Origin of the sequence: Pseudomonas sp. RIT357 (assembly GCF_000632245.1) — a bacterium.
Taxonomy (GTDB): domain Bacteria; phylum Pseudomonadota; class Gammaproteobacteria; order Pseudomonadales; family Pseudomonadaceae; genus Aquipseudomonas; species Aquipseudomonas sivasensis.
Genome location: NZ_JFYX01000011.1, coordinates 1 through 105484, shown reverse-complemented (window position 1 = coordinate 105484; position 105484 = coordinate 1). Strand labels below are relative to the sequence as shown.

Annotated in this window: 102 protein-coding genes, 3 tRNA genes, 3 pseudogenes and 1 riboswitch; of the genes and pseudogenes, 68 read left to right on the top strand and 40 right to left on the bottom strand. The window is 59.1% G+C overall.

Annotation, left to right across the window (positions count from 1 at the left end; all coding sequences use genetic code 11):
* Positions 1–411 precede the first annotated feature (411 nt).
* The 11 genes from BW43_RS18110 to BW43_RS18160 all read left to right on the top strand — a co-directional run bounded on the left by BW43_RS18110 (position 412) and on the right by BW43_RS18160 (position 11062).
* A complete protein-coding gene (locus BW43_RS18110) occupies positions 412–1596 on the top strand; it encodes a thiolase family protein (RefSeq protein ID WP_032885962.1) in 1185 nt (394 codons plus the stop codon).
* Positions 1597–2099: 503 nt separating this feature from the next.
* Positions 2100–2621, top strand: coding sequence for a fimbrial protein (locus tag BW43_RS18115; RefSeq protein ID WP_032885959.1), 522 nt, complete (start codon positions 2100–2102; stop codon positions 2619–2621).
* A 50-nt stretch (positions 2622–2671) separates the two neighbouring features.
* Positions 2672–3232 (top strand): fimbrial protein, encoded by a 561-nt coding sequence (locus BW43_RS18120; protein ID WP_032885957.1) that lies wholly within the window; start codon positions 2672–2674, stop codon positions 3230–3232.
* A 20-nt stretch (positions 3233–3252) separates the two neighbouring features.
* A complete protein-coding gene (locus tag BW43_RS18125) occupies positions 3253–5856 on the top strand; it encodes an outer membrane usher protein (RefSeq protein WP_155989956.1) in 2604 nt (867 codons plus the stop codon).
* Positions 5853–6614, top strand: a complete 762-nt coding sequence (locus tag BW43_RS18130) for a fimbria/pilus periplasmic chaperone (RefSeq protein WP_032885955.1) — start codon at positions 5853–5855, stop codon at positions 6612–6614. The genes BW43_RS18125 and BW43_RS18130 overlap by 4 nt, the downstream gene beginning before the upstream one ends.
* A 17-nt stretch (positions 6615–6631) precedes the next feature.
* Positions 6632–7213 (top strand): fimbrial protein, encoded by a 582-nt coding sequence (locus BW43_RS18135; protein ID WP_032885954.1) that lies wholly within the window; start codon positions 6632–6634, stop codon positions 7211–7213.
* 10 nt (positions 7214–7223) lie between these two features.
* Entirely contained in the window at positions 7224–7718 is a 495-nt protein-coding gene (locus tag BW43_RS18140; RefSeq protein ID WP_032885952.1) for a fimbrial protein, read from the top strand.
* A 25-nt stretch (positions 7719–7743) separates the two neighbouring features.
* Positions 7744–8223, top strand: coding sequence for a fimbrial protein (locus BW43_RS18145; RefSeq protein ID WP_032885951.1), 480 nt, complete (start codon positions 7744–7746; stop codon positions 8221–8223).
* A gap of 11 nt (positions 8224–8234) precedes the next feature.
* On the top strand, positions 8235–8771 hold the full coding sequence (locus BW43_RS18150; protein WP_032885949.1) for a fimbrial protein: 537 nt from the start codon (positions 8235–8237) through the stop codon (positions 8769–8771).
* Positions 8772–9053: 282 nt separating this feature from the next.
* Entirely contained in the window at positions 9054–10013 is a 960-nt protein-coding gene (locus BW43_RS18155; RefSeq protein WP_032885948.1) for a fimbrial protein, read from the top strand.
* Positions 10014–10105: 92 nt separating this feature from the next.
* Positions 10106–11062, top strand: a complete 957-nt coding sequence (locus BW43_RS18160; protein WP_032885947.1) for a DMT family transporter — start codon at positions 10106–10108, stop codon at positions 11060–11062.
* Here the strand turns inward: BW43_RS18160 and BW43_RS18165 are convergent.
* Positions 11059–12447, bottom strand: coding sequence for a class II fumarate hydratase (locus BW43_RS18165; RefSeq protein ID WP_032885945.1), 1389 nt, complete (start codon positions 12445–12447; stop codon positions 11059–11061). The two genes, BW43_RS18160 and BW43_RS18165, sit on opposite strands and share 4 nt — an antisense overlap.
* A gap of 179 nt (positions 12448–12626) precedes the next feature.
* On the opposite strand from BW43_RS18165, the gene BW43_RS18170 reads away from it, so the two are divergent.
* The 7 genes from BW43_RS18170 to BW43_RS18200 all read left to right on the top strand — a co-directional run bounded on the left by BW43_RS18170 (position 12627) and on the right by BW43_RS18200 (position 20299).
* On the top strand, positions 12627–13142 hold the full coding sequence (locus BW43_RS18170; RefSeq protein ID WP_032885944.1) for a DUF2059 domain-containing protein: 516 nt from the start codon (positions 12627–12629) through the stop codon (positions 13140–13142).
* 6 nt (positions 13143–13148) lie between these two features.
* Complete coding sequence (locus BW43_RS18175; RefSeq protein ID WP_032885943.1) at positions 13149–13442, top strand: BolA family transcriptional regulator; 294 nt, start codon at positions 13149–13151, stop codon at positions 13440–13442.
* 101 nt (positions 13443–13543) lie between these two features.
* The gene (locus tag BW43_RS18180; RefSeq protein ID WP_032885941.1) at positions 13544–14485 is read left to right on the top strand and encodes a rhodanese-related sulfurtransferase; all 942 of its coding nucleotides are present in this window, start codon (positions 13544–13546) and stop codon (positions 14483–14485) included.
* A gap of 36 nt (positions 14486–14521) precedes the next feature.
* Positions 14522–15127, top strand: coding sequence for a DsbA family protein (locus BW43_RS18185; protein ID WP_177326424.1), 606 nt, complete (start codon positions 14522–14524; stop codon positions 15125–15127).
* Complete coding sequence (locus BW43_RS18190) at positions 15117–16919, top strand: ABC transporter ATP-binding protein (RefSeq protein WP_032885939.1); 1803 nt, start codon at positions 15117–15119, stop codon at positions 16917–16919. The genes BW43_RS18185 and BW43_RS18190 overlap by 11 nt, the downstream gene beginning before the upstream one ends.
* Positions 16920–16990: 71 nt before the next feature.
* Complete coding sequence (locus BW43_RS18195) at positions 16991–19453, top strand: EAL domain-containing protein (protein ID WP_032885937.1); 2463 nt, start codon at positions 16991–16993, stop codon at positions 19451–19453.
* A 78-nt stretch (positions 19454–19531) separates the two neighbouring features.
* A complete protein-coding gene (locus BW43_RS18200; RefSeq protein ID WP_185160056.1) occupies positions 19532–20299 on the top strand; it encodes a TenA family transcriptional regulator in 768 nt (255 codons plus the stop codon).
* A gap of 20 nt (positions 20300–20319) precedes the next feature.
* Here the strand turns inward: BW43_RS18200 and BW43_RS18205 are convergent, their stop codons facing one another.
* Both BW43_RS18205 and lldD read right to left on the bottom strand, forming a co-directional pair.
* Positions 20320–21246: a GGDEF domain-containing protein gene (locus BW43_RS18205; protein WP_032885934.1), complete on the bottom strand. Its 927-nt coding sequence runs from the start codon at positions 21244–21246 to the stop codon at positions 20320–20322.
* Positions 21247–21527: 281 nt separating this feature from the next.
* Entirely contained in the window at positions 21528–22670 is a 1143-nt protein-coding gene (gene lldD / locus BW43_RS18210; protein WP_032885933.1) for an FMN-dependent L-lactate dehydrogenase LldD, read from the bottom strand.
* Positions 22671–22771: 101 nt separating this feature from the next.
* Here lldD and BW43_RS18215 point away from each other — a divergent pair, with 101 nt between their 5' ends.
* The 3 genes from BW43_RS18215 (at position 22772) to BW43_RS18225 (ending at position 24523) form a co-directional block, all read left to right on the top strand.
* Positions 22772–23668, top strand: coding sequence for a LysR family transcriptional regulator (locus tag BW43_RS18215; protein ID WP_032885932.1), 897 nt, complete (start codon positions 22772–22774; stop codon positions 23666–23668).
* 60 nt (positions 23669–23728) lie between these two features.
* Positions 23729–23804, top strand: a tRNA-Asn gene (locus BW43_RS18220).
* A 260-nt stretch (positions 23805–24064) separates the two neighbouring features.
* On the top strand, positions 24065–24523 hold the full coding sequence (locus tag BW43_RS18225; RefSeq protein ID WP_032885931.1) for an Hsp20 family protein: 459 nt from the start codon (positions 24065–24067) through the stop codon (positions 24521–24523).
* A gap of 88 nt (positions 24524–24611) precedes the next feature.
* Here the strand turns inward: BW43_RS18225 and BW43_RS18230 are convergent, their stop codons facing one another.
* Positions 24612–25256 carry a TetR/AcrR family transcriptional regulator gene (locus BW43_RS18230; protein WP_032885929.1) on the bottom strand — a complete coding sequence of 215 codons (645 nt, stop codon included), beginning with the start codon at positions 25254–25256 and terminating at the stop codon, positions 24612–24614.
* A gap of 122 nt (positions 25257–25378) precedes the next feature.
* Here BW43_RS18230 and BW43_RS18235 point away from each other — a divergent pair, with 122 nt between their 5' ends.
* From BW43_RS18235 to BW43_RS18250, 4 genes are all read left to right on the top strand, one after another.
* Positions 25379–26590, top strand: a complete 1212-nt coding sequence (locus BW43_RS18235; RefSeq protein WP_032885927.1) for an MFS transporter — start codon at positions 25379–25381, stop codon at positions 26588–26590.
* 61 nt (positions 26591–26651) lie between these two features.
* Positions 26652–27086 carry a hypothetical protein gene (locus tag BW43_RS18240; RefSeq protein WP_032885926.1) on the top strand — a complete coding sequence of 145 codons (435 nt, stop codon included), beginning with the start codon at positions 26652–26654 and terminating at the stop codon, positions 27084–27086.
* Positions 27083–28537 carry an ATPase domain-containing protein gene (locus tag BW43_RS18245; RefSeq protein ID WP_032885925.1) on the top strand — a complete coding sequence of 485 codons (1455 nt, stop codon included), beginning with the start codon at positions 27083–27085 and terminating at the stop codon, positions 28535–28537. Before BW43_RS18240 ends, BW43_RS18245 begins: the two co-directional genes overlap by 4 nt.
* A gap of 15 nt (positions 28538–28552) precedes the next feature.
* Positions 28553–29569 (top strand): sensor histidine kinase KdpD, encoded by a 1017-nt coding sequence (locus tag BW43_RS18250; RefSeq protein ID WP_032885924.1) that lies wholly within the window; start codon positions 28553–28555, stop codon positions 29567–29569.
* On the opposite strand, the gene BW43_RS18255 is transcribed toward BW43_RS18250, so the two are convergent.
* Positions 29566–30627: an SDR family oxidoreductase gene (locus BW43_RS18255; protein ID WP_032885923.1), complete on the bottom strand. Its 1062-nt coding sequence runs from the start codon at positions 30625–30627 to the stop codon at positions 29566–29568. The two genes, BW43_RS18250 and BW43_RS18255, sit on opposite strands and share 4 nt — an antisense overlap.
* A 156-nt stretch (positions 30628–30783) precedes the next feature.
* On the opposite strand from BW43_RS18255, the gene BW43_RS18260 reads away from it, so the two are divergent.
* Positions 30784–31581 (top strand): DNA/RNA non-specific endonuclease, encoded by a 798-nt coding sequence (locus BW43_RS18260; RefSeq protein ID WP_032885922.1) that lies wholly within the window; start codon positions 30784–30786, stop codon positions 31579–31581.
* Between the two features lie 9 nt (positions 31582–31590).
* On the opposite strand, the gene BW43_RS18265 is transcribed toward BW43_RS18260, so the two are convergent.
* The 4 genes from BW43_RS18265 to BW43_RS18280 form a co-directional block, all read right to left on the bottom strand.
* A complete protein-coding gene (locus tag BW43_RS18265) occupies positions 31591–31770 on the bottom strand; it encodes a DUF1289 domain-containing protein (protein WP_032885921.1) in 180 nt (59 codons plus the stop codon).
* A 34-nt stretch (positions 31771–31804) separates the two neighbouring features.
* On the bottom strand, positions 31805–32710 hold the full coding sequence (dmeF, locus tag BW43_RS18270) for a CDF family Co(II)/Ni(II) efflux transporter DmeF (RefSeq protein ID WP_032885920.1): 906 nt from the start codon (positions 32708–32710) through the stop codon (positions 31805–31807).
* Complete coding sequence (locus BW43_RS18275) at positions 32707–32982, bottom strand: metal/formaldehyde-sensitive transcriptional repressor (protein WP_032885919.1); 276 nt, start codon at positions 32980–32982, stop codon at positions 32707–32709. The genes dmeF and BW43_RS18275 overlap by 4 nt, the downstream gene beginning before the upstream one ends.
* Before the next feature lie 76 nt (positions 32983–33058).
* Positions 33059–34276, bottom strand: coding sequence for an MFS transporter (locus BW43_RS18280; RefSeq protein ID WP_032885918.1), 1218 nt, complete (start codon positions 34274–34276; stop codon positions 33059–33061).
* A 240-nt stretch (positions 34277–34516) separates the two neighbouring features.
* Between BW43_RS18280 and BW43_RS18285 the strand changes: the two genes are divergently transcribed.
* Positions 34517–35728, top strand: coding sequence for a YeeE/YedE family protein (locus BW43_RS18285; protein ID WP_032885916.1), 1212 nt, complete (start codon positions 34517–34519; stop codon positions 35726–35728).
* 1 nt (position 35729) lies between these two features.
* Here BW43_RS18285 and BW43_RS28265 read toward each other — a convergent pair whose 3' ends face one another.
* The 3 genes from BW43_RS28265 to BW43_RS18295 form a co-directional block, all read right to left on the bottom strand.
* A complete protein-coding gene (locus BW43_RS28265; protein WP_081797666.1) occupies positions 35730–35891 on the bottom strand; it encodes a DUF2986 domain-containing protein in 162 nt (53 codons plus the stop codon).
* 60 nt (positions 35892–35951) lie between these two features.
* Positions 35952–37178: an MFS transporter gene (locus BW43_RS18290; protein ID WP_032885915.1), complete on the bottom strand. Its 1227-nt coding sequence runs from the start codon at positions 37176–37178 to the stop codon at positions 35952–35954.
* A gap of 186 nt (positions 37179–37364) precedes the next feature.
* On the bottom strand, positions 37365–38405 hold the full coding sequence (locus BW43_RS18295) for an alpha/beta fold hydrolase (protein WP_032885914.1): 1041 nt from the start codon (positions 38403–38405) through the stop codon (positions 37365–37367).
* A gap of 216 nt (positions 38406–38621) precedes the next feature.
* On the opposite strand from BW43_RS18295, the gene BW43_RS18300 reads away from it, so the two are divergent.
* The 3 genes from BW43_RS18300 to BW43_RS27955 all read left to right on the top strand — a co-directional run bounded on the left by BW43_RS18300 (position 38622) and on the right by BW43_RS27955 (position 42753).
* A complete protein-coding gene (locus tag BW43_RS18300; RefSeq protein WP_032885913.1) occupies positions 38622–38825 on the top strand; it encodes a hypothetical protein in 204 nt (67 codons plus the stop codon).
* Between the two features lie 587 nt (positions 38826–39412).
* Complete coding sequence (locus BW43_RS18305; RefSeq protein WP_155989954.1) at positions 39413–40579, top strand: hypothetical protein; 1167 nt, start codon at positions 39413–39415, stop codon at positions 40577–40579.
* 827 nt (positions 40580–41406) lie between these two features.
* Positions 41407–42753: a hypothetical protein gene (locus tag BW43_RS27955; RefSeq protein WP_155989953.1), complete on the top strand. Its 1347-nt coding sequence runs from the start codon at positions 41407–41409 to the stop codon at positions 42751–42753.
* Between the two features lie 90 nt (positions 42754–42843).
* Here BW43_RS27955 and BW43_RS29545 read toward each other — a convergent pair whose 3' ends face one another.
* Both BW43_RS29545 and BW43_RS29540 read right to left on the bottom strand, forming a co-directional pair.
* Positions 42844–43338 carry a methyl-accepting chemotaxis protein gene (locus BW43_RS29545; protein WP_256226225.1) on the bottom strand — a complete coding sequence of 165 codons (495 nt, stop codon included), beginning with the start codon at positions 43336–43338 and terminating at the stop codon, positions 42844–42846.
* 372 nt (positions 43339–43710) lie between these two features.
* Positions 43711–44865, bottom strand: a pseudogene (locus tag BW43_RS29540) (FIST signal transduction protein); the annotation flags it as partial.
* 426 nt (positions 44866–45291) lie between these two features.
* Here BW43_RS29540 and BW43_RS18315 point away from each other — a divergent pair.
* The 6 genes from BW43_RS18315 to BW43_RS0127375 all read left to right on the top strand — a co-directional run bounded on the left by BW43_RS18315 (position 45292) and on the right by BW43_RS0127375 (position 52876).
* The gene (locus tag BW43_RS18315; protein WP_032885910.1) at positions 45292–47130 is read left to right on the top strand and encodes an AAA family ATPase; all 1839 of its coding nucleotides are present in this window, start codon (positions 45292–45294) and stop codon (positions 47128–47130) included.
* A complete protein-coding gene (locus tag BW43_RS18320) occupies positions 47127–48053 on the top strand; it encodes an ATP-binding protein (RefSeq protein ID WP_155989952.1) in 927 nt (308 codons plus the stop codon). Before BW43_RS18315 ends, BW43_RS18320 begins: the two co-directional genes overlap by 4 nt.
* On the top strand, positions 48034–49461 hold the full coding sequence (locus BW43_RS18325) for a response regulator (protein ID WP_081797662.1): 1428 nt from the start codon (positions 48034–48036) through the stop codon (positions 49459–49461). The genes BW43_RS18320 and BW43_RS18325 overlap by 20 nt, the downstream gene beginning before the upstream one ends.
* A gap of 138 nt (positions 49462–49599) precedes the next feature.
* Positions 49600–51291 (top strand): endonuclease NucS domain-containing protein, encoded by a 1692-nt coding sequence (locus BW43_RS27950; RefSeq protein ID WP_050442819.1) that lies wholly within the window; start codon positions 49600–49602, stop codon positions 51289–51291.
* A gap of 527 nt (positions 51292–51818) precedes the next feature.
* Positions 51819–52220, top strand: coding sequence for a GFA family protein (locus tag BW43_RS28260; RefSeq protein ID WP_081797658.1), 402 nt, complete (start codon positions 51819–51821; stop codon positions 52218–52220).
* A gap of 116 nt (positions 52221–52336) precedes the next feature.
* Positions 52337–52876: an AAA family ATPase gene (locus tag BW43_RS0127375; protein ID WP_032885905.1), complete on the top strand. Its 540-nt coding sequence runs from the start codon at positions 52337–52339 to the stop codon at positions 52874–52876.
* Between the two features lie 151 nt (positions 52877–53027).
* Here BW43_RS0127375 and BW43_RS29245 read toward each other — a convergent pair.
* Together BW43_RS29245 and BW43_RS18330 are read right to left on the bottom strand one after the other, a co-directional pair.
* Positions 53028–53351, bottom strand: a pseudogene (locus BW43_RS29245) (DUF6124 family protein).
* Entirely contained in the window at positions 53348–53893 is a 546-nt protein-coding gene (locus tag BW43_RS18330) for a hypothetical protein (protein WP_032885903.1), read from the bottom strand. Before BW43_RS18330 ends, BW43_RS29245 begins: the two are co-directional and overlap by 4 nt.
* Positions 53894–54047: 154 nt before the next feature.
* Between BW43_RS18330 and msrA the strand changes: the two genes are divergently transcribed.
* Positions 54048–54572, top strand: coding sequence for a peptide-methionine (S)-S-oxide reductase MsrA (gene msrA, locus BW43_RS18335; RefSeq protein WP_032885902.1), 525 nt, complete (start codon positions 54048–54050; stop codon positions 54570–54572).
* A 185-nt stretch (positions 54573–54757) separates the two neighbouring features.
* Here msrA and BW43_RS18340 read toward each other — a convergent pair whose 3' ends face one another.
* The 5 genes from BW43_RS18340 to BW43_RS18360 form a co-directional block, all read right to left on the bottom strand.
* A complete protein-coding gene (locus BW43_RS18340) occupies positions 54758–55264 on the bottom strand; it encodes a hypothetical protein (protein ID WP_032885901.1) in 507 nt (168 codons plus the stop codon).
* 128 nt (positions 55265–55392) lie between these two features.
* A complete protein-coding gene (locus tag BW43_RS18345) occupies positions 55393–56646 on the bottom strand; it encodes an NAD(P)/FAD-dependent oxidoreductase (RefSeq protein ID WP_032885900.1) in 1254 nt (417 codons plus the stop codon).
* A gap of 79 nt (positions 56647–56725) precedes the next feature.
* Entirely contained in the window at positions 56726–57166 is a 441-nt protein-coding gene (locus BW43_RS18350; RefSeq protein WP_032885898.1) for a type II 3-dehydroquinate dehydratase, read from the bottom strand.
* Between the two features lie 13 nt (positions 57167–57179).
* Entirely contained in the window at positions 57180–58160 is a 981-nt protein-coding gene (locus tag BW43_RS18355) for an NAD(P)H-quinone oxidoreductase (protein WP_081797656.1), read from the bottom strand.
* Positions 58157–58585, bottom strand: a complete 429-nt coding sequence (locus BW43_RS18360; RefSeq protein WP_032885897.1) for a RidA family protein — start codon at positions 58583–58585, stop codon at positions 58157–58159. The genes BW43_RS18355 and BW43_RS18360 overlap by 4 nt, the downstream gene beginning before the upstream one ends.
* Before the next feature lie 183 nt (positions 58586–58768).
* On the opposite strand from BW43_RS18360, the gene BW43_RS18365 reads away from it, so the two are divergent.
* The 8 genes and pseudogenes from BW43_RS18365 to BW43_RS29240 form a co-directional block, all read left to right on the top strand.
* Positions 58769–59743 (top strand): LysR family transcriptional regulator, encoded by a 975-nt coding sequence (locus tag BW43_RS18365; protein WP_032885896.1) that lies wholly within the window; start codon positions 58769–58771, stop codon positions 59741–59743.
* Between the two features lie 332 nt (positions 59744–60075).
* Positions 60076–61524: an amino acid ABC transporter permease/ATP-binding protein gene (locus BW43_RS18370; RefSeq protein ID WP_256226211.1), complete on the top strand. Its 1449-nt coding sequence runs from the start codon at positions 60076–60078 to the stop codon at positions 61522–61524.
* A gap of 27 nt (positions 61525–61551) precedes the next feature.
* A complete protein-coding gene (locus tag BW43_RS18375) occupies positions 61552–62424 on the top strand; it encodes a phytanoyl-CoA dioxygenase family protein (protein WP_032885895.1) in 873 nt (290 codons plus the stop codon).
* Positions 62425–62451: 27 nt separating this feature from the next.
* Positions 62452–63282 carry an ABC transporter substrate-binding protein gene (locus tag BW43_RS18380; protein WP_032885966.1) on the top strand — a complete coding sequence of 277 codons (831 nt, stop codon included), beginning with the start codon at positions 62452–62454 and terminating at the stop codon, positions 63280–63282.
* A gap of 50 nt (positions 63283–63332) precedes the next feature.
* Positions 63333–64064 carry a class II aldolase and adducin N-terminal domain-containing protein gene (locus BW43_RS18385; RefSeq protein ID WP_032885894.1) on the top strand — a complete coding sequence of 244 codons (732 nt, stop codon included), beginning with the start codon at positions 63333–63335 and terminating at the stop codon, positions 64062–64064.
* A 10-nt stretch (positions 64065–64074) separates the two neighbouring features.
* Positions 64075–64752: a DUF1028 domain-containing protein gene (locus BW43_RS18390; RefSeq protein ID WP_032885893.1), complete on the top strand. Its 678-nt coding sequence runs from the start codon at positions 64075–64077 to the stop codon at positions 64750–64752.
* On the top strand, positions 64749–65900 hold the full coding sequence (gene argE, locus BW43_RS18395) for an acetylornithine deacetylase (RefSeq protein WP_032885892.1): 1152 nt from the start codon (positions 64749–64751) through the stop codon (positions 65898–65900). The genes BW43_RS18390 and argE overlap by 4 nt, the downstream gene beginning before the upstream one ends.
* 5 nt (positions 65901–65905) lie before the next feature.
* Positions 65906–66091, top strand: a pseudogene (locus BW43_RS29240) (putative addiction module antidote protein); the annotation flags it as partial.
* 173 nt (positions 66092–66264) lie between these two features.
* On the opposite strand, the gene gudD reads toward BW43_RS29240, so the two are convergent.
* Both gudD and BW43_RS18405 read right to left on the bottom strand, forming a co-directional pair.
* The gene (gudD, locus tag BW43_RS18400; RefSeq protein WP_032885891.1) at positions 66265–67590 is read right to left on the bottom strand and encodes a glucarate dehydratase; all 1326 of its coding nucleotides are present in this window, start codon (positions 67588–67590) and stop codon (positions 66265–66267) included.
* 19 nt (positions 67591–67609) lie between these two features.
* The gene (locus BW43_RS18405) at positions 67610–68971 is read right to left on the bottom strand and encodes an MFS transporter (RefSeq protein ID WP_032885890.1); all 1362 of its coding nucleotides are present in this window, start codon (positions 68969–68971) and stop codon (positions 67610–67612) included.
* A gap of 340 nt (positions 68972–69311) precedes the next feature.
* On the opposite strand from BW43_RS18405, the gene BW43_RS18410 reads away from it, so the two are divergent.
* The 4 genes from BW43_RS18410 (at position 69312) to BW43_RS18425 (ending at position 73451) form a co-directional block, all read left to right on the top strand.
* Positions 69312–70022, top strand: a complete 711-nt coding sequence (locus tag BW43_RS18410; protein WP_032885889.1) for a FadR/GntR family transcriptional regulator — start codon at positions 69312–69314, stop codon at positions 70020–70022.
* A 13-nt stretch (positions 70023–70035) separates the two neighbouring features.
* Positions 70036–70728 carry a tRNA (adenine(22)-N(1))-methyltransferase TrmK gene (locus BW43_RS18415; protein WP_032885887.1) on the top strand — a complete coding sequence of 231 codons (693 nt, stop codon included), beginning with the start codon at positions 70036–70038 and terminating at the stop codon, positions 70726–70728.
* Positions 70729–70767: 39 nt separating this feature from the next.
* Positions 70768–71058, top strand: a complete 291-nt coding sequence (locus tag BW43_RS18420) for a DUF3144 domain-containing protein (RefSeq protein WP_032885886.1) — start codon at positions 70768–70770, stop codon at positions 71056–71058.
* Positions 71059–71393: 335 nt separating this feature from the next.
* Complete coding sequence (locus BW43_RS18425) at positions 71394–73451, top strand: methyl-accepting chemotaxis protein (protein ID WP_032885884.1); 2058 nt, start codon at positions 71394–71396, stop codon at positions 73449–73451.
* Positions 73452–73454: 3 nt separating this feature from the next.
* On the opposite strand, the gene BW43_RS18430 is transcribed toward BW43_RS18425, so the two are convergent.
* Entirely contained in the window at positions 73455–74576 is a 1122-nt protein-coding gene (locus tag BW43_RS18430; protein ID WP_032885883.1) for a lactonase family protein, read from the bottom strand.
* Positions 74577–74791: 215 nt separating this feature from the next.
* Here BW43_RS18430 and BW43_RS18435 point away from each other — a divergent pair, with 215 nt between their 5' ends.
* Both BW43_RS18435 and BW43_RS18440 read left to right on the top strand, forming a co-directional pair.
* Entirely contained in the window at positions 74792–75250 is a 459-nt protein-coding gene (locus BW43_RS18435) for a transposase (protein ID WP_032885881.1), read from the top strand.
* A 489-nt stretch (positions 75251–75739) separates the two neighbouring features.
* The gene (locus tag BW43_RS18440; RefSeq protein ID WP_032885880.1) at positions 75740–77476 is read left to right on the top strand and encodes an OPT family oligopeptide transporter; all 1737 of its coding nucleotides are present in this window, start codon (positions 75740–75742) and stop codon (positions 77474–77476) included.
* A gap of 27 nt (positions 77477–77503) precedes the next feature.
* Here BW43_RS18440 and BW43_RS18445 read toward each other — a convergent pair whose 3' ends face one another.
* The 3 genes from BW43_RS18445 to BW43_RS18455 all read right to left on the bottom strand — a co-directional run bounded on the left by BW43_RS18445 (position 77504) and on the right by BW43_RS18455 (position 79879).
* Positions 77504–78130 (bottom strand): glutathione S-transferase family protein, encoded by a 627-nt coding sequence (locus tag BW43_RS18445; RefSeq protein WP_032885879.1) that lies wholly within the window; start codon positions 78128–78130, stop codon positions 77504–77506.
* An 89-nt stretch (positions 78131–78219) separates the two neighbouring features.
* A complete protein-coding gene (locus BW43_RS18450) occupies positions 78220–79464 on the bottom strand; it encodes a hypothetical protein (protein ID WP_032885877.1) in 1245 nt (414 codons plus the stop codon).
* Positions 79465–79525: 61 nt separating this feature from the next.
* Complete coding sequence (locus BW43_RS18455; RefSeq protein WP_032885876.1) at positions 79526–79879, bottom strand: hypothetical protein; 354 nt, start codon at positions 79877–79879, stop codon at positions 79526–79528.
* Between the two features lie 113 nt (positions 79880–79992).
* Here BW43_RS18455 and BW43_RS18460 point away from each other — a divergent pair, with 113 nt between their 5' ends.
* On the top strand, positions 79993–80352 hold the full coding sequence (locus BW43_RS18460; protein WP_155989951.1) for a hypothetical protein: 360 nt from the start codon (positions 79993–79995) through the stop codon (positions 80350–80352).
* Between the two features lie 6 nt (positions 80353–80358).
* Positions 80359–80667, top strand: a complete 309-nt coding sequence (locus BW43_RS18465) for a hypothetical protein (protein WP_032885872.1) — start codon at positions 80359–80361, stop codon at positions 80665–80667.
* Here the strand turns inward: BW43_RS18465 and BW43_RS18470 are convergent.
* Positions 80655–81020, bottom strand: a complete 366-nt coding sequence (locus tag BW43_RS18470; protein WP_032885870.1) for a cupin domain-containing protein — start codon at positions 81018–81020, stop codon at positions 80655–80657. The two genes, BW43_RS18465 and BW43_RS18470, sit on opposite strands and share 13 nt — an antisense overlap.
* Positions 81021–81111: 91 nt before the next feature.
* Entirely contained in the window at positions 81112–81720 is a 609-nt protein-coding gene (locus BW43_RS18475) for a LysE family translocator (protein ID WP_032885869.1), read from the bottom strand.
* A 112-nt stretch (positions 81721–81832) separates the two neighbouring features.
* Between BW43_RS18475 and BW43_RS18480 the strand changes: the two genes are divergently transcribed.
* The 3 genes from BW43_RS18480 (at position 81833) to BW43_RS18490 (ending at position 84953) form a co-directional block, all read left to right on the top strand.
* A complete protein-coding gene (locus BW43_RS18480) occupies positions 81833–82690 on the top strand; it encodes a LysR family transcriptional regulator (protein ID WP_032885868.1) in 858 nt (285 codons plus the stop codon).
* A 74-nt stretch (positions 82691–82764) separates the two neighbouring features.
* Positions 82765–83493, top strand: coding sequence for a hypothetical protein (locus BW43_RS18485; RefSeq protein ID WP_032885867.1), 729 nt, complete (start codon positions 82765–82767; stop codon positions 83491–83493).
* Between the two features lie 899 nt (positions 83494–84392).
* Positions 84393–84953, top strand: coding sequence for a hypothetical protein (locus BW43_RS18490; protein ID WP_032885866.1), 561 nt, complete (start codon positions 84393–84395; stop codon positions 84951–84953).
* 8 nt (positions 84954–84961) lie between these two features.
* Here the strand turns inward: BW43_RS18490 and BW43_RS18495 are convergent, their stop codons facing one another.
* The 4 genes from BW43_RS18495 to BW43_RS29235 form a co-directional block, all read right to left on the bottom strand.
* Positions 84962–85585 (bottom strand): SMI1/KNR4 family protein, encoded by a 624-nt coding sequence (locus BW43_RS18495; RefSeq protein ID WP_032885865.1) that lies wholly within the window; start codon positions 85583–85585, stop codon positions 84962–84964.
* A 17-nt stretch (positions 85586–85602) separates the two neighbouring features.
* A complete protein-coding gene (locus BW43_RS18500) occupies positions 85603–86298 on the bottom strand; it encodes a DUF1963 domain-containing protein (RefSeq protein ID WP_032885864.1) in 696 nt (231 codons plus the stop codon).
* An 81-nt stretch (positions 86299–86379) separates the two neighbouring features.
* A complete protein-coding gene (locus BW43_RS18505; RefSeq protein ID WP_032885863.1) occupies positions 86380–87318 on the bottom strand; it encodes a hypothetical protein in 939 nt (312 codons plus the stop codon).
* A 72-nt stretch (positions 87319–87390) separates the two neighbouring features.
* Positions 87391–87516, bottom strand: a complete 126-nt coding sequence (locus tag BW43_RS29235; RefSeq protein ID WP_256226205.1) for a hypothetical protein — start codon at positions 87514–87516, stop codon at positions 87391–87393.
* A gap of 223 nt (positions 87517–87739) precedes the next feature.
* Here BW43_RS29235 and BW43_RS18510 point away from each other — a divergent pair, with 223 nt between their 5' ends.
* From BW43_RS18510 to BW43_RS18525, 4 genes are all read left to right on the top strand, one after another.
* Positions 87740–87973 carry a hypothetical protein gene (locus BW43_RS18510; protein ID WP_032885861.1) on the top strand — a complete coding sequence of 78 codons (234 nt, stop codon included), beginning with the start codon at positions 87740–87742 and terminating at the stop codon, positions 87971–87973.
* A 67-nt stretch (positions 87974–88040) separates the two neighbouring features.
* A complete protein-coding gene (locus BW43_RS18515) occupies positions 88041–88604 on the top strand; it encodes a nucleotidyltransferase family protein (protein ID WP_032885860.1) in 564 nt (187 codons plus the stop codon).
* 104 nt (positions 88605–88708) lie between these two features.
* On the top strand, positions 88709–89149 hold the full coding sequence (locus tag BW43_RS18520) for a TspO/MBR family protein (protein ID WP_032885858.1): 441 nt from the start codon (positions 88709–88711) through the stop codon (positions 89147–89149).
* Positions 89149–90069 (top strand): alpha/beta hydrolase fold domain-containing protein, encoded by a 921-nt coding sequence (locus tag BW43_RS18525; protein ID WP_032885857.1) that lies wholly within the window; start codon positions 89149–89151, stop codon positions 90067–90069. Before BW43_RS18520 ends, BW43_RS18525 begins: the two co-directional genes overlap by 1 nt.
* Before the next feature lie 88 nt (positions 90070–90157).
* Here the strand turns inward: BW43_RS18525 and BW43_RS18530 are convergent, their stop codons facing one another.
* Positions 90158–91210, bottom strand: coding sequence for an alkene reductase (locus BW43_RS18530; protein ID WP_032885856.1), 1053 nt, complete (start codon positions 91208–91210; stop codon positions 90158–90160).
* A gap of 100 nt (positions 91211–91310) precedes the next feature.
* Here BW43_RS18530 and BW43_RS18535 point away from each other — a divergent pair, with 100 nt between their 5' ends.
* The 3 genes from BW43_RS18535 to BW43_RS18545 all read left to right on the top strand — a co-directional run bounded on the left by BW43_RS18535 (position 91311) and on the right by BW43_RS18545 (position 93264).
* Positions 91311–92192, top strand: a complete 882-nt coding sequence (locus tag BW43_RS18535) for a LysR family transcriptional regulator (RefSeq protein ID WP_032885855.1) — start codon at positions 91311–91313, stop codon at positions 92190–92192.
* A gap of 137 nt (positions 92193–92329) precedes the next feature.
* Complete coding sequence (locus BW43_RS18540; protein ID WP_032885854.1) at positions 92330–92779, top strand: GNAT family N-acetyltransferase; 450 nt, start codon at positions 92330–92332, stop codon at positions 92777–92779.
* Positions 92776–93264, top strand: coding sequence for a GNAT family N-acetyltransferase (locus BW43_RS18545; protein WP_032885853.1), 489 nt, complete (start codon positions 92776–92778; stop codon positions 93262–93264). Before BW43_RS18540 ends, BW43_RS18545 begins: the two co-directional genes overlap by 4 nt.
* 546 nt (positions 93265–93810) lie before the next feature.
* Here BW43_RS18545 and BW43_RS18550 read toward each other — a convergent pair.
* The 4 genes from BW43_RS18550 to BW43_RS18565 form a co-directional block, all read right to left on the bottom strand.
* Positions 93811–94575, bottom strand: a complete 765-nt coding sequence (locus tag BW43_RS18550; protein ID WP_032885852.1) for an ABC transporter ATP-binding protein — start codon at positions 94573–94575, stop codon at positions 93811–93813.
* Positions 94572–95576: an iron ABC transporter permease gene (locus BW43_RS18555; RefSeq protein WP_177326422.1), complete on the bottom strand. Its 1005-nt coding sequence runs from the start codon at positions 95574–95576 to the stop codon at positions 94572–94574. Before BW43_RS18555 ends, BW43_RS18550 begins: the two co-directional genes overlap by 4 nt.
* Before the next feature lie 8 nt (positions 95577–95584).
* Complete coding sequence (locus tag BW43_RS18560; protein WP_032885849.1) at positions 95585–96595, bottom strand: ABC transporter substrate-binding protein; 1011 nt, start codon at positions 96593–96595, stop codon at positions 95585–95587.
* Between the two features lie 114 nt (positions 96596–96709).
* Positions 96710–96904, bottom strand: a riboswitch (cobalamin riboswitch).
* 252 nt (positions 96905–97156) lie between these two features.
* A complete protein-coding gene (locus BW43_RS18565; protein WP_032885848.1) occupies positions 97157–98539 on the bottom strand; it encodes an aldehyde dehydrogenase family protein in 1383 nt (460 codons plus the stop codon).
* A gap of 105 nt (positions 98540–98644) precedes the next feature.
* Here BW43_RS18565 and BW43_RS18570 point away from each other — a divergent pair, with 105 nt between their 5' ends.
* Positions 98645–99517 (top strand): LysR family transcriptional regulator, encoded by an 873-nt coding sequence (locus tag BW43_RS18570; RefSeq protein WP_032885963.1) that lies wholly within the window; start codon positions 98645–98647, stop codon positions 99515–99517.
* 44 nt (positions 99518–99561) lie between these two features.
* On the opposite strand, the gene BW43_RS18575 is transcribed toward BW43_RS18570, so the two are convergent.
* Together BW43_RS18575 and BW43_RS18580 are read right to left on the bottom strand one after the other, a co-directional pair.
* Positions 99562–99771 (bottom strand): hypothetical protein, encoded by a 210-nt coding sequence (locus tag BW43_RS18575; protein WP_032885847.1) that lies wholly within the window; start codon positions 99769–99771, stop codon positions 99562–99564.
* 98 nt (positions 99772–99869) lie between these two features.
* Entirely contained in the window at positions 99870–101066 is a 1197-nt protein-coding gene (locus tag BW43_RS18580; protein WP_032885846.1) for an amino acid aminotransferase, read from the bottom strand.
* Between the two features lie 343 nt (positions 101067–101409).
* Between BW43_RS18580 and uvrB the strand changes: the two genes are divergently transcribed.
* From uvrB to BW43_RS18600, 4 genes are all read left to right on the top strand, one after another.
* Complete coding sequence (uvrB, locus tag BW43_RS18585; RefSeq protein WP_032885845.1) at positions 101410–103425, top strand: excinuclease ABC subunit UvrB; 2016 nt, start codon at positions 101410–101412, stop codon at positions 103423–103425.
* Positions 103426–103626: 201 nt separating this feature from the next.
* Positions 103627–105108: a glutamate--tRNA ligase gene (gene gltX, locus BW43_RS18590; RefSeq protein WP_032885844.1), complete on the top strand. Its 1482-nt coding sequence runs from the start codon at positions 103627–103629 to the stop codon at positions 105106–105108.
* Between the two features lie 147 nt (positions 105109–105255).
* Positions 105256–105331: transfer RNA gene (locus BW43_RS18595), tRNA-Ala, on the top strand.
* A gap of 78 nt (positions 105332–105409) precedes the next feature.
* A tRNA-Glu gene (locus BW43_RS18600) sits at positions 105410–105482 on the top strand.
* Positions 105483–105484 lie beyond the last annotated feature (2 nt).

Below are 105484 nucleotides of genomic sequence, written 5' to 3'. Positions count from 1 at the left end.
TTTAGGGCCGCTTCGCAGCCCAGCGCAGGGCAAGCCTGCTCACCACAAAGGTTGTGTTCGCCATCAGGTATAGGCTCACCGCAAAGAGCCTATTCACCTCAACAATCGACCCCACCCGTGCGGGTTGAGGAGAGCAGGATTTTTTGCGGTGATTGTGCTTTTTGTGGTGACCCGGCTGTGTGTGGTGATTTTGCTTTTTATGGTGAGCTGCCGTTGTGTGGTGTGTGGTGACTTTGCTTTTTGTCGTGAGCAGGCTTGCCCAGCGCCGGGGCGCGAAGCGGTCCCACCCCAAAGCCCCACTGCTTCAGCCAGCCATGGTTTTGTATATGCCGGGTGAATGATCATCGCGGTTGCCTGGGCCTGGATCTATCCTCGATCCATCGCCCAACAACCAGAAGATCGAGGTAGCCCATGCGTGAAGTAGTCATCGTCGACAGCGTACGAACCGGCCTGGCCAAGTCCTTTCGCGGCAAGTTCAACCAGACCCGTCCGGATGACATGGCGGCTCATTGCGTCAACGCGCTGCTCACCCGCAACGGCATCGACCCGGCGACGGTTGAAGATTGCATCGTCGGCGCGGGCTCCAATGAGGGGGCCCAGGGCTACAACATCGGGCGTAACGTGGCGGTACTGTCGCAACTGGGCACTGGCACGGCGGGCATGACCCTCAACCGTTTCTGCTCATCGGGCTTGCAGGCGATTGCCATCGCTGCCAACCAGATCGCCTCGGGCTGCAGCGACATCATCGTCGCCGGTGGCGTCGAGTCCATCAGCCTGACCATGAAAAGCGTCAACACCGACAACCTGATCAACCCGCTGCTCAAAGAGCGAGTACCGGGCATTTACTTCCCCATGGGCCAGACCGCCGAAATCGTCGCGCGCCGCTACAACGTCAGCCGCGAAGAACAGGATCTCTACGCCCTGCAAAGCCAGCAACGTACCGCCCAAGCCCAGGCCGATGGTTTGTTCAATGACGAAATCGTGCCGATGGCGGTCAAGTATAAGGTCGAGGACAAAAACACCGGCGCGGTGCAGATTCTCGACGGCGTGGTCGATCGCGACGACTGCAACCGCCCCGACACCACCCTGGCGAGCCTGCAAGGCTTGAAACCAGTGTTCGCCGAGGACGGCTCGGTGACAGCGGGTAACTCGTCGCAACTGTCCGACGGCGCCTCGATGACCCTGGTGATGAGCCTGGAAAAAGCCCTGGAACTGGGGCTCAAGCCCAAGGCGTTTTTCCGTGGCTTCACCGTGGCTGGCTGCGAGCCGGACGAAATGGGCATCGGTCCGGTGTTCTCAGTGCCCAAGCTGCTCAAGGCGCGTGGCTTGCAAGTGGCGGATATCGACCTGTGGGAACTCAACGAAGCGTTTGCCTCGCAGTGCCTGTACGCGCGCAATCGTCTGGAAATCGACAACGCCAAATACAACGTCAACGGCGGATCGATTTCCATCGGCCACCCGTTCGGCATGACCGGTTCGCGGCAAGTGGGGCATCTGGTGCGTGAGTTGCAACGGCGTAACCTGCGTTACGGCGTCGTCACCATGTGCGTGGGCGGCGGCATGGGCGCCACCGGTTTGTTTGAGGTCGCACGCTAGTCACTTGAGTTTCGCGCTTCGGGTCGTTCGTACTCGATCAATGCAGAGGGGGGCTTGTCCTCCCTTTGCGCATCTGCTGTTCAGTTATCTCAAAACCGCACTTTTAGTTGCTTGCTTAGTTGGGTTTTCCAACGGGAGCGGTGATTTTTTAGTGCCTGTAATCTCATTCTTACAGATATAATCTTGGTTAAAATATTCTCATTAATCTGCGTGTAGTCTAATTCCTTCAGCACTTTTTAAAGTTTTGGCAGATTGCCATGTTTTTCCTGCGAGTGTTAGTGGCTCACGGCTACTTCGTTAAGGGAAATGGACGGCTTACTTGTTTGTGCGTCATGTACAAACTTTCCCCGTGTTGAGCGGTGTCGCGAATTGCAATGCAATAAGTTGGAAAAACAACTTGGCGGTCACCGACTTAATGGCACGGGTCACACCGTTCGTTTAATCAGTCCTGCGCTGACGCGTTGCAGGACGCCTTATGACATTTGATAAGTGGGAAATTGTGAATGAAAACTAAACTGAAAACTGTGCTCTTGGCTGTCGGCGTTTTGGCGGGGACTGCGTCCGTTGCTCAGGCCGCGGATGGAACGGTCACGTTTCTGGGCTCGGTACATTCGGGCGCCTGCTCCATCAAACCTGACTCCGTCGATCAGACCATCCGACTGGGTGCGATCGCCAAACACCAGTTGGAATCAGGCGGCAAGTCCGAGGCCCGTCGTTTGCTGATCGAGCTTGAAGGCTGCGACTTGTCCAACCTCACCGACAATACCGTCACCACGACCTTCACGGGAGCACCTTCCAGCGTTGTTCCAGGGGCGATCGGCACGGTGGGTGGCGCCGGCGGCGTGGGCATCATGATGACCCACGGCGGTGACGTGGTTGAGCTTGGCGTTCCTACAACTCCGCAGATCATTGCTGCCGGCAATAACACGCTGGAGTTCGGGGCTTACGTCCAAGGTGCCGCCACGGGCGCCATCACTCCTGGCGATTTCAGCGCAGTCACCAATTTCACCTTGGCTTATCAGTAAGTGTTTCCCCCGCCACCGCGGGTGGCGGGGGACGCTGTCGGGAGATCCAGGTGAAAACATTCATGCGTTTCGCTATCGCTTCTTCACTAACGACGTTGGTCTGCCCTTACGTTTTTGCGCAAGAGGCCTCGCAGGGCGAGGGCGTTGTCCTGCTTGGAGGACAAGTCGTCGACTCAGCCTGCGGGTTGGAGCTGGCCAGTATCGACCAGACCATCGAGATGCCACCAGAGCCGGTTGGCCGGCTTTTACGTAACACGCGCGGAGAAGACCATCCCTTCCAGTTGCGCCTGATCAATTGCTCGTTGACTCGGCCGGACCCGTTGCGCCCGGGGGTAACTCTGCCTGATTGGGAGCATATGCGAGTGACGTTTGACGGGCCCACCGACAGGCTAGGGCTCTCCTTTGCGGTGTTTGGCGACTCGCAGGGGGTCGCCCTGCACATTGTGGACGCCGCCGGCGAAGAGAGTATTCCGGGTCAGCGGATGGCACCGACACCGTTGGCGGAGGGCGATATGACACTCAACTACAGATTCTATCTGGTCGGCAATGGACTGCCGCTGGTGGCGGGACCCCACAGCGCCGCAGTGCGGTTCAAGTTGGAATATTTTTGAACATTGATGGGCAGGCATGCATGTTGAATACGGCGAAGATCAAAAATACGCTGCGCCCGGGCCTGTTTGGTGGGCTTATATCACTGGCGGGAAGTGCATTGGGCGCCGCAGATATCGAGTTTAATACGGACGTTCTTGACCTGATTGATCGCACTAATATTGACTTGTCTCAGTTTGCGCGCAGCGGGTTTATTTTACCCGGCACTTATTCGATGGTTGTGCAGATAAACGGTCAGCCTATTGCTGAACAACCGGTGGCGTTCTATCCGCCCGATAATGATCCCAAGGGTAGCCAGGCCTGTTTGTCCCACAGTCTTGTGGAACAGTTGGGCCTTAAAGTGTCCGAAGCCGACAAACTGGCATGGTGGAAAGGCGGCGAGTGCCTGGACATTCAAAGTTTGCCTGGCATGGACGTCCAGGGTGATCTGGCCAGCTCCACGCTGAGCATCAACTTGCCCCAGGCATACCTTGAGTACAGCGCCATCAACTGGGATCCGCCTTCACGCTGGGATGAAGGCGTGCCGGGGCTGTTGATCGATTACAGCCTGACGGCGCAGTCCAACTATCAACGAAACGACGGTAACCGCAAAAACCTCAGTGGCAATGGCACCGTGGGGGCTAACGCCGGTGCCTGGCGCCTCAGGGCGGACTGGCAAGGGCGCGTCGAGAGCGGCCGACAAGAAGCCGCAGGGCCTCAAAAGCTGGAGTGGAGCCGCTACTACGCGTATCGCGCTATTCCGGCGTTGAGAGCGCGCCTGTTAGTGGGTGAGAACTACCTGTATTCGGATCTGTTTGACAGCTTCCGCTTTACCGGTGCCGCGCTGAACTCTGATGAAAGCCAGTTACCACCCAACCTGCGTGGTTACGCGCCGGAAGTTGTCGGGGTGGCCAAAACCAATGCGAAAGTCATCATCAGCCAGCAGGGGCGCGTGCTCTACGAAACCCTGGTGGCGGCAGGCCCCTTTCGCATTCAGGACTTGCAGGACGCGGTGACGGGCAAGTTGGACGTGCGGATCGAAGAACAGGATGGCGTGGTAAACAGCTTCCAGATCGACACGGCGGGTGTTCCCTACCTGACGCGTCCGGGCCAAGTGCGTTACAAGCTGGCCGCGGGTCGACCGTCCAATCTGCAATACGGCGCGGATGGCGACTTTTTCGGTACCGGGGAGTTTTCCTGGGGGATCAGCAATGGCTGGTCGTTGTTCGGCGGCGGCATGACCGACAACAACTACCGAGCCTTGTCCGTGGGCGCAGGGCGCGACTTGCTGGCGTTCGGCGCCGTTTCGCTGGACGTGACGCAGTCGCGCGCCCATGTGTGGAACGAGACGCTCTCGGGTAAATCCTACCGCCTTCAATACTCCAAGAACTTTGAAGAGTATGACAGCCAGGTGACCTTCGCCGGTTACCGGTTTTCCGAGAAGAATTTCTTGAGTATGAGTGAGTACCTGGACGCCCGGCATTACGGGTTGAACGGCGAACTCGGCGGGCGCGGCGATTATCGCGATTCAAGCGAGGGCTGGAAGCCTATTGGCGGCAGCAAGGCGCTTTATACGGTGACGGTCAACAAACAGTTTCGTGACCTGGGCGCTACCGTCTACGCCAGTTACCACAAGCAAACCTATTGGGACCGGCCGGACACTCAGCGTTGGAACCTGTCGTTGTCGCGTTACTTCAATCTGGGCACGGTCAAGAATATGAACCTGTCCCTGAATATGTATCGCACCCAGGAATACAACTACAACGACAACGGCATGGCGCTGACGGTCAGCCTGCCGTTTGGACGCACCGGCACCCTGTCGGCGGATGCCAACAGGGCCGCCGGCAAGAACACCTTTGCAACCCGCTACAGCGATCGGATCGATGAGCGCAACAGCTACCAGCTCAGTGCCAGCAATGCCTACGGCAGTGGGTATCTGAGTCATATGGGGGATCAGGCCGACATCGATATCAGCGCCAGTACGCAAGAGGGTGGCTACAGCAGCCTGGGTGTGTCTGCCCGTGGTGGTGGCACGCTCACGGCCCACGGTGCGGCTCTGCACCGTACCACCAGCACCGGCGGCACGCGCCTGATGATCGATACCGGTGGGGTGCCCGATGTACCTGTTCGCGGTTACGGCTCACCGACTCGCAGTAACGTCTTTGGCAAGGCTGTCATCTCCGACATCAGCAGCTACCAGCGTACGGTGGCCAGCGTTGATCTGGAGCGCTTGCCGAGCAATGTCGAAGCGACTGAGTCGGTCACGCAGTTAACGCTCACCGAAGGAGCGATTGGTTACCGCGCGCTGGATGTGATTGCCGGCGAAAAAGCCATGGCCATTCTGCGCCTGCCGGATGGCAGTTCACCGCCCTTCGGCGCGACGGTGAAGAACATGAAGCAACAGGACACCGGGATTGTGAATGACAGCGGCAGTGTCTACCTGAGTGGCTTGCGGGCTGGCGAGCAGATGGTCGTCAGTTGGGGCGGCGACGAACAATGCGTCCTTACGCTTCCCGCCATCCTGCCCGTTGATGGTTTGACGGACACCTTGCAACTGGGCTGCCACAGGATCGCCGCAACCCCATCTTTGCCCGGGCCAGCCACGCTGACCGGGGAACTTATTGATACGGAGAACACAGCCTCATGATGCTTGATATGCGCCTCACCCCTCCGGCTTTCGCGCTCCTGGCTCTGGGTTTGAGCCAGAGCGCCGGCGCCGCCGTCGGCCTGGACCGTACCCGCGTGATTTTTGATGGCGGCAAAGATGCCACCAGCGTGAGCATTACCAACAACAATACCCAGCTGCCGTATCTGGCCCAAGGCTGGATTGAGGATGAGGCGGGTAAAAAAATCACCTCGCCCTTGATCGTGCTCCCGCCGGTTCAACGCTTGGAGCCTGGTAAACAAAGCCAGGTGAAAGTTCAGGCTTTACCGGCAGCCAAGTCGTTACCGCAGGATCGGGAGACGGTCTACTACTTCAACTTGAGGGAAATCCCGCCGCGCAGCGATAAATCCAACACCCTGCAAATTGCATTGCAGACCCGCATCAAGTTGTTCTATCGACCACAAGCTATTACGCCAAGCCAGCAAGACCTGTCCAACCCCTGGCAGCAGAAACTGACCCTGACCCGCGAAGGCGATCAATACCGGGTTAACAACCCGACGCCTTATTACGTGACCCTAGTGGATGCGCGCAGCAGCAAGGACGGCAAAACCGCGCCGGGCTTCGCGCCGCTGATGATCCCGCCCAAAGACGCATTGACCTTGGGCCCCACGGCCAGCGCACTGGGTACGGCCCCTTACCTGGCCTATGTGAATGATTACGGCGGCCGTCCGCTTCTGGCCTTCACCTGCAATGGCAACACGTGCCAGGTGAACACGCAGGCCGCATTGCCGAAAGAGTAATGCGGCTGGAGAACGTCATGAAATCGAACAATGTGAAGGTCTTGGGCAGCTTGTTGTGGATCCTGGCGATGGGCGTACACGCCGAGGATGACGAGGATATTGAAGGTATGAGCGGGATGCTGAATGTGCTCGGGTCCATGCATGAATCGCCTTGCAGCCTGGAGATGGCGTCACTGCATCAAACGGTTGATCTGGACGCCGTGTCGAGCAGCCAGCTGCAGCGGCCCGGTGACCAGGCGACTGCAAAGGCTTTTCAACTGCGCTTTACCGATTGCCAGCGCACCGCCGGCCGCGTGCGCAGTGAACGCACCGGCAACCTGGTATGGAGTGCCTACCAACCCGTGCTGTCGGTGGCGTTTTCTGCGCCTGCCGATCCCGATGATCCACGGCTGGTCAAAGTGCAAGGCATCACCGGGATGGGCCTGCAATTGACCGACGCCCTGGGCCGGGACGTCCAGTTGGGTTCAAGGGGCGAAGCTTTGTTTCTGCCCGTGGGACGCAACATTCAGACCTGGCACGTACGGCCCACACGCACCGCTGCGCCACTGACCAGTGGAGCATTCAGGGCCGTGGTGGATTTCAGGCTCAACTATGAGTAAGGGCAGAGCGATGGATAGACCAATCAGCCCACGGGCCGTTCTGATCGCTGTTTGCCTGATAGGGGCCGTCAGCCAGAGTGTGCAGGCACAGACCAATTTGACGATTCGCGCGGTCATCATTGCCCCTCCGCCGTGTGTCATTAACAGTGGCAATACGCTGGACGTGCCGTTTGGCAATGACTTGCAGACGTCACGGGTGGACGGGGTGAATTATCGTCGCGATGTGCCGTACACCGTCACCTGCAGCGCTCCCCACAGCAATGCGTTGACCCTGGCGCTCAACGGCACAGGCGCCTCGTTTGACAGCCGCGTGCTCTCTACGCGCAAGGCGGACCTTGGGGTCAAGCTGTTCGTGAACGGCGCTGACTGGCCGCTCAACACCCGGGTGAACTTTACCTATCCCAATTTCCCGGTGGTGCAGGCGGTGCCCGTCAAACGCGCGGGCAGCCAACTGAGCGGCGGGGCGTTCGATGCCGCTGCGACCCTTGTGGTCGATTACCAATGACGGCGACCTATATGAGGAACGACCAATGAAGGTTTGGCCACAGCGAGCATTGCTCGCGCTGTGCTCCATCGGCCTGTGCAATGTTGCATCGGCCAACCTGACGTTCAGCGGTACGTTGAACGAGCCGCCACCCTGCACGATTGAAGGTGGCAAGACCATTGAAGTCGACTTTGGCGACGTCGGGGTCAAGCGCATTGATGGTGTGAAATACCGAAAAGGTATCGGTTACGCGATTAATTGCGGCACCGACACGTTGCCGTGGGCGTTGAAGTTGAGTGTCAACGGCACCCCCACCGCGTTTGATGGCTCTGCCGTGCAGACCAGCGTGCCGGCGCTGGGTATTCGGGTTTTTCAGAACAGCCTGCCATTGCCCCTCAATACGCCAATGGACATCACCCTGTCGTCACCGCCGACATTGGAAGTCGTTCCGGTGCAACAGCCCGGGGCAGTCCTGACGCCGGCCCGTTTTACGGCGGTGGCCACGTTGTTGGCCGAATACCAGTAGGAGCTGAGTCGATGCGATATGAAATTGTGCATAAGGGTGCGTTGGCAGTGCTGCTCGTCCTCGGCCTGACCCCCTTGGGGTATGCGGCGGACAACCTGAGCTTCAAGGGCAACCTGGTTGAAGAGGCCTGCACACTGCGCCCCGGTGACGAGGCCGTAACGCTGGAATTGTGGGACCTGACCAGCAAATACCTCTATCTCAACACGCGATCCGTGGGCAAGCGTTTCAGGCTGCACCTGGAGGATTGTGACACCACGATCGGCGACTCGGTGACCATCATGTTCGGCGGCACGGAAAACACCGCGCTGCCTGGTTTGCTCGCGCTCGATGGCGGCAGTGGTGCCTCGGGGATCGGGGTGGGCATGGAAACGCTGAGTGACAAGCCCTTGCCCTTGAATGCCGTCAGCGACAGGCAACTGCTGAGCGATGGCAGCAATGTCATTGAGCTCAAGGCCTACGTACAGGGCGAGCCGAATGCGATCAGGGATCAAACCATCGGGCACGGCGCGTACACGGTGACCTCCACTTTTACATTGGACTATCCGTAATCGTTCACAGCTGAAAGTGGCCTTGGCTAACCTCCAGCGCCTCCGGGGGGGGGCTGCAAGGCACGGTGTGACGTGCGATGAGTATTCGGATTTTTCACGACAGCTTGCCAGTGCCCCTCATTACGTCAGTGGACATCACCTTTTCGTCACTGCCGACATTGAAGGTGGTGGCAGTGCACATAAAAAGCCTCAGGCGAACCTCAACGCTCTCTCGGGCGGCTTTGACGCACACGGTGAAAGCGCGTTGGGCCACGCGGGGAGACAGGCAAAGAGAGATTAGAAATGAAACGATTATTTGGAACCACGGTGCTTCTCGTCTTGATTGGCGTGACTACAAACTTGCGCGCTGCTGAGTGCCGGGTAGACGGTGGGGCGTGGATAGGCGGAAACCCTAACCTGCAGGTTCCCGTCAGGGTTCAGGCGGATGCTGATAAGACACGTATCATGCTTGAGGGCGCGAATCTGGAGTGCAGGTTTAAACCCTTCCCGGGCTTTCCTCCCTCGAGAGAGGACTACTGGCGAACCTCGACCAGTGTCGGTTCGGCCTGGACTCCAGGCCCAAAGTTTGCCGCCCAAATCACCGGCCTTCGTATAAATGGAGCGTTTTACAACAATCCCGTTCCCAACGGCATTTATATCGCCACGATGCCCAATAACCTCATCGGTTATCCCATCAATGTGACCCCTTACATCATGCTGCGTAACAATCCCAGCAACCCCATCGACATTCGCGTAGGGGACGCCCTCGGCGTGCTGCGTCTGCAGCAGACAAACAATTACGACACATCCTCGGCGAGTCTGACGGTCACTTATTACGCCGCCAACAATTTCACCATCTCGCCCTCAACCTGCACGATCAACAATAACAACCCGATCGAAATCAACTTCGGCGACGTCCACCAACGGGCAATCGGCACCGATCCGCTGTCAACGTCCGTGGTCAGTAACCGCAGACTCACTTACTCCTGCCCGGACGGCGGAATCAACACACCGATCACCATTACTTATAAAGGCACGCGCTCCTCGTTCGACTCGCGGCTGTTGCTCATGAGCAATGCCGACGTGGGCACGGCGCTCGTGCGCGGCGGGGCTGCGGTAGCCGTTAACGGTTCATTCCTCACCCGAATCACCAACAGTGTGGGCGGAGACGATGTGACGTTTTCGCTGGTGCGGCGAACCGGCTCACTGCCGACTCCGGGGGCTATCAGCGGCAGCGGTGTACTGGTGATGGGGGTGCCATGACTCGGTCTGCGGCAGATGAATGATCGATACCCAAAACACACCGCATCGCCCTAGAATGCCAGCTCCTCCACCTCTGGTTTTTTGGGGCACTCATGCACATCTCTTCCGGCCGCTGGGTCTATGGCTTTGGCTTGACCCTGCTGACCGCGTTCCTCTGGGGCATTCTGCCGATCAAACTCAAGCAAGTGCTGCAGGTGATGGACCCGATCACCGTCACCTGGTTTCGTCTGACCGTGGCCGGCGGTTGTCTGTTCGTCTACCTTGCGGCCACCAAGCGTCTGCCCAGCCGCAAAGTGCTCGGCCCCAAGGGCGGTTGGCTGGTGGCGATGGCGGTATGCGGCCTGGTGGGCAACTACGTGTTGTACCTGGTGGGCCTGAAATCGCTCAGCCCCGGCACCGCACAGTTGGTCGTGCAGATGGGGCCGATCTTTTTGATGATCGCCAGCGTGTTTGTGTTCAAGGAGCGTTTCAGCCGCGGGCAAGTGGTGGGATTGGTCGTCTTGATCGCAGGCTTCGGCCTGTTCTTCAACCAGCGCCTGGAGGAATTACTGACGTCCCTCGGCACTTACACCGCCGGGGTGCTGACGATCCTGCTCGCCACCTCGATCTGGGTGTTCTATGCCTTGGGTCAGAAGCAATTGTTGACCGTGTGGAATTCGCTGCAAGTCATGATGGTGATCTACCTCACCTGCGCTTTGTTGCTCACGCCCTGGGCCCATCCGTTGGAAGCGCTGCAACTGAGCCCGCTGCAAGGCTGGCTGCTGTTGGCGTGCTGCATGAATACGCTGGTGGCCTACGGCGCGTTTGCCGAAGCCCTGGCCCATTGGGAAGCCTCGCGGGTGAGTGCGACCCTGGCGCTCACGCCGCTGGTGACCTTTGTGGCGGTCGCCTTGGCGGCCTGGCTATGGCCGGACTACGTGCAGGCCGAAGAGATCAACGCCCTGGGCTATGCCGGGGCGCTGGTGGTGGTGCTGGGGTCGGCGACTGTCGCGCTGGCGCCGTCGTTGCTCGCCGGGCTCAAGGCCCGGCGGCTGCGTTTGGCGTCTTAATGCCCGGCTTCGAGCATATTTTCCGGGCGTACCCACTGGTCGAACTCTTCGTCAGTGAGGTAGCCCAACTCCAGCGCGGCTTCCCGTAACGTCAGTCCCTCGGCGTAGGCTTTCTTGGCGATCTCTGCTGATTTGTCGTAGCCGATATGCGGGTTGAGCGCCGTCACCAGCATCAGTCCGCGCTCCAGGTGTTCGGCCATTTTCTCGGCGTCGGGCTCCAGGCCGGCAATGCAATGCTCCTGAAAGTTATTGCAGCCATCGGCGAGCAGGCGGATCGACTCCAGCAGGTTGTGGATGATCACCGGCTTGTACACGTTCAACTGCAAGTGTCCCTGGCTCGCGGCGATACCGATGGTCACGTCGTTGCCCAGTACTTGGCAGGCGAGCATCGACAGCGCTTCGCACTGCGTCGGGTTGACCTTGCCCGGCATGATCGAACTGCCCGGCTCGTTGGCCGGCAGCTTCACTTCCGCAAGCCCAGCGCGCGGTCCGGAACCGAGCAGGCGCAGGTCGTTGGCGATTTTCATCAGGGCGACGGCTAGGGTTTTCAGGGCGCCGTGCAACGTCACTAGCGGCTCATGGCCGGAGAGGGCGGCGAATTTGTTCGGTGCGGTGACGAACGGCAGCCCCGAGAGCGCTGCCAACTCGGCTGCAATGGCCTCGCCAAAACCATGGGGCGAATTGAGCCCGGTGCCCACGGCCGTGCCGCCCTGGGCCAGTTCACACACTTGGGGCAGGGCGCTGCGGATGGCGCGTTCGGCGTAGTCGAGTTGGGCGATAAACGCCGAGAGTTCCTGGCCGAACGTGATCGGCGTGGCGTCCATCATGTGCGTGCGGCCGGTCTTGACCAGCTTCATATGCCGCGCGGCTTGCTCGGCCAGACCGCCGGAAAGCGTAGCGATCGCCGGTAACAAACGTTGATGAACGGCCTGCACCGCCGCAATGCTCATGGCCGTCGGGAAGCAATCATTGGAGCTCTGGGAACGGTTCACATGGTCGTTTGGGTGTACCGGGCTCTTGCCGCCGCGTTGATTGCCTGCCAGTTCGTTGGCACGGCCGGCGATCACTTCATTGGCGTTCATGTTGCTCTGGGTGCCGCTGCCGGTCTGCCACACCACTAATGGGAATTGGTCGTCATGGTTGCCGGCGAGGACTTCATCGGCGGCCTGTTCGATCAGGCGGGCGATGTCGGCGGGCAGGTCGCCGTTGCGGTCGTTGACCCGGGCGGCTGCCTTTTTGATCAGGGTCAGGGCGTGCAATACCGGCAAGGGCATGCGCTGGTCGCCGATGGCGAAATTCACCAGCGAGCGTTGGGTCTGGGCGCCCCAGTAAGCGTCATCCGGGACATGCACTTCTCCCAGGCTGTCGGTTTCGATACGGCTCATCGGGCACACTCCTTAGGTTCGTTTGCGCAGTTTAGGCCGTGATTGACCTAGTGGGTTCCCTAAAAGACTTTTCATCGGGCAATCCGCGCCCGGCAAGGCCTGGGGTTGAGCCGCGAGGTTTTTTAGGCGCAGAATGGGCGCCCTTGGGGTCTTACCTCGCCAGCTAGAAAGGAAACTCGATGACTCGTCTTCGTGCCATCTGTACCGCGGTTGCTCTGGTTTGCGCCAGCGGCCAGGTTTTTGCCGATACCGCCAGCCACAACGCCAGTGCCGAAGCCTTCCTTACCCTGGCCCATGCCGACAAGCTGGGTACCCCGGTGTACATGCAAGTGCAGCAAATGTTCGCCCAGCGTTTCGAGCAGACTAAGGCGCCTGCCGCCAAGCAGTCCGTACTGGACAGTTACCAGGCCAAGGCCAACGCCGCCCTGGACCAAGCTATCGGCTGGCCGAAGCTGAAGCCGGACATGGTCAAGCTCTACACCACCAATTTCAGCGAATCCGAGCTCAAGGACCTGGTAGCGTTCTACCAGTCGCCACTGGGCAAGAAAGTCCTGGAAAAAATGCCACAACTGACCCAGCAATCGGCCCAGATGACTCAGGCCAAGCTGGAAAGCGCCGTTCCGGTGGTCAACAAGCTGTTGGAAGACATGACCAACGAGCTGACGCCTAAAGCCGCTCCGGCCAAGAAGAAGTAAGCAGGAATGATCATGCAACAGCGTATCGAAACGGCGCTCGCCGCCCTGGACCCGCAACACTTGAGCGTGCTGGATGAAAGCCATATGCACAGCCGTGGGTTGCAGACCCACTTCAAGGCCGTGCTGGTCAGTCAGCAGTTCGAAGGGCTCAATCGCGTCAAGCGCCACCAGAAGGTCTACGCCACCCTGGGTGACCTGATGAGCGAGTTTCATGCGCTGGCGCTGCATACCTACACGCCTGAAGAATGGGCGACAATCGACGCAGCCCCGGCCTCGCCGACCTGCGCCGGCGGACATTGACGGGTTATCCCTGATAGAATCCGCAACGCGCCGCTTAGCCGGCGCGTTTTTTTTGCATCCGGTTCACCCTTTACGAGGGTAGCCACCTGGAGAGAACACCCATGACTCAACCGATTGTCGTGGCGGCACTGTATAAGTTCGTCACCCTCGAAGATTACGTCGCTCTGCGCGAGCCCTTACTGCAGGCGATGGTCGACAACGGCATCAAAGGCACCTTGCTGATCGCCGAAGAAGGCATCAACGGCACCGTTTCCGGTAGCCGCGAAGGCATTGATGGCCTGATGGCCTGGCTGAAGAACGACCCACGCATGGACGACATCGATCACAAAGAGTCGTACTGCGAGGACCAACCGTTCTACCGCACCAAGGTCAAGCTCAAGAAAGAGATCGTGACCCTGGGCGTAGAAGGCGTCGACCCGAACAAAAAGGTCGGCACCTACGTCGACCCGAAAGACTGGAATGCCCTGATCAGCGACCCGGAAGTGCTGCTGATCGACACTCGTAACGACTACGAAGTGTCCATTGGCACCTTTGAAGGCGCAATCGACCCGAAAACCACCAGCTTTCGCGAATTTCCCGACTATATCAAAGCCAACTTCGACCCGGCCAAGCACAAGAAAGTCGCCATGTTCTGCACCGGCGGCATTCGGTGCGAGAAAGCGTCGAGCTACATGCTCAGCGAAGGTTATGGCGAGGTTTACCACCTTAAGGGCGGCATCCTGAAGTACCTCGAAGAGGTGCCTCAGGCAGAAACCAAATGGCAGGGCGACTGCTTTGTTTTCGATAATCGCGTGACCGTTCGCCACGACTTGAGCGAAGGCGACTACGATCAATGTCATGCCTGCCGCACACCTGTGAGCGTCGAAGACCGCGCCTCCGAGCACTACGTGGCCGGCATCAGCTGCCCTCATTGCTGGGATAAGCTGCCGGAGAAAACCCGCCGCAGCGCGATCGACCGGCAAAAGCAGATTGAACTGGCCAAGGCCCGCAATATGCCGCACCCGATTGGCTTCAACTACAAGCAAACCCCTTCCGAGGCCTGACCTATGTCCGCGCGCCTGCTCTATGTAATGGATCCGATGTGTTCCTGGTGCTGGGGCTTTGCCCCGGTGGCGCAGGCGCTGGTTGAGCAGGCCCAAGCGGCCGGTGTGGACGTGCACCTGGTGGTGGGCGGCTTGCGCACCGGCAGTGGCGCGGCGCTGGAGCCGACGACCCGACGCTACATCCTCGAACACTGGCAGGCCGTCACTGACGCCACGGGCCAGCCGTTCAAGCGCGAAGGCGCGCTGCCCGATGGTTTTGTGTATGACACCGAGCCGGCCTGCCGCGCCATCGTCACCGCCCGTAGCCTGGCTCCGGATTGTGCCTGGAAACTGCTGGGCCTGATCCAACGTGCGTTTTATGTGGAGGGCCGCGACGTGACCCTCGCCAGCGTGCTGGTGGAACTGGCCGAGCAGTCGGGCATCCCGCGTATCGAGTTTGCCGGTGCGTTTGACCGCGCCGAGCAGCACGCGGCCACGGCGGCGGACTTTACGTGGGTGCAGGACCTGGGTATCGCTGGTTTCCCGACGTTGTTGGCCGAGCGCAATGGTCAACTGGCATTGCTCACCAACGGCTATCAGCCGCTGACGGAACTGTCGCCATTGCTCGCCCGATGGCTGGAGCGAGCAACCTGTGCAGGATGAGCCTAAACGCATTGACCGTCTGACCTGGGCGGAAATTCGCCGCCTGGCCTTGCGTCACAAGAAATCCCTGTGGATCGCCAATGGCGTTGCCGTGCTGGCGACCTTGTGCAGTGTGCCCATCCCCTTGCTGTTGCCGTTGCTGGTGGACGAAGTGCTGCTGGGCCATGGTGATGCCGCGCTCAAGTTGATGAATCACGCACTGCCCCTGGGTTGGCAGAAGGCCGCCGGTTATATCGGCCTGATGCTGGTGGTCACCCTGGCCCTGCGTTGCGGCGCACTGGTGTTCAACGTGGTACAGGCGCGGCTGTTTGCGCGGTTGGCCAAGGACATTGTGTACCGCATTCGCGTGCGTCTGATCGAGCGGCTCAAGCGCATCTCCCTGGGCGAATACGAAAGCCTGGGCAGCGGCACGGTCACCACTCACCTGGTCACCGACCTGGATACCCTGGATAAATTCGTCGGCGAAACCCTCAGCCGCTTTCTGGTGGCGATGCTGACGCTGATCGGTACTTCGGCGATCCTGGTGTGGATGCACTGGCAACTGGCATTGCTGATCCTGCTGTTCAACCCGTTGGTGATCTACGCTACGGTACAGTTGGGCAAGCGCGTCAAACACCTCAAGAAGTTGGAAAACGACAGCACCTCACGCTTCACCCAAGCCCTGACTGAAACCCTTGACGCTATCCAGGAAGTCCGCGCCGGCAACCGCCAGGGCTTTTTCCTCGGGCGCCTGGGCCAGCGCGCCCAGGAAGTGCGTGACTACGCGATCCATTCCCAGTGGAAAACCGACGCGTCCAGCCGCGCCAGCGGGTTGCTGTTCCAGTTCGGCATCGACATCTTCCGCGCAGCGGCAATGCTCACCGTGCTGTTTTCCGACCTGTCCATCGGCCAGATGCTCGCGGTGTTCAGCTACCTGTGGTTCATGATCGGCCCGGTCGAACAATTATTGAACCTGCAATACGCCTATTACGCGGCGGGTGGGGCGCTGACGCGCATCAATGAGCTGCTGGCGCGTGCCGACGAGCCGCAATACGCCGGTGGTGAAGACCCGTTTTCCGGGCGTGAAACCGTCGGCATCGAAGTGCGCGGCCTGGACTTCGGTTATGGCGATGATCTGGTGCTCGATCAACTGAACCTGCAAATTGCTCCCGGCGAAAAAGTCGCGATTGTCGGCGCCAGCGGTGGCGGTAAAAGCACCCTGGTGCAACTGCTGCTCGGGCTGTACACGCCGCAGGCGGGCACTATCCGATTTGGCGGTGCAACCCAGCAGGAGATCGGCCTCGAGACTATCCGCGAGCACGTCGCGGTGGTGCTGCAACACCCGGCGCTGTTCAACGATACCGTGCGTGCCAACCTGACCATGGGCCGCGAGCGCAGTGACCAGGCCTGCTGGCAGGCCCTTGAAATTGCCCAGTTGGAGGCTACGGTTAAAGCGTTGCCCCAGGGTCTGGACAGCGTAGTGGGGCGTTCCGGGGTGCGTTTTTCCGGTGGCCAGCGTCAGCGCCTGGCGATTGCGCGCATGGTGTTGGCCGAACCCAAAGTGGTGATACTCGACGAAGCGACCTCCGCCCTGGATGCCGCCACTGAATACAACCTGCATCAGGCGCTGGCGCGGTTCCTCAGCGGGCGTACTACACTGATCATCGCGCACCGTCTGTCGGCGGTAAAACAAGCCGATCGAGTCTTAGTGTTTGACGGTGGTCATATCGCTGAGGATGGCGACCATCAGCAGTTGATTGCCGATGGTGGTTTGTACGCAAAACTGTATGGGCATTTGCAACAAGTACGTTGATTTAGCCTAGGCTGTGCTATCCGAATGAGTGTTTTGCGTGCGTATCCAGCAGTGCATATGCAAGGGAATTCATGAAGCAAAAGCGGACTCTAGGAACGCCTAGGCTGTTGGGCATTGTCTGGCCCTTTATCGCCGTCGTGCTGTTCCAGGCATTATTGGGCTGCGTCAGTCTCTACATGCTCTCAGCGGTACGAGGCTATGTGGGCGGCGAGAGCTTATGGTCCAAGGGCCAGAAGGACGCCATCTATTATCTGACGCTCTATGCCGACAACCGCGACCAAGCCACCTACCTCAAATACCAGCAAGCCATCGCCGTGCCTCAGGGCGGGCACGAACTGCGCATTGCCCTGGACCGCCCCAAGCCTGACTTGGAGGCCGCACGTCTGGGCATTCTCAAGGGCGGCAACCATCCGGATGACGTCAACAGCCTGATCTGGCTGTACCTCAACTTCCGACATTTCAGCTACCTGGAAAAAGCCATCGAACTGTGGACAGTAGGGGATGGCTACCTGGTTCAACTGGATGAACTGGCCCGCGAGATGCACAGCGCAATCAGGGCCGATCAAGTCAACCCTAACGATGTGCGGCAGTGGAAGGCCCATATCACGGCCATCAACGAAGGCGTGACGCCGGCTGCCAAGGCCTTCAGCGATGCTCTGGGCGAAGGCTCGCGCATGATTCTGCGGTTGCTGCTGATCACCAACCTGGCAACCGCCCTGGGCCTGATCGTGCTGGCGCTGTTGCGTACCCATAAGCTGCTGACGCAGCGTCATGCCTTCGCCGATGCCTTGCAGGCCGAGAAGGAGCGGGCGCAGATCACCCTGGAGTCAATTGGCGACGGGGTGATTACCACCGATGTAGACGGTGCAATCACCTATATGAACCCCGCCGCCGAGGCCATGACCCACTGGAACTCTGGCCAGGCTCAGGGCCTGCCCCTGGCGGCGCTGTTCAACCTGCTGGATGACGACGCCCAACCCGATGGATTTACCCTGATCGAGCACATCGTCAAGGGGCAGTTTAAGGGGGGCAGTGAGCATTCAAAAACCATCCAGCGCCTGGACGGCAGTACGGTATCCGTCACCCTGGTGGGCGCACCGATCAGAAGCGCCGGCAAAATCAGCGGTGCGGTGCTGGTGCTGCACGATATGACCCAGGAGCGCCAATACATTGCCAACCTGTCGTGGCAGGCCACGCATGACGCCTTGACCGGCCTGGCCAACCGCCGCGAATTTGAATACCGGCTGGAACAGGTCCTGCACATGGCGCAGCAACCTGAGGGCGGGCGGCATGCGTTGATGTTCCTCGACCTCGACCAGTTCAAGCTGGTCAACGACACCTGCGGCCATGCGGCGGGAGATGAGTTGCTGCGGCATATCTGCGCGCTGCTGCAATCGGACCTGCGTGAGGGCGACACCCTGGCGCGCCTGGGCGGCGACGAATTCGGCATCCTGCTGGAGAATTGCCCGGCGGCTGCGGCGGAAAAAATCGCCGAGAGCCTGCGCCACACGGTGCAGAGCCTGCATTTTGTGTGGAAGGGCCGGCCGTTCATGACCTCCGTGAGCATCGGCCTGGTGCATATCTCGCAAACCCCGACCACCTTGGAGACTTCGTTGCGCGCCGCCGATATGGCCTGCTACATGGCCAAGGAAAAAGGCCGCAACCGCGTGCAGGTTTACCACGCTGACGACTCGGAGCTGTCCGTGCGTTTTGGCGAGATGGCCTGGGTGCAGCGCCTGCACATGGCACTGGAGGAGAACCGGTTTTGCCTGTACGCCCAGGAAATCTCACCGCTGGGAAATACCGATGCTGGCAACGGGCATATCGAAATCCTGCTTCGCCTGCATGATGAGGCGGGTCGGACCATCCTCCCCGACAGCTTTATCCCTGCCGCCGAGCGTTACGGTTTGATGACGTCCCTCGACCGTTGGGTGGTCGAGAACGTGTTCAAGATCATCGCCCGTTGCATGCACGAGCGTCCGGGCCGGCCTATGGCCATGTGTGCGATAAATCTGTCAGGAATCACCATTGGCGATGATGATTTTCTCGGGTTTTTACATGAGAAATTCGGCACTTACGGCATCCCGCCAGAAATGATTTGTTTTGAAATAACTGAAACCAGCGCAATAGCAAATTTAGGCAGTGCCATTCGCTTTATTAATGAACTCAAGGCCTTAGGTTGCCATTTCTCCCTGGATGACTTTTGCGCCGGGATGTCCTCGTTCGCGTATCTGAAACATTTACCTGTAGACTTCCTGAAGATCGATGGAAGTTTCGTAAAGGATATGCTGGACGACCCGATTAACCGCGCAATGGTCGAAGTGATCAATCACATCGGCCACGTCATGGGTAAGCGCACAATTGCCGAGTTTGTTGAAACACCGCACATCGAACAGGCGTTACTCGATATTGGTGTGGATTACGCTCAGGGCTACCTGATTGAACGACCGCAATTGTTTACCTTTGATAGTTTGCAGTGTCGACCTGTGCGGCCGCAGCCTCTGTTATTGAAGGCGCCCGGCACATTCCGCTGAAACATTTGCTGGTCTGTAAATCACACTTAAAAAGGAGCCTTAACAGTGATCGACACCTTCAACAGAACCGGCCCGCTTATGGAAGCCTCAAGCTACCCCGTCTGGGCTCAGCAATTGATCCAGGACTGTAGCGAGAGCAAGCGCCGAGTTGTCGAGCACGAACTGTACCAACGCATGCGTGACAACACGCTCAGCGCCAAGACCATGCGTCACTACCTCATTGGTGGCTGGCCTGTGGTGGAACAGTTTGCCTTGTACATGGCACAGAACCTCACCAAGACCAAATTTGCGCGCCATCCAGGAGAGGACATGGCGCGACGTTGGCTGATGCGCAATATCCGCGTGGAGCTGAACCACGCCGACTATTGGGTGCATTGGGCCCGCGCCCACGGAGTCAGCCTCGAAGAGCTGCAGGCCCAGAATGTACCGCCGGAGCTGCATGCGCTGAGTCATTGGTGTTGGCACACCAGCTCATCCGATTCGTTGATCGTGGCCGTGGCTGCGACTAACTATGCCATCGAGGGGGCGACTGGGGAGTGGTCGGCCGTGGTCTGTTCCACCGGCGTGTACGCGGCGGCTTTCCCCGAGGAAGACCGCAAGCGTGCGATGAAGTGGCTGAAGATGCACGCCCAGTACGACGACGCTCACCCTTGGGAAGCCCTGGAAATCATCTGCACTCTGGCCGGCATGAACCCGACCAAGGCGTTGCAGGCAGAGCTGCGCCAGGCCGTGTGCAAGAGCTATGACTACATGTACCTGTTCCTGGAAAGCTGCATGCGCTTGGAAAAAGACAAGCCAGCCACCGCCGTGCGTGAACGCCCGCTGCGCGTCGCCAGCGAAGCTTGATGTAACGCGATGGCGGGGTTCTACCCCGCCATTGCCAAGCGGTTACGGCCTTCGCGCTTGGCCACGTACAAGGCGTTGTCGGCCCGGCGCAACAGGCTTTCGACCGACTCGGCGGCCAGCAAGGTCGAACAACCGAGGCTTACCGTCAATTCGATCCGCTTTCCATCCGCCCAGTAATCCTGAGCCTGTGCTGCCTGCCGCAGCCGCTCGCCCACCATCGCCGCCGCATCCCGGCCGGTGTTGGAGAGCAGGATCAGAAACTCCTCGCCGCCAAACCGAAACACCATGTCCACGTTACGCAACTGGGCCTTGATGGCTGCTGCGACGGTGCGCAGTACGGTATCGCCGGCCGCGTGACCGTGGGTGTCGTTGATTACCTTGAAGTGGTCGATGTCCAGCATCAGCAAGGACAATGGGTGCAGGTGCCGGCGCGCCATGTCTATTTCCCGTTGCAGAGTCTGGTCCATGGCAATGCGATTGCCCGTCTCGGTCAGCGGGTCACGCAGCGCGCTACGGGTCGCGGCGCGATAGAGCAGGGCATTGCGCATCGGGTAGAGCAGGGTGGCCAGCAGTGACTCAAGCTGACCGAGTTCGTCTTCGGCGAGGCGTTGGTTGCGACGGAAGATCAGCTCACCCAAGTGTTCGCCTTCATGGCTGAGGCTGTAATTCACCGAGTGGTGGCCGCGCTGGCCGAACTCCAGCCGCAGATCACTGGCCTGATGGCGATAGTGCAGGGCATCAAGGGGCACCAAGCGCTGGATCTCACGGAAGAACAACCCGAGGATGCGATCCGGCTCCAGGCTGGTCTGCAATTGCATTCCCAGTTGCTGGCGAAGTTGCGCGACGGTCGTCGGGCGGCGAGGCAGGAGCGATGGCTGGCCAAATCCCAGGCGTTGCAATTTGGCACTGTCGAAGTCAATTGCGTTGGTCTGGGTAGGTGTTTTCATAAGCGATCGGCCTCTAAGCTCTTAGCTGTCTTACAGGCTCGATGAGAGTGGCGAGTGCCAAGCGTCTAACTGTTCCTTCAGTTCCGTAAAACATTGGGAACAGTTTAGACCGCTTTGCAAAGCGTTATAACCCTTGGGTGCCCCCGCACGTCATGTCATCGCTTAGCCTGCTTGAACGTGGTTAGAGCGAGATTCATGCCATTTCGTTTACTTTAAAAATAATCCTTATGAATCAACGGTCTTTTTTTACGCAGCAAAAGGCCATCGGCGCATGACGTCAGTTATTTGGCTGATTGAACCAAAGTGGTGTGGTCAATCTGGTCAATTGACGTGACGCCAGTGAGTGTCATCGCCACGCGCATTTCCTTGGCAAAGATGTCCAGCAGGTTCTCCACGCCATGCTGCCCGTCGGCGGCCAACGCGTAGGCGGTGGCACGCCCCAGCAGACAGGCCTTGGCACCCAGGGCCAGCATGCGCACCACGTCGAGCCCGGAGCGGATGCCGGAGTCCACCAGCACCGTCAGCTCATCGCCCACGGCTTCGGCAATCGGTGGCAACGCTTTGGCAGTGGACAACACGCCGTCCAACTGGCGGCCGCCATGGTTGGAGACCACGATGGCATCGGCGCCAAAACTCACGGCGTCCTTGGCGTCCTGGGGGTCGAGGATGCCCTTGATGATCATCGGTCCTTTCCAGAACTCGCGGATCCACTCCAGGTCTTTCCAACTGATGGACGGGTCGAAATTGTTCGCCAGCCAGCCGATGTAGTCTTCCAGGTGGGTAGGCTTGCCGAGGTATTTGGAGATATTGCCCAGGTCGTGTGGACGGCCCATCAAACCCACGTCGAAGGCCCATTGCGGTTTTGTGACCGCCTGCAGCATGCGCCGTTGCGCCGCAAACGGCCCGGACATGCCCGAGTGGGCATCACGGTAGCGTGCGCCCGGCGTGGGCATGTCGACGGTGAACACCAGCGTGGTGACGCCGGCCGCCTGGGCGCGCTCCAGCGCATTACGCATAAATCCGCGGTCCTTGAGCACGTAGAGCTGGAACCAGATCGACTGCGAGCTCTGGGAGGCCACTTCTTCGATCGGGCACACCGACACCGTCGACAAACAGAACGGAATACCCTTGTTGGCCGCCGCCTTCGCCGCCTGCACTTCGCCGCGCCGCGCGTACATGCCGGTCAGGCCCACGGGGCTGAGGATCACCGGCATGTCCAGTTCCTGGCCGAATAGCGTGGTCTTGAGGCTCAGGTTGTCGACATTGCGCAGGATGCGCTGGCGCAGGCTGATCTCGGCCAGGTCCGAACTGTTCGCGCGCATCGTGTGCTCGGCGTAGGCGCCGCCGTCGATGTAGTCGAACAGGAAGCGCGGGAGCTTGCGCTTGGCGGCAGCGCGGTAGTCAGAGGCGGACGAAATGATCATGCACGGAATCTCGGCAAGGCAAGGTGCCTCCAAGATAGGCAAACTTCTGTCATGATAAAAACAACTTTTATCGCTAGTAGTCAGTCGAAAAAGGAATACTGATGAACCTGAGAACACTGCGTGCCTTTGTCGAAGTGGTTCGCCAAGGCGGTTTCTCTCAAGCCGCTGAAGTGGTGTCCCTGACCCAGTCGAGTGTGAGCAAGGCGATCAAAACCCTGGAGGACGAACTGGGCATGCCACTGCTCAACCGCCTTGGCCATCGCAATGAACTCACCGCCGCTGGCGAAATCGCCTACAGCCGCGCCCTGGTTTTGCTGGCCGAACACAACGATCTGGTCGCTGAGATCAATGACTTGCGTGGTCTCAAACGCGGTGTATTGCGCATCGGCCTGCCGCCGGTGGGCTGTGGCGTGTTGTTTGCGACGATGTTTGCCACCTATCGCACACGCTACCCCGACATCGACATCGAACTGACCGAGTACGGCAGTAAACGACTGCGTGAATGCCTGGAAGCAGGTGAGGTCGACCTGGCGGCCCTCTTGCTGCCCATAGACGAAGGTTTCGACTACCAACCCGTGCGTAACGAACCGCTGATGGCCGTCCTGCCGATCAGCCACCCCCTGGCCCAGCGCAAACGAATCGACTTCACCGACCTGGCAGATTCGCCGTTTATCCTGTTCGAAGCCGGCTTCGCCCTCAACGCCAAAATCCTCGCCGCGTGCGAGCGCAAAGGCGTGCAACCGCGTGTGGCAGCGCGCAGCGGCCAGATCGACTTTATCGTCGACCTGGTATCCGCCGGCCTCGGCGCGGCCTTCCTGCCGCGCATGCTCGCGCACAAGCACCAACACCCCGGCATCGCCCTGATCCCCCTGGACGAACCTCATACCGACTGGCACATCGCCCTGGCTTGGCGCGCCAGCGCCCACTTGCCACCCGCCGCTCGGGCCTGGTTGGAATTGGCCAAGGAGTCACAGCTTTCAACCGGCCATCCGGATTAATCGCCCAAAATGTCATGGAAAGCTTGACTTCTCCTTTTCAATCAGTAACATACGGCGCATTCCGCGATAGCTCAGTTGGTAGAGCAAATGACTGTTAATCATTGGGTCCCTGGTTCGAGTCCAGGTCGTGGAGCCAGATAGAGAAAGCCTGCAGAGATGCAGGCTTTTTTTTGCCTTGGATTTCTCCGGGGCGATAGAAGCGCACAGCATGAGTGCATCTCGCGATGGCCTTGGCGCGCCGGTGCGTCAGCCGGTCTTCACGCAATCTTCGGTGCGAGTAAAATTTTTTTGTGGTCGCCGCTTGAAATTTTTTCCCCTGATCCTACTTAGGTTTTACGCGATGCCGAATGCGGGTCGCGTATCAAATCACTTGGAGAAAACTCAGGAGATTTTGCAATGGCTACTACTCTCTCGTTGGCCCCTCTGTTCCGTCATTCCGTTGGTTTTGACCGGTTCAACGACCTTTTTGAATCGGCGCTTCGCAGCGAGGCCGGTACCACCTATCCACCTCACAACGTCGAAAAGCACGGTGATGATCATTACCGGATCGTCATCGCGGCCGCAGGACTGGTTGAGGATGACTTGGAGATCCAGGTGGAAAAAGGCGTGTTGACCGTCGCCGGTGGCAAGCGTGAACACGATGAGGGCATCACTTACCTGCACCAAGGCATTGCCCAGCGCGCGTTCCGTCTGTCGTTCCGCCTGGTCGACCACATTGAAGTGCAGGGCGCGCAACTCGCCAATGGGTTGCTGAGCATTGATCTGCTCAGGGTGGTCCCGGAGGAAGCGAAGCCTAAGCGCATTGCGATTGGCGGTGCGGCCAAGGCTGACGTGAAATCCATCAGCGAGCAGTAAGGCTGGAATAAAGGCGCTCTTCGGAGCGCCTTTATTCGTATGGGCTAAAGATGGGGCTGGTGGGCTGCGACTTTTACCGGTGGTTGTTTTAGTGCCCGCCCCGGTGCCGAATGGGCGGCGCGATGGACGCGGCAACATCCCATGTCAGCATGAGCTGGCTGATCGCCCCATCGATCGTTGCATGCGGCACGCCATCGCGCGCCAATAGCGACACGCCCTGCAAAAAGCTGTCAAACACACTCGCCATCACCGCCGCCTCCGTCGTTTCGGGTAGCTGGCCTTCACGCTTTGCCCGCTCAACACACGCCACAATCCCCGCCCGTGTGCGCAGGCGCGACTGGGTCAACCCATCCGCCACCCGTGCATTCTCCGGGCTCGGTGCGCTCATCACACCCAGTGCCACCATGCAGCCCTTGGGGTGGCCGTCTTCACACTGCATGCGCGCCGATTGGCGCAGCGCCGTCTCGACGGCCTGACGCGGTGGCAGGGCTTGGTCCCACAGGCATTCGGTGACCTGGGCGTAGGTCGCGAGGTAACGCTGCACGCACTCATCGAACAGCGCCTCCTTGGAGCCGAATGCAGCATAGAAACTCGGCGCGGAGATCCCACCGCCCAGGCCAGCCTTGAGCTGGGCCAGGGAGGTGGCGTCGTAGCCGTGCTGCCAGAACAGGTGCAGGGCCTGTTCCACGGCCTGTTCGCGGTCGAAATTACGGGGGCGGCCCATTTGTGCCATTTCAGGTCTCCGGTGGGGAAAACGAGATAAATACTAGTCGATACATAAGTCGTTGACAACGCGCGCCGATCGCCCGCAACATCTATATCGATCAGTATCTAAGTCTTGCCAAGGAGTTTCCCGTGACCCCCTCACTCTCTTTATCGGCCGCATCCGAGCGTTTGCCCATAGGGGCCTTGCTCGCCCTGGCGATGACCGGTTTTATCTGCATCGTCACCGAAACCTTGCCCGCCGGCCTGTTGCCTTTGATCAGCGACGATCTGGGCATTTCGCCGTCCATGGCCGGGCAAATGGTCACGGCGTACGCGCTGGGTTCGGTATTGGCGGTGATTCCCATGACCATCGCCACCCGTGGCTGGCGCCGACGCAACGTGCTGCTGCTGACCATCGTCGGCTTTCTGCTGTTCAATTCGATCACCGCGTTGTCGTCCCACTACGGCGTGACGCTGGTGGCGCGCTTCTTCGCCGGGGTGGCGGCGGGGTTGGCTTGGAGCCTGCTGGCCGGTTACGCCCGGCGCATGGTCGCGCCGCATCAACAAGGTCGAGCGTTGGCGCTGGCGATGGTCGGCACGCCGATTGCGCTGTCGCTGGGGGTGCCGCTGGGTACCTGGCTGGGTGGGCTGGTGGGGTGGCGTACCACGTTCGGCCTGATGTCGGCCGTGAGCCTCGTGCTGATTGCCTGGGTGCTGGTGAAAGTACCGGATTATGCGCCCCAGCCCGCGCATCAACGTCTGTCGCTGGGCAAGGTGCTGACCACTCCAGGCGTGCGCCCGGTGCTGGCGGTGGTCATCAGTTGGATGCTCGCGCATAACATCCTCTACACCTACATAGCCCCGTTTGTGGCCCAAGCCGGGTTGGCTGAGCGCGTGGACCTGGTACTGCTGGTATTTGGCATCGCCGCGTTGGCGGGGATCTGGATCACCGCCAAATTGGTTGAGCCGTTACTGCGCAATACCGTTTTAGTGAGCCTGGTGATGTTTGCGGCAGTGAGCCTGGTATTCGGTGTTCTTGGCGCAGTGCCCGCGGTGATCTACCTCGGCGTGGCGGTATGGGGCTTGAGCTTCGGCGGTGCGGCAACGCTGCTGCAAACCGCCCTGGCCGACGCGGCGGGCGAGGGGGCGGATGTGGCGTTATCGCTGAACGTGGTGGCGTGGAACAGCGCAATCGCCGGCAGCGGTGTGGTGGGCGGTGTGCTGCTGGATACCTGGGGCGTGGCCTCGTTTGCGTGGGCGATGCTCGTGTTGATCGGCGTGGCGCTGGCAATTGTCTGGGCGGCGCGTGCCCATGGTTTCAGGCCGGGGCGAAGGGCTGGTGTTGAGACAGCGACTCAATAAACCTTCGGTCGAGCGCCATAGGGTGTACGCTGGGTCTCAATTCATCGGATATAAGCCCGTCATGTCCACGCTAAGCGAAGAGAGCCGCCGGATCGTAGCTTCTCTGGCGCACCGTGTTGGTCCCAGCGCTGATACCGCGCGTATCGCCGAAGTGATCGTGTCGATACTGCAAGGCATGGATGCCGCACTGACGCCGATCATCGGCCAGCAGGGCGTTGTTGCGTTGACACGCCGCAGCATCCACCTGAGCGCCTCCATTCATCCCCACCTGGCCAGCACGTTTGAACGTGCGCAGGCGGCGCCGGATCTGCTCGGTCTCAAATCCGTGCTGGTTGAGCAAAGTGAAGCGGATGCCCTGCTTTTCGGTGAAGGGCTGCTGATCACCTTTTACACGCTGCTGACCACGCTGATTGGGCCTTCGCTGACTGCCCGTTTGCTGCGCGACGTATGGAAACCTTCTTTGAGCGACACCCCTTCGCAGGAAAATTCGCCATGAGCACCAAAGTAACTATCAACCGCCTGGCTACCGGCGTGCCAGGGCTGGACGAGGTGCTGGGCGGAGGATTGCCGGAGTTTTCGTTCAACCTGATCGCCGGCCCTCCCGGCTGCGGCAAGACCACGCTGGCGCATCAGATGATGTTCGCCCTAGCGACACCTGAGCGGCCCGCGCTGTTTTTCACTGTCTTGGGTGAGCCGCCGTTGAAGATGTTGCGTTATCAGCAGCAGTTCGACTTTTTCGACAACGATGCGATCAACCACTCGATTCGCTACATCAACCTGGCTGACGACACGCTGGCAGGTGACCTGGATGAAGTGCTCCGGCGCATCGTCAGCGAAGTGGAGGCGCATTCACCGTCGCTGGTGTTTGTCGATTCCTTTCGTTCGGTGGTGCTGGCCAGCCAGACTCAGCACAACCCCAACAACAACCTGCCGCAGTTCGTTCAACAACTGGGCATGTTGATGACCACTTGGCAGGCGACCACCTTCCTGATTGGTGAGTACTTCACCGAAACCGACACCAACCCGATATTCACCGTAGCTGACGGGTTGATCTGGCTGCGCCAGAGTGTTGAGCGCAATTCCATGGTGCGCAAGATGGAAGTCATGAAGATGCGCGGCCAACCGACTTTGCCGGGTTTGCATACCTTCCGCATCGCCAGTTCCGGCATCAATGTGTTCGCACCTGCGCCGCTCAACCCGGTCGAGATACCGATGACGCTGCCGATGCAGCGCTTGAAAATGGGCGTGCCGCGCCTCGACGAAATGCTTGGCGGCGGTTTGCCTCGCGGCTATTCGCTGCTGGTGGCGGGGCCTTCTGGGTCGGGTAAGAGCATCCTGGCGGCGACCTTTCTGGCCGAGGGTGCGCGCAATGGCGAAACCGGCGTTATCGCGGTGTTCGAGCAACGGCCCAACCGCTCGCAAAACGCTACCCTGGCAGACCTGATCCAAAGCGGAAGGGTCAGCCTGGTGGACAGCCGGGCGCCGGATTTGTCCATCGACGAAATCGTCCAACTGCTGCTGAGCGAGATCAGCCGCTTGAACGCCACGCGGGTGGTCATCGATTCGCTGTCGGGCTTTGAGCTGGCCCTGGCGCCGACCTTTCGTGCGGACTTCCGCGAGTCGCTGTCACGCATGGTCACCGCGTTGACCCGCGCCGGGGTCAGTGTATTGATGACCTCGGAGCTGGAAGACCGCTACACCGATCTGCGCTTCAGCCCCTACGGCACGGCGTTCCTGACCGATGCGATCATCGTGCAGCGCTACATCGAAGTGCGCAGCCGCCTGTTGCGCATCATGGCCGTGGTCAAGGTGCGTGCCAGTGCCCACAGCGATGAGCTGCGCCAATATCACATCAATGACGATGGCCTGCAGATCGGCGAGATGCTCGCTGACCAGGAAGGGCTGCTCGGTGGTCGTCCGACTAGCCAGCCAATTAAGGAACGATAATGTCTGAGTTGACCCATGAGTAAACGCGCTGGAGAGGACGAGCGTGAAGCAGCCAATGCTGCCCACGAACTCTTCCTGCTCGGTCAGAAAACCGTTGAAGCCCGAGCGGTACTGGCCGCATTGCAGCAGCAACTGAGTGACGCCAACAGTCGCCTGGAGGATTCCCAGCACGTCGAGCAGTTGATCGAGGCCAACCAGCAGTTGGTGCTCGCCATACTCCTGGCCCAATCCGTACCGGTCGCCAAGCCGGGCATGGAAGAGCAACTGTTTCAGGAACTGCGTGAGGCCAACGCGCAACTGGTCATCGCAGCGCTCGGCGCCCAGGACCTGCAGGCGACAGCGGAGCGAGCGTTGGACCAGCAGAAAGGCATCCTTGCGATGGTCGCCCATGAACTGCGTAATCCGCTGACCCCCATCAAGCTGATTGCCGAGCGAATGGTACGGCTGCCCAGTGATCAACTGCCGCGCATGCGCGAGTTGATCGAGGGCCAAGTCCAGCATATTTCCCAACTGGTCGACGACTTACTGGATGTCTCGCGCGCCAGCACCGGCAAGCTGCGTATCAACTGCAGTGAAGTGGACATGCTGCGTATTCTGAATGCCGCCGTTGATGCCTGTAGCCCGGTGATGATTGCGCGAAAGCAACAGTTTGATGTCGAGCTGCCTGACGCTGCTCTGATCGTCAACGGCGACCCGGGCCGACTCGCGCAGATTTTGCACAACCTGCTGGCCAACGCGGCCAAGTACACGCCCGTAGGCGGCACTATCAGCATGACGGCCACCGTGACCGCCAAAGTGCTGCGGATCAGTATTGCCGACAATGGCATCGGTGTTACCGCCAAGGCACTGCCGTTCATTTTTGACCCGTACGTGCAAGACACACACGCCATCGGCTTCAACGTGACGGGCCTGGGCATTGGCTTGACGGTAGTGCGTGAATTGGTCGAAGCCCACGGCGGTAAGGTGACGGGGATGAGTGATGGGCATGGCAAGGGCAGCGAATTTGTGGTGACGCTGCCCCTGGTGCGTTAAGGGATCAACCGTGCTTCGCGCAACTTATCGAACACCTCGAAAAATGCCTGGTCGCTCGCCTGGTAGGCGGTGAACCCCATCTTCCGGCTCTTGGACATGTCCGTGACCACCTCGATCGGGCGCCCCAAGTCGGCATCGGTGTGCCAGGGCGAGGCGAGGCGGCTGATGTCCGTTTCCTTCAGCCCATGCTCCGCAGCGAGCTGGCTCCAGGCGGCCTGATCGTCGGCCATCTGACTCTCAAGCGGCGAGGGCTGGGCCGGGAAGTCTGCGGGTACAAGGCCAAAATAATCGGCAATCTGCCCCCACATCCATTTCCATCGGAACACGTCGCCGTTAGTGATGTTGAACGCCTGGTTGGCCGCCGCCGGCGTGGTGGCGGCCCACAGCTGTTGTTGTGCCAATTGCCGCGCATCGGTCATGTCGGTGAGGCTGTCCCATTGCACGCGGGAACCTGGGAATACAAATGGGCGCCCAGTGTGTTTGCAGACGCTGGCGTAGACGGCGAGGGTGGTCGCCATGTTCATCGCATTGCCCACGGCCACGCCGGTGACTGTGTGCGGGCGATGCACGCTCCAGGTGAAGCCGTCCTTTTTGGCGGCGGCGAACACTTCGTCTTCCTGGGCGTAATAGAAGTTCTCCACATCCAGGCGGCCTTGCTCTTCGCGGAAGGGGGTTTGCGGCAGGCTGCCCTTGCCATAGTTTTCGAACGGCCCGAGGTAGTGCTTCAAGCCGGTGACCAAGGCCACATGCTGTACGCTGCCGGCGGGGCGCACGGCATCCAGCACGTTGCGCACCATGGCGGCGTTGACGCGGATGTTCTCGGCTTCGGTGGCCTGGCGCGACCAAGTGGTGATGAATACGTGGGTGGGTTTCAGATCGGCCAAGGCCTGTTGCAGCGATGCCGGGTCCTGCAAGTCGGCGGCGACTGGAATCACGCCCGGCACCTGTGATGGCTGGCGGGACAGCGCGGCGACCTGCCATTGTTGTTCAAGCAGTAGCTGGGTGATGGCGCTGCCAACGATGCCGCTGGCGCCTACGACGAGTGCTGTCTGGGTCATAAAATTCTCCCGAGGATGTAGGCTTCTGAGCCCCAGCGTGTAGGAGAGGTTCAACCTTATCCGTGAGTCTCGCGGCACCAAACAGACGAATCAGGGTCCATAAGCCCCGCACGAACATTCGCGCTTCTCCGTTACCCTCACCATAAGATTTAAAGCATGTACCTACGCACTATCGCTGTCGGGCTGTCGGCCCTTGTTTTGTTTTCTACCGCTGTAGATGCCCGCAGTCTGGTAAACCCCTACACCCCCACCGAACAACGCGCCTCATTCGATGGCTGTGCCGATCTCTTCCCTGCCGCCGCCCCAATTAAGACAGCCACCGTTCCGGCGTCGATGAAACCCCTGGCGCTGTGTTCCGAGACGTTTGCGGTGCTCTACTCACAGACCAGCAAGACCCCGTTGGTGGTGGTCGAACGCCTGAACGCTGCGCAGTTGAAAGATGCCAAAGGCGAGGAGCGCACCAACCAGTTCTATGCCGACCCGCGCATTCCAAAAGGCGGCCGCGCGGAGCTGAGCGACTACCGCAGCCAGCACCCGGCCGTTGACCGCGGCCACCAGGCTCCGGCCGCCGATGCTCCCAACGCCCGCGCCATGGCGCAGTCGTTTGCGCTGTCGAACATGGTGCCCCAAGACCCCACCAACAACCGCAAGATCTGGAGCAAGGTCGAGGCGGACGTGCGCAAGTTTGCCAAGCGCGCCGGCGGCGATGTGTATGTGTTTACCGGGCCGCTGTTTGACCAGGGTTACAGCACCATCGGCGACAACAAGGTCTGGGTGCCGACGCGCCTGTTCAAGCTGGTGTACGACGCCTCCAGCCAGCGCGCCTGGGCCTACGTGCTGCCCAACGCCGAAACGCGCATCCAGAAGCCGATGGACTACGACACCTTCGTGAAAAGCACCGGGCTCAAACTGCTGGGTAATCTTCCGGTGTCGGGGTCGATTGGGCGCTCCTGAATACGCGGCTTACTTAGCCTTTTTCAACGCCTTCAAGCGTTGGGTTGCACGTTGCACCGCGGCCATTTTCTCGGGGCGTTTCATGCGTTTCCACTTGCGGATGTCGTCCTTGCTGCGTCCACAGCTGACGCACAGGTCGCCGCTGAGCTGACAGGTGGAGACGCAGGGGTTTTCGATGTCTTTAGCCAAGAGGTCACCTGGAGATGGGGTAAAGGGGGCGCACTCACGCCAAACGAAACTCAACGGTGAGGTGGCTCACTTCATGCACCGGCTTGAGTCGCTCGCGAATGCTGTCGGCATCCGTGCTCGCCTGGCCGACCACGCTCACAATCGCCGCGTGGGCGTCGGGGCCGACGCGCCACACGTGCAGGTCGGTAATCCTGGCGTCGCCGGGTTGCTCGACCAGCTCGCGGATTTCGGCGGCGACGTGCTCATCGGTTTGATCCAGCAGCACGCCGGCGGTTACGCCCATCAGGCTCCAGGCCCAACGCGCAATCACGATGGCGCCGACGATACCCATCACCGGGTCCAGCCACACCCAGCCCAGGTAGCGCCCGGCCAATAGCGCCGCAATGGCGAGGACGGAGGTCAGCGCATCGGCGAGCACATGCACATAGGCGGATTTCAGGTTGTTGTCGTTGCTGTGGTGATGATGCTCGTGGTCATGCTCGTGGCTGTGGCCGTGCCCCAGCAACAGCGCACTGACGATGTTCACCACCAGGCCCACGATGGCAATCAGAGTCGCGGTACCGAACTGCACCGCGGTGGGTTCAAGCAGGCGGATCACTGACTCGACGCCAATGCCCAGGGCCACTAGCGCCAGGATCAGCGCCGAGGCGAAGCCACCCAGGTCGCCCACTTTGCCGGTGCCGAAGCTGTAGTGCGGGCTGCGCGCGTGGCGCTTGGCATAGGCATAGGCTGCGGCGGCAATGCCCAAGGCACCGGCATGGGTCGCCATATGAAAACCATCAGCCAGCAAGGCCATGGAGCCGGTGACGTAGCCGGCGGCAATTTCCGCCACCATCATTACCACTGTCAGCATCACCACCCACAGGGTGCGCCTGGCGTTCTCTTCGTGGGCAGCGCCGAGGAACACATGCTCGTGGGCGTGATTTGTCATGAGCGTCATTTGGCGTAACGCCGGATGGCTTCGAGCAGTTCTTCGACACCCTTGTTGCGTTCTTCCTCGCTGAGGGAAGGATCCGCCACGTGCGCCCTGGCGTGCTCTTCGATGATCTCTTCCATCAAGCCGTTGATGGCGCCGCGCGTAGCGGCCACCAAGTGCAGGGTCTTGGCGCAGTCAGCGTCTGACTCCAGGGCTTTCTCCACCGCCTGAATCTGCCCGGCGATGCGTTTAACCCGTTTTATCAGGCTGTCTTTGTTGGCTGCGATATGGCTCACGATATACCCCCCCTACCTATAGTGGGGCGGATGGTGCCATACCCCACCCCCCTATACAAGGACGCCGAAGCGAGGGTTACTTGGGCCGATCCAACCGATGCCGCAGGGTGTAGACCGCCACACCCACTGCCAGGATGCCCGACAACGCGCCAACACCCAGTGCCCAGCGCGGGCCCAGGTGGTCCGCGACCCAGCCGACGATAGGCGCACCGATCGGTGTGCCGCCCAAGGCCACGCCGACGCGCAGGGCAATCACTCGGCCGCGCATGGCGGGTTCGGTGGTGAGTTGCATCAGGCTGTTGGTGGTGTTGCTGAAGGTCATGGCACCGACGCCGATGATCACCAGCGCCACGGCGAACAACCAATAGTTCGGCGCCAGGGCCGCCAGCGTGCAGCCAATGCCGAAGATCGCCGCACCGTTGAGCAACGACTTGAACTGTGGCCGCTCGCGTCCGGCGGCCAGCAGGGCGCCGGCAATGGTGCCGATGGCCAGCGTCGAGGAAAGCAGGCCAAAGGCGCGCGCATCGGTATGGAACGCAGTTACCGCCATGGTCGAGATAAAAATCGGGAAGTTCATGCCGAAGGTGCCGATCAGAAACAACATCAGCAGGATCGCCTTCAAGTCCGGCCGTGCCCACACATAGCGCAGGCCCTCGGTCAGGCTGCCCTTGGTACGCAGCGCCCGCACTTTGGCGTGCTGCCCCGACACCCGTAGGAAAAAAAGCGAAACCAGCACCGCAAAGAAACTGCTGCCATTGAGCAGGAATGCCCAGCCGGTGCCCACCGAGGCGATGGTCAGGCCCGCCACGGCCGGGCCGATCATGCGCGCCATATTGAACGACGTGGAATTGAGTGCGATGGCGTTGGACAAATCCTTCTCGGCCACCAGTTCCGCGACGAAAACCTGCCGCACCGGCGCATCGAACGCCGACGCGCAGCCGGACAAAAACGCGAACACATACACGTGCCACAGTTCGACAAACCCAGTGACGGTGAACACCCCCAGCGTCAGTGCCAGCAGACCCATGAGCGCCTGAGTGACCATCAGCAATTTGCGCTGGTCGTAGTGGTCGGCGGCAAAGCCGGTCCATGGCAGCAACAGCAACTGCGGCCCGAACTGCAACGACATCACGATGCCAACCGCCGCAGCGTTGTGCGGGGTCAACTGGGTCAGCACCAGCCAGTCCTGCGCGGTGCGCTGCATCCAGGTGCCGACATTAGAGACCAACGCCCCGGCGGCCCAGATGCGGTAGTTGGGGCTGCGCAGGGAGCGGAAGGTACCGAGGAAACTCATAGCGGTATTCGTGACTCCTCAAACAGGACGAGGTGATTTGCACAGGGCAGACGCAGTGCTCAGCCACAGTGAAGCTCAATGTGGGAGTTGTCGAGCCCTGGCGAGGCTGCGATGGCGGCGGCATTGCCAACCTCCATGTTGCCTGACACACCGCTATCGCAGCCTCACTGAAGTCCGACAACTCCCACAGGCTATACTCGCCCGTTCGCAATCCCCCCTTCAAACAAACCGAGATACCCCATGAGCACCTCTCTCCCTATCACCCCCGCGCGCAAGCCAGTCGCGCCGTTGGTGGCCTTTGTCATCCTGGTGCTGGGCGCCTTGTTTCTGCAAAACAGCGTCGGTTCGCGCCAGGTGCTGTTGCTGGTGGTCGGCGCCGCACTGGGCTTGACCCTTTACCACGCTGCCTTCGGCTTCACCTCCGCTTGGCGCGTGTTCATCAATGAGCGCCGTGGCGCTGGCTTGCGGGCGCAGATGGTGATGCTCGCGCTGGCAGTGCTGCTGTTTTTCCCGGCGCTGGGGGCGGGCACGTTGTTCGGGCAGCCAGTGGTCGGGCTGGTGGCGCCGGCCGGGGTGTCGGTGGTGTTTGGCGCGTTTATTTTCGGCATCGGCATGCAGTTGGGTGGCGGGTGTGCCTCGGGCACGCTGTTCACCGTGGGCGGCGGTAATGCGCGGATGCTGGTGACGTTGTTGTTCTTTATCTGCGGCTCGCTGATCGCCACACACCATGTGGACTGGTGGTTTGCGTTGCCGGCGTTCCCGGCGGTGTCCATCGTCAAGAGCTTCGGCGTAGTGCCCGCGTTGCTCGCCAGCCTAGCGATGTTTGCGCTCATCGCGGCCGTCACCGTGCGTCTGGAGAAGCGCCGCCACGGCCAGCTTGAAGAAGGCGTGACCAGCGAACATCAGGGCTTGCGCCGCTTCCTGCGTGGGCCATGGCCATTGGTGTGGGGCGCGATTGGTTTGGCGTTGCTCAACTACGCCACCCTCGCACTGGCCGGGCGGCCGTGGGGCATCACTTCGGCGTTCGCCCTGTGGGGCGCCAAGGTGGCGAGTGGTTTGGGTGTGGACGTAAGCGCTTGGGCGTTCTGGCAGATGCCGGGCAATGCCAAGGCTCTGGCGGCGCCGGTGTGGGAGGACATTACCAGCGTCATGGACATCGGCATCGTCCTCGGTGCGCTGTTGGCCGCCGGCCTGGCTGGGCCTTTCGCCCCCAGCCTGAAGATCCCGGCCCGCTCGCTGATCGCTGCGGTGATCGGCGGCCTGCTGCTCGGTTACGGTTCGCGCCTGGCGTACGGCTGCAACATCGGCGCGTACTTCAGCGGCATCGCCTCGGGCAGCCTGCATGGCTGGGTGTGGCTGGTGGCGGCGTTTATCGGTAACAGCGTCGGCGTGCGCCTGCGGCCGTTTTTCTTTGTGGGCGAGCGCCGTCAGGTGGCGCTGAGCGGCTGCTGAGTCAGTCTTGCGGGGAAACGCTTGGCGCCTGATCCGCTTCAGCCGCCAGCTTTTCCCGCTCTGCTTTGCTGATGTATCTGTCCTTGGATTTGGGCGCCAATTTGGCGCTGGCCTTTTTGGCCTTGGCCTTGAACAGCTGCTGCAGTTTTTTCTGGCGATTCATGGGTGTCTACCTGGGTTAAACGTGCCCGGATGATACCAGCTTAAAAATCGCAGCCAATGGCTAGCAAGGCTGCGCCGCCAAGCTGTTGCTGACCCTGCGTCCCAACACCAGCACCGTCACAAACCCGCAACCTACCAGCGCCGTGGCCAGGCTCAACAGCACCGCGCTGCCCATCTGGTCGACGATCTGCCCGCCAAAGAACGAGCCCAAGGCAATGATCACTTGGAACAGCGCCACGAACAGCGGCATGCCGCGCTCGACATCCTTGGGCGCCACCACAAACATCCAGATACTCGCGCACGCCGGGAAGGCGCCAAAGGCAAAGCCCCACAGCGCGATCAGCATCGCCGCGCCGGTCATGCCGGTGGCGAAGTACGGGAAGAGCGCGGTGCTGGTGCCGATCATCAACGCCACCAGCAGCAAGGTATTGCGCACGCTGCGGTTAGCCGCGAACCCGGCAAAAATATTGCCCATCACGCCTGCGACGCCATACAGCAGCAACAGCGAACCAATGGTCGGCCCGTCGAAGCCAGAGCTGTGTTTGAAGAACGGCGCGACATAGGTGTAGGCCGCAAAGTGCGCCAGCCCGATCAGCAACACCGCGATCAATCCGACCCGCGCTTGTGGGTTGATAAATAAAGCCGGCAGATCACTGATGCGAATGGCCTTCTCCGGCGTGAGTCTTGGCAGCAGGAACATCTGCGCCAACAGTACCGGAATGCCCACCAGCGCGGTCACCAGGAACGTCATGCGCCAGCCCATCAGGCCACTGAGCCAGGTGCCGACGGGCACGCCGAGTACGGTGGCCAGGGTCACGCCCATCATGATGATCGAAGTCGCCTTCGCTACGCCCACACCCTTGGGCGCCAGGCGACCGCTCAGGGCAATGGCCGTGGCCCAGAAACCGCCGATGCTGATGCCCAGCAACACACGGCCGAACAGCAGCAGGTTGAAGTCGCTGGCAAAGGCCACGACCGAGTTGGCGATGATCATGATCAGCGTCAGGCCGATCAGCAGATAACGACGGTCCATCGCGCCAATGCTCACCGACAGAAACGGTGCAGCGAGGGCGGCCATGATGCCGGGCAGCGTCACCATCAAACCCGCGTGGCCGGCACTGATACCGAGGTCGGTGGCGACATCGTTGAGCACGCCCACCGGCAGGAATTCACTGGTCACCAGGGCAAAGGCACCTACCGCGACCGAGAGAATCGCCAGCCACTGCTGTTTGACGCTTTGTTGATTATGTTCGGGACGGCCGCTGGAGGCCTGGCTCGCGCTTGGCATAGTGATGGGTTCCAAGAGGGGATGTCGCCTGAGGCCAGGCGCATGGGAAGAAGTGGGAAGCGATTATAGGAAGGGCCGTTGGTCGGCCTATAGGCGAGCGGTTCGATAGTAATCATCAGTGGTATCGATGTGAGGACCTTGGGCCGCTCCCATCCATACCACTTTGAGTTGAGTGTTCCGCCTTAATCAGTTCCGAAACGACCGACTCAAAAACCCAGTAATCAGCCCCACAACCTGCTGCTGAATCACTCCCCGCGCCCGAGCGCCTTCGCCATCCCGGCAAATCATGCCATCCCCCGGCGAGCTCTCTTCAATCAACGCAATCGCCCCCGGCTTGCAGATCGACATAAAGCTGAAGTGGGTAGCGTCGGCGATCTCCACATACTGCGTCGAAGCTTTTGCCATCCGCCGGACCATATCGGCGGACTCCAATTCAGGCGCCATATCTTCCGTTGGCACACCCCCCGCAATCACCAGCGCCGGCACCGGCAATGCGGCGAGGCTGGCGTCGGTAAAGCCGCGCGACAGGCCCAAGTCCAACGACACAATGGCGGTGACGCGTTTGTCGCTCAAGTCAGCGGCCAGCTTGGCCTTGCCCTCTGGCGTGGCAGCGGGATTCATCTCGTGGTAGCCAATGCAACCGCCCAGCTTTGGATAGGTGCTGCACTCCTTGGCGAACAGGTCGGGATCGAAGCGTGCACCGGCGATTTCCAGCACGGTCCAGCCGCCCAGGGAATGGCCTACAGCGGCTATCTGTTTGTTCGCCACCGCGCCGAATTGCGTGGGCTGAGCCAACACTGCATCGATAGCACGGCTCAAGTCCGCCGGGCGCTGCCATAACTGCGCGGCGGCTTGCGGGCTGCGGTCCTTGGTGGTGGTGCCGGGGTGGTTGACCGCCGCGACGATATAGCCCTGATGGGCCAACGCACTGGCCAGCCATGTCTGTTTACCCCAATTACCGCCGTACCCGTGGGAGAGCACGATCAGTGGATGTTCGCCGCTGGCCGGTGGTGCATCGGGCACGGCCAGGGCGCCGATGAAGACTGCGTTGTCGGCGATCAGCTTGGGTTGGGTGGTGGTGGTAGCGGGGTACCAGACGACCAGTTCGAGTGGTCGGTTGTTTTGCGCATCGGGCAGGGTGGTGGTCTTGAAACCGACGGGGTTTTCGGCGGCGAAGGCGGGAGCGGTGAGGCAAATCAGGAACAGGGCGCGTAGAGCGGTTTTCATTGTTGTTATCGTCCTTGAAATGAGCGGCGAAGCATGACCTGAAACAAGCGGTTTTGGTAGAGGGGAGGCGGGACTAGGACGTTACCGACGTATTCCTACTTATTAGTATTACAGATTGCTCTTTCGTGAATTTAGGACGTTGCTATCTTACTTCGGTTAAAAAAGCGTGCGACGGTAGTGCCGTACTTCCTACCGTTGATTAATAAGGTGAGGGTTATGAAAATTCCAATCGAGATGTTGACTTTAATGCTTGGTTTGAATGTTCGTAAGTTCATGCTCGTTTTGTTTGCGCTCTTGCTGTTTTTGTCTGCTAGTTTGGCGTTGGCTGAAGAGCGATCTTTCACTAAAGATGATACGCCAAGTCCTGTGCTGGTTTTGTCCAATGAGGGTGTTGGATTAGCCAATTTCTACGCGAATTAGTTGGACTTTCCCAGTGGTACTTTGCCTGATCCGAAAGAGTTACTAGAGATCGCGTGGCGTACAACGTACTACCCTGAAAGTGCCAATTCAAAGGTCGAACTCTGTTACTTTCGCCCCTATAGTTCTCAACCTAATTGCGTGGATATCGCTCCTAACTCATCTGGCGTTATCTATGAATTTAATGCCCAGAGTTTCAATCACGGATCACGTGTTGTCATCAAGCATTATGTCTTAGGGGGCACACCACCCTACAGTCGTCCTGCTGGCGTTGATACAGTGACTTTTCGATATAGGTACTAACTCGTAATACCGTGCAAGGGTCACTTATTACGGTGACCTCTGCTCTGATAAATAAAAAACGTGCAGTTGGTAAAATTTTAGCCGCCTCTACAGGGTGAATTCTCATGGCAACTATCCACGCTTATTCCTCAGTGCCTAACAATCGCTTGGCTAGCAGTCCGGTTAATGCCGCAACCTCACCAGCAATGCAGACAACGGCAGACACGGCTGGTGCATCTACCGCTACACACACGGATAGTGCGCCCCACACCGTATCGGTTTTGGCTCGTCAGTTGAGCGAAGCCTCAGTGCGCGCCGACACCCGCACCGCAGAGCCACTCGCCGATCCGCCGGACTCGATCATCGGCGACAGCTACCTCACGGATAAAGCGCAGCATGACGCCGAGGTCCCAGACACCGATCTTCCAGAGCTCCTGGCCCGCGCCCGACAGGCAACCGCCTTCATCAACGGTTCCGACAGCAACCCCTTCAAGGGCTTGGGACGTGATCAGTTGATCCTGATCGCCCATGACGACAGCGGCGCATTCACCACCAACGAACGCCGTGCCGCATGGCAAGAGATGGAATCTACGGCACCCGCCCAGGCGAGCAGCGCGAGTCAGGCATCGATTGACGGCCATGCTCTGATGGTCGCTCGCGTGTTCGGCAACTACGAACCGCCGGTGGCCCAGCCACCATTGACCTCCTACAACCTAACTCAGAGCTCTTATCATTTCCTCAACCGCGATGATCGTGCCGTGATCTCGCAGATGTACGCTTACGCGCAGGCTGAAGGTGCTGATCTGGCCTTCGTCGATGACTTGGCCTGGCAGCTCGGCCATTATCGACATCTCAGCGACGGCGGTCAGCAGTTGAGCCACTACAATGGCTATACCTCGGAGGGTTATCGCATCACCTTCCACTTCAAGGAGCAGGACGCGGCTATTGCCTCGCGCATTCTTAATGGTTCGGCCATCAACAGCACCCGTATCGACCCAGGCTTCTTAAGGCATATTCTGAACCCGGACTACGGATCTCTCTCCAACATCGGCGGAATACCGTTCCTTGAACAGATGGTGCTCAAGTTCTCTGCTGAAGGTGCTTCACAAGCCGCGCTCGGCAGCGAATTCGCCACCTTCAACCGGATCGAAAACAAGGACAACGTCCTGGTCACGACGAACACGGACACGAAACTGCCGCCCTCAAAGGTAGTTGCCACCAACGTTAATGGCGTGTGGAGTTTGACCGAACTGGGTAAGTCCGCTGGCTACACGCTGGACACCGCTACCGGCAAGCTGCACCGACCAACAATGCCTCCAGAGGATGAAGCTCAGCAGGGCTTCATCCTGGAAACCTCTGTTGGTTCCGCGCAGAGTCGCTCCCTTATGGATGCCCTTGCCGACAGCGACGATCCGCCCCCCAAGCGAGCGATCTGGATGAACAATCTGTTCAGCCTGCTTGACTCGCCTGAGTAGCCTTACAAAGCCCAAATTAAATAGCGGGCATGCGGGATTAGGAAAATACCTGCGTATTCCTACTTATTAGTATTACAGAGCTGTCCTTGAATGTTTTAGGAAGTGCGTGGGTTTCTACGGTTAATGAATCGTGCAATGGTAGAAGTGTGATTCTTACAGCTGGATCCATTGGGCTCTTACGTATTAACTTCTCAAGCGATGGTGGTGATTATGAGTGGCTCGATAGTGATTCGTTGCTCCGTAAATGCAAACAAGCCTGTGCGTGCTCTTGTTACTGCTCTGCTGGTATTGGCCAGTGGGGTGGTCGTTGCGGAAGAAAGTTCTATTTCAAAGTCTGGGGACCCCAGTCCCGTATTGGTGTTATCCAATTCCGATACTCATCCGGGTGTAGGGTTTGCGAGTTTCAGTGTTGTTAGCTCGGACTTTCCCCCCAGGAACGCTCATTGATCCCAAACAGTTAGTGGAGATTCAATGGAGTACAACGTATTACCCTGACAGCATCAGGGAGGATGTGAGGCTTTGCTATTCAAGGCCCTTCAGCTCTCAAGAGGATTGCAGGAGAATCACTCCGCATTCGTCTGGCACCGTGCAGGATTTTAACACTCAGTCGTTTGGTAATGGCTCGCGAGTTAGAATCTATCATGATGTATACGGGGGCACACCTCGCTATACGCGTCCTGCTGGCGTCGATTCAGTCGTATTAAAATATAGCTATTAATCAACTGAAAATTATTTTGTCCGTTTGGTTTTTTGGCTCTTTTACATGGAAAACAATGATATTAATGATGTGGCAGCGGCGCTGTTCTCCTATTTAGGAAGAGTGATCCATGATATCTATTAATCTTCATGCGTCGTCAGCCACTAATCGTATGGCAACAAGTAGTACTTCCAACGCCGAGCCCGTGTTTGCGGTTTCGTCAGATAAAGAAGAGCCCATTGCCGCGTCAACTTCGAACGGTGAAGTTACCAACAGCACCGTCTCAATCCTGGCTCACCAGTTGAGCGAAGCGGCAGCGCGTGCTGAAAAACGCGCGGGCTCGGAGAGCGAAAACCCGTTCCACTCGATTACCGGCGATAACTACATTGCCAACAAAAAACAACACGGTGCAGCGCTTCCCAATACCGATAACCCGGAACTCCTGGCTCGGGCCCGGCAGGCCAACGGCTTCGTCGATGGCACTGACAGCAACCCTTTCAAAGGGCTTGCGCGCGATCAGCTCAGCCTGATTGCTAGCGACGTTGGCGGTGCCTTCACGCTCAATGAGCGACGTTCAGCGTGGGAAGAGTTGCAAGCAACCGCAACCCCAATGGCTGCCAACCCGAAACTGCAACCTGCAAATGGGCGTGATCACCTGATTTCGCGTTTGTACGGGGGGGTTGAACCGCCGGTCGCCAAGCCACCTGCCACCGTCTATAACGGCACTCAAAACCACGCCGATTTCCTCAACCCTGAGGATCGTGCCTTGATCTCGGATATGTACGCTTACGCCGCAGCGGAGGGTGCTGACCTGCGTTTTGTAGATCACGTGGCCATAGCACTCGGTACCTATCGTCATTACAGCGACGGCCTTCAATTCGGGGGGAGTAACGTTCGCTATGACGGGGAAGGGTATCAGGTGACGTTCGATTTCAAGCCAGAGGACGCCGCAATCGCGTCAAGCGTCCTGGAGGGTTCGGCGATCAACAGCACCCGTATCGACCAGGGTTTCTTGCGACACATTCTGGACCCGGCCCAAGGTGCGTTCACAAACATTGGTGGCATACCGTTCCTGGAGAAGATGGTAAAAAAATTCTCTAATGAAGGGGCTGATCAGCCCCCACTCGCCAGCCAGTTCGCCACCTACCACAAAGTCAGGTACGAGGACCATATTGTCCAAACCACCAACAAGGACGTCAGGCTACCGCCCTTCAAGGCACTCACGGATAACGTCAACGGCGTTTGGACCCTCACCGAACACGGCAAGGCAGAAGGCTACACACTGGACAAAACCACTGGCCGGATAAGCAAGCCGGTCGCCTCTTTCGACAGTCAGACATCACAACGCTCAGTCTTGGACGACATTGTTCGCCAATCGCCCAAACGCTACTTCCCGGACTTTGTTGCCGGTGACCGTGAGGCGTTCGCTATGCGAAGAATCTGGCCCGGCCATTTTTTCATGCTGATGAAAAACTAATAATTATGAGGAATTGATAAGCGATGCCCTAAGGCACCGCACAGTCCTCATGCCTCAACGAGATTCCAAAGCTGACGATTTCAATAACGCCTACGCGTGCGTCAACCCCGTCAACGTATCCGCAATCGTCTTCGTCCGCTGCGCCGTGCCCTCGGTCGCACGGCTGGACGCTTCCAACGCGTCCAGCATCTCTCGCAGTGCGCCCACACCGGTGGACTGGTCTTCGATCTGCTGGGCTACCCGCTGGATCTCACTCGACAGCAGGTCAATATCCACGCCAATTTCCGCCGCATTCTTACGCGTGATTTCCGCCAGCTTGCGCACCTCGTCCGCCACCACTGCAAAGCCCCGGCCCAAGTCGCCCGCGCGCGCCGCTTCAATGGCCGCGTTGAGCGCCAGCAAGTTGGTCTGCCCGGCGATCTGCTGGATTACCTGCACAATCGACTGGATCCGCAAACTCGACCCGGCCAGCGTGCGCGCACCTTCCACCGCCACATCCGCCTGGCTCGACAGCCCCTCCACCGTGGCCCCGGCCTGGGCCGATACGCTGTTCTGCTGGTCGATGGTGCTGACCAAGTCATCCATCGACGCGTGCAACTCACCGGAGTAATGCTTGAGCTGCGCCGCGATTTCTTCCTGCTGTTGCTCAGCCTGGGCCAGCACCTGGCCCAAGTCCGCCAAGCCTTCGAATACCGGCAGGATATTGTTGTCCAGCCCACGGGTGTTCAGGGTGTTGGAGAAATCATTGTTCTTGAACGCAGCAATTTGCTTGACCACCACATGGTTCAATCCCGCCAGTTTTTTCACCTGACGCCGTAGGAAAAATGCCTTGAACTCGCCGTAATGAGCGATGAAATTGTCCACATACTCGTCACTGAAACTTGCGCCCTTGGCCACCCGGAAGAAGAAAATCGCGGTCAGCGTCTGGTTCAGGTTCAGCCCCAGAATTTCCCCAAAGGTCGAGAATCCCGCCAACGGCACATCGCCAAACGTCCCCGCCATGCTGCCCAACTCGGCGCCGTTGTTCAGCCGACGCAAGATGCAGTCATTCAAAATCCCCGCCACCGGTTGGCCACCCTTGCCACGCAGGAACTGTTCATAGTCCAGGCGCGTCGCCTCACGCAACGGCGTACGCCGCACCATCACCAACTCCTCGCCCGGCGCCACGTCGCAAAACAACTGCACGATCTGCTGCTCGAAGTCGATACGCGCGATGGACCGCACAAACAACTCACTGCCCACCCGAATCGCAAACGAATAATCCGCCAGCTTGGACTCCAATGCCTGCGGCGCACAATTAAACGCATCACACAGCGCCTGCACCATGCTCTTGATATTGCCGGCGCTGTCGATCACCTGGTCAATCGTGCGGTCCTCCACCGAGGCCGTCAGCACACTGAAGGTCAAATCCGCCGGTTTGAAATTCTGGCTTTTGAACACCCCAAATCGCACCTGCGCCGCCGTCTTCACAAACACAATCTGCGCATGATTCTGATAACTGCGCTGACCGTCATGAATCAGCGTCTTCTGGAAATCCGACTTACCGCCTGCCGATCCCCCTACAAACAAACACGGAAACCGCCCCGACTCATACAACGCCTCCATAAAAAACGACTCCGACGCTGACAACCCGTCGAACACCACATACGCCAACGTATCGCGATGATCGATCGGCGTACGCACCTGCACCCGCTTGATATGCCCCACCAACTTGGCAATCCGCTCCTGCATCCCCAACCGCTTACCGCCGCCACGAATGTCCTCACACTCCAGCGGCACCATCACCACCTCGGCCGAGGCGATCAGACTGTCGTCGAACAGCTGCAACACCACCCGATCCCAGCGCTCGCCGGTGGCGCAATACAGCGAATTGGGCGCATTGCAGAGTTCGCCGGAAGTGGTGCACAGGCTGATGGTGGATTGTGGGAAACGGCGTTTGAGCTTGGCGGCGACCTGATCGATGTCCAGATGCGGCGAGATGAAACCGGTGATCAGGGTAGGGGTGATGCGCAGGGCGGTGAGGGCGGCGTCCAGGTCGTTGGCAGTGCTGGTGAGGGTGGCGGTGCCTTGACGATCGGCCCGGGCTTTTTTTAGAAGGGAGAGTGGGTTCATGTGGTCGACTCGATCGAGTGGTGATGCAGGGGTAGGCATGCGGTTAGTAGGGTTATCGGCAGGTTGGGTGGGGACTGGAGGGTGGGGGATGCGACGGATGGACGCGGGTGTGGGGATGTTCCCCAATATTGACAGGCTGCTTTCGGCCATGCTCGGCCGTTGCCAAGTTCCACTCACGCCTTTCTACCTTTCCCCGATTGGCTAGCGCAGGCACAAAAATGGGAATGTAGACGTGGTCAAAGCTGGGCTGTAGCTTAATGCAACAAAGGCAAATCAAAACGACGACGGGGTCTTATCCATGCCTACCTTTGAGGATGAACACTGCCAGATCTGCATTGGACTCAGGGTATTAATCAATTTGGTAAGCAAGGTAAGCAAGTAGTTGAAGTTGGTATTCGAGCCGGTTTTTTATTAGGGAGTTTTTCAGTGGACATCGAGCGGCTGCAAATCGAAGGTGGTTTTTTGGATGGACTGGATCTCAAGTTTTCCAGCGGTCTGAATGTGATCATTGGCGCTAGGGGTACAGGTAAGACCTCAGTCATCGAGCTAATAAGGTACGCTCTAGCCGCTCGCAGCCACACCACCGAGGCCAAAAACCGCTCATTCGACCACGCCAGGGCGATACTGGATGGTGGAGAGGTGACAGTCCTGCTAAATGACCTTGTAGATGACATCACCGTTTCTCGCACAGCTGACGACGACAAACCACGCTCTACCGCTAGTTTCGTTGCACCAATAGTTTTGTCTCAGACGGAAGTCGAGACTCTTGGGCTTAGCGATGCAGGTCGCCTGTCATTGATTGATGGCTTTATCAATGGTCGGAGTATCATGTCCGCTACAGAAGCTACAGTGATCAGTTCTCTAAAGAGTATCTATAAAGAAATTTTATCCATGGAAGCGGAAATTGGATCGCTGTCTGAGGAGGTCACTAAGGTTCCGAACCTTATAGCGCAGCTGCATGATTTTGAACGGCAGCTTCGAGACCTTCAGGGAAACTCGGATGAGGTAGCCAAAAAACAATCTGAGTCATCACTGCTCACAGAAGAGCTTGCTGCCGCGTCTGCTCGCGAGGACATCGTCGCTAGGTTCGGAAAACATGCTCTCGAATGGAGAACGACCTTAGATAATTTGCTACTTGAAGACTTTGGTCCAGATGCTTGGACTGGCGCAGAAGAGAATGATCCGGTTGCCGATCTTCGGGGGACTTATGACTTGGCCATTTCAAAAATAGCTGAGGCTTCGGAAATCTTCCAAAAAATTGAGAATGTGTCTACGCTGCGGCAGGAAGAGATAGCGTCCAAAAATTTTGAAGTCGAGCGTAAGGCTCGAATTTTGCGCTTGGAGCTAGATAAAGTTTCCGAAGGTACCGGTGCGTTAAGTCGGCATATTTCTCTAATTAGGGGGCAGATTGCTCAAATAAATACTCGCCAAAGCCTCTTGGATGAAAGACACAGAAGACTAGACTCGTTACGCAAACGGCGTGATGAGGCTGTGGCTGAGCTTGAAGATATTCGTCTTAACCGGTACACGCTACGGTGTGGAGTAACAGAGAAGATCAATAACGCGCTCGCACCTTATATAAAATTGGAAGTTGAGCAATCTTCGCAGCTAGGTGAGTACTCCAAGGCGCTAACTGATGCGCTGAAAGGGAGTGGTATAAAATATAATGATTTAGCTTTAAAAATCTCTGAAAATGTTAGCCCTCGTGAATTAGTGGCGGTCGTGGATAACGCCGGCTTTGAAGAATTGGCAGATTTGGTAGACATACCTAAAGAGCGGGCAGCTCGGGTTATAGCACAGCTGAGAGAGTTTGGCCTTGCCGACATATTGACATGCGATGTTCAAGACGACGTAAGCATGTATCTTCTTGATGGGGTCGACTATAAAGAAGTTGCTGCACTCTCTGCTGGTCAGCGCTGCACAGTAATATTATCTATTGTTTTACAGCACTCCGAAAGAGTGCTCATTATCGATCAGCCAGAAGACCACTTAGATAACGCATTTGTGGCCAATACAATAATAAAAACGTTAACCAGTCGTAAAGGGCACGGACAAATAATTTTGTCTACTCACAATGCCAACATTCCAGTTTTGGGAGAGGCGGACTTGGTAATTGAGTTGACCTCTGATGGGAGAAATGGATTCGTACAGGTAAATAGGCCTCTTAACCACCCTGATGCCGTAAATGCTATTACAAACGTGATGGAAGGCGGTTCCAATGCGTTTGCCACCAGAGCAAAATTTTACGAAGATAACTCACTGTGATAGATCGTAAACAAGCAGCTTCTTCACTTTTGAGTGACTCAGTAGATGAGCGGTTAGAGGCCGCACGCTTTTTCTCCAAGTCTGCGGAGACTACTGATGCTCCAATGCTGATGCGAGCGCTTTCCAAGGAGAATGCTCGATGGGTGAAAAGAGCACTTGAGCGGGCTATTGATAGAATACAAATTGGGTCGCCAGAAAAAGAAGCTCGTAAAGCGGCGCTAGAAGAATCCGTAATGGATACTGATTCGGACAGATTGCTTAGAGACCTAAGAGCCCAGGCGGTCGACGAGGTGTCTAGAACAATTTTGCATGAGTTTTCCCCGCTAATAGGGTCCCTCCGTCTAGTCGCTGCGATGGAGTTTGACGCATATGAGACGTCAAGGACCAAGCATTGTGTAGAGCGTTTGAATGGTTTGCTAGACGCTGTCGGCAAGTTAAAAAAAGCAGCCGCAACTCCGTCATATAGTGAGTTCGATCTTTCTGAGCTCATTACGGAATGTATTGCAGTATTAAATATTACCGATGAAAATATTATTTTACGGGTTGCCGGTATTAAACCCTACATGGTCCAAGCAGATCGAGATTCACTAGGACTAGCCTTTGATAACGGAATCAGGAATGCCATAGAAGCTGTCAGGGAATTTTCAAGACTTAATCCAGCTGAAATTTTAGTAAACTGGGGGCCCGCGGGTTCTGAACATTGGCTTGCAATTCTTGATTGTGGCCCAGGATTTTCGGGAAACCCTGAGGAAGCGTTGAAGCTTGGAGTTTCCAATAAGGATGAGCATTTCGGTTATGGTCTAGCGACTGCGCAGCTGTCGATGCGTTCTATGGAAGGGGATGTCTTCGTCTCGAACAAAGCCGAAGGCGGAGCAAGGTTTGAATTGAGGTGGTATAGGGATTATGCAAATATTATTCGTTGAAGATAACTCATCTTACGCAGATACACTTGTTTCGGTTGTCAAAGATAAATTTCCAGAGATAGCTTGGGACGTTGTCGACAATTCTAGTTCAGCAGAAGATCTTTTAGCTAAAAACTTCTACGACCTTGTAATTCTAGATCTTTGCATGCCAAGTATTCCGTCGGGACTTGAGAAAGCCGTGGAAAATGGCCAACAGCTCTTTTACTCTGTGCAGCGGGTAATGCCTGGCACCCCTATTTATATTCTCACTGGTTCCGAACTGGACAGCTTTGCTACAAGCCTTTCAAGACACGGAGAAAAGGTCAAACTTTGGGGGGCGGAAAAAGAGTTCCCAACCGTCTTATATTTTAGAAAAAATGAAACTCTTGAGCTAATGAAGGAGCTGTCAGAAGTCTATAGCGAGATAGCATCCGTAGATGCTATCGCTATAAACACCCGAGGTAAGGAGATAATTTTCGGAAAGGGCCAAGAGCGTGCACTGAAAAGCTTTGTACGAAGCATGGGCGGATTCGATGGAGTTTACTATCCATTGAGTGGCTTATCTGGCTCATTGGTAGGTCGAGTAGAAGTACGCGATGCTCGTTTAACTGTCATTGGCGCTTTTGTGGCAAAGCTTGGGTTGTCGTCGAAAATTCAGAAAGAAAATGAGTCTTATGCGCGATACGTTAGACTTATGCCTATGAATACATTCACACCGTTGTTACTTGGAGTGGATAAGGGTCTAAAAGAATATAGCGCGATATTTTACACTCTCGCCGAAGGCTACAAAGAAACCCTATTCGAGATTATTCGCAATGACCCGCCCGCCGCTGTAGGTGTAATCGAAAAAGTCCGCATTAGCATGGAGCGCTGGTCCGCAGCACGAGATGTTTCAAGAGTAAAAATCGGTGAAATTCGAAGAGCCAAATTAAGTGATGAAAGTTATGATGAGCTTATTACTCAGTATCAAATTGAAGATATAAAAGATATTGAGGATATTTTTGTAAATGCGTCGGTATCGTGTACGCACGGCGACCTACATGGTGCTAATGTCCTTGTGAATCAGGCTAGGATCCCAGTCCTAATTGATTTCGGCGATGTCGGTTTTGGTTATACTGGTCTCGATCCAATAACGCTAGAGATGAGCCTTATTTTCCACCCCGATAGTGTCGCTTCAAAAGTTTCTCATGAGATGCGCCCCTTTATCGACAAGTGGCCGAACATTGATGGGTACTGCAAAGACAATCCTTTTGGCGAGGTAATAAAGTTCTGTCGAGATTGGGCTTACGACGTAAGTGGTGACGATAAATCTGTATTGGCTGCCGGCTACGCATTCGCAGTTAGACAACTAAAGTACAAGACAGTTGATACTGATGAGACTATCGCGTTTATAAAGCGGATTGTTGACTCTATACGAACTGGAAACTAGTTTAACTATGGAAAGTCGTGGAAAAATTACGCCACTAGGAACACTAGGCGGCACTCGCTTTCGACCCCTCCATGTGGGTAACGTTTGGGAGCCTCCAATATTTCGTAGCTACACCCACAAATTAACAAGGATTTTAGCGTGGAACGTATAGAGTCGATCATTCGTGACAAACTGGCACTTAATCTAAACATTCTAGAAGCAGGGCTGCAGCTTCTCGATATTGAGAGTTACCTTCGAAATATTAAAGGCACTAATGGCTTTATTGACTTGCTGGCTAGAGACAGAAACGGAAAATACGTAATTATCGAGATTAAACGAAGTAAGTCAGCCAGTCGCGATGCGCTTCACGAGGTCTTAAAATATCTTGAAGGCTTAAAGTCAGAATATAGCATCCGTGATTCGGAGATGAGAGTTTTCATTGTATCCACCGAATGGAAGGAACTTCTAGTACCATTTTCTTCATTTGTGAAGAGAACATCCATTGTTGCACAAGGTTTTAGTCTTGAAGTCGACTCGGATCACACTCCGATTCTCTCAACTCCCGTCCCCCCAATTGAGTTAACTCAAGATCGTCTATTTGCCCCATGGCACGAACTCAACCTATACGAATCAAAAACTTCGTTAGAAAAAGGTATTGCCAGTTATGAAAAGAGCTGTTCCGATAAAGAAATAGAAAACTATGTATTAGTAACGGTCACCCCATCAGTCGAATTTAAGAAAAGACCTGCGCGAGCTCTTGCACTAATTGAGCTATCGCTTTTCATGCCCGGCCTTAAATTAAAAAAGAGCCCGGAGCAAACTCTTGCAGATCTTCCTACATATAGCCATATACTTTATTTTGCCCCTTTGCAACTTTCTGAAGAGGCATGCTGGCACTCAATAAGGAAAAGCATTACCGGGGAGGATCTAAAGGAATTTGAACTTTATATGTCATGCGTGGATGGGTCAGATAAGCTATTCACTTTACATGAAAAGCTTTATGAGCTCATGTCCTCGATCTACTTCGATAACGCTGAAATTGGCACGCCGGCGAAATTTTCACAATTATTGGACGGAGACGGTGCAGAAATTATTGAAGTTAGGCGCTATGGAACTTTAGAGGCTAACAAATTTCTTTCTAATGACTCTATCATCGAAGACCTTCGTGGCGCTGATGGCAACCGTCCCCAATCGTACTATAAAGAGTTTTCACCCTCAAATCGGGCAGAATTGAGTGAGGTCCGCACGTCTGTGCAGCGCTGTCTCGAAGATAACCCTCTATGGAAATCTCAGATCATTAGGGTAATAGATGATTTTCTTCCTAAAAGCAATAACTTCAGAGCAACGCTCTCCATCTATAATCCCGGAAATTTCTGCCTTTCACTTTTCAAATCCATAGATGACCCGGAAAGAAGTTACATTCCGAACTACTCTCTCGCCATCACAGAGAACGATATGCTTCGATGTGTCTTTCTCGGAAAAATGTGGCCAACGGGTAAAAAGGCATCTTTTACGAAAATGCTCAATGAGTTTTACGAAGATAGTGGGCGACTATTTTTAAGTACCCTGAACTGGGGGGGCTATGAATCTAGGGATGTTGAGATTTCACATGCACTTGGCATGACTTACAAAACATTTAAAATTGAATTCACAGGAGAGGCCCCCAGCTTCTGGGAGCTGACAGATATAAAGTGGAAGGCTCACGCGGAACTTGACGAGGCGTCTGGCTTTCGGGAGTTCAAGCAAAATAACAAGGACTTCGTTAATGATGTTTGTGAATATTATTCGACACATTGGGATGGAGTGCTTGTACAGCACGATCTAGACGAAGAGTTTGAATTCAGGACATAGAGATGATTATTAGTAATGCGTACTAGAAAAAATATCAGTGCGCATTATCACTTTGACGTCGTAACACGTACAGGATCTTTCAGATGAGCTGATTCGTACGATAATAGTTGCTGAAGATGATTAGGCTCAGCGCCAACGCGATATTGAAAACTTCGCGGCTAGGCTCGTCTTGGTAGAATGGGAGGAGGCTTGGGAGTCTGATCTTGGCACTCTTCTAGATGAAGATGTCTAGGCCGAAGGCTATTAGCACACTTTTTCGGGTCGGAAGTTTTTTGGTCGCCACCTTTTCACACCCGTGAAACTTTCCGTCAGCCATGGCTGCGATTTATCAAGGTAGGATTCCGGCAGTGTCACCGCTTGAATTTCCGAATCGGAAACATTCGCGCCTGATGTCCTTCGGTACTCACGAAAGACCGCTATTGGCCGATAGCTGCCCTTCATGATAGCCAGTTACTAGCCACTATCTGTCAGTCGACTGATTAGACCGGGACGGTTACGCTGGCGTTTTAGCATGCACGGAAGAGCGTATGACAGAGGTGTACCAAGGAAGCTGTTTATGTGCCGCTGTCCGTTATGAGCTATCCACCACACCGCAAGCAGTGAGTCACTGTCATTGCAGCCAGTGTCGCAAAGGTCATGGGGCGGCATTTGCTTCTTACGGCAGCGTTCCGCGTAGCGCGCTGCAAATACTTAGCGGCGCCATCCATATCAAAACCTATGCTTCTTCAACGACGGTATCACGCGAGTTCTGCGTGCAGTGTGGTTCGGCCTTGTTCTGGTCACGGTCTCAAGGCGAGTTTGCCAGTTGGGTTTCAATAGCATTGGGTACGCTCGATACGCCTTTCCTCCCTCGAAAGCAGAAACACGTTCATCTCGACTCCGCAGCTCACTGGTACATTCCAACCGCCCCATGCCCTCCAGTTGATTGAAGTCTTCTGGGCGAAAGCTGCCTGTCGCTCTGACCCCCTTGTTGTTGACCGATATAGGCATTGACGTAAAATCGCCACCCCCAAAAAATCAGCGTGCACAGCGAGAAGGAGCTTCGATGCAACGGGTGATGATTGTTGGTCAACCTGGGTCTGGCAAAAGCACTTTGGCGCGCGAGCTTGGTCAGCGCACGGGCTTGCCGGTCGTTCATATCGACACTATTCACTGGCAGCCAGGTTGGATAGAACGAAGCCGGGACGAGAAGACGCAGCTTTGTCTCGAGGTCGAGGCCCGTGATTGCTGGATATTCGAAGGGGGCCATTCGGCCACTTGGGAAAATCGGATGGCCCGTGCAGATCTTTTAATTTGGATTGATCGTTCGGCGACGCTTCGATTCTTGCGCGTACTGCGCAGAACGCTGCTCCAACGGGGTCAATCTCGGCCTGACTTGCCCGAGAACTGCCCCGAACTGCTGGCGAACCTGCCGGAGTTTTTTAGATTCATGTGGCGGACGAAAAAAACAGCGCGAGCAAAGATGCAGCAACTCGTGGCAACTGCACCATCAACCTGCCGCGTGGTTTATCTGCGGTCTAATCGAGATGCCAGGATGTTTATCGCGAGTATTGAAAATTCGGCTGGCCAAGGTTCGCGAGATTGATCGACGGCTGACTGCTTCTCTACGGAAGCTGCCGATCACGAACTCGCGTTGAGACGGGTTAGGGGAGGGGTCTATTTATTCCTAAAGAAAATCGTCGAGTCTTCGTAAAGTGAGTCACAAAGACTCAGCGATCAATCGAGTTGGTAGAAGGTTAGCTGCCCGCTCCGGCCCCCTCCCGTTCCATCAACTTACCCACCAACAAAACCCCCAATTCACTCAACGGGTGAATCGCCAACGCCACATCTCGTTGCTTCCCGGTCAGCTCATCCGATAGGTCCAGCAACAACGCAGTAACCGAAGAAAAAGTCTCATAGCTATTAGCAATCAACACTTCACTGCGAACATCGTCAGCAACGCTGAACAGCGTCGTCGTGTGCGGGGGAGGCGTCTACAGCGGTTCTGCGCCCGCGTTGAGGTAGTGATCAATCGCACGATGCGCCGCCTGATTCAGTTTCAGGTCGGGACCGTTCCTCAGCCTTGCACCCGTGGTGGTGTGGAGTCGGATACTGGCGTTTCTGGTTCGTCAGCGAGTTGCATGGCCGACAGCGCTTTCAGCTTGTGATGGGGGCCGGTGAAGCGTGTGTCGCCATCCAGTATCGTGAGCGTGATCCGTTCTGAAACGCACCGATGGAATGGGGTGAACATGCGTTTTTTTGGGTAGTAAACGCCGTCCGACGTCTCGGAATATTTTAAGGCGAGCATCGCTTTTTGCAGTACAGCGGGGCTGATACGACTGGCAACGCGCCACTCGGCAAGTGCGGCGTCGCGGTACATGCTGTAAGTCCGCCCTATGCATGCGCCCAGGGTGCCGCCGTAAAGGACGTTGCTCTTGAATGTGTCGGTTATGCCCATTATGTGTGCAGCAAACAGCAGAATGGCCGTCGCTACAAAACAGAGGAGGATGCTTTCCAGCAGTGCCAATACCTTGTAAGGATCAGCGGCCAGTTGGTCTTTGAGCTTAAGTCGGGTGATGGCAGTGTCGGCGTGTTTTGGCGCGTGGGTGTTAAGCGGTTTCAAGCGTTACCCCTCCTGGGTTGAGTTTTCCTGATCGAGAACAACTCGCATTTTACGTAAAGTGAAGCGGGCATCCCCGTTTTTGCTCGATTCAACTTGGTATTTCCCAACATCCCCCCATAACTACCTCTGTCTCCATTAACCGCAAGGACAAACCATGACCAACCCAACCGAAACCGCCATCCTCGCCGGCGGCTGCTTCTGGGGCATGCAAGACCTGTTGCGCCGCTACCCCGGCGTGCTGCACACGCGAGTCGGCTACACCGGTGGCGATGTGCCGAATGCCACCTATCGCAACCATGGCAACCATGCTGAGGCGATTGAAATCGTGTTTGACCCGGCGGTGATTTCCTACCGGCAGATTCTTGAGTTCTTTTTCCAGATCCATGACCCCAGCACGCCGAATCGGCAGGGTAATGATCTTGGGCCGAGCTATCGTTCGGCGATTTACTACCTGAGCGAACAGCAAAGGGATGTTGCCGAAGATACCGCGGCTGATGTGGATGCCTCCAAGCTGTGGCCAGGGCGTGTGGTCACGGAAATTGAACCCGCCAGGGAGTTTTGGGAGGCGGAGCCGGAGCATCAGGATTATCTGGAGCGGATACCGAACGGGTATACCTGCCACTTCATCCGGCCGAATTGGAAGTTGCCCAAGCGGGCGTCATCGGGGTCAGCTCCCTGAGCGCCTGCGCCCAGCCAAGGACGAAGATGTCCAAGCCTCAAATGGCGCAAAAAACGCAAACAGGTCATGCAGGATGGCCGGCGTGGTCATCACTGCCTACGTCCTTGTCGTCAGAAAAGTCGCCATTTCAGTGCTTTGGCCAAGTGCCATCGCTCGTTAGGTAGGAATGGCCAAGTCCGGTTGATTCAAATCCCTTCCTGCTCCATCAGCCTGGCCGACAGCGCTTTCAGCTTGAAATAGGGGCCTGCGAAGCGCGTGCCCCCATCCAGTGTGGTGAGCGTGATCCGCTCTGAATCGCACCGATGGAATGGGGTGAACATGCGTTTTTTCGGGTAGTAAACGCCTTCCTGCGTCTCGGAATACTTCAAGGCGAGCATCGCGTTTTGCAGTGCAGTGGGGCTGATATGCCGGGCAATGCTCCACTCGGAAAGTGCCGCGTCGTGGTAAATCCAGTACGTCGCGCCTATACATGCGCCCAGTGTGCCGCTATAGAGGACGTTGCTCTTGAATGTGTCGGTTATGCCGACGCTTTGTGCAACGAACAGCATAAGGGCCGTCGTTACCAAACAGAGGAGGGTGCTTTCCAGCAATGCCAATCCCTTGAAAGGGTCTACGGCCAGTTGGTCTTTGAGCTTAAGTCGTGTGATGGCCGTGTCGGCGTGTTTTGGCGCGTGGGTGTCAAGCGGTTTCAAGCGTTACCCATCCTGGGTTGAGTTTTCCTGATCGAGAACGGCTCGCATTTTACGCAAAGTGAAGCGGCTGTGTAGGACGTTTTCCTTGGGCCCCATCTCTATCGTTTGCCGCCTCACCGGCTCCCCCTTTACTCCGGCTTCTTGTAGGCCTTGTACTCGTTCTGCAGCACGATATGGTCCGCCACGTATTTCGCGTCGTGCCACACCCCATAGATAAACGACGACGCACGGTTCACCAGATTCGGCAGGCCCAAAAAGTAAACGCCGCTTTGCGCCGAGATTCCGCGTTTGTGGAACGGCTCGCCTTTCTCATCAAACGCATCCACCTTCAACCAGCTGAAATCGAACTTGAAGCCGGTTGCCCAGAGAATGGTGGTTACACCGGCTTCAGCCAGGTTGAGGCTGAGGATCGGATCAAGCAGGCATTCCGGGTCGGGCAGCAGTTCCCAGGCTTGCGGTTCCAGCGGGAATGGCAGGCCGTTGGCTTCGATATACGCATCCGCATCACGCAGTACATCAAAATACGCACGATCCCCTTCGGCCACGTTTTCGGCCAGGCCCGGTTGGAAGGTCATGACGCCGTCCTCCCAATTCTGGGTAACGCCTACCAGGTGAATGCCTTGGTGCGCCAGTCGGCGGAAGTCGACGGTCTTGCCGCCTTCATAGCCACTCACTGCAAACGCCACGTGCTTTTTCTTCGGCTGGATTTTGACTTCGTCCCACAAACCCAATGCGCCCAGCCACCAGCAGTAGTCGCGGCTGCGGTAGGCGCGGGGTGGGCGATAGTGTTCGCCGACGGAGAGGTACACGGTTTTGCCGGCCTTTTGCAGTTCTTCGGCGATTTGTGAGCCTGAGGCGCCGGCGCCCACTACGAGTACGGCGCCTTCGGGGAGTTGGCCGGGGTTTTTGTAGGTGGACGAGTGCAGTTGGTGAATCGGTGCGGTGGTAGGGACGATGTTGGGGATTGAGGGGCGTTGGAACGGGCCGGTGGCGGCGACGACGTTGGTGGCTTCGATCACGCCGGCCGAGGTCGTGACTTTGAAGCCGGGGCGGCCGAGGTGGCGCTCTACTTGTTGCACTTCTACGCCAGTGCGCACCGGAGCCTGGAGTTTGTCGACGTAGGCTTCGAAGTAGTCGGCCATGCGTTCTTTGGGCGGGAAGGCTTCGGGGGAGAGGCCTTCGAAGGTCAGGCCGGGGAAGCGGTCGTGCCAGGCGGGGCCGTTGGCGACCAGGGAGTCCCAGCGTTCGGAGCGCCAGCGTTCGGCGATGCGGTGGCGTTCGAGCACGATGTGGGGCACGCCCATCAGGGACAGGTGTTCGCTCATGGCGACGCCGGCCTGGCCTGCGCCGACTACTAGGGTGTTGATGGTTTCGACGGTCATTGGCGTTTCCTGGAAAGTAAGAGGTTTATTAGCAACACCGAGGGTCCACATTGGGTCTGCTGTGTTTTCGAGTTCGCATTTAAGGCTTGAGCAACTCGGCCACCGCCGTCAGCGCCAATTCATATCCCAACGCCCCCAGCCCGGCGATCACACCGGTGGCGGCCCTGGACACGTAGGAGTGATGCCGAAAGCGCTCGCGCTTCCAGATATTGCTCATGTGCGCTTCGATGATCGGGCCGCCGAAGGCCAGCAGCGCGTCAAGGATCGGCACTGAGCTGTAGCTGAGGCCGGCGGCATTGATCACCAGGGCGTCGCTGTTCAGGCGCGCCTCTTGAATCCAGTCCACCAGCACGCCTTCGTGGTTGCTTTGGCGAAAGTCCAGGGTCAGGCCCAACTCGCCGGCGTGGCGTTGGCAGCGGGCTTCGATGCTGGCGAAGCTTTCGTTGCCGTAGGTGCCGTGCTTGTCCAGCCCGTAGAGGTTGGCATTAGGGCCATTGAGGAAGTACACGCGGTGGGGCATGACGGGCTCCAGGTTATTCGGCGACGGTCAGCACGACTTTGCCGACGTTGGCGTTGGCTTCCAGCAGGCGATGGGCATCGGCCGCTTGAGACAGGGGCAACTGCGCGTGGATCTGTGGGCGCACCACACCGGCCGCCAGCCAGGGCAACACGCGCGAGCGGATACACGCCGCCAGGCGGGCTTTTTCAGCGTGGCTTTTGGGGCGCAGGGTGGAGGAGGTGAGGCTGAGGTTTTTGCGCATCAGCACCTGCAAGTCCAACTCGATGTTCGCGCCTTGCAGGAATGACAGGCTCACATGCCGCCCGCCCATGGCCATGGCCGCCAGATTGCGCGCGACATAGGGGCCGCCGACGTTATCCAGCACCACGTCGACGCCGCGTCCTTGGGTGCAGTCGTGCACCACCGCGACGAAGTCTTCCAAATGGCGGTCAATCGCACGCCATACACCCAGCGCTTGCAGCATCGCGACCTTTTGCGGGCCGCCTGCGGTGGCGATCACCCGCGCCCCCGCAGCCTGCGCACACTGCACGGCAAAGCTGCCGACGCCACTGGCGGCGCCGTGGATCAGCACGCTGTCGCCGCTGCGCAGGCGCCCGAGCTCAAACAGGGTGTGCCACACCGTGAACGCCGCTTCCGGAACCGCAGTGGCAGCGTGCAGCGATAATCCCGCCGGCACCGGCAGGCAGTGCGCCGCCTGGGCCACGCAGTACTCGGCGTAGCCGCCGCCGTTGAGCAAGGCCATCACGCGATCGCCCACCGCACATTCATCCACGCGGCTGCCCACCGCGACCACAATGCCCGCCGCTTCCAGGCCCAGCACATCGGTAACGCCGGGTGGGATTGCTGAGCCGCTGCGTTGCATCAGGTCGGGGCGATTGACCCCGGCCGCCACGACGCGAATCAGCACCTCACCGGGTTGCAAAGCCGGCACAGGGCGTTCCACCACCTGCAGCACTTCAGGGCCACCGGGCTCACGGGCAATCACCGCTTTCATACGGATACGGTCCAGTCGTCCGGCACCACGGCGATCACATCGATCTCCATCAGCCACTCCGGCTGGCCAAGGCCGGAAATCACCAGGCCGGTGGAAATCGGGAACACACCTTTGAGCCATTTACCGACCTCCTGGTACACCGGCTCGCGGTAGCGCGGGTCGATCAAATAAGTGGTGGTCTTGACGATGTGCGACAGGTCCGAGCCCGCCTCTTCGAGCAGTTGCTTGACGTTCTTCATCGCCTGTTCGGCCTGGGCGCGCGGGTCGCCGAGGCCGATCAGGTTGCCGTCGAAATCGGTACCGATCTGGCCGCGCACATAGATGGTGTTGCCGGCGCGCACGGCCTGGCACAGGTCGTTGTCCAGCGCCTGGTTGGGATAAGTCTGTTTGGTGTTGAACATGCGGATGCGGGTGTGGGTAGGCATATCGAAGGGCTCGTGGTAAGCGGGATGAAACCAGCTTCACATCGCCCCCTCTCGGGCGAAACCAGCATTTGCGCGGGGTAGTGCTTAGGAAAAACCGAAGCCCCTGTAACTCATCGGCTCGCCCATGACCCGGCACGAACCCTGCAACGCTCGCCGTACAGTCATTGTTGAGGGGCAGGCGTCATGCTCAGTCGTATTACTCAGCGTCAACTGGAGTATTTCGTCGCGTCGGGAGAGGCGGGCAGCATCAGTGCTGCGGCCGAACGCATTCATGTGTCATCGCCGTCGATCTCGGCGGCGATCACCCATATGGAAGCTGAGTTGGGCATCCAGTTGTTTATCCGCCACCACGCCCAGGGCATTTCCCTCACGGCGGTGGGGCGTCTGGTGATGCTGGAGGCCAAGCAGATCCTGGAGCAGATGAGCAACCTCTACACCATCGCTTCGGAGTCACTGAACACCGTGCGCGGGCCATTGCGGGTCGGATGCCTGGAGTCGCTGGCGCCGATGATCACGCCGGAATTGGTATTCGGTTTCGGCCGTGCGTTCCCCGGTGTGCGCTTGACCCAGGCCGAAGGCAATCATGAGGAACTGCTGGAAAAACTGCGCAGTGGCGAACTGGATATCGCCCTGACCTACGACCTGGTGACCAGTCCGGATATCGACTTCCAACCCCTCGCGCACCTGCCGCCGTATGTGATGGTGGGCGAGTATCACCCGCTGGCGAGCTTGCCCGCGGTCAGCATGCAAGACCTCGAGGCCTACCCGGTGGTGCTGCTGGATACGCCCTGGAGCCGCGACTATTTCCTCAGCCTGTTCATCCAGGCGGGCACCACGCCGAACATCATCATGCGTTCCACCAACCTCGAAACGGTGCGTGCCATGGTCGGCAATGGCATTGGCTATTCGTTTGCGAACGCGCGGCCCAAATCGAATATGTCCCAGGACGGCAAACGCGTGATCCGCCTGCGCCTGGCCGGTACACATCGGCCGATGAAGCTGGGTTACGCCACGGCGAGCAACACCCAGTTGTCCCGTGTGGTGTCGGCGTTTGCCGAACGCTGCCGCATGTTTGTCTCCGACCAGTACATCCCCGGCATGGCGCCGCCGAGCTTTTTTGACCCGCATGCGGTGCGGGTGTTGAGTGATGTGAGCTGAGATTGCACCAATAGATGGCGTGGGCGGTGAGGCGAATTCAGACGTGCACCATTTCGGCCAGTGCATGCTCTCTCCAGAACACAGCAGGGCAAATGTGGGAGCGGGCTTACCCTCTCCCACAGTGGATTTTTGCTTCGCTCAGGACTGCATAGGTTCTGCCTACCCAGTGCCCCGGCTTTTACGAATTGACCCCAAGACCCCGCCGCCACGACTCTCATCCCATCGAGGCAGACCCACTTCATTTTTTGCAAGGCGCAGCGACGATGACATTCGACTGGAATTACATGTTTGGTTTGCTGGCTGATGCCGAGTTCTGGCGTGCGACGTGAACGGTGATCAAGCTCAGTACCCTGACTTGGGTGTTGAGCATCGGCCTAGGCTTTCTGCTGGCGCTGGCCAAGCAGTCCAAGCATGGCCTGCTAAGCGTGCCGGCGCGGGGGTATATCTGGTTGTTCCGCAGCCTGCCGCTGTTGGTGCTGCTGATCTTTATCTACAACTTGCCCCAGGCATTGCCGGGCACCTCGGCGGTGCTGGCCGACCCGTTCTGGTCCGGCTTGTTGGCGCTGGTGATCTGCGAAACGGCTTATGTGGCCGAGATCCATCGCGGTGGCTTGCTCTCGATTCCCAAGGGCCAAGGCGAAGCGGCGCGGGCGTTGGGGCTGAGGTTTTTCGGTACCCAATGGCGCGTGGTGATCCCCCAGGCGCTGCGTGTGGCGTTGCCGTCGCTGGCCAACGAATACATTTCCATCGTCAAGCTCACCTCGTTGGTGTCGGTGATCTCTCTGACCGAGATCCTGATGGTCGGCCAGCGCCTGTACTCGCAGAACTTCCTGGTGATCGAAACCATGGCGGCGGTGGCGTTCTTCTATGTGTTTATCGTCACGGTGTTCGACTTTTTGCTCAAACGCCTGGAGCGCTTTCTCGACGTCAACCAGCGCAATGTCTCCCGCGTGCCGGATGCACACGTGCTGGCCTTGGCTACCCAACAGCGCACCGCCCTGCAACGCCCGGAAAGTAACGGCGCAGCGGCGCTGCAAGCCTCGCGGTTGCACAAGGCCTACAACGACATCGAGGTGCTGGGTTCGGTCAACCTGCTGATTCAGCCGGGTGAAGTGGTGTCGGTAATCGGCCCGTCGGGCTCCGGCAAGACCACGCTGATCCGCCTGCTCAACGGCCTCGAGCAACTGGACAATGGTGAGGTTCATATCAATGGCCTGCCGTTCATCCACCTGAACAAGGTGGGCGCGCAAAAGCCCCAGTACATCGAGCACGCCGAGCATCGCCTGAACATCGGCATGGTGTTCCAGAGCTTCAACCTGTTCCCGCATTTGAGCGTGCTCGACAACCTGCTGATGGCGCCGAAGTACCACCGCCTGGGTCGCACCGACGCGCTCAAGCAACAGGCATACGCGCTGCTGCACAAGGTCGGCATGCTCGACCATGCCTGGAAGTACCCGCACCAGTTGTCCGGCGGCCAGCAGCAACGCGTGGCCATCGCCCGCGCCTTGATGATGCGCCCGCAAATCATGCTGTTCGACGAGCCCACCTCGGCCCTTGACCCGGAGAAAGTCAATGAAGTGCTGCAGGTGATCGAAGCCCTGGCCGGGGAGGGCATCACCATGGTGATCGTCACGCACGAGATGAATTTCGCGTTCAAGGTCTCTGATCGGATCGTGTTTATGGAGAAGGGGCGTGTGGTCTGCGATGACACGCCCGAGGTGTTGCGCCGCGGCCAGAACCCACGCGTGGAGGCGTTCCTCAAGGACGTCTCGCTGGCGTGATCTCTTTAACGTTCAGGAAAAAACAACATGATTGAGCAAGCACACATCGAACAATTCCAGCGCGACGGCTTCCTGGTGGTAGAAGGCGTGTTGTCGCTGGACGAAGTGGCCGCGCTGCAGCATGACTTCGACCAGTGGGTAGAAGAGAGCCGCAGCCATGACCAAGGCTGGGGCGCCACCGTGGATGGCCGCGCGCGCTTTGACCTGGAGGGTGACCACCGCGCCGATCACCCGTCGTTGCGCCGGGTGAGTTCGCCCACCGAGATTTCCCCGGCGTATCAGCGTGTGGCGTTGCACTCGCGCATGGCGGCGATTTCCGCGCAATTGGTCGGCGCCAGCGGCGCGCGTTTTCACCATAGCAAGATCAACTCGAAACTGCCCCACACCGCCACACAGGTGAAGTGGCACCAGGACTTCCTGTTCACGCCCCACAGCAACGACGACATCGTCACCGCGTTGCTGATGGTCAGTGAAGTGACCCCGCAGAACGGCCCGCTGAATGTGATCCCCGGTAGCCACAAAGGCCCGCTGTGGTCGCACTGGCAGGATCAGCGTTTCACCGGTTCGGTGGACGATGCCGTGGTCGCGCAACACTGCCAGCATCCGGTCGCCTGCTACGGCCCGGCCGGTTCCGTGTGCTTTATGCACACACGTCTTTTGCATGCTTCCAGCCCTAATGAGACCGAACTGCCGCGCACCCTGTTCATCAGCGTCTATGCCGCTGAAGACGCGCTGCCATTCGGCGAAAACCCGTTGCCCAGTACACACGCCGGCCTGCTGGTGGCCGGTGAAGAAAGTGGCTTGGTGCGTTCTACCAACAACCATATGCGCCTGCCACAGAAACCCCGTGGTGCGTCGTTCTTCGTGCAACAGGCCGGACAAGATTCTGCCACTGCCTAACCTCCTAAAACCTTGCGGGTAATGACCATGACAGCGTTTCGTAACAGTGTTCGCCCCCTTGCCGTGTGCCTGCTGGGCGCTGCGGTTGCAATGACCTCGTTGGCGGCTTCGGCGTTCCAGCAGGAAGGCAAGATCATCGCCGGTTCCGACGTGACCTTCTTCCCCTATGAGTACATGGATAACAACAAGCCTGCGGGCTTTGATATCGAGTTCATGGACGGCCTGGGCAAGGTCATGGGCCGCAAGGTCGAGACCCTCGACACGCGCTTCCCCAACTTGATCACCGGCCTGCAAGCCGGGCGTTTCGATGTGACCAACTCGTCGATGTACATCACCGCCGAGCGGGTCAAGATCATCGACATGATCCCTTACCTCAAGAGCGGCGAATCGATCCTGGCCCTCAAGGACAGCGCCTTCCAGCCCAAGACTCCGGAAGAGTTCTGCGGCCACAAGATCGGCTCCATGGGCGCTACCTCGTGGCTGGCGCAGATGAACAAGCTGTCGGCCGAGTACTGCGTGGCCAAGGGCTTGAAGCCGATCCTGATCAGCGAATACAGCACTGACCCACAAACCACCCAGGCCCTGTTGGCCCACGCGGTGGAAGCGCAAATTACCGACGCCGCCGTGGCCCGCGGTGTGATCGACAAGCTCGGTAGCCGCGTGGTGATTTCCTCCGACACCCTGATCTATCCGGTGCTGAACGGCTTCGGTGTGAAGAAGGGCAATGACACGGTGAAGCAAGCCTTGCTCGACGGTCTGGAGAAATACCGCGCCACGCCTGAATACGCGGCCTTGCTGAAGAAGTACAACTTCGAGGCGCCGACTGAGGCCGACCTCGCGGCGCTGATGCCGAAGTAACCCTACCGCGCGGCCGCAGCCTTGCGGTCGCGCTCTGAGGAGTCCGATCCATGGCGTTATCCCTCGAAGAACAGACACGCATCGACCTGGCGGCGACCTTTCGCATCATCGCCCACCTAGGCATGCATGAAGCGGTGGCCAACCACTTCAGCGCCGCGGTGTCGGCCGATGGCAAACAGTTTTTGCTCAACCCGAAGTGGAAGCACTTCTCGCGTATTCGCGCCAGCGACCTGGTGTTGTTGAACGCGGACGATCCCGCCTGTGCCGACAACCCAAATGTGGATTCGACGGCCTGGTCGATCCATGGGCAGATCCATCGGCTGCTGCCGCACACCCGCGCCGTGCTGCATTTGCACCCGGTGTACACCACCGCGGTGGCGTGCCTGGCCACGCCGCATATCCCGCCGATCGACCAGAACACCGCACGCTATTTCAACCGCGTGGCGGTGGATGAACTCTACGGCGGCATGGCCGATACGGAGGCCGAAGGCGCGCGCCTGGCCGGCCTGCTTGATGGCAAAACCCGGCTGTTGATGGGTAACCACGGCGTGATGGTGACCGCTGCGTCCATCGGTGAAGCCTTTGACGATATCTGGACCCTGGAGCGCTCTTGCCAGATCCTCGTGACGGCCTGGTCCACCGGGCAGCCGCTGCGGGTGTTGTCCGATGAAGTGGCGGAGAAAACTGCGCGGAGCTGGGAAGGCATCGCGGATTTCTCACGCCGGCATTTTGAAGAAATGAAGCAAATGATGATCGACGCCGACCCCTCGGTACTCGATTGAGGAACGCCCCATGACCTTTTCCGTTGTCGCCCGCTGCGCCGAGACCGGCCAGTTGGGCATTGCGATCAGCTCGTCGAGCATTGCCGTGGGGGCGCGTTGCCCCTGGCTGCGTGCGGGTGTGGGCGCGGTAGCGTCGCAGAACATCACCTTGCCGAGCCTGGGGCCGCAAGTGCTGGATTTATTGGAGCAGGGCATGGCGCCGAGTGAGGCGCTGGCGGCAGTGTTCGCAGGGCAGGAGCACAGTGATTATCGCCAGGTGACGGTGATTGACCGCCAAGGTCGTACCGCGCACTTCAGCGGTGCGCAGACCTTGGGGATTCACGCGGCGGTCAGTGGTGAACAGTGTGTGGCGGCGGGGAATATGCTGGCCAATCCAGGCGTGATTGGCGCCATGGTGCGGGCTTTCGAACAGGCCTCGGGGCACCTTGCCGACCGACTGCTGGCGGCGATGCACACGGCGGTGGCTGAAGGCGGCGAGGCGGGGCCAGTGCATTCGGCGGCGCTGCTGGTGGTCGACGACGTGCTCTGGCCCATCGTCAACCTGCGCGTCGATTGGGCGGATAAAGACCCTATCGGCACGCTCGACAAACTCTGGCAGGCCTATCGCCCGCAATTGCAGGACTACATCGACCGCGCCCTCAACCCGCACATTGCTCCCGGCTATGCGGTACCAGGGGATGACCGATGACCAGCAGTCGCGACCTGCTGGCGCAACTGGTGCGCTTCGACACCACCAGTCGCGAATCCAACCTGGCCTTGATCGACTGTGTTCGCACCTATTTGCAGGACCACGGTGTGACCTGCGAGCTGGTCTACAACGAACACAAGAGCAAGGCCAACCTGCTGGCGACCATCGGCCCGGCTGATGTGCCCGGCATCGTGTTATCCGGGCATACCGATGTGGTGCCGGTGGACGGCCAGCGCTGGAGCGTGGCGCCGTTCGAGCTGACGGAGAAAGGCGGCAAGTTGTACGGGCGTGGTACCGCCGATATGAAGGGCTATATCGCCTGCGTGTTGGCGTTGGTGCCGGCGTTGGTACAGGCGCCGCTGCGTATGCCGGTGCATATCGCGCTGTCCTATGACGAAGAGGTGGGTTGCCTCGGCGTGCGTTCGTTGCTTGAGCGTTTTCATGGGCAGGCGGTCAAGCCGTTGCTGTGTGTGATCGGCGAACCCACCGAACTCAAGCCGGTGCTCGGCCACAAGGGCAAGTTGGCGATGCGTTGTGACGTGCATGGCGCGGCCTGCCATTCGGCGTATGCGCCGTCCGGGGTGAATGCCATCGAATATGCCGCGCGGTTGATCGGTGAGCTGGTGCGGCTCGGCGAGTCACTCAAGGCACCGCGGCATCTGGATGAACGTTTTGATCCGCCGTTTTCCACGGTTCAGACCGGACTGGTCAACGGCGGCAAGGCGTTGAATATCGTCCCGCAGAATTGCACGTTTGATTTTGAAGTGCGCGCGCTGCCGGCCCAGGATCCCTGGCAGGTGGCGCAGCAGTTACGCGCCTATGCCGAACAGACTCTGCTGCCCGCGATGCAGGCGGTGAACGGGCAGTGCGCGATCAGTATCAGCGAGCTGTCCAGCTACCCGGGGCTGGCGACTTCTCTGGACAGCCAGGCCGCCGGATGGATCGCGCAGTTTTGTGGCTCGCGAGACTTCGGCACGGTTGCGTTTGGCACCGAGGGCGGGTTGTTTGATCAAGCTGGCATTCCCACCGTGGTGTGCGGGCCGGGGAGCATGGAGCAGGGGCATAAGCCGGATGAATTTATCAGCGTGGAACAACTGGAGGCCTGTGACCGAATGCTGGAGCGGGTGCTTGCGTTCGTGCGCCCGTAGGCGGCGGGGGAAATCGCGAGAGCCTGTATAAAACGCTGAAAGGCGGTTCTAAAACGCGCTATGAGACGATTCAGAAACTGATGCTGTCGTTAGGCGTGGAACTGACGGTGCAGCCGATTGCGGCGGTGGCAAGCAAGAAAACCGCCAGAGCAAAGCGGGCTGCGGCCGGTAAACCCTGCCACGTGGTTTAGCGAGCGACCACATCCCTGAAAACACCGAGGCCCCCTGTGGGAGGGGGCTTGCTCCCGATAGCGGAGTTTAAGTCGATACATTTCTGGCTGACACACCGCAATCGGGAGCAAGCCCCCTCCCACATTGGATTGATTGTGTTTTGGAGGTCGGGCCTCCCTTAGAACCCAGCTCTTCAGCGCACCAGGCAAGGCTGCTTGTTGTTAAAACTCCACCCCGGAATCAAAAACTGCATCGCCACGCTGTCATCCCGTGCGCCAAGGCCCATGCCTTTGTACACCTCGTGGGCCTTGGCCACGGCGTCCATGTCGATGTCCACGCCCAGGCCAGGCTTGGCCGGCACCTTCACATAACCGCCTTCGATTTTCAGCGGCTCCTTGGTCAGGCGTTGGCCGTCCTGCCAGATCCAGTGGGTGTCGATGGCGGTGATATCGCCCGGTGCGGCGGCGGCCACTTGGGTGAACATCGCCAGGGAAATGTCGAAGTGGTTGTTGGAGTGCGAGCCCCAGGTCAGGCCCCAGTCGTTGCACATCTGCGCCACGCGCACGGAGCCCTGCATGGTCCAGAAGTGTGGATCGGCCAGGGGGATGTCCACCGATTGCAACTGGATCGCGTGGCCCATTTCGCGCCAGTCGGTGGCGATCATGTTGGTGGCGGTTTTCAGGCCCGTGGCGCGACGGAATTCAGCCATGACTTCGCGGCCCGAGTAACCATTTTCGGCGCCGCAGGGGTCTTCGGCGTAGGCGAGCACGTGGTGTTGGTCGCGGCATAGGCGGATGGCTTCTTTGAGTGACCAGGCGCCGTTTGGGTCCAGTGTGATGCGTGCATCGGGGAAGCGTTCGGCGAGGGCGGTGACGGCTTCGATTTCTTCGTCGCCGCTTAAAACGCCGCCCTTGAGTTTGAAGTCGTTAAAGCCGTATTTGGCTTTGGCGGCTTCGGCCAGGCGCACCACGGCTTCGGTCGTCAGGGCTTTTTCATGGCGCAGGCGGAACCACTCGTCGTCACTGTCCGCCTCGTTGCGGTAGGCCAGGTCGGTGGCGTTGCGGTCGCCCACATAGAACAGATAGCCGAGCATCTTCACCGCGTCACGCTGCTGGCCCTCGCCGAGCAATGCGGCCACCGGCACTTCGAGGAACTGCCCCAGCAGGTCGAGCAGGGCGGCCTCCATCGCGGTGACGGCATGGATGGTGATGCGCAGGTCAAAGGTTTGCAGGCCACGACCAGCCGAATCCCGTGAGGCAAACGTGCTGCGCATTTGGTTGAGGATGCGTTGGTATTGGCCGATGGGTTGGCCGATCACCAGGCTGCGGGCGTCTTCCAGGGTTTCGCGGATGCGTTCGCCACCGGGCACTTCACCAACGCCGGTGTTGCCCGAGCTGTCCTTGAGAATCACGATGTTGCGGGTAAAAAACGGCCCGTGGGCGCCGCTGAGGTTGAGCAGCATGCTGTCGTGGCCGGCGACGGGGATGACCTGGAAGTGGGTGACGACTGGAGTATTCATGGCAAATTCCTAAAGAGGCTCAAAGAGGTTTGCTGAGGGCCGCGCCGGTTGGCGCTACGTCTGGCGACGTCAATGGGGCAGAGGGCGCGGTCTTGGCGAAAAACACCAGGATCGCCGCCAGCACTGAGGTACCGGCCAGGCCGTAGAGGCCGCCTTGGATCGAGCCGGTGGTCTGCTCCAGAAAGCCGAAAGTGGTCGGCGCAACGAAGCCGCCCAGGTTGCCGATGGAGTTGATCAGCGCGATCACGGCAGCGGCAATGCGTACATCCAGATAACCCTGGGGGATCGGCCAGAACAGCGAAGACGCCGACTTGAACCCTATGGCCGCAAAGCAGATCGCCACAAAGGCAAACACTGGCCCGCCGGTGGTGGACATGAACATGCCGGCCGCTGCAATCAACAGCGCCGCCGCGACCCAGGCCTGTTGGAACTTGAACTTGCCCGACAGCGATGCGAAGGCATACATGGCGATGATCGAGATCAGCCACGGAATCGAGTTGAAGAGGCCCACCTGCACATCACTCAAGTCGCCCATCTTTTTGATGATGCTCGGCAGCCAGAATGTCGCCGCGTAAATGGTCAGTTGGATGCAGAAGTACAGGGCGCAGAACAGCAGGATCTGGCGGTCCTTGAGCAGCTTGCCAAGGGTCGGTTTGACGCTGGTCAGTGCCTCACGCTGGCGTTGCTCCTCGTCGATGGCGCCGACCAGTGCGTCCTGTTCTTCGCGAGTCATCCATTTGGCGTCGTGGGGCTTGGAGTCCAGCCAGAACCACACGAAGAAACCGATCACCACCGAGGCCAGGCCTTCGATGGCGAACATCCATTGCCAGCCGTGGAAGCCAAAGCCTTCGATCTGCAATAGCACACCCGACAGCGGGCCAGAGATCAACGAGGCCACCGCCGAGCCGCTAAGGAAAATCGCAATGGCTTTACCGCGCTCTGCGCCCGGCAACCAGCGTGTGAAGTAGTAGATCACTCCTGGGAAGAAGCCAGCTTCGGCCACGCCCAGCAGAAAGCGCAGGATGTAGAAGTGGGTTTCGTTTTGGATGAAGGCCATCATCGTCGCGACGATGCCCCAGGTGAACATGATGCGGGTCAGCCAGATACGCGCGCCGACCTTTTGCAGCAGCATGTTGGAGGGCACTTCGAACAGGGCATAACCGATGAAGAACAGCCCGGCACCGAACCCATAGGCCGCTGCGCCGATGCCCAAGTCGTGCTCCATGTGCGTGCGCACAAAGCCGATATTGACCCGGTCGATGTAGTTGAGGATGAACATGATCACGAACAGTGGGAGCACATGGCTCTTCACTTTGCGCACGGCGCGCGCGAGGATCGGATCACTGTGTGGAGCGGCAGATGCATGGCTTGAATTGTTCACAATTCAAAACTCCCCCTGATTATTTTTATGCGGGTTTGCGTGTTTTGTTGATAGACATCATACAAGTGGATTTCTGGAATTCGCAATCCAGTGATTGATGTTTTTGTGTTTATAAGGTCGTTGCTGGAATGATTTTTTTTGTTATTAGCCAATGTTTATTGAGGTTTTGTCCGGGTTTTAGGCGTTGAAATGCCACAATATTGAAGGTGACGGTAACCGTCGAGCGAGTCCGCCATCAGATTGGTTGTCATACAAGCTGGATGGTTTTTCAATCAACCTCGGCGGCGTCCTTTGTCTGGGTGTTAAGCTCGCTCCAGCCCAACCCCGTGGACTTGCAGTAATGCCCAATGAAACCCCAACCCCCGTGCGTAAACGCTCCACCAACCTGGCCCAGGGCGTGGTCGACGCCCTGACCCAGCGCATCCTGCTCGGCCAGTTGAAACCCGGCGAAAAGCTGCCGTCGGAATCCACCATCGTGCTGGAGCATGGCGTCAGCCGGACGGTGGTGCGCGAGGCGCTCTCCAAGTTGCAGGCGTCGGGGCTGGTAGAGACGCGTCACGGCATCGGCACCTTTGTGCTGGAGCAGAGCGCCCAACAAGGCTTGCGCCTGCATGTGGACACGGTCGCCAGCGTGCGCAACATGTTGGAACTGCGCCTGGGCCTGGAGGTGCAAGCGGTGGCGCTGGCTGCACTGCGTCGCACCGATGCTCAACTGGCCCACATGCGCGAAGCACTGGACGACTACCAGGCCTCTCTCGCCAACAACGACAGCTGCGTGGAAGAGGACAAACGCTTCCACCAGCAGATCGCCGAAGCCACCGGCAATACCTTCTTCACCGAAATCATGTTGCACCTGGGTAATGCGATGATTCCGCGCACTCAGGTGAAGGTGGACGAACGTGGCGGGGCGGACTTTGCCAAACTCGGGCAACTGGCGAACCTGGAGCATGAGGCGATTTTCAATGCGATCAAACGCCAGGATCCGGACGCCGCACGCGCCGCCATGGTGTTGCATCTGACTAACAGCCGGGATCGATTTTCCGGGGAATGATAAGGAACACAGGTTGAACGAACACACCTTGTCCATGCGCCTGGAGCGCGTGGCAGCGCATGTGCCGAATGGCGCGCGTCTGGCCGATATCGGCTCGGACCATGCCTATCTGCCGGTGGCGTTAGTGCGCCGCGGCGTGATCGACGCGGCGCTGGCGGGAGAGGTCGCGACCACACCGTTCCAGGCGGCCGAACGGACCGTGCGTGACAATGGCCTGGAGCAGCAGATTACTGTGCGCCTGGCCGATGGCTTGGCGGCCATCGAGGCGCGTGACGGCATCACGGCCATCAGCCTCTGCGGCATGGGCGGTGAGACGATCCGCGACATCCTTGAGGCCGGCAAAGCTCATCTGAGCGGCGCTGAGCGGCTGATCCTGCAACCCAATGGCGGTGAGCAGCCGCTGCGCCTTTGGTTAATGCGCAATGGCTATCGCATCGTCAGCGAAGAGCTGTTGCATGAAAACCGCTTTTACTACGAAATCATCGTCGCTGAGCGCGCAGACCCTGTGGTGTATACCGCCGAACAACTGTTCTTCGGCCCGTTACTGATGCAGGCCCGTAGCCCGGTGTTTTTGGCTAAGTGGCAGCGCGCGTTACGCCTGAGGCAGAAGACCTTGGCTGCCTTTGAGCGTGCGCAGGCGGTGCCCGAGGCGAAGCTCCAAGAGATTAGCCAGCAGATCCGGTGGATGCTCACACTGCTGGCTTGATACACACCCATTCAACCGTGATAAATCAGGAACCCCGCAATGGCAGACGCTACCGACCACGCCTTCTACGATCGCGCCGACGCGCACATCGAACTGTCGAACGAACAACTGAAAACCTTCGAAGACCTCGGCCAAGTCAGCGCTTCAATGATGTTCGGCACGACGCGGTTCAACGCCTGGGCGTGCGCACGCAACTTCAAGTCCGGTGAGCACATGGCCGAGGAGCGCGAGGCGATGCTCAAGTATTTTTGTGATCAGTATCGGTTGATGCTTGAGGACAATCTGGACGATCACATCAAGAACTTCAGTCGCTACATGCAGGCCAAATAGTCATTGCTCACTGCCTCTCACATAAAGCGCGGCGCCCTTCAAGTTTGGCTGGTTTGCGGCCGATAGGATGCCTGTGAATAAAGGTGTTCTGGACTGCACCTGGGCCAGTCGTCTCCGGCGGTTACAGCAGTCTTGCCAACACTGAGTGCTTTTGCCCCATTTTCGAGCACTCCATCGGCTCCAAAAGCGTGCCGCCCGCCCTGTTTCAGGGCTGTTGGTCAGCGGCCCGTATCTTGCTAGAGCCAAGCTAATCAATGACATGGCACTTTGCCGTTAGTCATTTCACGGCTTGGCCCACCGTGCACCACGTGGGTTGTTTGAGGGAGTAGTCGGACATGCACAGCTTGTTATCACCCGGTATCCGCCTGCTCGGACGTATGGGGTTTGCGCGCAAATTCCAAGTGTTGTTTTTCCTGTTCATGCTGCCCCTGGCTGGGAGCCTCTGGATGATCGGCCAGGACTATCGCGATAAATTAGGCGTGATTTCCACCGAGCAGTCCGGCGTGCGCCAACTGTTGGCCCTGGATGCACTGGACGGTCAATTGACGGCTCAGCGCAACCTGGCTGCGCGTTGGAAAGCGGCGGACATCCTGCACGCGCCGACGCCGGCGGCGAAGGCGGCGATGGACAAGGTCGATACGAATTTCCCGCTGATCCAGCAAAGCCTGCAAGCCTTGGGCGATGAGCTCAAAGCGCAGAACGCCAGCGCCGACATCCTCGCGCGCTACGAGGCGTTGCAGGCCACCGTCAAAGGCATGGACTCCGCTTCGCTGCGCACCGTGGGTTGGTGGCCGGATGGCTACGACCGTTTCACCTCGGCGCTGAGCGCGATGCAAACCCTGCGCGAACAGATCACCCTGGACGCCGGGCTGATCCTCGATCCCTGGCTGGAAACCTACATGCTCATGCAGATGGGCACACAGCAGACGCCAGACCTGATCGAGCGTATCGGTCGTATGGCGGGCGTCGGGCAGTCGTCCATTGCTTCGGGGCAGTTCACCTTGCAAAGCCGTTTGCAGATGCGCGACCTGCGCAGCCGCATTGGCGACGCGCGCGACCAGTTGGCCAAGGCGGCGGCGGCGCTCAAGGCCAAGCAATTCGACGGCATGGAGCCCTGGACTGCGCAGTACGACAACAGCCTGCAACTGTTGGATAACGAGCTTAAAGTGCTGGACGACGGCGTCTTCGGCGGCACCATCAAGCTCGATACCGCCGGTTTCGAGCGCAGTGTCGACGCCATGCTCGGTTCGCTCAGCGCTCTGCGCGTGCAGTCGCTGACCTCCCTGGACGAGCGCTTGAGCTACTACCACCGCAACGCGAACGAACGCTTCATTCCTCTGGCGATGACCTTCGGCGTGCTGGCCCTGGCCGCGCTGTACCTGTTCATGTGCCTGCAAGCCTCCATACAGCGCAGCGCAAGAGGCATCACCACCCTGGCCGAATCCTTGCGCGACGGTAACCTGTGCGTCGAAGTGGCGGTGGAAGGGCGGGACGAGCTGGCACTGATCAGCACCGCGCTGAACGTGGCGGTGGTGCAATTGCGCACCAGCCTGTTGGGGGTCAACCACGAAACCCAGCAGCTCGGCTCAGCGGTCCTCACCCTCAATTCGCAATCGGGCAGTACCCTCAGCGAAGTCGAAGACCAGCAGCATCAAATCAGCCAGATCGCCGCCGCCGCTACGCAGTTGGCCGCGACGTCCATGGGCGTCGCCAGAAGCTGTGAACAAGCGTCGGGCAGTGCCCAGCAAACACGACGCATCGCCGAAGACAGCAGCCGCGACAGCCAACGCACCACGGCCAGCATCCAGCAACTCAACCAACGCCTTACCGATACGGCTGACGCTTTGCAGCAAGTCAGTCAGCAGGGGCAGCAGATTCAGTCGGTGGTCGACACCATTCGCGGCATTGCCGAGCAGACCAACCTGCTCGCACTCAACGCGGCCATCGAAGCGGCCCGCGCCGGCGAGCAGGGCAGGGGCTTTGCGGTGGTGGCCGATGAAGTGCGCAGTCTGTCCCAACGCACCCAGGCCTCCACGGCGCAGATCGCCGGCACCGTCGACAGCCTGCGCGCGACCGTGAGCCAGGCCGTTACGCTGATGGGCGCCGCGTGCGAGCAAGCATTGACCGACGCCGAGTCCGTCACCGGCCTGGGCACGCGCTTGGGCGAGATTGCCGGCGCGGTGCAGAACGTCACCGACACCCTGGCGCAGATCGCCACAGCGGTGGAAGAGCAAGCGGCGACGGCGGACGAAGTGAGCGGCAACATCCAGCAAGTCGATCAGGCGGCAGGACGTTTGCTGGATGGCGCGCGAGCGGTCAACCGGGCGGCGGACACCTTGAGCAAGGGCAGCCAGGCGTTGAGTGACAACACCGCGCGGTTTCGTTTGAGCTGAGTGCTATTTGGCTGCGGTGCGCAGGACTTCAATCCACAGCGCACCTTTGCCTGAAGCCGCCTCACCCACGCGCTTCAACGCACCTGCGCCGCTGACCGCGTAGGTACCGACCTTGTCGCTTTTCTCGCCGGTCACCAGCAACCATTGGCCATTGGGAGAGAAGGCGATATTGCGCGGTTGTTTCTCTTCGACCGGGTAGTTGTCGAGAAACATCAGGCCACCTGTAGCCGCATCCACCGCAAACGCCGACACCGAGCTGCTGGTGCGCTCGCTCATCAGCAGTAGGGTGCCATCCGGGGACAAACGCAGGTCGGCGGCCCAGATGCGGGGCGTCGGGTCGTCCTTCAAATCATTGTTGCGCGCGTCCCGCACTTCGCCGTGGGCCAGTTTCAAACGCGCGGGAATGCCGTTGGCTACGCCGATCTGCGTCAGCGCGCCGGTGCTGTCGTCAATGGAAAATGCAGTGACGGTGCCGCTCATTTCGCCGACCACATACAGGTATTTACCGTTGGCTGAAAACGCCAAGTGCCGAGGCCCGGTGTTGGCCGGCACGCTCACGTAGCCGGTGCCGATCGGCGTGAGTGCGCCGGTGTTTGCCTCGAAGCGATATTGCAGCACGTGGTCGTTGCCCAAGTTGCCGGCGTAGGCAAAGCGATTGCTGGGGTCGGTGCGCAGGGAGTGCGCGTGAGGGCCGGTCTTGTAGGTGAGGATCGGCTCGGGCTTATCGACGGGCTGCACACTGAGGGTGTCGGCCCCGTAAGAGGCCGCGAGCAGATAACGTCCGGCGCGGTCGGTGGCCAGGTAGGCCATGCTTTCTGCCAGCGGGGCCTTGGAGCGTGGCGTCAACCGCCCGCTGGCTGGATCAATGCTAAAGCTCTGCACCTGAAACGGCTTGACCCGCAGCGCGGCATACAAGGTTTTACCGTCGGGGCTCAGGGCCATGGGGTTGACCTGATCACCGGCTGTTACCTGGTCAACCAGGCTCAACGCGCCGTTGCTCTCGTCCAGCCGGTACTGGGAAATCAAGCCATCGCCGGGGCTGGAAATGTACGCGAAGGTCGCAGCGTTGGCGTGTGCACTGAGTCCGCAGGCAATGGCGGCGGCCATGAGGAGGGGTTTATTCACGAAGTGAGCCTTTATTGTTATGTTTGTGATCAGTCATCGTATGACTGTATTTCTGTCTCCGCAATAGTTGGTTTTTGGGCTTACTTGGTTGTGTCTCTTGCGACGCACCGGTATGCCTGACCCACAGGATTACATGTGGTCAACAAGTGACAGTTGCTCGTCCCCTGCGGCGCGCTAGCGTTAAGGCTCTTCAGGCATTTCACGTAGAGCAGCGGATGCGCCCCACACCTCAATCACACCGTCTGCGTCACGGCCGTTACTCGGAACACGGTCGCAGCTACCTCATCACTGCCGTGGTTCATCAGCGCCAGCGCTTATTCACTGACCTTTACCTGGGTCGCCTGCTGGTTGCCGAATTCCGGCAGGCTCATGAACTGGGACTGGTCGATTCACTGGCCTGGGTCGTCATGCCTGACCACATTCACTGGTTGTTTGAGTTGAAGCAAAAGGCGTTGGCAGACGTGGTGCGACGTATTAAGTCGCGCAGTACGCTGGTCATTAACCAGCGTCGTCAAAGTAAAGAGCGTGTTTGGCAACCCGGCTATCACGATAGGGCAGTGCGTGCGGACGATGATCTTCGCAAGATGGCGCGTTACATCATTGCCAACCCTTTACGAGCTGGCCTGGTGGAGCGCGTGGGGGATTATTCGTTGTGGGATGCGGCGTGGCTATGAATAAGAGGGGAGAATTCCTGTGTTTGGCAGACTTCCCTGGGGAGCAGGTTTTTGTGGTGGGCAGGCTTCTCTGGTGAGCAGGTTTCTGTAGTGAGCAGGCTTCTTATTGAGTGGTTTTTGTAGTGAGCAGGCTTCTTACAGTGAGCAGTGGCTTTTGTGGTGAGCGGGCTTGCCCCGCGCTGGGCTGCGAAGCAGCCCTAAAACCTGCCAGCGCGATCTACCTGACGAAACGCGGTGTTCTTGATGGGGCCGCTTCGCAGCCCAGCGCGGGGCAAGCCCGCTCACTACAGAAAGCTTATTTGCTACCTACAGCAGGCTGACCACAAAAAGCTTATGTGCCACCTAAACGCAGGCTGACCAAAAAAAGCCCGCACATCACAAGAGCGGACGTGCTTTGCGCTGCTGTTCCTTCTTGCCGATTCAGGAACCTTCAGGGCGCACAGGGCTCACTTGTTAGGTCGCCCTGTTTCATTGCCGAAAGGAATCCGCATGCTGTCAGCCTCGCCAGCCATTCCCCAGTACGCCCCCGTCGAACGCGAACTCAGCCTGCGTGCCGTCGTCACCGGCACCGTGCTCGGTATTTTGCTCACACCATCCAATGTGTACGCCGGCTTGAAGATCGGCTGGTCGTTCAACATGTCGATCATCGCCCTGCTGGTGGGTTATGCGATCTGGCAAGGCCTGGCTAAGCGTTCCACCGAGCAACTGCCGTGGACCTTGCATGAGAGCAATATCAACCAGACCGTCGCCTCGGCCGCCGCTTCGATCATCTCTGGCGGTTTGGTGGCGCCGATTCCGGCCTACACCTTGTTGACCGGCAACCAGTTAGACGCGTTGCCGATGATCGCCTGGGTGTTCTCGGTGAGTTTCCTGGGCATTTGGATCGCCTGGTACCTGCGCCCCTCGTTGCTCAATGACAAGGCGCTGAAGTTCCCCGAAGGCATGGCCACCCTGGAAACCCTGCTGCACATCTACAACCACGGACGCGAAGCCGCGACACGTTTGAAGGTGCTACTCAGCGCCGCGTTGCTGTCCGGATTGGTGAAGTGGGTGGACACCTTCATGTGGGCCTTTCCGCGCTGGTCGCCGACAGCCTCTTGGGAGCGTCTGACCTTTACCGCCGATCCTTCGCTGTTGCTGCTGGGGTTCGGCGGCATTATCGGTATTCGCGTCGGCCTGACTCTGCTGCTCGGCGCCTTGATTGCGTGGGGTGGCCTGGGCCCGTGGCTGCTGGCACAGAACCTGGTGACGTTGCGGGCAGACAGCAGCGGCCCGCAATTCGCTGCATTGGTGGAATGGTTGCTGTGGCCCGGTGTGAGCCTGATGGTGTGTTCCACCTTGGCCTCGCTGACGATTCGTTTGTGGGCGTTGCGCTCCTCCACTAAAGCTGACGGCGGCAAGATGTGGAGCGTGCCCAAGCCCGGGCCGGCCGCTGGTTTTATCCTGTCGATAGGCTTGGTAGTCAGTCTGCAAGCGCTGCTGTTCGGCATCAATCTGTGGATGGCATTGCTGACCATTCCCCTGGCGATCTGCCTCGCGGCCGTCGCCGCCCGCGTGGTGGGTGCCACCGGTATTCCGCCGATTGGCGCCATCGGGCAATTGTCCCAACTGAGCTTCGGCATCGTTGCTCCCGGCCAGGTGCCGATCAACCTGATGAGCGCCAACACCGCTGGCGGCTCGGCGGGACAATGTACGGACTTGATGAACGATTTCAAGGTGGGCAAAGCGATTGGTGCTACGCCGCACAAACAAGTGATCGCGCAGATCCTGGGGATTTTCATCGGCAGCATCGTTGGCGTGTTTGCGTACCTGGCGCTGATTCCGGATCCGCAGTCCATGCTGCTTACCGAAGAGTGGCCGGCGCCCGCGGTGGCGACGTGGAAAGCCGTGGCGCAAACCCTGACCCATGGGCTGGATTCATTGTCGACGAGCATCCGCTGGGCGATTGCCATTGGCGGCGGTGCAGGCGTGTTGTTGGGCGTGCTCGACAGCCTGTTGCCGGCCCATCGTTCCCGCTACTTGCCGAGTGCCGCCGCGTTAGGGTTGGCTTTTGTCCTGCCGGCTTCGGTGTCGTTGATGATGGCGATGGGCGCGGTGCTCACCTGGTTGGTGAGCTGCCGTTGGCCAAGTATCACTGAGCGCTTTGCGATTACCGCAGCGGCGGGGTTGATTGCCGGGGAGAGCATTACCGGGGTGGGCGCATCGTTGTGGCAAATGGTGGGCTAGTCGCACACCCACCGTGCCCGGGTTTACTTAGTTGGCAAATGCATACTCGCCGCCCTGTTCCAGCGCCTGACGATACGCCGGCCGCGCCTGGAACCGCTGCACCCACGCTGACAAGTGCGGGTACGCCTGCAACTTGCCCTGGGCCTTGGCGATTTCGCCGATGAAACTCATCTGGATGTCTGCACCGCTCAGCTCATCACCCAGCAGATACGGTGCGTGCCCCAGCGCATCGTTCAGATAGCCCAAATAGTTGGCGACCTCGGATTCGATGCGTGGATGCAACGGTGCACCGGCATCCCCCAGGCGTCCCACGTAGAGGTTAAGCATCAGCGGCAACATGGCCGAACCTTCGGCGAAATGCAGCCATTGCACGTATTTATCGTAGTCGGCCGAGGCAGGATCGGGTTGCAGGCGGCCGTCGCCATGGCGGCGGATCAGGTAGTCGACGATGGCGCCGGATTCGATCACCACATTGGCACCGTCTTCAATCACCGGGGACTTGCCCAGGGCGTTGATTGCCTTGAGTTCAGGCGGTGCGAGGTTGGTCTTTGGGTCGCGCTGGTAACGTTTGATTTCGTAGGGCAGGCCAAGCTCTTCCAGCAGCCACAGGATGCGCTGCGAGCGTGAGTTGTTGAGGTGGTGAACAATGATCATGGGAACTCCACGGGGCAGGGGGTGTGCATCAACAGACCGCTGGGCTGGCGCAGAGTGCCCCAGATCCCAGCGTCCTGGCGTTGGGCTGATCAGCGCACGACATCCAGCGCGGTGTATTGATTCACGTAGTGGAACTGGCTCGACGTCGACTCCAGCGTCAGGGCCACGCCCAAGTCCTCGATAAACGCACGCGAGGTCTTGTAGTCGCCCTGGTCGCACTCAAGCTTGATGGCGTCGCCGGTCAAGGAGGCAAACACCTGGCGCGCCGGGAAGCGCTCACCCACCTTGCAGATCAATGAGGTGTCGGTGGGGGTGTCGGTGGGCTTGGCGGGGACGTTCAGCATCTGCATGTCTGCGCGCAAGGTCTGGCCAGGGGCCCAACTGCTCGGCACTTTCAACTCGACTGCGAGGGTTTGCAGCACTCGCCCATCGCCGACGCCGTTCATCTTCGACTTCAACTGGATCAAGTCGGCGAGCACCAGTCGATCGACGTTGAAGGCGTTGCCGTACACCTCATTCTTCTTCAGCAAGCCGCCGTCGGCGGTGAAGGTGACCGAGGTCGGGCTGTCCTGGCTGCCGTCGCCTTTCTTGGACAGGTAGGAGTAGCTCAACCTCTTGAATTTCGGCTGCAACAGCGGCGAATCGAGGCGTTGGAGCACGCTGGCAGGTACGTCGACATCGTTGATGCTGGTTTCTACCACGGTACGCGGGTAGTCAACCGGTGCAATGTCCGGCCGCAGCCAGGCCAGTAGCGCAGCATCGACGCCGCCCTGTACCGAGCAACTGACGCGTGTTTGCTCGCCATCGGGTTCGACGATCAGCACGCGCTCAACGTTGCGCGTGCCCGGTGCCTTGCCCGGTTGCGGTTTGATCGCCTGCCAGCGGTCGCCGACCTTGAGTTCACTGCGAATATAAGACCCGTCGATTTTTTGCAGCCGCGCGGGCACGTCCAGCAGTGGTGCCAGGTGCTGGGCCACCTCGTCCACACCGCCTTGCACGACAAAACCCCAGTAATAGTAGCGTCCCAACTGATCGAGGTCGGCGGCCTCGTCGGCGTACGACAACAGCTTCAGGCCTGCGATGGGCGGCGCGCTGACGGGCACCTGATTGGCTTGGCGGTCGGCACGGTTTTTAACGGCGATCCAGGTGAAGTCCTTGTCCTGCTTGAGCGGCGCATAGGCCTGCCACGCGGCGTGGTGCGTGTTCAGGCTGCTGAAGAAGGTTGCGTCGCAGCGCGTGAAGGCCTTGAGCGTCTCGGTTAATGCGGCGTCGTCGGCGTGGGCGATGGCGGGCAGCAACAGGGCAGAAGCGAGAAGCAGGGCGGGCGACTTCATTGAGCGGGATTTCCGTATCGGGGCGGGAGGAGGGCATTATCCAGAGATTACGAGGCAGCCACTAGCGTTGCAGGCGCACACGCCAATCGCCACCGTGCTGGCGCTGGCATTCCTCTTCAGAGTCAAAACGCACACAGCGGTCAACCTGTACGGGCGCTACCTCGGCGTCATCCAGCGCCGCAGCGGTCAATTCACGCATGCGCTGGTCGACACCGGTCGCAAGGGCGTGGTCCTTGTTGGCGCGCGTATCGAACACCCAGATCACCCGCAGGCTTTGGGGAAAGGCTGTGTAATCGACAGTGTGGGTCAACCATTCGAAGCCGGGGATTTCGGCTTTGGCGGTTTCGCAGGCGTCGGTGAGGGTGGCGACGAGTCGGCGCTCAATGCGGGCGCTGTCGCGTTTGGTCGGTGGCATAAGGGCTCCGGGGGGGGCGCAGGAAAAACAAACAACGGCGCGACAATGGCAGAACCCCGGGCCCTTTTCTACGTCCAACCTCGCGACATTCACGTCTGAAGGATATGGAATCCGTGACCAAAGCTTTTGCCGCGCTTGCCTTTCTCCTCCTCGGCGCTTGCACGCAGTACCGCTACATCCACCCTGAAACCCCACAGGGCCAGCAGTGCGTGGCCGAGCTGGATGCCAACGTCAACGCCTGCGAACAGCGCGCAAAAGACAGCGCCGAGGGCCAGCGCGTGTTGGATGAGGCGCAAAGAAACAGCTACCAAACGTGCACTCATCAATTTTCGTCGAGCGCCTCGAACCCCGATCCGTGCTCCGGTTTGAAGCCGAGCGGCGTGGTGTCCGTGCAAAGCAACACCTGTCGTGAAGGCTATACCGACAAGTTCATCGCCTGCGGCGGACGGCTGGAAGAGATCAAGGAAAAATAACCCGCAATGGACCAAAAAAACCAACTGATCCTACTCGCAGAGCAGGCCACCGAGGACCTGTTCCGCTGGAGTCGTTTTGTCGCCCATACCGAATTTCTGTGGCAGGACATCACCCTGGTCACCGACGCTGACGCTTGGCAACGCCAGTGGTTTGAGCTGGAAATCGTCAACGGCCTGGCGCTATCTGAGTGGGAAGAAGACGGCCGACCGAATGATTGGTCGGCGCGCTGGCGTGAAGGCTATCAGCAGGAGGCGGTTGAGTTGGTGAATGAGTTGCTGGGGTTGCTGGGGGCTACGACGTTTCAGATCCACTGATCATTCTCGGCAGTGCGCTCACCCCCTTCATGCCCGGTGTTCAGGATGCCGCGTGGTTCGATCATCATCAGCTTGGCTTCGCCGTCGGCCGCCGTCCTGTGTTCGACGCCACGCGGCACCACGTACAGCTCGCCCGGAGCCACATACACCGGGCCGTCCGGGAGGTCGATACGCAAAGTGCCTTCAAGCACCAGAAAGGCCTCATCGGTTTCCGGATGCGAGTGCCAGATGAATTCGCCTTCGATCCGCACGACCTTGAACTGGTAGTCGTTCATTTGCGCGACCACTCGCGGGCTCCACAGTTGATCGATGAGCGAGGCTTTTTGGGTGAGATTTACCGGGTGCTGGGCCATGGTGGATCCTCGGGTGGGGTGAGAGATCCAAGGCTACTCACGTTGCGGGTCAGTGGGCTTGTACGATCCTGCAAGGGCAACCATGAGGCTGTCAGGCACGAATGGGGAGCGCCAAGCCAAACAGCACAAAAAAACCACCACAGACTTTATTGAACCGGCGCCCGGTCCTCGCCAACCAAGGCCTGACCCGATGCGCCGCGCTGGCGACCAGATACTCAACCACAAACTCCACCCCGGCGTAGGTCAGTGCGATGGCAGCCGTCTGGGCGATCAGGCTCCTGTGCGGATCCAGGAACGGTGGGATAAACGCGGTAAACAGCAGCAACGCCTTGGGATTTGAAAGGGCCGATACCAGGCCTTGGCGCAACAGTGACCAACCGCTGAAGCCAGCCGTATCGGCAGTCTCAAGCGTCATCGGCGCAGCCCGCCACAGTCCGAAGCCCAGCCAGATCAGGTACAGCCCCCCGGCCACCTTCAGCGCGTTGAACCACGCGGACGACGCCTGAATCAGTGCGCCCAGGCCCAGCGCGCAAAACGAAAGCACCACCGCAAAACCGAGCACTCCGCCGGTGATGGTGAACAGCGTTTTGCGGCGCCCGTGAATGGCACCATGGGTCAGCACCAATAACGCATTGGGCCCCGGCACGACTGCGATACCGCAGCAGGTAAACACATAGAGCAACCAGGTCTCGAATGGCATGTTCAAATCCCGCAGTGGTGATTCAGGCGAATCATCATTAGGGCTGGGCGACTATCCTGAAAAGCGCATAATTCACATCGTAGTCATTCGATTAACGCATAGAGGTAGCCCCATGCTCGCCAGCGATCTGCAGATTGATTGGCTCAAGTGCTTCGTGGCGGTGGTGGATGCTGGTTCGCTGTCGGGCGCAGCGCACGAGGTGAACCGATCCCAGTCCGCCGTCAGCATGCAGATGAAAAAGCTTGAAGCCGCACTTGGACGGCAACTGCTGAACCGTGGTCCGCGCCACCTGCAACTGACCGCTGATGGCCAGACGCTGCTGGGCTATGCCCGCCGCCTGCTCGCCCTGCATGCTGAAACCCAGGCGGCTTTTCATGGGGAAGCATTGACCGGTCGCATCCGCCTGGGCGTCGCCGAGGACTACGCGGCCAAGTACCTCACGCCGCTGCTCAAGCGCTTTGCACCGCGCTACGCAGGCGTGGACATAGAGCTGACCTGTGAACAGTCGACCACCTTGATCCCGCGTGTGCGAAGCGGCGATCTTGACCTTGCACTGGTGTCCAGGGACTCGCCGCAAAGCGGCACGTTTCTGTTCAAGGAACCCATGGTGTGGGTGGGCTCACCGCAGTTCGAACTGTGGCGTCGAGAGCCGGTGCCTATCGCTGTTTACGAAAGTGAAAGCCTGGCTCGGCGTTATGCGGTGGACTCACTGACCCGACAGGGCCGCCAATTCAAAGTGGTCTACAACAGCTCAAGCCTCGCTGGCCAAGTGGCCGCCGTCGAAGGTGGACTGGCAATTGCCGCGATCACTCAGTGCAGCGTGCCGGCATCGCTGCAGGTCTTGGGCAGTGAGCAGGGGGTGGGGAACATTGCGCCGATGGAGGTTTCGATCTTGCGCAGCCGAGCTTCTCGCGGGGCCAACGCCGTCAATAGTCTTCACGCGTTCATCATCAGTGCGCTGAGAGGCTAGGCGGGTCACTGAGCTAAAGGTTGCTCCAGCACCGTCGATAACCTTGAGGAACCCGCCAATCATGGACCGATTAAATGGCTCTCTCCGTCAGTTCCGCCTATCCCTCGCCGGCCAATGTCACCCTTGCGCCTTCCAACCAGACGCTTACGCCCCAGCCGCTGACGGATGTCGCCAAGGAAGCCCTGGCAAACGCCGCGCCAGCCGCCATCTACCATCCCAGTGAAGACACCAGCACCACGTCGAAACCACTGGAGGTCGTCGACGTCTGGGTGGGTCGCTCTGAATCGCCGGAGTACCCTCGGTTCGCCGAAATCTTCAAAGGTGCGCACAACACGTTGAAAGCCTCTTTCCAGGCCTTCCAGTCAACTCTGTCGACTACAGCCCCCGACCTTGCCAGCAAAAAATACGGCTTCACCGTCGACGCTGACGGCAGTCTGAAAGTGCTCAATACCGCCGGCCAGCTCAACAGCTCGGACACCCAGCGGCTCACGGATCTGCTCAACAAATCCCTGGGTCTCAAAACCGCAGCCGTCGCCTACCGAGATGCTGCCATCGACATGACAGACGCCAGCTCGCCCTGGTCCGGCAGCGTCATGGGTTACTACAGCCTGACCCAGGAAAACTTCGCCAGCTCCCTTGATTTGGCGCCGCTGTTCAAAGACACGCATAGCATGGTCCCTGCAGAGTTCAGGGATGCGAAGTTTTTGACGCAGTTGGCCTATAAGGGTGAGCGGGCGACTCAGGAGACGGAAGCGGCGATGTATGAGCGGCGTGCGGCGCAGCGGTTCAGTGCGCAGGCGTGAGTCGCTTGGGTTTTTTTTGGTGAGGGGCTTTCTGTGGTGAGCGAACTTTGTGTGTTGAGTAGGCTTTCTGTGGTGAGCGGGCTTGCCCCGCGCTGGGCTGCGAAGCAGCCCTAAAACCAGGCACTGCGGTTTTTCTGAGAAGTTGGGGTGGCCTTATTGGGGCCGCTTCGCAGCCCAGCGCGGGGCAAGCCCGCTCACCACAAGAAGCCCGCTCATCACAGAAGCCTGTTCATCACAGGAAAATCTGCTCACCACAGAGAGTCTGCTTACCGTGAGTCGCTTGGGTTTTTTTGTGCTGAGTAGGCTTTTTGTGGTGAGCGAACTTTGTGTGCTGAGTGGGCTTTTTGTGGTGAGCGAACTTTGTGTGTTGAGTAGGCTCTCTGTGGTGAGCGGGCTTGCCCCGCGCTGGGCTGCGAAGCAGCCCTAAAACCAGGCACTGCGGTTTTTCTGAGAAATTGGGGTGGCCTTATTGGGGCCGCTTCGCAGCCCAGCGCGGGGCAAGCCCGCTCACCACAAGAAGCCCGCTTACCACAGGAAAGTCTGCTCTCCACAGAGAGTCTGCTTACTGTGAGTCGCTTGGGTTTTTTTGTGCTGAGTAGGCTTTTTGTGGTGATCGAACTTTGTGTGTTGAGTAGGCTTTCTGTGGTGATCGAACTTTGTGTGTTGAGTAGGCTCTCTGTGGTGAGCGGGCTTGCCCCGCGCTGGGCTGCGAAGCAGCCCTAAAACCAGGCACTGCGGTTTTTCTGAGAAATTGGGGTGGCCTTATTGGGGCCGCTTCGCAGCCCAGCGCGGGGCAAGCCCGCTCACTACAAGAAACCTGCACACCACAGGAGAGCCCGCTCACCCTCCTGACCGACTTGGATGAAGTCGGCCCAATTCATAGCCAGGGAAAACCCAAGATGCGTGGCGCACTCGTTAACAGTCTGATGCTTCTCACCATGGCGATATCCGGCGCCGGATGCACCACCTACGCGTCCAGGCCAATCATCAACGACCGCGTTGAAGCCGCCAAAACCGAAAGCATCCCAAGCTTCACTTATGAAGTTGACGCGCCCTGGAAGGACAGCCGCTTCGGCAAGCGCGCCTACCAGGCCACACAAGAAATAATCCCAGCGGCGCAAGACATCAGCTCAGCACCGCTCGCGTCGTCGCGCCCTGTATTAGCCATAAAAATCTCGGAGTTTTCATCGGGCGGCGCGTGTACGCAGGAGTACCTGACGGGCTTGAGTCTTGGCTTGATTCCCAGCTGGTGTACCCGGTCTACACTGTTCACGTTTCAGTTCATGCTCAATGGCAATAACGGCGTGTGCAGGCAGAAAACCTATTCAATCAGTGCCCAGACGTTTTCACATATCACCGCGATTCCATTTGCCATGCTCGATACCCGGGACCAGCCACTCACGCTGTATCAGGCAGCGCTGAAGGACTTCCTCCAGCCAGCACAATGCGCGACGCCCTGACACCGGCTTCAAATCGGCCTGTCCACCACCCGCGCATTCCACAGGTCCCGATAGCGCTCCCGCCAACCGGGACTGCTTTGATCCAGCCACGTCAGCGTCGCGTCAATGGTGTCGTCGCTGATGACGAAGTGATTGATGTGCTCCGCGATCCGTTCCTGCGACACGTGCAGCAAGTCCAGGTAGGCATTGAACGAGTCCGCCAGCACCACGTACTCATCGCCTTGCTGGCGACGACCCGTCCAGGCAGGTAAACCTGCGACCATCGCCCCCACATCCTGGCGCCCCTCGCGCAGGTCAAGTAGCAACACGCTGGCGCCGCCATCGCGGCCGATCGGCAATAACCCTGTCGCGGGGAAGCCAGGTTGCTTGCGCAGTTGCTCCAGTTCAAAGGGGTTGGATTCATACTGCTCGCTGGGGTCCAGGCCATACAGCAAGAAACTCAGCAGCTCTTTATCGCCATTGCTCATGGTCGCCAGCACGTCGTATTCCACGGTGGCGCCGTTGCAGGTCTTGAGAAACTGCCGGTAATCGTCCGGCAGGCGGGCGCCGAGGGTGGCTTCCAATTGCGCGAGGGCGTGGTCGGATGCGCTTTCTCGGGTGTCGTCGAAGATCAATCCACGGTAGTCAGTCATTCGGGCCTCCCAGCACCTTAGTAAAAATCATAATAGAGCGCCCATTCCCCGGTTTGGTTGTGCTTCCAGAACATCAGGCTGCCACTGTCGATCACGTTGAGGTTGATCTTCGGGTCCGACGAAATCTGGAACACAAACTCGAAACCTTCGCCCGGATCCACCCCCGACTGGCAGAACGAGGGGTAACCGCCGATCTTGTGTTCGTAAGTATGGGTGATCAAGTCGTAATAGCTCTGTATCTCGCCCGCGCGCTCCAGCGTGAGAATGGCTTGCTCAAGGTCCGCGGGGATACCGCCGCCATCCCACAGTGGGAAGTCCTCCGGCACCGCTTCTGCCTTCAACGGGAAAGGTTTGAGAAATGTGCCCGGTACCGGCAGCGCCTTGCGCACCAATACGTCATCGGCACCATATTCGCGGATCACCCAGTTATTTCCCATCGGCTCAAAGTCTTCAGGAAACGGGTCCGAGATAAACACCGTCAGCACACGAACCCCCGCCAGCAGCGGGCTGTTGAAGGGCAGGGCGGGCAGGTAAAACTGCGCGTAGGGCAGCAAGGGTTGTCCGGCCTGATTGGTGGGTACGCCTTCATCCGGGCGGAACAGGAAGACATTCCCCAGCCAGCTTTCTTCATCGGTGCCGAGAGGGCGAAAGCCGCCGGCCATGAACTTCACGGCTGGGCGGGCCAGGCGTTGCTTGATTTGTTGAATGTCCATGTCGCTGTAAACCTTCCTTTTGCTACAGGCACAAAGGCCGCAGATTAGCAGTGCGCGGGCGCGGTGCCCAATTGGCCTCCTTCACGAGTTGGATTTCAGCCGCCCCAGAATCGCCGTACGCAAACACCCCCAGGCGATCACGCCGATAATCAGCACCTCGGCGACACCCACCAGCACATTGAATGAAAACACCAGAGGTTGCTCGGCCCAATAGAAGCTCGTCGAACCCGATCGAATGCCACTGACCCGCAGCCGCCCGGTAAACAGCGCGCGCACCAACGCGATCACATGCTTCAGCTCCAGCACCGCCAGGAAAACACCCAGCAGGGACAGCAGGGCGCGTGCGGGCCTGCCGAGTTTGTCGGTGGACTCAGCCATGGGTGCCGGCCCCTCGGATTTGCGCCGCCGGGCGACCTTCGCCGGTGATGGCGCAGGCCTGTAGGGCGCCTCGGCCGCCGACCCAACGTGCACCTCAGTGGGCACGGCCACGTTCAGATAGTCAGCCAGTTCTCGCAGCCACATATCGGTGCGTGTGCTCCCCGGTATCACGGGCACGTTGTCGGTGGTCAAGCGCTGCTCGGTGCCGTCGCGCATCACCAGCCACAACTGGGTGTTGGCCGGCTCTGCCTTTAGACGGCGGCGCAGTTCGAGGTGGTGGGCTTTATCGATGCTGAAGGTTGACTGCACACGCTCGCGGCCACCGAAAAAGTTTCGAGTGCGGCGCTTGCCTTCGCCGTTAGCCCGCGACAACAACAAGCTCTCGCGGATGCCGGTGTACACCATCAGCAGCAGGCCAAGGGCAGGAATGAGCAGCAGGCCGAGCACGATCAGCAGCGAGGTCAGCGGGTCCATGTCCGCCCACTGCGAGCTGCTATCGGTGAACCAAAACACGACGAAGGCCAGCGGAAGGGTGAACGCCATTGCGCCTGTCAGCAGTACCAATGCGCTTTGCACCCCGTTGCGCGAGTGGATGTGCAAGTCACCCTGCGCGGTGCGCTCGAAGCGATGCCCAATCAATATGCAAATCTCCTGATGCGCCTTGAGGGGCAGCGATTGGCGGCCGAGGTCGGCATTAACACCATGGAGAATACCTTAAGCCGAGAACGCCACGCGTTTCCCGGCCCGGAATGTCAGGTAGCGGTCATATTCAAGGGTGAACGCTGGGTTCGGTGTGTCGTTGGCGTGGGTGTAACGCACCACACGTATCGTGTCGCGCATTTGCCGTGCGTCTTCGCCCTTGAGTCCTCACACGATGCCTGCTCAGGCGCGCGGTGATGCGGTGCCGAGCGCTGCATGACAATGAAATGCCATGATGAAGGCATCTTGAGTTTTAAACCGGTTGACTCGCAAACACCCCTTTGCAGGGCATATCGGTCTACCATGCCATCCCCCGGCAGTGGTTCCACGCGCTACCGACCTCTCTCTCGTAAGGTATCGCCTCATGTCCATCGACCAAATCAGCCTCCCCAAGGGCGTCGGCCCGCATGCCACCAAGCTGCTCGACGCCATCACCGGCGCGTCCACACATGAAGAACTCAACCGCGCAGGCGGTAAGGCGGAAGGGTTTGTGTTGGGTCTGGAGGCTTCCAAGGCCATCAAGAGCCAGATCGCTGAGTCGCTGTATGTGGCTTATGACGATGCGGCGAGTCATCGGGCCAGTGAGTTGAAGGGGTAAACCTCAACGCCCTCCCTGATGTTGTACAGTCGACTTCCACCAAAGGGCTGATTAAATCAGGGATCCCATGACATTGACCGTCGACACCTTGCTCAACCTGGCCATGGCCAACCCCATCAACGCCGAAATCACCGCGCGTCTGCCCGACCTCGGAGTGGAGCAATGCATGCTCACGGCGGGATGTCTATTCCAGGCGGTGTGGAATCATCAGTCCAATCTCCCTGCCGCGCAGGGCGTAAAGGACTACGACGTTTTCTACTTCGACACCGACTTGTCCTATGAGGCCGAGGACGCTGTGATTCGCAGGGCCGAGCAGTTGTTCCAGGATTTGGGCGTGAATGTTGAGGTCAAGAACCAGGCGCGGGTTCACCTCTGGTATGGGCAGCGGTTTGGCCGACCGTATCCGCAGTTGCACTCGGCTAAACAGGGGGTGGACCGTTACCTGGTGGCGGGAACGTGCATCGGGTTGGAGATCGCCACCGGTGAGGTGTATGCGCCCTATGGGCTGGCGGATGTGGAGCAGGGGATTCTTCGGATTAACCCACTGCACCCGGAGCCTGAATTGTTTGCGCGCAAAGCCAGGAGTTATCAGGTGCGGTGGCCGTGGCTGAGGATTGTGGAGCCGGTTTGAGCACCGTGCAGTCCATTTTTGTGTGGTTGATTGAATTTATCTGCGGCGGTTTGAGTCACTGATGCTATGCGTGGTTTTCTTTCAACCGACCTCAAGGACCGACCATGACCTTCTTCATCTTCCTGCTCGCCTGCGCCGCCGCGGCCAGCACCGGCATCCTTTTCAAACCTGGCGCCTGGTATGAATCCCTCGTCAAACCCAGCTTCACCCCGCCCAATTGGCTGTTCCCGGTCGCGTGGACGATTATCTACCTGTTGCTGGCCTGGGCCGGTTATCGCCTCACACTGATCCCTGGCAGCGAAATGGTATTGGCGCTGTGGGCTGCGCAGATCGCATTGAATACGTTGTGGACCCCGGTGTTCTTCGGCGCCCATCGCATCTTTGCGGGGATGGTGATTATTGCGGTGCTGTGGGTAACGGTGGCGACGATGGTGGTGATGGCGGTGCGTCTGGACTTGATCACCGGCTTGATCCTGTTCCCGTATTTGGCGTGGCTGTGCGTAGCGGCGGCGTTGAATTTCTCGATCCTGCGGAATAACCGTTGATGGCCCACCAACCTTGGCCGGCCAGCGAGTCGGATTTGGCCCAGATGAGCCGCTTCAATCAAAAGCTCGCCTGGATGCCGCGCTTCAAGATCCGTAACCGCGTGACGCCGCGTTTGATCCAGGGGTTGTTGCGCGTCAGCCAAACGCTCAAGAAGGCGCCAGCGGCGCAGTGCAAGATCGTCGACAACGTCCCCGTACGCATCCTGCGGCCAGTCGGCAAGCCTAAAGGCGTGGTGCTGGATATCCACGGCGGCGGCTGGGTGATTGGCAATGCGCAGATGGACGACGATCTTAACCTCGGCATGGTTAACGCATGCGACGTGGCGGTTGTGTCGGTGGATTACCGGCTGGCGGTGGATACGCCGGTGGAAGGGCTGATGGAGGATTGCCTGGCGGCGGCGCGCTGGTTGCTCTGTGAGGATGAGTTCAAACAGCTGCCGGTCATCGTCGTCGGCGAATCGGCCGGCGGGCACCTTGCGGCGGCGACGTTGTTGGCGCTCAAGCAATGGCCGGAGTTGCTCCAGCGTGTGAGCGGCGCGGTGCTGTATTACGGTGTTTACGATTTGACCGGTACGCCGAGTGTGCGCAACGCCGGGCCGGAGACCTTGTTGCTGGACGGACCAGGAATGGTCGATGCGCTGCGCATGCTGACGCCTGATATCAGCGATGACGAGCGCAGACAGGCGCCGTTGTCGCCGCTGTATGGCGACTTCGACGGCCTGCCACCGGCGTTGATGTTTGTGGGTGAGTTGGACCCGCTCAAAGACGACACACTGTTAATCGCTGAACGGTGGCCACAGGCAGAGGCCCATCTGCTGCCGGAGTCGGCCCATGGATTTATCCATTTTCCGGTGGCGATGGGCGAGGCGGTGTTGGCGTATAGCCGACGGTGGATCTCGACGAGGATCAGTGGTGAATAGGTGTTTTGGTGGGGCAGCCCTGCTCACCACAACTGGATCCTATTCACCAACCGTCCCGTATCAGACAAGTGACTGAAGGTTCTACGCTTCAGAGTGCTGGGTAGTCGATGTAACCCTCGGCACCTGGCGTGTAGAAGGTGTCTTTGTCGGGCACATTCAAAGCGGCACCACTGAGAAAGCGCGCGGGCAGGTCCGGATTGGCCAGGAACGCGCCGCCGAACACCGCCGCATCGGCTTTGCCCTCGGCGATCAAGGTGTCGGCGCTGTCCCGTGTAAGGCCGCCTCCGATCAGGTAGCGGCCCTCGAACAATTCTCGCAACGCAGCGTGATAGTCGAAGCTCGCCCCGAACAGTGCCACATGCAAGTAGGCCAGTTTCAGCTCGCGCAGTTGCTTGACCAGGTAGGTGAAGGTTTCCTGCGGGTTGGCATCGCTGATGTCGTTGAAGTTCATCTCCGGGGAAATTTTGATGCCCACGCGATCACTGCCTACTTCATCGACCATTGCGGCGAGCACTTCCAGTACGAAGCGGCTACGGTTTTCCACCGAACCACCGTACTGATCTTCGCGTTGGTTGCTGCTGCTGGAGAGGAATTGCTCGGGCAGGTAACCGGAGGCGGCGTGCAACTCCACCCCGTCAAAGCCTGCCTCGATTGCCCGGCGTGCGGCATGACGGTAGCTGTCGACCACGCCACCGATCTGCGTGACGCTCAAAGCATGGGGCGTGACGAAATCCTGCAGGCCGTTCGCGGTCCAGGTCTGGCCCGCCGGTTTGATCGCAGAAGGGGCCAGCGGCAGCGCGCCGTCGGGCAGCAGTGAAGGGTGAGAGACCCGCCCGCAATGCATCAGTTGCATGAAGATGTGCCCGCCCTGGGCGTGCACGGCTTGGGTGACAGATTTCCAGGCGGCCACGTGTTCGGCGGTTTCGATACCTGGAGTGCGGACGTAGCCTTTGCCCGACGCGTCGGGAAATACGCCTTCCGAGATGATCAAACCGGCGGTGGCGCGTTGGGCGTAGTAAGTGGTCACAAGGTCGGAAGGCACACCGGCGTCGTTGGCGCGCGAGCGTGTCATCGGCGCCATGATCAGGCGGTTGGCGAGGGTGTAGCGACCAAGGGAAAGGGGAGAGAAAAGAGCATTCATGGCGGTGTTCCTCATCAGTGATAGGGTTATGATTGATCAATCCGATTTCGGGATAAATGCCTGAAATACGAAATGACTAATCCACTGATGGGATAATGCTGTGGAATTTCTCAACGATATGGCGCTGTTTGTCGAGGTGGTGAAGGCACGCAGTTTCAGTCGCGCGGCCGAAAGCCTGGGCATGCCGAACTCGACGCTGTCCCGGCGCATCAGCGAATTGGAAAAAGGTATCGGCCTGCGGCTGTTGCACCGCACTACGCGCAAGATTGAGCCCACTGAGGCGGGTCAGTTGTACTTTGAGCGGTGCAAGCGCATCGTCGACGAGGCCCGCCTGGCCCATGAACAACTCGGCGAAATGCTCGCCCAACCCAACGGCCTGCTGCGCGCTTCGTTGCCGGTGGATTTCGCGATGGTCTACCTGGCGCCGTTGATTGCCGAGTTTTCCCGGTTGTATCCGGACATCACGTTCGAACTCGACTTAACGCCGCGCCAGGTCGACTTGATCAGCGATCCAGTGGACGTGGTCATTCGCATGGGCGAGCCCGCCAATTCCCACCTGATCGCGCGCAAACTCGCGAATATGCGGCGAGCGTTTTACGCCTCGCCCCAGTACCTGGAACGCGCCGGACTGCCAGCTCAGCCAGCAGATCTGGCGCATCACGAATGTTTGCGCATGCGCGGGTCAAGGGCGCACCGATGGGTCTTGGAGTCGGGGTCGGAGAAGGTGGACGTCGACGTGAGCGGGCGGTTTGAGCTCAACAGCGTGGGCATGCTCAGACGCCTGGCCGCGTTGAACCTGGGGATTGCGCTGCTGCCCGAAGGCATTGCCGAGCAGGATGTGGTCAGCGGGACACTGTGCAGAGTACTGCCCGACTGGCATGGCTCGTCGGTTTCAGTTTATGCCCTGACCGAAACGCGGCTGCTGCCCGCGAAGACCCAGCGGTTTATCGAGTTTTTGCGCGACAAGCTGGAGGATGCATGACTGGCCGGGTAACCTTTCGCCTCCCACTCAAACGAAGGGATGTACATGAGATTCTTCAACCCGGCCTCAAGCGCTCAGCCCCATCCTGCCTGTCCGCCTGCAGCCCTGAAGGGCACTTCATTCTGCGAGTTGCTTGAGTGAACGAGCTGACGCTACGGCCAGCCAGGATCACCGACCTGCCCGCGGTTTACCGGGGCGAGCGGGGATATATCCAGCGTTGGGAGCCTGCACACGAAGTGGCCTGGCAAGAGCAATTGGAACGGCACCTCACACGTTGGGTCAACAACGTTGAGCGATTGACGGTGGCCATGCTCGACGGACAGTTCGCCGGTTATTCGATGTGGATGCCCGAGGACGGTCTTGCCGAGTTGTGCACGATCAACGTCGGCGAGGCATATCGGCGCAAGGGTATTGGGCGTGCATTGCTGGAGGCCTACCGGGCGGCGGCGGGGCAGTATGGTTATGTGCGGTTGAGCTTGTGCGTGCGGGCGGATAACCCGGCCAGGTTGATGTATGAGGCGGCTGGGTTCGTGTGTGTGGGAACAGCGGCCAACGGGTATTTGCGCTACGAGCGAGTGAGTGAATGATCAATATCCAGACGGTCACGGTTGCCGACATTCCAGAGGTTCTGGCCTTCGTCCTGGCAGCCCGTGCCGAGCTGTTCCCCAAGCTCAGCGATACCAGCATGCCCGCCGACCTGGCGCAATTCGAGGCCACTTACCTTCACGGCGATGGGCACTTCCTGATCGCTCGCCAGGACCACCAGATCATCGCCGCCATCGGTTATTTGCCCTACGACGATCGTTTCCCCCAATTGAATTACCAAGGCCGCAAGACTGTGGAAGTGGTGCGCCTGTTCGTCCTTCCGGCCTTTCGCCGCTTCGGTCTGGCGGGGGAGTTATACCGCGCGTTGGAGGGCAGGGCGCGGGCGGGTGGCGTGGACGTGGTGTATCTGCATACCCACCCATTCCTGCCTGGGGCGATTGATTTTTGGGGGCGGCAGGGGTTTGAGATTGTGGATGTCGAGGCCGACCCGGTTTGGCAGACGACGCATATGCAGCGGAGTTTATAGGTTTGCGGTGAGCGCGCTCGTCGTGGTCAGAGGGCTTCTTGTGGTGGAAGTATTTCCTGTGGTGAAAGTACGTCCTGTGCTGAAAGTGCTTTCTGTAGTGAAAGTACTTCCTGTGGTGAAAGTGCTTTCTGTGGTGAGCGGGCTTGCCCCGCGCTGGGCTGCGCAGCAGCCCTAAAACCAGGCACTGCGGTTTTTCTGAGAGATTGCGGTGGCCTTATTGGGGCCGCTTCGCAGCCCAGCGCGGGGCAAGCCCGCTCACCACAAAAGGCTCATCGGTCACATAACGCCCGGCCGCGTGGAAGTGCTGTCTGTGGTGAAAGTACTTGCTGTAGTGAAAGTACTTCCTGTGCTGAAATTGCTTTCTGTAGTGAGCGGGCTTGCCCCGCGCTGGGCTGCGCAGCGGCCCTAAAACCAGGCACTGCGGTTTTTCTGAGAGATTGCGGTGGCTTTATTGGGGCCGCTTCGCAGCCCAGCGCGGGGCAAGCCCGCTCACCACGAAAGGCTCATTGGTCACTTAACGTCCATCTGCGGTGCTCACCGAGCGCCTCAGTTGGAACGCAACCGCAGTATCTGCGCTCCATCAAACGGGTCCGTCAGGTAATGCCCCTGCACACCGAACGTCTCCTGCAACCGCTGCGGTGTCAGCACGTCCAGCGGTGTGCCCAGCGCCACCAATTGTCCGTGATCGAGCACCGCCAATCGATCACAGGTCAGGGCCTGATTAAGGTCATGCAGCGCGATCAGCGTCGTCACCGGTAACCCTTGCACACCCTTCAAGATTGCCAGTTGATGTTGGATATCCAGGTGATTGGTCGGCTCATCCAACAGCAGAATCTGTGGCCGTTGCGCCAAGGCGCGGGCGATGTGCACACGTTGGCGTTCGCCGCCGGAGAGGCTGCGCCAGGCGCGTTGGCTCAGGTGGGTGGCGTCCACATCGTGCAGGGCCTGGCACACGATGGCGTCGTCCTCGCGTGACCACGGGCTCAGCGCCGACAACCATGGCGTGCGCCCCAACGCCACGGCGTCGAATACGCGGATGGCGTCGTCGGTGTCGGCCTGTTGCTCCACCACTGCCAGCTGTTGCGCGATGGCGCGGCGGGACAGGTCGCCCAAACGCGTGCCCCCAAGCCGTACCTCACCAGAGGCGGGTGTTCGCAACCCCGCCAGCAGTTTGAGCAAGGTGGATTTACCGGAGCCGTTCGGGCCGACAATCCCCAAGGTTTCCCCCAACTGCACCTCAAGATGAATATCCCGTAGCAACTCGGCATCGCGCACCTTGAAACCCAGGCCCGTACAACTGAGCACCTTCATCGCGCATTCCTCCGCCCGATCAGGATCAACGCGAACACCGGCGCGCCGACCAGGGCAGTGACCACGCCCACAGGAATCACTTGGCCTTTGATCAAGGTGCGCGACAGCACATCCGCCGCGATCAAAAACAGCGCGCCGCCCAAGGCGCTGGCTGGCAGCAACCGCGAGTGCCCGGTGCCCAGCAACAGGCGCACTGCATGGGGGATCACCAGGCCGACAAAGCCGATGGAGCCGACAATCGACACCATCACCGCCGTCACCAACGCCGCGCAGCCCACCAGCACAAATTGCACGCGGCGCACCGGAATGCCGAGGGACGCCGCCGAGTCACTGCCGAAGGTAAACGCATCCAGCGCACGCCGATGCCACAAGCACACCGCCAAGCCGGCAACCGCCACCGGCACCGCCAGCCACACCGAAGGCCAGCGCACACCGCTGAGGTTGCCCAGCAGCCAGAACATGATGCCGCGGGCCTGCTCGGAACTGGCCGACTTGGTAATGAGAAACGCGGTCAGGGCATTGAACATCTGCGAACCGGCAATGCCCGCGAGGATGATCTGGCCGGTACCGCTCATAGAGCCGCTGGCCCGCGCGAGCAAGATCACCAGGGCAAACGCCGCCATGGCCCCGACAAACGCGCCGGCCGACAGTGAAATCAACCCGCCGCCCACGCCCATCAGCGCCACCAACACCGCGCCGGTGGAGGCGCCGGCGCTGATACCCAGCAGATAGGGATCGGCCAGCGGGTTGCGCAGCAACGACTGCAAGATCACCCCACAGGTGGCCAGCCCCGCACCGCACGCGGCAGCGACCAGGGCGCGCGTCAGGCGGTAGTTCCACACCACGCCTTCGTCGATTGGATCGAGCAGATAGCCGGCGTTCCACAGCTTATTGGCGAGCACTTGAAGCACCACCTGCGGCTCGATGGACGTTTCGCCGATGGCCACGCCCGCGAGTAGGGCGGCTGAAAGCAGGGTCAGGGCGAGCAGGGTGCGGATCACGCTTTTACTCATTTGCGCAGGTCGTAGCCGTCGATGGCGCCGGCCAGCTGTTCAAGGCCATCGAACGTGCGGAGGCTGGCCTGCAGCGCCAAGGCGTCGAGGATGATGATGCGGTTGTGTTTGACGGCGTCCATGTTGCGCGTGACCGGGTCGCTGCGCAGGAAGGCGAGTTTCTTTTCATGGTCGTCGGCAGGGTAGCGGCGACGGTCCATGCGGGCGATCACCAGGAACGTCGGGTTGGCCTTGGCGATGGTTTCCCAGCCAACAGCGGGCCACTCTTCATCGGACTGCACCACGTTGTGCAGGCCGAGGGTTTCGAGCATGAATTCGGGGATGCCCTTGTGGCCCGCCACGTACGGGTCGCTGGCTATCTCGGAACTGGAGAACCACACCAGCGCGCTGGCTTGCTTGAGGCCTTTACTCTGCGCCGTGGCAACGGACTTGGCCAGGCGCGCCTTGAGGTCGTCGTTCAGCTGTTGGCCGCGCGCCTGCACGTCGAAAATCTCGGCCAGTTGGCTGATGCTCTTGTAGAGGGTCTCGATGCGGAACGGCTCTAGCCGCGTGCCGTCGGCGCCCACCAGATTGTCCTTGCCTTCGCAGTCGGAAGGCAGCAGGTAGGTGGGGATCTTCAATTCGTGGAATTGCTCACGGGTGCCCACCACGCCTTGCGGGCCGACCACCCATTCCAGCTCGGCAGCCACCAGTTGCGGGCGTTTGGCGATCACGGCTTCAAAGCTTGGCTCGTTGTTGGCCAGGCGTTCGATTTTGTCGTTCTGCGCCTGGTACTGGGGCAGCACACTGTTGAACCACAGCGAGGTGCCGACCACTTTGTCGCCGACGCCCAGGGCATACAGCATTTCGGTGGCGGCCTGGCCGATGGTCACGCTGCGTGCGGGGGCTTGCGGGAAAGTCACGGCGCTGCCGCAGTTTTGGACCGTCAGCGGGTAGTGAGTGGGCGCCGCTTGAGCCAGGGCACAGAAACCCAGACCGGTGATCAGGGCAGTAACGCGTGGCAGCATGGGGCGATCTCCGTGTGAACCGTAGGTGAAGCAGGGGCAGTACGGCTCGGAAATACGCCCTTGAACGCTGCCGGTCGGGCAGGCAAGGATGTCCTTCCCGGACACCCCGCCGGTTAGTGATTGTGCTGGGCCGGCAGGTCTCCTGACTGATGCGTCTTCGCCACGCTCCAGCCTTCCCGGACGAGGTCCAGTGGCGTTAAGGAGCAGGCTCGGCACCTACAGTTGCGGGGGCAGTTTCGATTGACGCCGCGGGCGGCGTTTCGAATTCCCTATTAGTCCCATGGGGGAACCGGCGGCGCTATGGTAGTTGATTCAGCCTCGCAGAGGGAGGCTGAGCTTCAGTTTGCGTGCCGGTGGCGCGATCTTCGATGTCGCGCCAAGTGATGGGGTCTATCGTTAAAAAGTCGCTAGGACGTTCGCGCCTCGCAAAAAGGAGGCGGCCAATGTGTGTTCGTCAGTAGCTTCGCAATCCGTTTTTTGCTTGATCCCGCCTAAATGCGCGATCAGATCGCTCACCACAACACGGCCGCCTGTCATGAAAGGCCCGCTGCGCAGCCGGGGTTATTTTCGATCCAGCCACACCGTCTGCGCATTGCAGAACTCGCGAACGCCGAAGTGCGACAGCTCGCGACCGAATCCACTTTTCTTCACGCCGCCAAACGCCACCCGTGGGTCGGAGACGCTGAAGGCGTTGACGAAGATCCCGCCGGTTTCCAGCTGATTGGCGATATCCCGTGCTTTCGCTGCGTCAGTGGTGAAGATGCTCGCGGTGAGGCCGAACTCGCTGTCATTGGCCAGGGCCACCGCGTGGTCGGCGTCGCGGGCGGTGATGATCGAGGCCACGGGGCCGAACAGTTCCTGTTTGAACGAGGTCATCTGGTCGGTGACGTTGGCGAGTACGGTCGGCTCGTAGTAGTTGCCGTCGCCTGTGACTTTATGGCCGCCGAGCAACAGGGTCGCGCCTTCCTCCAGGGTGGCCTGGACCTGACCGTGCAGCTCGTCGCGCAGGTCGAAGCGGGCCATTGGGCCAATGTAGGTGGCAGCTGATGTGGGATCGCCCATCACCAAGGCACGGCTGGCGTCGACGAACTTGGCCGTGAAGGCTTCCACAACACCGGCTTCGATGATCAGGCGCTTGGCGGCGGCGCAGACTTGGCCACTGTTCTGGAAGCGGCCGATGAGCGCGGCTTGCACGGCGGCGTCGAGGTCGGCGTCGTTGAGCACGATGAACGGGTCGGAGCCGCCCAGTTCCAGCACGCATTTTTTCAACGCGGCACCGGCCTGGGAGCCGATAGCGATGCCGGCGCGCACGCTGCCGGTGAGGGTCACGGCGGCAATACGTGGGTCCGCGATGGCTTTGGACACGCCCTCGGGGGTGACGTTGATCACTTCGAATAAGCCTTCAGCAAAGCCGGCTTTACGGAACGCTTGTTGGATCAGGTAGGCGCTGCCCATCACATTCGGCGCGTGTTTGAGCACGTAAGTGTTGCCGGCGAGCATGGTTGGCACGGCGCCGCGCAGTACCTGCCATACCGGGAAGTTCCACGGCATTACGGCGAGAATCGGGCCCAGCGGGCGGTATTCGATGTGGGCGGTGCCGTTGTCGACCAGGGTCGGTTCCGGGGCGAGCATGGCCGGGCCTTGGGCTGCGTACCATTCACTCAGTTGCGCGCATTTTTCGACTTCGGCACGTGCCTGGGCGATGGGTTTGCCCATTTCCAGAGTGATCATCTGCGCCATGGCTTCGGCTTGCTCGCGCAAGGCGGCGGCCAGGGCTAACAGCAGCTCGGCGCGCTGGCTCACCGGCTGGCGGCGCCAGGTGCGGAAGGCGCTGGTGGCGCGGTCGAGGGCGGCATCCAACTGCGCTGTTGTTTCGTAGGGATAGTTGCCGACGGTTTGGCCGTTGGCGGGATTGATCGATAAGGCGTGGGTGTTCGCGTTCATGGCACCGTCCTGCGTGTACGTTGGGAATGGAGGTCAGCGTACGGGGCTGGATCTTTTCTGGAAACTGAATAATATTAAGCAATACGTTCACGAATGGAGAATGAATTGGATCTCGTGCAACTGGAAATCTTCAAGGCCGTCGCCGAACAAGGCAGCATCAGCGCCGCCGCGCAGTTGATTCATCGGGTGCCGTCAAACTTGACCACGCGGATCAAGCAACTGGAGCAGGATCTGGGCGTGGAGCTGTTTATCCGTGAGAAGAGCCGACTGCGCCTGTCGCCGGCGGGTTGGAATTTCCTCGGTTACGCGCGGCGCATTCTCGATCTGGTGCAAGAGGCCCGCGCGACGGTGGCGGGGGAAGAACCTCAGGGGGCGTTTGCCCTCGGCTCCCTGGAAAGCACGGCGGCGGTGCGTATCCCGGCGTTGCTGGCGGCGTATAACCAGAAGCACACCAAGGTCGAACTGGACCTGAGCACCGGGCCGTCGGGCACCATGATCGAGGGGGTATTGTCGGGGCGCCTGACCGCCGCGTTTGTCGACGGGCCGGTGCTGCATTCGACCCTGGAGGGCGTGGCGGTGTTTGAGGAGGAGATGGTGGTGATCGCGCCACTGCACCATGCGCCGATCAGCCGGGGGCAGGACGTAAATGGCGAGAACATCTATACGTTCCGCTCGAACTGCTCGTACCGGCATCACTTTGAACGCTGGTTCTCACAGGATGGCGCGGTGCCGGGCAAGATCTTCGAGATTGAGTCCTACCACGGCATGCTCGCCTGCGTCAGCGCCGGTGCTGGGCTGGCGCTGATGCCGCGCAGTATGTTGGAAAGCATGCCCGGGTTCGCTGCGGTGAGTGTGTGGCCGCTGATGGACAGCTTTCGCTTGCTGAACACTTGGTTGATCTGGCGGCGGGGGACTGTTTCGCAGAGTTTGAACAGCTTTGTGAAGTTGCTGGAAGAGCGCGGGCTGGTAGCCGCCTGAATCCACTGTGGGAGGGGATAAGCCCCGTCCCACCTGTTTTTTTATCAGCCGCCGAACTGGAAGGTGCCCATGGCGAGTTTCGCCATAATTGCTGTCGCACCCAACTGCACCAGCCACAACGCCAAACCACCAAGGAATACACCGAGGGCCACCTGCAACACCAAACTCTTCTGCCGCTTCACCTGCGGCGCACGTGGGGTGTAGTCGTGCAGTTCGTCGCGGTCGGCGCGCAGGTCCAAGTCGTCGTTTCTCATAGAGCTCTCACAGCAAAGGGGCGGTCAGGGTTCAGTCTAGGGGCTGGACACAAAAAAGGGGAAACCATGGCTTCCCCTTCTGTGCAACGCTAGCAGGTTTACAGCACCTGAACGATTGCCTGTGTGACCGCAGCAATGTTCGACTGGTTCAACGCCGCCACACAGATACGCCCGGTATCCAGCGCGTAGATACCAAACTCGCTGCGCAGGCGGGTGACTTGCTCAACGGTCAGACCGGAGTAGGAGAACATCCCACGCTGGCGACCGACGAAGCTGAAGTCGTGGCCCGGCGCAGCCTTGGCCAGTTCGGCAACCATCTGCTCACGCATGCCACGGATGCGCAGGCGCATCTCGGCCAGTTCGGCTTCCCACTGGGCGCGCAGTTCAGGGCTGTTCAACACGGCGGCAACGATTGCTGCGCCGTGGGTTGGCGGGTTGGAGTAGTTGGTGCGGATCACACGCTTGACCTGGGACAGGATGCGCGCGCTTTCTTCCTTGGAGTCGCCGACGATGGACAGCGCGCCCACACGTTCGCCGTACAGGGAGAACGACTTGGAGAACGAGCTGGAGACAAAGAAGGTCAAGCCCGATTCCGCGAACAGGCGCACAGCGGCTGCGTCTTCGTGGATGCCATCGCCAAAGCCCTGGTAGGCCATGTCGAGGAACGGCACCAGGTTCTTGGCCTTGACCACGTCCAGCACGTTTTGCCAGTCGGCCGGGCTCAGGTCGACGCCGGTCGGGTTGTGGCAGCAGGCGTGCAGCACCACGATGGACTGCGGCGGCAGGGCGTTGAGGTCTTCGAGCAGGCCGGCGCGGTTCACGTCGTGGGTGGCGGCGTCGTAGTAGCGGTAGTTCTGCACCGGGAAACCAGCGGTTTCGAACAGCGCACGGTGGTTTTCCCAGCTCGGGTCGCTGATGGCGACGACGGCGTCTGGCAGCAGTTGCTTGAGGAAATCAGCGCCGATCTTCAGGGCGCCAGTGCCACCAACGGCCTGGACGGTCACGACACGACCAGCTTCGAGCAGTGGCGAGTCGTTCCCGAACAGCAGGGTTTGAACGGCCTTGTCATAGGCGGCGATACCGTCGATCGGCAAGTAGCCACGGGCGGCGTGTTGCGCCACGCGAATGGCTTCCGCTTCGGCAACGGCACGCAAGAGTGGAATCTTCCCCTCCTCGTTGCAGTAAACGCCTACGCCAAGGTTGACCTTGGTGGTTCGTGTGTCGGCGTTGAATGCTTCGTTGAGGCCCAGGATAGGATCGCGTGGTGCCATTTCGACAGCGGAGAACAGGCTCATTTTTGCGGCAGCTCTATGGGGGAAGGGAGGGACGTGTCGCGCTCCAGCCGAATGCACTAGAGCGGTGCACAAACGGGGAGCTAGTATAGAGGCCATCACGGCTGAGGGCGACAACCGAAACGGCTTTTCGGCCAAGTTTTTCGGTTTATTTGCTGACCGTTAGTCTTATTGCAACGTCGATCCCAGATGGCAGGCAGGACGATTGCCTTGAAACCCGTCACATTCGCCACCACTTCTATGGCTATCATGGTTTTTTCCTACTGCTCGCTCTGAAAGTTCGCGGGTGGTGGTCTATTTCTTCCCCGACGGGTTTACAGTCCGGGGTGACTTCAAGAGGTACGTTATGTCGGATTTCCAACTAGTCACCCGCTTTGAACCCGCTGGCGATCAGCCAGAAGCCATTCGCCAGATGGTCGAAGGCATCGAGGCCGGCCTGGCTCACCAGACGCTGCTCGGGGTGACCGGTTCAGGCAAGACTTTCAGCATTGCCAACGTGATCGCACAGATCAACCGGCCCACCTTAGTGCTGGCGCCAAACAAGACCCTGGCCGCGCAGCTCTACGGCGAGTTCAAGGCGTTCTTCCCGAATAACGCAGTGGAATACTTCGTTTCCTACTACGACTACTACCAGCCTGAAGCTTATGTGCCGTCTTCCGACACCTTTATCGAGAAGGATGCGTCGATCAATGACCATATCGAGCAGATGCGGCTGTCGGCGACCAAGGCGCTGCTGGAGCGCAAGGACGCGATCATTGTCACCACGGTGTCGTGTATCTACGGCCTGGGCAGCCCGGAAGCGTATTTGAAGATGGTGCTGCACGTGGACCGTGGCGACAAACTCGACCAGCGGGAGTTGTTGCGCCGCCTGACGAGTTTGCAGTACACCCGCAACGACATGGACTTTGCCCGCGCCACCTTCCGCGTGCGCGGCGACGTGATCGATATTTACCCGGCCGAATCCGATCTGGAAGCGATCCGCATCGAGCTGTTCGACGATGAAGTGGAGAGCCTCTCAGCCTTCGACCCGTTGACCGGCGAGGTTATCCGCAAGCTGCCGCGCTTCACCTTCTATCCGAAAAGTCACTACGTGACCCCGCGTGAAACCCTGATGGGTGCCATCGAGGGCATCAAGGTGGAGTTGGCCGAGCGCCTGGAATACCTGCGGGCCAATAACAAGCTGGTGGAAGCCCAGCGTCTTGAGCAGCGCACCCGGTTTGACTTGGAGATGATCCTGGAGCTGGGCTACTGCAACGGCATCGAAAACTACTCGCGCTACCTCTCGGGTCGCGAATCCGGCGCGCCGCCGCCGACGCTCTATGACTACTTGCCCGATGACGCGCTGCTGGTGATCGACGAATCCCATGTCAGCGTGCCGCAAGTGGGCGCTATGTATAAGGGCGACCGCTCACGTAAAGAGACGTTGGTGGAGTACGGTTTCCGGCTGCCGTCGGCACTGGATAACCGGCCGATGCGCTTCGACGAGTGGGAGGCCATTAGCCCGCAGACCATCTTTGTGTCGGCCACACCGGGTAACTACGAGGCCGAGCATGCCGGCCGCGTTATTGAGCAACTGGTGCGTCCGACCGGCCTGGTGGACCCGGAAATTGAAATCCGCCCGGCGCTGACCCAGGTCGATGACCTGCTGTCCGAGATCAATAAGCGTGTCGCTCTGGAAGAGCGGGTGCTGGTCACCACGCTGACCAAGCGCATGTCCGAAGACTTGACCGACTATCTGGCCGACCACGGCGTGCGGGTGCGCTATCTGCACTCGGATATCGACACCGTGGAGCGCGTTGAGATCATCCGTGATCTGCGCCTGGGTACCTTTGATGTGTTGGTAGGCATCAACCTGCTGCGCGAAGGTTTGGACATGCCGGAAGTGTCGCTGGTGGCGATCCTCGATGCGGACAAGGAGGGCTTTCTGCGCTCCGAACGCTCGCTGATCCAGACCATCGGGCGGGCGGCGCGAAACCTTAATGGCAGGGCGATTCTCTACGCGGACCGCATCACCGGTTCTATGGAACGGGCGATTGGCGAGACTCAGCGTCGTCGCGACAAGCAGATCGCGTTCAACCTGGAAAATGGCATCACGCCAAAAGGCGTGTTCAAGGACGTCGCCGACATCATGGAAGGCGCCACCGTGCCCGGTTCGCGCAGCAAGAAGCGCAAGGGCATGGCCAAGGCCGCAGAGGAAAGCGCCAAGTACGAGAACGAACTGCGCTCGCCGAGTGAGATCACCAAGCGGATCCGCCAGTTGGAAGAGAAGATGTACCAGTTGGCGCGGGATCTGGAGTTCGAGGCGGCGGCGCAGACGCGGGATGAGATTGGCAAGTTGCGCGAGCGCTTGCTGGCTGTCTGATCTGCGGTGGCTGGGCGGGCCTCATCGGGGGCAAGCCTCCTCCCACGCTTTGACTTGTGAACACCGTCAAATGTGGGAGGGGCGGTGCGACGATTCGACTTGCCCTTGATGGTTACGCCTCGGTTTTCCAGAAATCACCCAGGCTGTTACCATTCGCCCCTTGTTTCAATTTTAAGTTTTATCGCCCATTCGAGACCCGCCATGACCACCGTCCGCACGCGCATTGCGCCATCGCCTACTGGGGATCCCCACGTCGGCACCGCCTACATCGCCTTGTTCAACTACTGTTTTGCCAAGCAGCACGGCGGTGAATTCATCCTGCGGATCGAAGACACCGATCAACTGCGCTCCACTCGCGAGTCTGAACAGCAGATTTTCGATGCCCTGCGCTGGCTGGGCATTACCTGGGCTGAAGGCCCGGACGTCGGCGGGCCGCACGGCCCGTATCGCCAAAGCGAGCGCAGCGACATTTACAAGCAATACACACAGCAGCTGGTCGACATGGGCCATGCGTTCCCGTGCTTCTGCACCGCCGAAGAACTGGACCAGATGCGCGCCGAGCAACAGGCCCGTGGCGAAACCCCGCGCTACGATGGCCGCGCGCTGCTGCTGTCCAAGGAAGAAGTGGCTCGGCGTCTGGCTGCTGGCGAACCGCACGTTATCCGCATGAAAGTGCCGAGCGAAGGCGTGTGCGTGGTGCCGGATATGCTGCGCGGTGACGTCGAGATCCCATGGGATCGCATGGACATGCAAGTGCTGATGAAGACCGACGGCCTGCCGACGTACTTCCTGGCCAATGTGGTCGACGACCACCTGATGGGCATCACCCACGTACTGCGTGGCGAAGAGTGGCTGCCGTCGGCGCCGAAACTGATCCTGCTTTACGAATACTTCGGTTGGGAACAGCCGCAGCTGTGCTACATGCCGCTGCTGCGTAACCCGGACAAGAGCAAGCTGTCCAAGCGCAAGAACCCGACTTCGGTGACCTTCTACGAGCGCATGGGCTTCATGCCGGAAGCGATGCTTAACTACCTGGGCCGTATGGGCTGGTCGATGCCGGACGAGCGTGAGAAGTTCTCGTTGCAGGAAATGGTCGACAACTTCGACCTGTCACGCGTGTCCCTGGGCGGTCCGATTTTCGATGTCGAGAAACTGTCCTGGCTCAACGGCCAATGGTTGCGCGATCTGCCGGTGGAAGAGTTTGCCAGCCGCGTGCAGCAGTGGGCGTTGAACCCCGAGTACATGATGAAGATCGCGCCGCTGGTGCAGGGCAGGGTGGAAACGTTCAGCCAGGTTGCACCGTTGGCTAGTTTCTTCTTTGCCGGGGGCGTTAACCCGGATGCCAAGCTGTTCGAGTCCAAGAAGCTCTCTGGTGACCAGGTTCGTCAGTTGATGCAGTTGATCCTGTGGAAGCTGGAAAGCCTGCGTCAGTGGGAGAAGGATGCGATCACTGCGACGATTCAGGCGGTGGTTGAATCCCTGGAACTGAAGTTGCGTGATGCCATGCCGCTGATGTTTGCTGCGATTACCGGGCAGGCCAGTTCGGTGTCGGTGCTCGATGCGATGGAAATTCTCGGTCCGGATCTCACCCGTTTCCGTCTGCGCCAAGCCCTTGATTTGCTTGGTGGTGTCTCGAAGAAAGAAAACAAAGAGTGGGAAAAGCTGCTGGGCGCTATCGCCTAAGCAGGCCGTTGCAGTGACGAAACCCCGGTTTTCCGGGGTTTCGTCGGTAAGTGATTGTTATCCCGGCAAAAAAATTTGGAAAATGTTGAAAATAAATTTGACACACTTCCAAGCCGCCATTAAGATTCGCCCCGTCATCACCGATGAGGGGCTATAGCTCAGCTGGGAGAGCGCTTGCATGGCATGCAAGAGGTCAACGGTTCGATCCCGTTTAGCTCCACCAATTTACAGGTTTAAGGTTCCGGCCACACCGTCCTTGAATCGACCGATCTCAGCTCGGTCAGTTGTATAGAAGGTTTGTGTCCCCTTCGTCTAGTGGCCTAGGACACCGCCCTTTCACGGCGGTAACAGGGGTTCGAGTCCCCTAGGGGACGCC

Bases quoted from the DNA above. Each gene is read 5' to 3' on its own strand.
- BW43_RS18195 (WP_032885937.1), top strand. From the start codon at position 16,991: ATGAAGCAAAAGCGGACTCTAGGAACGCCTAGGCTGTTGGGCATTGTC.
- BW43_RS18510 (WP_032885861.1), top strand. From the start codon at position 87,740: ATGTCCATCGACCAAATCAGCCTCCCCAAGGGCGTCGGCCCGCATGCC.
- BW43_RS18350 (WP_032885898.1), bottom strand. From the start codon at position 57,166: ATGCCCCACCGCGTGTACTTCCTCAATGGCCCTAATGCCAACCTCTAC.
- BW43_RS18150 (WP_032885949.1), top strand. From the start codon at position 8,235: ATGCGATATGAAATTGTGCATAAGGGTGCGTTGGCAGTGCTGCTCGTC.
- BW43_RS18495 (WP_032885865.1), bottom strand. From the start codon at position 85,585: ATGACTGACTACCGTGGATTGATCTTCGACGACACCCGAGAAAGCGCA.
- BW43_RS18480 (WP_032885868.1), top strand. From the start codon at position 81,833: ATGCTCGCCAGCGATCTGCAGATTGATTGGCTCAAGTGCTTCGTGGCG.
- BW43_RS18140 (WP_032885952.1), top strand. From the start codon at position 7,224: ATGGATAGACCAATCAGCCCACGGGCCGTTCTGATCGCTGTTTGCCTG.
- BW43_RS18485 (WP_032885867.1), top strand. From the start codon at position 82,765: ATGGCTCTCTCCGTCAGTTCCGCCTATCCCTCGCCGGCCAATGTCACC.
- BW43_RS18435 (WP_032885881.1), top strand. From the start codon at position 74,792: ATGCGCCCCACACCTCAATCACACCGTCTGCGTCACGGCCGTTACTCG.
- BW43_RS18455 (WP_032885876.1), bottom strand. From the start codon at position 79,879: ATGCCACCGACCAAACGCGACAGCGCCCGCATTGAGCGCCGACTCGTC.
- BW43_RS18490 (WP_032885866.1), top strand. From the start codon at position 84,393: ATGCGTGGCGCACTCGTTAACAGTCTGATGCTTCTCACCATGGCGATA.
- BW43_RS18160 (WP_032885947.1), top strand. From the start codon at position 10,106: ATGCACATCTCTTCCGGCCGCTGGGTCTATGGCTTTGGCTTGACCCTG.
- BW43_RS18560 (WP_032885849.1), bottom strand. From the start codon at position 96,595: ATGCTGCCACGCGTTACTGCCCTGATCACCGGTCTGGGTTTCTGTGCC.
- BW43_RS18440 (WP_032885880.1), top strand. From the start codon at position 75,740: ATGCTGTCAGCCTCGCCAGCCATTCCCCAGTACGCCCCCGTCGAACGC.
- BW43_RS18375 (WP_032885895.1), top strand. From the start codon at position 61,552: ATGATTGAGCAAGCACACATCGAACAATTCCAGCGCGACGGCTTCCTG.
- BW43_RS18565 (WP_032885848.1), bottom strand. From the start codon at position 98,539: ATGAACGCGAACACCCACGCCTTATCGATCAATCCCGCCAACGGCCAA.
- BW43_RS18520 (WP_032885858.1), top strand. From the start codon at position 88,709: ATGACCTTCTTCATCTTCCTGCTCGCCTGCGCCGCCGCGGCCAGCACC.
- BW43_RS18290 (WP_032885915.1), bottom strand. From the start codon at position 37,178: ATGCCAAGCGCGAGCCAGGCCTCCAGCGGCCGTCCCGAACATAATCAA.
- BW43_RS18295 (WP_032885914.1), bottom strand. From the start codon at position 38,405: ATGAAAACCGCTCTACGCGCCCTGTTCCTGATTTGCCTCACCGCTCCC.
- BW43_RS18580 (WP_032885846.1), bottom strand. From the start codon at position 101,066: ATGAGCCTGTTCTCCGCTGTCGAAATGGCACCACGCGATCCTATCCTG.
- BW43_RS27955 (WP_155989953.1), top strand. From the start codon at position 41,407: ATGATATCTATTAATCTTCATGCGTCGTCAGCCACTAATCGTATGGCA.
- BW43_RS18450 (WP_032885877.1), bottom strand. From the start codon at position 79,464: ATGAAGTCGCCCGCCCTGCTTCTCGCTTCTGCCCTGTTGCTGCCCGCC.
- BW43_RS28265 (WP_081797666.1), bottom strand. From the start codon at position 35,891: ATGAATCGCCAGAAAAAACTGCAGCAGCTGTTCAAGGCCAAGGCCAAA.
- BW43_RS18185 (WP_177326424.1), top strand. From the start codon at position 14,522: ATGTGTTCCTGGTGCTGGGGCTTTGCCCCGGTGGCGCAGGCGCTGGTT.
- BW43_RS0127375 (WP_032885905.1), top strand. From the start codon at position 52,337: ATGCAACGGGTGATGATTGTTGGTCAACCTGGGTCTGGCAAAAGCACT.
- BW43_RS18180 (WP_032885941.1), top strand. From the start codon at position 13,544: ATGACTCAACCGATTGTCGTGGCGGCACTGTATAAGTTCGTCACCCTC.
- BW43_RS18285 (WP_032885916.1), top strand. From the start codon at position 34,517: ATGAGCACCTCTCTCCCTATCACCCCCGCGCGCAAGCCAGTCGCGCCG.
- BW43_RS18155 (WP_032885948.1), top strand. From the start codon at position 9,054: ATGAAACGATTATTTGGAACCACGGTGCTTCTCGTCTTGATTGGCGTG.
- BW43_RS18380 (WP_032885966.1), top strand. From the start codon at position 62,452: ATGACAGCGTTTCGTAACAGTGTTCGCCCCCTTGCCGTGTGCCTGCTG.
- BW43_RS18550 (WP_032885852.1), bottom strand. From the start codon at position 94,575: ATGAAGGTGCTCAGTTGTACGGGCCTGGGTTTCAAGGTGCGCGATGCC.
- BW43_RS18255 (WP_032885923.1), bottom strand. From the start codon at position 30,627: ATGACCCAGACAGCACTCGTCGTAGGCGCCAGCGGCATCGTTGGCAGC.
- BW43_RS18470 (WP_032885870.1), bottom strand. From the start codon at position 81,020: ATGGCCCAGCACCCGGTAAATCTCACCCAAAAAGCCTCGCTCATCGAT.
- BW43_RS18345 (WP_032885900.1), bottom strand. From the start codon at position 56,646: ATGACCGTCGAAACCATCAACACCCTAGTAGTCGGCGCAGGCCAGGCC.
- gltX (WP_032885844.1), top strand. From the start codon at position 103,627: ATGACCACCGTCCGCACGCGCATTGCGCCATCGCCTACTGGGGATCCC.
- BW43_RS18170 (WP_032885944.1), top strand. From the start codon at position 12,627: ATGACTCGTCTTCGTGCCATCTGTACCGCGGTTGCTCTGGTTTGCGCC.
- BW43_RS18300 (WP_032885913.1), top strand. From the start codon at position 38,622: ATGAAAATTCCAATCGAGATGTTGACTTTAATGCTTGGTTTGAATGTT.
- BW43_RS18215 (WP_032885932.1), top strand. From the start codon at position 22,772: ATGAACCTGAGAACACTGCGTGCCTTTGTCGAAGTGGTTCGCCAAGGC.
- lldD (WP_032885933.1), bottom strand. From the start codon at position 22,670: ATGATCATTTCGTCCGCCTCTGACTACCGCGCTGCCGCCAAGCGCAAG.
- BW43_RS18225 (WP_032885931.1), top strand. From the start codon at position 24,065: ATGGCTACTACTCTCTCGTTGGCCCCTCTGTTCCGTCATTCCGTTGGT.
- BW43_RS29235 (WP_256226205.1), bottom strand. From the start codon at position 87,516: ATGCGCGACACGATACGTGTGGTGCGTTACACCCACGCCAACGACACA.
- BW43_RS18515 (WP_032885860.1), top strand. From the start codon at position 88,041: ATGACATTGACCGTCGACACCTTGCTCAACCTGGCCATGGCCAACCCC.
- msrA (WP_032885902.1), top strand. From the start codon at position 54,048: ATGACCAACCCAACCGAAACCGCCATCCTCGCCGGCGGCTGCTTCTGG.
- BW43_RS18250 (WP_032885924.1), top strand. From the start codon at position 28,553: ATGAGTAAACGCGCTGGAGAGGACGAGCGTGAAGCAGCCAATGCTGCC.
- BW43_RS18390 (WP_032885893.1), top strand. From the start codon at position 64,075: ATGACCTTTTCCGTTGTCGCCCGCTGCGCCGAGACCGGCCAGTTGGGC.
- dmeF (WP_032885920.1), bottom strand. From the start codon at position 32,710: ATGACGCTCATGACAAATCACGCCCACGAGCATGTGTTCCTCGGCGCT.
- BW43_RS18245 (WP_032885925.1), top strand. From the start codon at position 27,083: ATGAGCACCAAAGTAACTATCAACCGCCTGGCTACCGGCGTGCCAGGG.
- BW43_RS18135 (WP_032885954.1), top strand. From the start codon at position 6,632: ATGAAATCGAACAATGTGAAGGTCTTGGGCAGCTTGTTGTGGATCCTG.
- BW43_RS18445 (WP_032885879.1), bottom strand. From the start codon at position 78,130: ATGATCATTGTTCACCACCTCAACAACTCACGCTCGCAGCGCATCCTG.
- BW43_RS18355 (WP_081797656.1), bottom strand. From the start codon at position 58,160: ATGAAAGCGGTGATTGCCCGTGAGCCCGGTGGCCCTGAAGTGCTGCAG.
- BW43_RS18260 (WP_032885922.1), top strand. From the start codon at position 30,784: ATGTACCTACGCACTATCGCTGTCGGGCTGTCGGCCCTTGTTTTGTTT.
- BW43_RS18325 (WP_081797662.1), top strand. From the start codon at position 48,034: ATGCAAATATTATTCGTTGAAGATAACTCATCTTACGCAGATACACTT.
- uvrB (WP_032885845.1), top strand. From the start codon at position 101,410: ATGTCGGATTTCCAACTAGTCACCCGCTTTGAACCCGCTGGCGATCAG.
- BW43_RS18125 (WP_155989956.1), top strand. From the start codon at position 3,253: ATGTTGAATACGGCGAAGATCAAAAATACGCTGCGCCCGGGCCTGTTT.
- BW43_RS18280 (WP_032885918.1), bottom strand. From the start codon at position 34,276: ATGAGTTTCCTCGGTACCTTCCGCTCCCTGCGCAGCCCCAACTACCGC.
- BW43_RS18110 (WP_032885962.1), top strand. From the start codon at position 412: ATGCGTGAAGTAGTCATCGTCGACAGCGTACGAACCGGCCTGGCCAAG.
- BW43_RS18175 (WP_032885943.1), top strand. From the start codon at position 13,149: ATGATCATGCAACAGCGTATCGAAACGGCGCTCGCCGCCCTGGACCCG.
- BW43_RS18115 (WP_032885959.1), top strand. From the start codon at position 2,100: ATGAAAACTAAACTGAAAACTGTGCTCTTGGCTGTCGGCGTTTTGGCG.
- BW43_RS18420 (WP_032885886.1), top strand. From the start codon at position 70,768: ATGGCAGACGCTACCGACCACGCCTTCTACGATCGCGCCGACGCGCAC.
- BW43_RS18230 (WP_032885929.1), bottom strand. From the start codon at position 25,256: ATGGCACAAATGGGCCGCCCCCGTAATTTCGACCGCGAACAGGCCGTG.
- BW43_RS18360 (WP_032885897.1), bottom strand. From the start codon at position 58,585: ATGCCTACCCACACCCGCATCCGCATGTTCAACACCAAACAGACTTAT.
- BW43_RS18545 (WP_032885853.1), top strand. From the start codon at position 92,776: ATGATCAATATCCAGACGGTCACGGTTGCCGACATTCCAGAGGTTCTG.
- gudD (WP_032885891.1), bottom strand. From the start codon at position 67,590: ATGAATACTCCAGTCGTCACCCACTTCCAGGTCATCCCCGTCGCCGGC.
- BW43_RS18365 (WP_032885896.1), top strand. From the start codon at position 58,769: ATGCTCAGTCGTATTACTCAGCGTCAACTGGAGTATTTCGTCGCGTCG.
- BW43_RS18130 (WP_032885955.1), top strand. From the start codon at position 5,853: ATGATGCTTGATATGCGCCTCACCCCTCCGGCTTTCGCGCTCCTGGCT.
- BW43_RS18165 (WP_032885945.1), bottom strand. From the start codon at position 12,447: ATGAGCCGTATCGAAACCGACAGCCTGGGAGAAGTGCATGTCCCGGAT.
- BW43_RS18530 (WP_032885856.1), bottom strand. From the start codon at position 91,210: ATGAATGCTCTTTTCTCTCCCCTTTCCCTTGGTCGCTACACCCTCGCC.
- BW43_RS18385 (WP_032885894.1), top strand. From the start codon at position 63,333: ATGGCGTTATCCCTCGAAGAACAGACACGCATCGACCTGGCGGCGACC.
- BW43_RS28260 (WP_081797658.1), top strand. From the start codon at position 51,819: ATGACAGAGGTGTACCAAGGAAGCTGTTTATGTGCCGCTGTCCGTTAT.
- BW43_RS18575 (WP_032885847.1), bottom strand. From the start codon at position 99,771: ATGAGAAACGACGACTTGGACCTGCGCGCCGACCGCGACGAACTGCAC.
- argE (WP_032885892.1), top strand. From the start codon at position 64,749: ATGACCAGCAGTCGCGACCTGCTGGCGCAACTGGTGCGCTTCGACACC.
- BW43_RS18475 (WP_032885869.1), bottom strand. From the start codon at position 81,720: ATGCCATTCGAGACCTGGTTGCTCTATGTGTTTACCTGCTGCGGTATC.
- BW43_RS18410 (WP_032885889.1), top strand. From the start codon at position 69,312: ATGCCCAATGAAACCCCAACCCCCGTGCGTAAACGCTCCACCAACCTG.
- BW43_RS18240 (WP_032885926.1), top strand. From the start codon at position 26,652: ATGTCCACGCTAAGCGAAGAGAGCCGCCGGATCGTAGCTTCTCTGGCG.
- BW43_RS18205 (WP_032885934.1), bottom strand. From the start codon at position 21,246: ATGAAAACACCTACCCAGACCAACGCAATTGACTTCGACAGTGCCAAA.
- BW43_RS18425 (WP_032885884.1), top strand. From the start codon at position 71,394: ATGCACAGCTTGTTATCACCCGGTATCCGCCTGCTCGGACGTATGGGG.
- BW43_RS18465 (WP_032885872.1), top strand. From the start codon at position 80,359: ATGGACCAAAAAAACCAACTGATCCTACTCGCAGAGCAGGCCACCGAG.
- BW43_RS18200 (WP_185160056.1), top strand. From the start codon at position 19,532: ATGGAAGCCTCAAGCTACCCCGTCTGGGCTCAGCAATTGATCCAGGAC.
- BW43_RS29545 (WP_256226225.1), bottom strand. From the start codon at position 43,338: ATGGATGACTTGGTCAGCACCATCGACCAGCAGAACAGCGTATCGGCC.
- BW43_RS18500 (WP_032885864.1), bottom strand. From the start codon at position 86,298: ATGGACATTCAACAAATCAAGCAACGCCTGGCCCGCCCAGCCGTGAAG.
- BW43_RS18525 (WP_032885857.1), top strand. From the start codon at position 89,149: ATGGCCCACCAACCTTGGCCGGCCAGCGAGTCGGATTTGGCCCAGATG.
- BW43_RS18145 (WP_032885951.1), top strand. From the start codon at position 7,744: ATGAAGGTTTGGCCACAGCGAGCATTGCTCGCGCTGTGCTCCATCGGC.